Raw genomic sequence first — 93,775 nt, 5'->3', positions numbered from 1 at the left:
TAAAGGGAAAACACGCCAAGATCGCCATTACCGCAATCATGCGAAAGCTCATCGTCCTCGCAAACGCCCTGCTTCACAAAGATCGGCTTTGGATGCCAAAAGCCGCTTGACCACAACGGATACTCTTGGGAAAAAACGGCCGCAGACACTCCATCTGTTCATCCGTCAGCCAAAACAGGTCGCTCATCTTCAGTCTCCTTGCAGAGCCTGAATCAAAATTCCCTACACAAATCAATGGGTCCTGAGCCTAGGCGGTCGTCATCGATCTGTTCAGTCGTCGCGTGATCAGGTGGGCTGTCAGCAACCGGATGAAAAAGGATCTGGTTATCCGTGCCTTGGACATGGCGGTGCGGCGACGTGATCCGGCGCCTGGCTGCATTTTCCACTCTGATCGTGGCAACCGGTACGGCTCTCATGATTTCCAGAAAAAAATTGCTGGCCCATGGGCTGCTGGCTTCAATGTCCGGAAAGGAAAACTGTTTTGACAACGCTGCTGTCGAAACAGTTTTCGAAAGTCTGAAGGCCGAACGGCTCCGGAGACAGAACTGGTCCACCCGTCGCGAGGCTACGGCCGCCATCTTCCAGTATATCAATGGGTTCTACAATCCACGCCGAGGCCATTCATATCTGGGCGACATCAGCCCCCTCGCTTTCAAAGCAAGGGTGGCGTAATCACTTTCTGACCGGCACAAAACCGTCGCAAGTCCAGACTGGCGCATGGCATCCCGGTTCCGGCTAACAGGAGGCATCCAGATGGGATGCGTCTATGTGATCAATATCGGCTTCCCGGAAGAAAAGTAGTGAAAGCATCTGGTTCGCACACGCCCTGTTGTCGTCGGGAGATTTTGTTTGACTGCATCCCGGTTATCCTTACGGAACAGGCTGCTGAACAAAATGCCTGACGGTAGGGTAAACACAGATCCATATCCCAACAAGCGCCTTGTTCTATCTCAAGGCAGAAGTTCGGATCGTGGCATCCAGCCATGTAATACCAAAGGATGTAGCCACTGACTCGTATGTGAAGTGACGAACGGAGTTGGCTCTGTTTCTCTTGCTGCGGGAGGAACTGACTGATGACGAGGGCGGTGAAGCTACGGGATGACTATTCGGCCTCTGACCTGAGGCGGCTTGCGGCACGCAGTCGGCATGCGAATGCTGCGCGCCGACTTCTGGCCCTGGCGGCGATCCGTGACGGGGCAAACCGCACCGATGCAGCTCGCGTAGGTGGCATGGACCGCCAGACATTGCGAGACTGGGTTCACCGTTTCAATGCCGAAGGGCCCGATGGCCTGCGCGACTATCAGCACGCAGGGCCGGCCTGCCGTCTGAATGCCGCACAGCAGGCCGAATTGAAGGCGCTGGTCGAGGCGGGTCCGGATCGGCAGCGCGATGGCGTGGTGCGCTGGCGCCGCGTCGATCTACAACGCGTGATCGAAGAGCGCTTCGGCGTCGTCTATCATGAGCGTCACGTATCCACCCTGCTGAAACGGCTTGGTTTTTCCCATGTCAGCGCCCGGCCGCGTCATCCGGGGCAGGATCCTGCCGTCATGGAGGCATTCAAAAAACTTCCCTCGCATCCTGAGCGCCCACACCGGCCATCTGCCGAAGGGAAAGTCGATCGAGATCTGGTTCCAGAACGAGGCCCGGATCGGCCAGAAGAACGGCATCGTCCGGCAATGGGCCCGGCGAGGCACGCGGCCACGCCAGCCGGCCGACCAGCGCTACGACAATGCCTGGCTGTTCGGGGCGATCTGCCCGGCGCGCGGCAAAGCCGCTGGCTTGGCGCTTCCATTCACCGGCACGGCCAGCATGCAACTGCATATCGAGGAAATCTCGCGTTGCGTGACACGAGGGGCCCACGCGGTCGTCCTGCTCGATCGCGCCGGATGGCATACTACGCCCAAGCTCAAAATGCCCCGCAATGTCAGCCTGATCTTCCTACCGTCCCGTGCTCCCGAACTGAACCCGGTCGAGAATATCTGGCAGTTCCTACGCGCCAACTGGTTGTCCAATACCGTCTTTGACGGCATCGAGCACATCATCGACGCCGCCTGTTCCGCCTGGAACAACCTTGCCGACCTGCCGGAAACCATCCGATCCATCGGTCTCAGAAAGTGGGCTCATACAGGTCAGTCTCTATAACCGTTGGTATAATGATCCTGATAATGACCTCTGCCTCAATGCCGAAATAACCGTGTGGCGCAAGCGAACCACAGTTTTTTCCAGACCGGGTTTTACCGCCTGCCACCATTAACACGGTGACTTCATGACTGCCTGTCATGGCCGAGCCAATTCGCTTTGCGTCTTGTGACAGGGCGACGTTGCATCGATCATCGCGATTAGCAACAACAAGAACCGGCGGCTGTACCTTCTCTGGATGGGCACTGAAAACGGTTTCCCCGCTACTTCCCATAACGGACACCGATTCAGTCAGCACAACACCGGCAATATCCCCCGGAGCGGCATGGACCGCGCCATTGACGGCGGCAATCGCACCCTGACTTGTACCGATCAGAAAAACAGGGCCTGAATCCTGCCAGTGTACGAAAACGATGATATCCTCGACAAGATGGGCATAGCACGCGGAACTACGCTGCCCTCGAAGATTGATGTGGCCAACCGTGTCCGGAATGAGCACCGCATAGCCGTGCCTGTTCCATACCTCGCGGGTTCGCACGACGAAGTTGTCGGCATGCCGGATGCGCCCGTCCTGCCCGAGACCGATGTCACCTGTTCCGCCAGGAAACATGATGATCGTTGCCCGTGGCCGCTCCGGAGAACTGAAGATGGCCCGGACAGACCCGCCCACCCGGAGATGTATAGTCATAACACGTTCATCGATGTCCGGATCTACGATATTGGCAGTGGTCCCTGGGGCAGGACGGTCGCTGGCATCAGCCACTACTGACAGGAATGCGCAGCAGATAGCGAGCACAACCATTGTGCAGTGCCTGTATTCCGACATGGTCCTGCCGAGATCGATTCTGATCATCTCATCCTATTCTCGGACGAATAACTTCTCATCGCCTTAATTTCAGGTCTGGTCTTCCAGCCACCTTGTTTAGAACCTTCAGTCTCCCGCGGAAATACATTCCCGGTCGAGACGGGTAAGACCCCCTGCGCCGAATATCCAGTCTTGCCGGTATCGTGATTGCGCTGATTGTATGACATATGGTCAAATGGAATTTCATCGAATGTATGGAAATTCTATCCCATGTCTGCATACCCTTATCTTGCCCACTGGAAAGAAGAGATCAGCTGCAGTCCGAATGCGATTTACATGACGCTGGCTGATGCCCTGGCACTTTCCATCCGCAAGGGCGATCTGCGGGAAGGGGACAGGCTGCCGCCACAGCGAACAATCGCGGAGCATCTTGGCACCAATCTGACGACCGTGACCCGGGCGTTTACCGAGGCGCGGCGGCGTGGCCTGATTGACGCGACGGTCGGCCGGGGCACCTTTGTCCGTGTTGGTGCAGGGGAAAGCCACTGGCGTCATACCGGTCCCGCCGTGGTTGACCTGACCATGAACCTGCCGCCCATCCCGCAGGACCCGCCCCTTCAACGCATTATCCAGAGCGATATTACGGCCATCCTGAAGCAGCAGGATCTGAACAGCCTGATGTCCTATCGGGTAACGGGCGGCACACAGGAAGAACGCCAGCTGGGCGCGAAATGGATCGCGCCCGTCATCGGGCAGCGGCGAACGGACGAAATCCTTGTCTCACCGGGCGCTCAGAGTGCGCTTGCGGCGATCGTCAGCACGCACACCCAGCCCGGCGATGTCATTGTCACCGATCGTATTGCTTATCCGGGCATCCGGACCATCGCGGCGCAGTTCGATCTCATTCTGGTCGGTGTGGACAGTGACATGGAAGGGATGATGCCGGACCAGCTCGACCGGGTCTGCGCCGAGCATCATCCCCGGATGCTCTACTGCATCCCGACCATCCACAATCCCACCACAGCCACGATGTCCCTGCAACGACGCAAGGACATCCTGAAGGTCGCCCAGCGCCATCATCTGCATATTGCCGAGGACGACCCCTACAGTCTTTTGATGGACAATCCGCTGCCAGCACTTGCAGCCCTAGACCATAGCCGTGTCAGCTATGTGGCCACCCTCGCCAAGACGATCAGTCCTGGCCTGCGCACGGCTTATGTTGCCCTGCCCAATGCGGATATGACCCGGCGGGTTACGGCGGCCATCCGGGCCATAGCCCTGACCAATGCCGGCCTGCTTAGCGCGTTGACAGCGCGGTGGATGCAGACGCAGCAGGCCCATACGATCCTGCATGCCATCCGCACGGAACTGCGCCTGCGCCAGTCCATTGCCCGCAAGGTACTTGGGGAGGGGCACTGCATGAATCCGGACGGACCGCATGTCTGGCTGAAACTGCCTGACTGGTGGGGCAGTGCGGATTTTGTGGCCTATGCCCGCAGGCGGGGTCTGGCGCTGGTGCCCAGTACCGTTTTCACCATCAGTGGCGAGCCCCCGCAGCGGGCGCGGATCGCACTCGGCAGCGCACCGGACGCCGCGAGCCTTGAGGAATCCCTGCATGGAGTGCTGTCTGTCCTGCAGCACAAACGCTCCCCCGGTTTTGCCGATATTGTGTGACCGGATGGTAGAACCCGGAATTGACGAAATCTTCTGATTTCATGAGATGGAAGGCGGATATTCCGGAAAACAAAAAGGCTCTTTATTCACGAATGCGTGATTGTAAAATCGTGTTAAAACAGATACTTACGGTCAGTTCTTACGATTGTATGGTTGATGTATATTTTTTGTATGCCTCTGTCTTGGCATGAGAGGTGTGTCTGATTTTATTTGATCCGTTTGCACGCTTGTCAAAAGGCATACAATATTTTGGCTCTCCGCCATCCCGTGCCACGTTCGTCTCGGCAACGCGGTCAGTCCCGGCTTCCCGCCGGAGACCGCAGCACACGGGAGACATACCATGCCGAAAGTCGAACACGCTCCGCATAAAGATGGCGATTGCTTCGTCAATTATGAAAACAAGGTCTTCGAGGACGTCAAAGCCCAGCCCGGCGAAAAAGCCCTCATCACTTTTCATACCGTTGCCAATGAAGGTTCGGTCGGGTTTGTAAACCTTTTGCAGGCCACCCGCCTGATCCGCAAGGGTTTCGAGACGTCGGTGCTGCTGTACGGTCCGGGCGTGACCCTTGGTGTGCAGCGCGGTTTTCCCCGTCTGGGTGACGAGGCCTTTCCGGGGCACATGAACTGCAATAAGCAGATCGCGAAAATCCTTGAAGAAGGCGGCAAAGTCTATGCCTGCCGCTTCGCGCTTCAGGCCCTTTATGGCTACGGCGAGCAGAACCTTATCCCCGGCATCACGCCGATCAATCCGCAGGACGTGCTCGACATCATCCTGCTGGCCCGCCGCGATAACGCCTTCATCCTCAATACCTGGACTCTCTGAAGGCCGAAGGGAGGACCGCAAGCCATGTCCCGTATCGTTCGCGCCGCAGCCATCCAGATCAGCCCCGTCCTTGGTGACGATGGTCTGGGGACTGCCCGGAAAGTCTGTCAGGCCATCCGCGATGCCGCCGAAAAAGGCGTTGCGCTTGCGGTCTTTCCTGAAACCTTCGTGCCCTATTATCCCTATTTCTCATTCATCCAGCCGGCTTTCCGCTTCGGCGGCGAGCATCTGGCGCTTTACGAACGCGCTGTCGTCATCCCCGGTCCGGTGACGGACATGGTGGCCGAGGCCGCGCGCCAGACCGGCATGGTCGTAGTGTTGGGCGTGAACGAGCGCGATTTCGGCACGCTCTACAATACGCAGATCATCTTTGATGCGACAGGCGAGATCCTGCTCAAACGCCGCAAGATCACGCCCACTTACCATGAGCGCATGGTCTGGGGGCAGGGGGATGGTTCGGGGCTGAAAGTGGTGGAAAGTGCGGCCGGGCGCATCGGCGCTCTGGCCTGCTGGGAGCATTACAACCCGCTCGCCCGCTACGCGCTGATGACCCAGCATGAGGAAATCCACTGCGCACAGTTCCCCGGTTCTCTGGTGGGCCAGATCTTTGCCGACCAGATGGAAGTCACCATCCGGCACCATGCGCTGGAATCCGGCTGCTTTGTGGTGAACGCCACAGGCTGGCTCACGGAAGATCAGATCAGGGACATAGCGCGCGACCCTGCACTGGAAGGGCCGCTGCGGGGTGGATGCTTCACCGCCATCGTCTCGCCCGAAGGCAAGCTGCTGGGTACGCCGCTGACGGAAGGCGAGGGGATGGTGATCGCTGATCTCGATTTCGCCCTGATTACCAAGCGCAAGCGGATGATGGATTCCGTGGGGCATTACGCACGACCCGAACTGCTCAGCCTGCTTCATGACCGGAAGCCTGCCCGCACTGTCCATTACGTTGGGGAAGCCGATCTGTTTCCTGCATATACAGATGAGGTTGCGCCATGACCGTTCCAACACGCGGCACGCTTTCCGGCCGCAGGCTTGTCACTGACCTGCAATCCTTCGGGCTTCAGATCGGCGAGCAGACCGGGGGGATCGCCCGCAAGGGCGGCGCCGGTCCTTCCGACCACAAGACAATCACCATCGCGGGTCAGACCGTCATGGTTCCGGTTTATACGTCCGGTGCGCGACGGTCTCCGTTTCAGGCCAGTCTGCCTGACCAGAGTGGAACAAGCACGCTGCTGCGTGATGGTCAGACACTGGGCACGATCCATTTTCCGGCTACCCCGCGCTTTTATGGCCTGAGCACGGCGGACGGTATTCCTTACTGGAAGATCGCCCTTCTGCATGGTCGTGATACGCTGGCGACCACGGTGCACCAGACCTGCATCCGCTATGCCGACCGGCGCACGTCCTGCCAGTTCTGCGCCATCGGCCAGTCGCTGGAGGCCGACCGGACGATCGCCTGCAAGACACCAGCGCAGCTTGCCGAAGTGGCCAAGGCCGCCGTGGAACTGGACGGCGTGCGCGATATGGTACTGACCACCGGGACACCCAACGTGATTGATCGGGGCGCTGCCGTGCTGGCGGAATCAGCCCGTGCCATCCGGGCGGCAGTGAACCTGCCGCTTCAGGTCCAGTGTGAGCCGCCGCGTGACCACGGCTGGTTCCAGCGCCTGCGCGAGGCGGGGGCCGACAGTCTCGGCATGCACCTCGAAGCCGCAACACAGGCCGTGCGCGAGAAGATCATGCCCGGCAAGGCCACGGTCAGCGTCGATCGCTACATGGACGCCTTTGCGTCCGCCGTGCCGATCTTCGGGCGCGGGCAGGTCAATACCTACATTCTTGCAGGGCTAGGCGATAGCGCCGAAGACATTCTGGCTCTGGCCGAATGCCTGATTGCCCTCGGGGTCTATCCCTTCGTCGTGCCGTTCGTGCCCATTTCCGGCACACCGCTGGAAAATCACGCGCCGCCTTCAGCCGAGTTCATGAAATCCGTGCTGGCGCCGCTGGGCCGGATGCTGCGCGAGGCAAACATGAAATCCACCGACATCCGGGCCGGGTGTGGCCGATGTGGTGCCTGTTCCTCGCTCTCGGCGTACGAACAATGAGTGTGATGCTCGAAGGCGTGAAAGACCGGCCCTTCATCCCCACGGAATATGTCGTACGCCTTGCCCGCACACCGTGGGAACGTGCCGGTTATCATGCGCTGCGCCGCGAAGTGTTCTGCGCAGAACAGCACGTTTTTTCAGAGGATGATCAGGACGCAATCGATGCGGTTGCCATTCCCATCATCGCGGCCTGCTGTATCGCGGGAATGCCGGACCGGATCGTGGGCGCGGTACGTATCCATGAAGCCGAGCCCGGTGTCTGGCGTGGTTCCCGTCTGGCGGTCCATGCCGATCACCGCAAGCTCGGAAGGATCGGGGCGGAACTTATCCGTATGGCGGTCAGCACGGCGCACAGGCTTGGGGCCACGCGGTTCCTGGCACAGGTGCAGGAACAGAATGTGCTGTTTTTCCGCCGCCTGCACTGGAAGAGTCTCGGCGTCATCACGCTGCATGGCCTGCCGCATCACGACATGCAGGCCGACCTTGCGCGCTATCCGGCGCACGGTCAGGACCAGACATGGCTGCTGCGTCCGCAACCCCGACCGCGGCAGGTGGCGTGATGGCATACGAACTTGCCTCACTGCTGCGCACGTTGCGTCACGGTCGCGCCCTTGCGGGCAAACAGGATATTGCTGAAGCGGCTGCGATCCTGAAGCCTGCAAATCCTGATGCCATCCGCCTTGGCGATGACTGCGCTGCAATTCCGGACGGTAACGGCTATCTTCTGCTGGCCAGTGAGGGATTTCAGGACAGCTTTGTCCGCTCAATGCCGTGGTTTGCCGGGTATTGCGGCGTAATGGTCAATGTCAGCGACATCGCGGCCATGGGTGGTCGTCCGGTGGTCGTGGTGGATGCGTTGTGGAGCGATACGTCCGAGACGGCCGCGTCCATACTGACCGGTCTGCATGATGGAGCACGTACCTATGACGTGCCTGTTGTTGGCGGACATACCAACATGCGCAGCACTCACAACTCGCTGTCAGTGGCGATCCTTGGCCGTGCCCGTCATCTGCTGACCAGCTTCGATGCCCGACCGGGCGAGGTTCTGATCGCCGCCATCGACCTGCGTGGCCGCTGGCACGATCCGCACCCGTTCTGGGATGCAAGCTCCGCCCTGTGCGGCACCGAAGGGGCAGCACGTCTGCGGGGTGATCTCGAACTTCTTCCATGCATAGCCGAAGAGGGGCTAAGCCGTGCCGCCAAGGACATCAGTATGGCCGGACTGCTGGGGACTGCCCTCATGCTGGCCGAATGTTCAGGCGTGGGCATGACGATCACGCTTGATGACATTCCGCGCCCCGATGCCGCGCCTATGGAACGCTGGCTGTCCGCATTCCCCAGCTATGGCTATCTGCTTACGGCGCGTCCCGAAGATGCGGATGCGGTCATCGCCCGCTTTCATGGGCGAGGCATTGCAGCTTCTGCCATCGGCCAGTGCAATGAGACGCGGCGTGTGGATGTCACATGGACGGATGAGAAGGAAACCTTCTGGGATCTTGCCCGGACGCCGCTCATGGGGTTTGCGCCATGAGTCTGTCCATCGGCATCCTGACCCATTCCACCAATCCGCGCGGCGGTGTAGTGCATGGTATGGCGCTGGCGGAAGCCCTGTGCGATGCTGGCCATGACGCGACGCTGATTGCCCCGGATGTGACCGGGACTGGTTTTTTCCGCACGCCCCGCTGCGCCACATACTGTATTCCGGCTGTGCCGGAGACCGATCTGCCAACGCTGGTGGAACGCCGCATTGGTGAAATCAGGGACGCACTGCATGGGCAGCATTTTGACGTGCTGCACGCGCAGGACCCCATCAGCGCCAATGCGCTGGCCGATCTGGTGGAAAAGGGGCGGATACCGGGCTTTGCCCGCACGGTCCACCATCTCGATCATTTCTCTCCCCCCGTCCTTGCCGCGCGGCAGGAGCGGGGCTTTATGGCGGCGACCGAACTCTTTACCGTCAGCGCGATGTGGGAAAGTGCCCTGCGTGACGACCATGATCGCAAAGCGCCCGTTGTCAGCAATGGGGTTGATCCCGTGCGCTTTTCGCCCGCACCAACTACGCACGATACCTCGCTGCGGGCACGGTATCGTCTGCCGGCTGGCCATCGCCTGATCCTGACGGTCGGCGGCATCGAGCGCCGCAAGAATACCCTGCAACTGCTCGACGCGTTTCTTGCCCTTCGGCGCGAACAGCCTGATGTGCATCTGGTTGTGGCGGGCGGGGCTTCATTGCTGGATCATTCTGTCTACCGCACGCTGTTCGCGGCACGTCTGCGCGAAAGCGGTGCAGTGGATCACGTGACCATAACCGGACCGGTTGCGGATGACGACATGCCTGCCTTTTACCGGCAGGCTGCCGTGCTGGCTTATCCGTCCGTAACAGAAGGGTTCGGCCTGTGCCCGCTGGAGGCGCTGGCCTGTGGCACGGCTGCCATTGTGCCGGAGATTGCTCCCTTCACCGAGCACCTTTCGCGGGCGGATGCGCTGTGGTGCGACCTAACGTGTTCCGACACCCTGCTTCTGGCCTTGCGGGACGCGCTGAATGTCAAAAGCCGCGACCATTTTCGGGTCAGCGGCCCCGCAACGGCCCGCCGTTTCGACTGGCGCAGCGTGGCAGGTCGGCACCTCCCTGCGTACCGGCGTCTGGCTGCTCTATGGCATGCCGATGCCCCTGATTCAGGAGCTTTGTCACCATGCCCGAAATGACCTTTCGTGTGCGCTGGCCCGGTGGGAAGGAGACCGACTGTTACTCCCCATCGCTGGTCATAAGAGACCACTTCACGCCCGGTCAGGATTATCCGGTCCGGGAATTTCTTGAAAAGGCGCACACCGCCCTGACAGAAGCCAGCGAGCGGGTTCGCGCCCGCTACGGCTTCCCATGCAGCCGCGCCCTTGGCCAACTGCACGCCATTCGACAGGCCAGTGCGCCCTTCCTCAATCGACCCGATGCGCAGGTGCGTGTCCTGTCTTTCAGTTGTTGAGACGAAAAGAACGACCATGACACAGAACGAAAAAAGCATTCCCGTCATTATCGTGGGTGGCGGACAGGCCGGGCTCTCCATGAGCTGGTATCTCTGTCATGAGAAAGTGGAGCACATTGTCTTTGAAGCGAAGACGGCCTGCCATTCGTGGGACGATGAACGCTGGGACAATTTTTGCCTGGTCACACCGAACTGGCAGTGCGAACTCCCCGGTCATCCCTACAAAGGGAGCGATCCTCACGGCTTCATGGTGAAGCAGGAAATCATCGACTACGTCAAAGGCTTTGTTGAGTCCTTCAATCCACCGCTTCGTGAACACACGGCTGTCACCTCCATCACGCGCCATGAAGGCGGGGGGTATCGTGTGGCGGCGGGCAGAGAGACATGGCATGCAAAGCATGTGGTCATCGCTTCAGGTGCCTATCAGGATGCGGTTATCCCCGGCTATGCCAGTGCGATCGATCCATCAATCTCTCAGGTCCACTCACAGGATTACCGCAATGCCGCCCAGCTTCCGGACGGCGCGGTTCTGGTCGTGGGCAGCGGTCAGTCCGGTGCGCAGATTGTCGAGGACCTGTTCCTTGAAAAACGCAAGGTCCACCTTTGCGTCGGTTCCGCCCCACGCGTCTCGCGATTCTATCGTGGCCGCGATGTCGTGGACTGGCTTGCGGATATGCACTTCTACGATCTTACGGTGGATAATCACCCCCTGCGTGACGGCGCACGCGACAAGACCAATCATTATGTCACCGGCCGAAATGGAGGCCATGATCTTGATCTGCGGCTCTTTGCCCGGGAGGGCGTGGAGCTGCATGGCACGCTTAAGACAATCCGCGATGAAGTGGCGCACTTCGCGTCGGATCTTGCGGAAAACCTTGATGATGCGGACAAGACCAATGCCGACATCAAGAAATCCATCGACGCCTACATTGCACGTGAAGGGATCAGTGCTCCCGCCGAAGCGCCCTATGCACCCGTCTGGGAGCCCGATGGTAGCAACGCGCCGCTCGACCTGAAGGCCGCAGGTATCACCTCGATCGTCTGGTGCATCGGCTTCCGCCCGAACTATCGCTGGATCGACGTGCCTGTTTTCAACGGGGCCAACAAGCCGGTCTGGCATCGCGGCGTGACCGACGCGCCGGGATTCTACTTCCTCGGCCTGCCGTGGCTGCACACATGGGGATCGGGACGGTTCTCCGGTGTCTCGCGTGACGCCGCGTGGCTGGCCAGTCAAATCACCGGCAAAGACGTGCCCGTAGCCTGAACGGAGGTACGCGCCATGCTTGCATGGACGACATACGCGGCGATGTATGACGTAGCCCTGAACCAGCCTGAGACATTCTGGCTGGATGCGGCACAGCGCATCACATGGAAGCAGCCGCCAGTGACCGCATGCAGGACACGGGCGGATGGCTGGCATGACTGGTTTCCTGACGCCACGCTCAACACCTGCTACAATGCTGTGGACCGGCATGTTGAAAATGGTCGCGGCGGACAGGCAGCATTGATCTGGCATTCCTGCGCCACAAAAGAACGGCAGGTTGTAACCTACCGGGAACTGCAGGGCAGGGTGACCGGGTTTGCCGGTGGTCTGCGCTCGCTCGGGGTGGAAAAAGGCGACCGTGTCCTGATCGTCATGCCGACCATGATCGAAACAGCCATAGCCATGCTGGCCTGTGCGCGGATCGGGGCGGTGCATGTGGTGGTTTTTGCAGGTTATGCCGGGCCGGAACTGGCGCGCCGGATTGATGACGTGGCGCCGAAAGTCATCATCACCGCCAGTTGCAGCTTTCAGGGCCAGACAGCAATCCCGTCCGCACCTGCCCTGAATGAGGCACTGACCGAGGCCGCGCATCGGCCACAGGCCTGCGTGATCGTGCAGCGCAAAGCCTGTCCGGCCTCACTTCTGCCGGTGCGGGATCATGATTTCCACATGCTGGAACACTTCGCGCCAGCAGAGCCGGTCACGCTGCGTTCCGAAGATCCTCTCTATATTCTTCACACATCTGGTACGACGGGTCATGCGAAGGGCATTGTGCGCGACAATGGCGGTCATGCCGTAGCCCTCGCGTTGTCCATGGAACTGATCTATGGCTGCAAACCTGGTGATACCTTCTTCTCCACATCGGATCTCGGCTGGGTCGTCGGTCATTCTTATGGCGTCTACGCGCCGCTGATCAGCGGTTGCACCAGCGTAATCGTGGAAGGAGGCGCATCTGCTTCCGCCGTTCACACGCTCTGTCATGAGCACGAGGTGAAATGCCTGTTCACGACGCCAACACAGATGCGACTCATGCGACAGGAAAGCCACCATCTGTCAGGAGCAATCCTGCCTGCGCCGGCCCGTATCTTCGTTGCCGGGGAATATGCGGATCCAACCTTGCTGGACTGGGCGCGGTCGTATTTTCGTAAACCCGTGGTCAATCACTGGTGGCAGACCGAAACCGGGTGGAGCATCACCGCCCATTTCTTCGGCCTGCCCGAGCGTAAGCCGGTGGCGCTCATGAATGATATCGGACGGCCTGCGCCGGGATTCCGTCCGGCCATCGTGCCGTCCATCCCGGGGGAACGGTGCGGCGAGATTGTTCTCTCCCTGCCGTTGCCCCCTGGCTGTCTGGCGGGTGTCTGGAAGGACAGGACGATCCGTGCTCCTGCAGCGTATCTTGATGAAACACGCAGGTATTATCGTACCTTCGACGAAGGCATGATCGAGGCCAACCGCGTCGTTCATATGCTCGGGCGTTCTGACGACGTCATCAAGGTCGCAGGCCGGCGGATTTCGGGCGTACAGATCGAAAAGATCATTGCTTCTCACCCTGCCGTTCATGCCTGCGCTGTGGTTGCAACCCCGGATGAACTGCGGGGGCAGCGACCTGTCGCCTACGTGGTTCCTGATCCCGAGGTGGAATGCGCACCTTCTGCCGAGGAAATCGTAGCACGGGTCCACGAAGTTCTCGGGCGCTGGATTGGTCTGAAGGAAGTCCGCTTTGTCAGGCAGTTGCCAACCACCGTATCTGGCAAGATTACACGCAAACGTCTGCTGGTATCCTGATGGGTAGCAGTGCGGCATGCCATTTGTGGAACGGCCCGTTCAGATGGCATGGCCGCCAGAGACTTCAATCCGCTGCGCGTTCACCCAGTGATTGTCCTCGGACAGCAGGGAGGAGATCATCGGGCCGATGTCGTCAGGAAGGCCGGGACGTCCGAGTGCGGTTACTTCTGCAATATGGCGCGCAATGTCCGGATTGTCCCGCACCATACCTCCCGAGAAATCCGTCTGGATCGCACCCGGCGCCACTGTGTTGACGGCAATGCGGCAAAACCCGAGTTCCTTGGCCATGTAATGCGCCATGACTTCTACCGCCCCCTTCATCATGGCCGCATAGGCAACCCGGTCGGGATAGGCGACGCGCGTCAGGCCGGATGAGATGTTCACGATCCGGCCACCGTCCGCAATCAGTGGCAACAGGGTCTAGGTCAGGAAAAAGGACCTTTGGCGTGGACGCGATAGGCGGCGTCGAAATCCTCTTCGGTCACCTCACTAAACAGCCCACTATGGGACGTTCCGACCATGTTGACCAGATAATTGAAACGCTCCGTACCCCATTCGCGCAGCACGCGCCGGATTTCATCGGCGAAGGTAGGCTCAGGTCTCATAACCAGAAGATGATGGTTGCAGCGAGGCATATGGCTGAGAAGGAGACATTCGGGCATCTGTCATAACGTGTTGCGACCCATCTCCAGTCCTTTATTCTTCCGAATATGATCTCGATACGGCTGCGGCGTTTGTATTTCCGCCTGTCGTATCTAACCGGTTTTCCACGACATTTCCGGCCAGGAATGCAGGGCTTTATCCCTTTCCCCTCCAGAGCATCCCGAAACCAATCTGCGTCATACCCGCGATCGGCCAGCATCCATTGGGCTATGGGAAGACTGTCGGGAAGGGCTACTGCACCTGTATAATCACTGGTCTGCCCCGCCGTCATGAAGAAGCTCAGCGGTCGTCCGTTCTGATCGGTGATGGCATGCAGCTTCGTATTCATACCGCCTTTTGTGCGACCGATCAGGCGACCTGGATCCCCTTTTTGAGTCGCAGGCTCGAAGCCGTACGATGTGCCTTGAGATAGCTCGCATCAATCATGATGGTCCGGGACTCTTCCTGTCCAGCAGCCAGACCATCCATCATTCTGATGAAGATCCCGATCGCACTGCAGCGCTTCCAGCGGTTGTAGAGTGTCTGGCAATACAGATCACTCATCTTCAGTCTCCTCACAGAGCCTGAATCAGACTTCTCACTTCAAATCAATGAGTCCTGAGCCTAATTGCCAAAGCCACCGCGTCGACAGTCAGCCAAAAAACCGAAGAACTGCTTCCTTCGCGGCGATACGTGGTGGGCACAGATCATCATTGGCGGAGAGCGATATCGACAAAGCCTATGCACAGATGATGCGCGGGAAGCGGAAAGGCGCGTAAAGGCGCTACGTCTAAGGCTTGAGAGAACCGCCCTGGACGTACCCGGCGAAGAATCATGGAAGGCCGCTGTAGTACGCTGGTCAACCGAGGGGCTGGATGGCGTGAAAGAATCAGTCCGCACGCGCTACCTGTCCAGCATCCGCCGCTTCGACGAGCATTTCGGTTCTCTGCTGGTCGCTTCCATCACCACCCGGGATATTGCTGACTGGATCAGCGACCGTAAACGCAACGGGTCAATAAAAGCGCAAGGAAAAGGGAAGGGGAAAGCCATCTCCAACGCCTCCATCCAGCGCGATCTGACCGCCCTGTCCCGACTGCTCAGTTTCTGCTGTTCGATCGGCTGGCGGACAGATAATCCGGTGCAGGCCTTTGACCGCACGATCATCCGCGAACGCCGTGAACCAAAGCGTCCGCCCACCCGCAAGGAAATACAGACCGCGATCGACGCGGCGCCACCGGGGATTGCAGGCATCCTGACCATCCTGGCCGAGACAGGCATGCGCATGAATGAAGCCGTGATGCTGGAGCGATGGCAGGTGGACAGCCGAAGCCACCAGATCCTGCTGACCAAAACCAAGACCAGCAGGCCTCGCACCATCAGCTGGCACACACCCGGCGGCAATGCCACCAGAGCGCTTGAATACGGGGCCGCATCCGGCTTCCTCTACACCAGCGGCACTACTGGCAAACCGTTCGCCAATTTTTCATCCAACCACGCCCAGATCATACGACGCATCCTGCGTGACAATCCGCTGTTCCGGCGCTTCGGGGGGCATGACCTGCGGCATGCCTTTGCTGTGCGGTGGCTGAAAGCGGGAGGGAATATCTACCGCCTGTCCCGACACCTTGGACACAGTTCCGTGAAGGTGACCGAACAGAATTATCTGGGTTTCCTGACCGTCGAGGAACAGGAGCGGGTCCAGTCCAGGTGGAGCAGATTTTTGCAGGGGTCCCCACAAATTCCCCCACAGCAGCCTGAAAAACCGTTCAGAAACGACCAAAGCGCCCCGTGGGGCGCTTGGCAATTTCTTGTTTATTTTCAAGAAGTTTTGGCGGAGGGGAAGAGATTCGAACTCTCGATACGGCTTAACACCGTATAACGGTTTAGCAAACCGCCGCCTTCAGCCACTCGGCCACCCCTCCGCCGAAGAGCGCGCATTATCAAGTAACACGGCGTTTGCAGGGGTGCTTTTAGCCTGTGGCTGCCCCCCTGCAAAGCCCTAAAATGCGTAAAAGCCCTTTTTTACAAAACTTTTTTCAGGGCTTCATTCACGATGGCCGGATTAGCCTTGCCTGCCATGGCTTTCATCACCTGACCGACAAAAAAGCCGAACAGACGATCCTTGCCGCCACGGTATTCTTCCACCTTGTCGGCATTGCGCGCCAGCACGTCCGCCACGGCCGCGTCGATCGCACCCGTATCGGTTACCTGCTTCAGCCCCTTACGCTCCACGATGTCGGCCGCGCTGTCGCCGGTCTCCAGCATGTCCTCGAACACTTCTTTTGCGATCTTGCCGTTAATCGTCTTGTCGGCCATCAGGTCCAGCATGCCACCCAGCGCCTGTGCCGAGATGGGGCTGTCCTGAATGGTGCGACCAGTACGGTTCAGTGCGCCAAACAGGTCACCCGTGACCCAGTTGGCGGCAAGGCGTGCATCGCGGCCCTTTGCCACTTCCTCGTAGTAATCGGCGATCGCCTGTTCGGCGACCAGCACGCTGGCGTCGTAGCGGGGGATACCATACTGCCTGATGAAACGGTCACGCTTGTCATCCGGCAGTTCGGGCAGGGCACGTTCCAGTTCGTCCACCCATTCCTGTTCCACCACCAGCGGCAGCAGGTCAGGATCGGGGAAGTAGCGGTAATCGTGCGCATCTTCCTTGCTGCGCAGGGAGCGGGTTTCATTGCGTGCGGGATCGAAAAGGCGGGTTTCCTGATCCACCTCGCCACCATCTTCCCATACTTCCACCTGACGCGCGGCCTCGACCTCAATGGCATGCATCACGTAGCGGATGGAATTGACATTCTTGATCTCGCAACGCGTACGGAACGGCTCACCAGCCTTGCGCACGGATACGTTCACGTCCGCACGCATGGACCCTTCTTCCATATTGCCATCGCATGTGCCCAGATAACGCAGGATCTGGCGCAGTTTGCGCAGATAGGCTCCAGCTTCTTCCGGATTACGGATATCCGGCTCGCTTACGATCTCCATAAGGGCCACACCGGCACGGTTCAGATCGATAAAGGAGCGTGCAGGGTCCTGATCGTGCATGGACTTGCCAGCATCCTGCTCGATATGCAGGCGCGTAATGCCGATATGACGTACGGTGCCGTCGGCCAGTTCGATCTCGACCGTGCCTTCGCCCACGATGGGGTGGGTGAACTGACTGATCTGATAACCCGTGGGCAGATCGGCATAGAAGTAGTTCTTGCGATCAAACCGGCTTTCCAGATTGATGCGCGCACGCAGCCCCAGCCCCGTGCGAACGGCCTGTGCCACGCATTCCCGGTTCAGGACGGGCAGCATGCCCGGAAAACCGGCATCAACCAGACTGACATGCGTGTTCGGCTCCCCACCATAGGAAGCGGAAGCTCCGGAAAACAGCTTCGAGTGACTTATGATCTGTGCGTGGACTTCAAGCCCGACCACAATTTCCCATGTGCCGGTCTTGCCTTCGATCGTGTAGCTCATTTCGCGCCCTCCGCACGGATGGCAGGCCGGTGGGTGAAGCCCGCTGCACTTTCCAGCGCGCTGCCTGCGGCCAGCAGGGTTTCCTCATCAAACGGACGACCGATCAGTTGCAGGCCAAGCGGCAGGCCCGTATCCCCAAGCCCGACCGGCACCGACATGGCGGGCATACCCGCCATGGAGGCAGGAACGGTGAAGATATCGTTCAGGTACATCTGGACCGGATCATCACTCTGCTCACCCTGCGCAAAGGCAGGTGTCGGCGCGGTGGGGGTCAGCAATACGTCAACCTGCTGGAAGCATTCCGTAAAGTCGCGGCGGATCAGTGTGCGGACCTTCTGCGCCTTCAGATAATAGGCATCGTAATACCCGGCGGACAGGACATAGGTGCCCATCATGATGCGGCGACGCACTTCCGGTCCGAAACCCGCACGGCGGGTTGCTTCGTACATGGCATCGAGCGTCTGGCCTTCCACGCGCTCACCAAAACGCAGGCCATCATAACGGGCCAGGTTGGATGAACACTCGGCAGGGGCCACAATGTAATAGGTGGCAAGGCCGTATTTCGTGTGGGGCAGGGACACATCCACGATTTCGCAGCCTGAGGCCCGGAGCCATTCGATACCCTGCTGCCATGCCGCACCGATTTCTGCCGACAGGCCCTCGGCACGGTATTCACGCGGAATACCAACCTTCAGCCCCTTCAGGCTGCGGCCAATGGCTGCCGAATAATCCGGCACGTCCCTGTCGACGCTGGTGCTGTCACGCGGGTCGAACCCGGCCATGGACTGCAGCATGATGGCACAGTCACGCACGCTACGCGCCATGGGTCCCGCCTGATCGAGAGAGGAGGCATAGGCAATCGTGCCGAACCGGCTGCACCGGCCATAGGTGGGCTTGAGCCCCACAATGCCGCAATAGGCAGCGGGCTGGCGGATGGAACCGCCGGTATCAGTGCCGGTAGCACCCATGGCCAGCCCGGCTGCGACAGCTGCGGCTGAACCACCGGAAGAACCGCCGGGCACCAGAACGGTATCGGCCTCACCCTTGCGCTTCCACGGATTTTCGACCGGCCCGAAAGCCGAGGTGATGTTGGCCGACCCCATGGCGAATTCATCAAGATTGGTCTTGCCGACAAACACCGCGCCATCGCGCAGCAGATTGGCCGTGACCGTGCTTTCGTATGGGGGAACGAAATTTTTCAGGATATTGCTGGCCGCCGTGGTCCGCACGCCCGTAGTGCAGAAGAGATCCTTGATACCCAGCGGGATACCGGTCAGCGGCTTTGCCTCGTCCCGCGCCAGCGCGGCATCGGCATGGGCCGCGGCTTCAAGGGCCGCGTCGGCTGTGGGGGTGATATAGGCGTTAAGGCGCGGGTTCAGCGCCCCAATGGCGTCCGTATGGGCGCGCACCAGTTCCACGGCGCTGAAGGCGCGCTTGCGCAGGCCAGCCGCGGCATCGGCAATCGTCAGTTCGGTCAGGCTCATTTTATTCAACAACCTTGGGCACGGTATAGAAGGGGCCATCAGCATCGGGCGCGTTGGACAGGACGGCCTCACGGCAATTGCCGTCGGTCACCACGTCCTCACGCGTGCGCAGGGCGGCGTGGCCCGTGCCGACCATGGGGGAGACCCCCTCGACATCGACCTCGTTCAGCTGCTCGACCCAGCCGAGGATCCCGTTAAGCTCCCCTTGCAGGGACTGAAGATCAGACTCGTCAATACCAATCCGTGCCAGTCTGGCAATGCGGCGGACGGTCGCGGGATCAAGCGACATGAAGCAATAACTTTCCATCGTAACAGGGGAAGAATATCCTGCGGCGCAGGACCTGCTGAGGAACATACCCCCGACCATGCCCCTGTTCAACATATCCGATCTCCGTTCCCGCCTGCGCACGGGCCAGCGCCTGCTGGGGCTGGACCCCGGACGCAAGACAATCGGCGTCGCCCTGTCGGATGTGGGGCTGATGCTGGCATCGCCCCATATGGCGCTCAAGCGCGGGAAACTGTCTGTCGTCGCGGCCGAAATCAGCCGGATCGCCCATACGCAGGATGTCGGCGGGCTGGTGGTCGGCCTGCCCCTTTCGCTGGATGGCAGCTTTGGCCCCGCAGCGCAGGCGGCGCGGGACTGGACGCTCAACCTGTCGGACATGACCGGACTGCCTGCCGCGATGTGGGATGAACGGCTGTCGTCATCTGCCGTGAACCGCTTCCTGATCGGGGAAGCCGACATGACCCGCCAGCGCCGGGGGGAGGTCGTGGACCGGATGGCCGCCGCCTATATCCTGCAGGCGGCCCTTGATGCCTCCATCACGCCCGCTGCGGAGGAATGAATTGCGAACTCGTGATGGCATGACTGGATTGTTCTAAACACCGACCCGGTCGGGGCAGGGGCTGCTATGGTCCCTGCCACCACCGGCGCATATCAGAAGGCATCATTCCCGTCTGCCAGACTGCCGGACCCTACGTGCCAAAATACGAGGAGACCGGCCATGCGTCTGCCGCATCTGCACCTGCCTTACCTGCATATTCATGTGCATGACCGCCCACTGGCGGGTGATCCCCATCCCCATAACCCGTTTCACTGGAAGCTGTATTTCTGCGAGGCGGTGGCCACGGCCGTCCTGATGATTCTGGGCCTGAGCGCGGTTATACTCCTTACCGCACCCGGCAGTCCGTTATCGGCCCCGCTGCTTCACCACCCCTACATCCAGACCGCGCTGTGCGGGCTGTGTTTTGGCCTGTCGGGCACGGCGGCAGCCATGACCCCGTTTGGCAAGGTCAGCGGGGCGCATATCAATCCTTCCGTCACGCTGGCGTTTTCACTGGCGAAACGCATTGGGGGGATCGATGCCTTAAACTACATGATCGCGCAGGTGATCGGGGCCTTCCTTGGTACGGCGATGGTGTATGAAGCCGGGAAGCTGGTGGCATGGTGGGGCAATATGGCCGTGGCCGTGCATTACGGAGCGACGGTGCCGTATGACCACATATCCATCTGGTGGGCGATGTGGTCGGAAATGTTCGTTACCGCAGCCCTGATTGCCATGCTGTACTGGCTTGCAGCCCATCCGCGCTGGAAATTCATCACGCCATGGTCCGGCGGGCTGTTTTTCCTTGTCATGAACCCGATTACGGCATGGCTGTCCGGCAACAGCGTCAATTTCGCCCGGACACTGGCCCCGGCCCTGTTCGCGGGGGAATGGGCGGGATTATGGGTCTATGTGGTCGGGCCGTTTGCAGGGGCGTCACTTGCCGTCATGGCCATCCGCATGAATTTACTGGGCAAACTGCACCTGCTTGAAGCGCGACTGGTCAATTTCGGCCATCATGGCCGTGTGCCGGGACTGGATGACCCGCACCGCAAGCTGAACCACCCCGATGATCACCTCCACATCCCTCCGGCATCAGAACCGGCGGGAGAGGGGACCGCGCCCGGCGCAACCCACGTCTGACATAATCCGTTGTTTTGTCAGGCGGGCATTCGCGGCCATATTCACCAGCCGCGCCGCCAGCCATGGGCCGCCGAGGGAGAAAGCATAATAATGAAGCGTTTTTTCAATACGCGAGACACAATCGTAACTGAATCTCTGGACGGTTTCCTGCGCTCTGCCGCAGGACAGCACCTGTGCCGACTGGATGGTTACCCCGATACCTGCGTCATCATGCAGCGCGAACCGGACCGGACACAGGTTTCCATCATTTCCGGTGGCGGGTCCGGACATGAGCCCGCCCATGCCGGATTTGTGGGCAGGGGCATGCTGACGGCTGCCGTGTGCGGCGCGCTGTTCGCCTCGCCATGTGTGGACGCAATCGTGGCGGCCATCCTTGCCACGACGGGGGAGGCCGGGTGCCTTCTTGTCGTCAAGAACTATACCGGTGACCGGCTGAACTTCGGCCTTGCAGCCGAACGCGCCCGCACGATGGGCAAACAGGTTGAAGTCGTGATTATTGGTGACGACATCGCCCTGCCGGATTCCACCACACCACGCGGCGTTGCGGGCACGGTGCTGGCGCACAAGCTGGCCGGTTACGGATCCGCGCAGGGCTGGGATCTGGCGCGTATTGCCGATTTCTTACGCATGGCCGCAAAGCGTATGCGCACCATCGGCCTGGCGCTTGAGGACTGCAATCCGTATGAGCCGGGGCGCGGCAGCCGCCTTACAGCCGATCAGGCCGAACTGGGCCTTGGCATCCATGGGGAGCCGGGCGCGCAGCGTATCGCACTGGCCAGCGCCAATGATCTCATGCACAAGGCCGCCGCCACGCTGGAAGCCAGTCTGCCCGCCAATGCAGGCGACAGCCATCACGCCCTGCTGCTCAACAACCTCGGCTGCGTGCCGGAGGTGGAGATGACGCTGCTGCTGGAATCCTTCAGCCATGTACCGCTGGCGCGCCACGTCTCGCACATCATCGGTCCGGCATCCCTGATGACCGCACTGGACATGAACGGGTTCTCGCTCACCCTGATTGAACTGGACGATACCATCCGGCAGGCCCTTGAGGCACCTGTCCAGCCACATGCGTGGCCCGGTATCGCGCCGCTGGACGCGCCTGCAATCGTTCCCATGCCCGAAATGCCCGATCCGTTCCCTTACAAGCCAACCCGCAATGCCATGATGGCAGGTCTGCTGGAACGCGGTGCGGACGTTCTGGTGGCCAACGAAGCGCCACTTAATGAACTGGATGGCAAGATCGGGGATGGCGATGCGGGTTCCACCTTTGCCGGTGCGGCCCGTGACATCATTGCCGCCATCGACCGGCTGCCCATGGATGACCCGCACCAGCTCATGACTACAATCGGCAATATCCTGACCCAGCATGCGGGCGGTTCGAGCGGCGTGCTGTTCGCCATCATGTTCTCGGCCGCCGGACGCAGCGAGCAACCGTGGCAGCAGGCCCTGCGCGATGGGCTTGCCCATATGATGGAATGCGGGGGCGCCAGACCGGGTGACCGCACCATGATTGATGCGCTTTACCCTGCGCTGGAAACACTGGCTGATGGCGGCACGTTGCGGCAGACCGCCCAGGCCGCCCGCAAGGGGGCCGATTCAACCACTACGATGAACAGCGCCCGTGCGGGCCGTGCAGCCTACGTGCCCAGTGAACATGTCCGTAATGTGCCCGACCCCGGCGCGGAAGCTGTAGCCCGCCTGCTGGAAGGGCTGTCCGAAGGCTGATGAAAGAAGGGTTGCCCCCGAAGGCAGGCAACCCCTCATTTCATGATATTACTGCTGCGGTGCGGTACCGCCATGCGTGCTGACACCGGGGCCACCGCCGCCGTCCGATCCGCCACCGGCTGGCTTGGGTTTGTCACACCCGGCAAGACAGCCAACAATGGCCACGGCAAACATCATCCGCGTAAGGTTGCGCACTGGTTTTCTCCTCTCCAGCTATTCTGGCTTTCAAGGGGAGTTAACCGCCCGACCGCGCCACGGTTGCGTGCAAAAACCGGGCAGCGCCGCATAAGCAGTTCAACAGACGCCATTTCACGCATGCGCGCGCAGCAGCGGTAGCGGTGCTGGAAGGAAGGATGTTCCATCCGATCCGTGTCCGTTTATGTCCGCCCTAGCGGACAGCCTGTTTTCGGAAAAAACGTTCAACAGCCAGCATGCCGAGCAGTTTCGCGACTTCGAATCCCTCGCGTGTCTGATCGATGAGGTAACGCATAACGGCCTCCTCTTTAGACTATCGGATTACATTGTGTCGCATCGTCACACCAGACGGAAGAAAAAACGTCCCGCCCGGTGTTCACGATTGCCGTTCTGTCGCTGCACGGAAAAGGTCGCGCAGGAAACCCCGAAAAATCAGCCCTGCTGTTTTTCCGCCGCCCTGGCGAACAGTGCGGAAATGGCTGCCTGTGCCTCGGTCTGGATGCGCTTGAGATGCTCTTCGCTTTTAAAGCTTTCAGCGTAGATCTTGTAAACATTTTCCGTGCCGGATGGACGCGCTGCAAACCAGCCGTCCATGGCTTTTACCTTCAGCCCCCCGATTGCCGCGTCGTTGCCCGGCGCACGGGTCTGGGTGCTTTCGATCGGCTCACCGGCCAGTTCATCCATACCGATCTGCTCGGGGGTAAGGTTTTTCAGAAGTGCCTTTTCCTCCGGGTTGGCCGGAGCGTCGATACGGGCGTAGTACGGCGTGCCAAGGCGGCCCGTCATGTCTTCATACGCGGCACCGGGGGAACGACCGGTACGGGCCGTGATCTCGGCGGCAAGAAGGCCCATGATGATGCCGTCCTTATCCGTCGTCCATACCGTGCCGTCACGACGCAGGAAGGACGCACCGGCACTTTCCTCCCCCCCGAACCCAAGGGAGCCATTATACAACCCGTCAACGAACCATTTGAAACCAACAGGCACTTCAACCAGCCTGCGGCCCAGTTCCTTCGCCACCCGGTCGATCATGCTGCTGCTGACAACCGTCTTGCCCACAGCGGCATTCGCGCCCCAACTGCCGCGGTTGTTGAACAGGTATTCGATGGCGGTGGCCAGATAATGGTTCGGGTTCATCAACCCATACTGACCCGACACGATGCCATGCCGGTCAGCATCGGTATCATTGGCGAAAGCGATATCAAAACGCCCGCGCATACCCACAAGGCGTTCCATGGCGTAGGGGGAGGAACAGTCCATGCGGATCTGCCCGTCCCAGTCCGCCGTCATGAACCGGAAGGTGGGATCGACCTCCGTGCTGACAACGGTCGCATTGATGCCATAGCGGTCAATGATGGGTTGCCAGTAATCCACCGCAGCCCCGCCCAGCGGGTCGATACCGATGGAAATGCCGCTGTCACGGATAATGTCCATATCCACGACCGCTGCCAGATCGTTCACATAAGGCGTGATGTAATCGTGACGCTGCACGATTGGGGACTGCAACGCCGCTTCATAGTCAATGCGTTTCACCCCTTCCATATTTTTGCCGATGTAATCGTTGGCTGCGGTTTCCACCACCTTGGTAATATCGGTATCGGCAGGGCCACCATGGGGGGGATTGTATTTGAAACCACCATCTTCCGGCGGGTTGTGGGACGGGGTGATGACAACGCCATCGGCCAGCGCGCTGCTGCGGTCGCGGTTGTAGGTCAGGATGGCATGCGAAATGACGGGGGTAGGGGTGTAGCCGTCCTTTGCGTCAATACGGGTTTCCACACCATTTGCGGCAAATACCTCAAGTGCCGATTTCAGCGCAGGCCGGGACAGCGCATGCGTGTCGATCCCGATGAAAAGGGGACCATCAATGCCCGCACCCTTCCGATAATCGCAGATGGCCTGACTGATCGACAGGATATGATTTTCATTAAAACTGGTGGTCAGCGATGAACCCCGGTGCCCCGATGTTCCGAACGCTACCCGTTGCGCCGCAATGGCCGGATCGGGTTTACGGGTATAATAGGCATCCAGCAGGGCATCGATATTGACAAGACGGTCCGGATCGACCGGCTTGCCGGCAAAATGACTGATGCTGGACATTGACTGCTCCCAAAATATGGTAATGCAAACACTCTGTAGGGTTAAATATGACTTTTCAATGGACTGCGTTGATCGGGCCTACCGTATGGACAGATACGACAACCGGCAACGCATCTCCTCCCGCCGGCTTCAGGCATGACCCTGACGAGAACCACGCTACCAAAAAACACATATAAATTTCCTTACAGGCAGGTCTGACGGGCGTCCACCCCAAACCACGGACCTGACCATCTGCCTGCATCCCGGACGCACAGGACTATATGGTTATCCAGACCGCTTTCGTTTCCTGAACTGCCGCTCACGATCGCGCGTGCCGGTTGCAACATTCTGGCGGAATGCCCATCTGTACCGGCATGAACGATCCCATGATGGCTGACACCCGCCCACGCCACCCACTATCGGATGAGCATAAGCGCCGGGAAAGGCTGGACCGGTTACTCCGGCGCCTGCCTGCGCGCGGCGAGCGGGCAATGATCTGGCTGCTTCAGCCCGGCAGGGCATGGCTGCGTGGGATTCTTGGCTGCCTGTTGATTCTGGGGGGCGTACTGAGCTTTCTGCCCATACTCGGGTTATGGATGCTGCCGCTGGGCATCATCCTGCTGGCCGAAGACGTGCCGGCACTCCGCAGGCTCAGCGCCCGTATGCTGGAATGGATAGAACAGCGTCATCCCAACTGGCTTGCCCCGCCACGTGACGGTTCATGCCAGCCGGACCGGAACTGACCGGCTTATCAGACCATAATTGGTAAAGTGGGTCGGGGCAGGAACAGTTTCAGTTCCCGCCGCGTGTCTTTGCCTTCTTGCGGCCGACAACGGACAGCCGGGTAGTGACCAGACCATAGCCCATCTGCTGCACGATGGTATCCAGCAGGGCATCGAGTTCGGCATTCTCGAACTCGATCACCTTGCCGCTGTCGGCATCGATCAGATGATAGTGATCCCCATGGTCGCCATCGGCCACTTCATAGCGGGCACGACCGCCACCGAAATCGCGCCGCTGAAGAATTCCATTTTCTTCAAACAGGCGGACGGTACGGTACACGGTGGCAATGGAAATACGGGAGTCCACGGCCACCGCACGGCGGTACAGTTCTTCCACATCCGGGTGATCATCGCTGTCTGACAGGACAAAGGCGATCGTCCGACGCTGGCCTGTAAGTTTCAGGCCACGCTGACGGCACAGATCCGCAAGGGGAGAATCGGGGGAAGTCTGCTCTTTCATCGCTCTGTAACGTAATCCAAACAGACCATGGGGGTCCAGTAGGGATAAGCAGTTCAGGCTATCGATTTTAATTGCAATTGATAATCTTTCGCATTATACAATCATCACCGACACAACAGGGAGCGGGCTCTGCTACGGCCCGAGCGGATGATGACCGACACGACAGTTTTCATGAATGATCTTTCGTGCAGCGAACGCCTGCTGGTCTGGTGCGTGCGCCGCCTGAACGGCAACCCCCATGACCGTTCCACCGTACCGGGGCTGGCGCTACCATTTTTCCGGGCGGATTTCGCCGCTGTGGCAAATGCATTCCATATGGCGCTGGCCCGGCTGCGCGCCTTTCAGGCCCAGCCGGTGGATGTGGCGATATGCAGCGCCACGCGGTTGACCCGCACGGAAAATCACTTTCTGGCCGCCGCCGCCGCCGCACAGGAAGGACGCGAGGCGGAGGTGCGTCGCGCGCTAAGGCCCGTTTTCCTTCATCATCATGTGCTTTCGCCCTTTGCCGCCGCCATTACCCAGCTTGGCGCGTGCATGGCGGGTGCGGGCTACTGGCTGCCACGTCGGGGGCAGGGCACCACGACATCGGGCAGGGTACCTGTCACGCGCCTGCGCTGGAACCACGGGCGGGGAACGGACAGTGCAAATGCAGCCCCCGCCGCCGCGCACGCAGCCAACGGGGCCCACCAGCCTGTAGGGGCTGGCAGCCTTGGCACCCTGCGCTGGCATGATGCTGACATGGCCAGCGCCCATGTCATGTGGCCCCGTAGCGCGGCCCTCGCCCAGACAGGGGGCGTATGAAAAACGCCCTGAAGCGCGGGCCATATCGACTGGCCTGCGCATCAGGGCGTCAGGGGCGGTAAACAGTCACCGCCATGGTCTGCCCGCGAACGGGCAGGGGATCAGGTCAGTCCTGATCGGGAGCGGCGGCGGAGTTCAGCTTGATGTAGCGTTCAATGCCGATCTGCTTGATCAGGTCGAACTGACGGTCAAGGAAGTCTTCATGTTCTTCCTCATTCACCAGGATCTTGAGCAGCAGATCACGCGAGACATAATCGCGCACGCTTTCACAATAGGCGATGCCTTCACGCAGGTCGCCAATTGCCTTTTCTTCCAGCTTCAGGTCGCATTTGAGGATTTCCTCAACGTCCTGACCAACAAGGATCTGGTTGTAACGCTGCACGTTGGGCAGGCCACCCAGATAGAGGATGCGCTCGATCAGCCAGTCGGCATGACGCATTTCCTCGATCGATTCCTCGTATTCCTTCTTGCCCAGCAGGGTCACGCCCCAGTGGCGCAGCGTGCGGGCATGCAGGTAATACTGGTTGATGGCCGTCAGTTCATTGGTAAGCTGTGTATTAAGGTGTTCGATAACCTTGGGGTCTTTAATCATGGATCGTGCTCCCATCCTGCCTGTCTGCCGCTCAGGTTACTCCTGTTGCAACCTGCGGTGCGTTAAAAAAAGCGTTGCATAACCGTCGCCTGCGCGCAACCCTGACGTAACCGTGGCCGACGGGCCGCACGCAGTCCGTGGCAGGAAACGACCGCATGAACCATACCACCTACCGCACGCTGGATGCAGCCGGCATCCGCGATCTGATCGCGGGTCTGCCGGACATTGCCGCGCGCCTTGGCGGCACGGTGGAACACTGGCAGGTGCGCGAGGTAAGCGACGGCAACCTGAACAACGTATTTATCGTTACCGGCCATACGGGGGAAGTCTGCCTTAAACAGTCATTACCCCATGTCCGTGTCGATCCAGCATGGAAAATGCCGCTCGACCGCACGTTTTTCGAGGCCGAATGGCTACGCGCCGTTCAGCCTCTGGCCGGTGCGCTAACGACCGAATTCCTGCATTTTGACCCGGTACTCTATGTCCTGATTGTCGAAAGCCTGTCTGGCCATACCGTCCTGCGCTCCGCCCTGATGCAGGGCGTGGACTGGCCGGGCGTGGCCCCGCGCATCGCAACATTCGTAGCCCATACCACATTCGGCACATCGCTGCTTGCCCGCCCGTTTGAGGACGTATTCACGGCACGGGGCATTTTCTGCGCCAATCAGGCCCTGACGCGCATCACGCTCGATCTGGTGCTTGACCATCCCTACCGTGACCATCCGCGCAACCACTGGGAAGAACCGGAACTGACCCCGATCGTGCTGGATATCCGATCCAGTGCGGCGACCCTGATGGCGGTCGAGAACCTGCGCCGCCGGTTCCTGTCGCAGCCACAGGCCCTGCTGCATGGCGACCTGCATACCGGTTCGATCATGAGCACGCCGGACGATACGCGCGTGATTGATGGCGAATTTGCCCTGTATGGCCCTATCGGATTTGATTGCGGCATGTTCATCGGCAATCTTGTCCTGCATTATTTCGCCACCCCGGACCACGCCGCGCGACAGGCGACATTGCGGGACATAGCGGCCTTCTGGGCCTGTTTTCAGGAACAGTTCCTTACTTTATGGAACATGAATGAAGCCGCGCCTGCTGGCACGCTCCGTCCGCTTGCCTACGGACCGGCGGCGCGTGTAGCGCAGCAGGCGTTCATTGATGAAATCCTGATTGATACAATCGGCTTTGCCGCGGTCGAGATCATCCGCCGCCTTATCGGCTATGCACATACTGCGGATTTTGACGCCATAGCCGATCCACAGCAGCGCGGCGCGTGCCGTGCGGGGGCACTGGCCTTTGCCTATCATGTACTCGAACATCACGCGGAGATGGTGACGATAGGCGACTTCCTGTTCAGTCTGGGCGAACGGGAAAAGACAGGGCTGTAAACACACCCTGACCCTGTAACAGTTATTACGCCTGCTTCTTCCCCGTCATATCAGGCATGAGGGCCGCAAGCCGGTCCATGGAGTGGTGCAGGTCCCGCACGATCTCCTCCACCGGTCGGTGCGGGGCAGGGCGATGGAAATAGCGTGGAAACGAAATCGCGCACCCGACCTGCGCCCGTGTCATATCCAGTCGGGCTTCGGCATCATGGGGCCGGATCATGCTGGCGAACCACGCATGCGGGTCCTGCGCCATATCGGTTAGAAATACCGTACGGGTTGGTGCGTCATCATGCACCGGACGTTCGACCACGAGGCTGCGGTAGAGAAAATCCCGCCCTGCCACAATGCGCGAAAATCCCACCCGACGGGATGATGATGGCCAGTCGATCCCACCACCTCCGTCAAAAGGGGTATCCTGATCGTTCGGAACCGGCGGCTTGGCCACCTCCGTCACCGGTGCATCCGGGTCGTGACAGAGGACTCTTTCCTGCGGCGCATCGGCTGCCAGCATGTCCCAGTGCTCCGCTGCGCCATCTTCCCCCTCATGCAGGACCACATCCATCTCCGCGCCTGCCATGCAGGCTTCCATGATGGCGCTGAGGTGCCCCGGCGTCATTTCTCGACGTTTTTCACCACTGCTGCGCATCGCCCTGCTCCATAGGAAGGAGGCATCAATCAGTCGCACTTTACCCTGCCGGGCGGCGGGCTTGTGGTTATCAAGTATCCACACATATGTAGCGATGCCGGTATTGACGAACATGCCCATGGGCAGGGCAATGATGGCATCGATCAGGTCGTGTTCCACCAGATAACGCCGAATGGCGGATTCCCCGCTTTCCGCACCGCCACCGGATAGTGCGCCCGCATGGGTCACAACCCCCACACGGCTGCCGCCATGGCGGGGGCTGCGCATCTTTGCCAGCAGATGCTGCATGAACAGCATCGACCCATCCGACAAACGGGGCAATCCGGCAGGGAAACGCCCGGCTGGACCACGGGCATGTTCCGCCTGTATCGCGGAGCGGATGTTGCGCCAGTCCAGCCCGAACGGTGGATTGGCCAGCATGCGGGCGAAATGTCGCTTCCCGTGTCCGTCTTCCGTCAGCGTATTGCCCTGCGTAATCTGCGCAGGCGACTGCCCCCGCAGCAACAGGTCGGCCCGACACAGCGCACAGGACTGCTGGCCCAGTTCCTGACCGAACAGGCGTATTTCCGTCCCCCGCGTCTGCAACCGGTCCGCCGCACGCCCCAGCAACGCGCCCGTTCCGGCGGAAGGGTCATACAGATCATGTCGCGTGGGGACCGTATCAGTAGCAAAAACCAGGTCCACCATAAGGTCCGTGACCTCCGGCGGGGTGTAATGCACGCCCGTGCCCCGACTGGTGGTGAAATGATGGACCAGTTCCTCAAACAGGCGCGCGATGCCTTCGGTGCCATAATGCGCAGGCGCCAGATCAAGGGCCGCGAAATGCGCTGCGACCGCGTCCAGCAGTTCCGCCTGCGCCAGACGGTGGGCAAGCGCACGCACATCAAGCTGCGTCATGATGGACTGAACGGAGCGGGGCAGCCGCGCCAGCAAGGTCTCGAACGTCGCAAGTCCGTCCACCGCCTGCGCTACACCCGCCAGTCCGGCAGCGGGACGAGTGCGGGCCTGTTCCATACGACGCAGCACCGTAAAGGCCAGAATGACCGGCCCATACTCATCCGGCTGCAACGCGCCACGTAACAGATCAGCGATACGCCAGATGGCGCCAGCCGTAAGTAGCGGGCGATGCATATCTGTCTCAGCCAGCCTGGCCTGCACGCTCTTCCGCCGCCGCCGTGCGCCACAACGACAGGGCAACCGCGATGACGGCAGGCCCAATGAACAGACCCAGCAGACCGAAGACATGCAGCCCGCCAAGAATGGCCGTCAGCACCGCAAGAAACGGAATGCTGGTGCTGCCGCTGATCAGCTTGGGCCGGACGAAATGATCCCCCGCGCCATAGGCAATCGTGCCGATGACGCCCACAATGATCGCCTGCGTCACCCCGTTCGTGGCAAAAGTCATGAGCGTAGTCGCGCACAGCAGGATCGGCCCGCAGAACGGAATGATACTGACAACGGCAGTCAGCAGCGTAAGCAGGGCAGGGTGCGGGGTTCCGGCAATGAAATACCCGATCCCCACCAGCACGCCCTGACCCAGCCCGACCAGAACCAGTCCAGCTACAGTGCCACGCACGGCGCCCACCGTATTGCGGATGACATCGCGCGCCCGTCCGCCCAGAAAACGGCGGCCAACGGCACGGATATCAGCGATCAGCGTATGGGACGCAGCCAGATAGAAATAGACGGACAGGGTGGCGATGACGAATGTTTCGGTCATTTCCATCACACGATGCGGAAGCTGCCGTCCGTCGCCCGACGCAAACATGCGCGAGGCCACGCTGGTCCAGTGTCGCAGTTCATCGGGATCGGACAGGTAATGCTGCCACAGCGCTGACAGTCGGGGGCCGAAACGCGGTATTTCCGCCACCTGCGGCGAGACGGGAATGCCATCATGCAGTGCGTCGCGTCCCCATGCCATAAGGGAAGGTATTTCCAGCCCCGCCCGTACAGCCATGGCGATCATCGGCACGGCCAGCAGCGCAAAAATGCCACCAGCAATCAGACCTGCGGCCAGACCATTGCCCATGCCGCGTTCGATCAGCCTGCGGTATAACGGGTAGGTTGTGATCGTCAGGATGCCACCCCATACGAACGCAAACAGGAATGACTGTTCAATCCACGCGGAAAACGACAGGACTGCACATACAAATATAAAGGTCCCGATATACTGGGTCCGGCTCCGGTTATCTTCCATATGGCTGTTCTGTCCTGTTTATGTTGATGCTCTGTCGGAATAAATATAAACTACACGCGGCGATACGGCATGAAGGCCTGTATAGTCCTGTGCCCTGCGCCCCTCATGGCAGAAGAAGGTAAAGAGGGTGTATAGACCGCGTATGCGGGGCTATGGCGGGATTACCCTCCCTGTTCGCACGCGATATGAACGCCGCCTGCACCATCGCGTCTGCATGAATGTTCAGCAGGTCAGTTGCCCGTTGACCGCCGCAACCCGTAACGCCACGCGATATTCCCCCAAATGGGCTGCGACACGCTCGCGTGCCCTGACCTGACTGGCGTGCCGATCCTGCTTCCTCCATACCGTTTGTGCAATTTCTCGCTGTGTGGGCAGGGGCGGCAGGCATAATTCCAGCGATGCGAGGGTAGCGGTATCGAGTTCCGCAAATACGCTGCCCCCTGCACGCCGCCGCAACTCGGACCCGGCGACGTGAAGAAACAGGGCCGCATAACATCGGTCTACATCTTCCGTCCGGCGCACCAGCGCCTTGCAGCCCTGACTGACCGAAAGCGGTCCCCGTCCAATACCTACCCGCCCCACCGGCGCACGGGTGGACACAACCAGCGCACCCGCCGGAACCACAGCCGCACGGCAGGCTTCAAGCCCGATGGCGGACAGGCTGCGCGCACCGCCGGTAATCCATGCAGGCGGACCATCGGGCAGGTCCGCAGGGGTTATCCATGTCACATCGCCCCCCCAGTTCTCTGGCCGGGTGGTCGCGGGTGTACCGCCGCCTGTTATGTTAAACAGGGCGGCAAGGGGACGTATGACATGACCCGGCGGCACGGAGGGAGGCCATGCACCGCTATCATAACCAATGGCATGCTGGATTTCCGCCCTGATCCATTCCCCCGCAAGCGCAGCCTGCCGGGCCAGTTCAGCCATCTGGTCGTCGATCCGTTGCATCGCATGATCCAGCATCACTGCAATCGCCTTCTGCCGATACAGCGGAGGACAGGGCACGGGGAGGGAGTTCATCCGCGCCCGCACCAGCTTGCGGCGCGTCGTACCGTCCACATGGGCGGCGTAGCATACCGTATTGAGCGCATGGGCCAGAAAGCGTCCGTCCATCCCCGCCCTGGGGCGCAGCACATGGACGTGATTGCCTGCCCATAGCGGTCCCTCATGAAAAAATGCGACATCCCGGCTGGGGTCAAGAAAGGGCGCACCATCTTCGCCCAGCAGTACCAGCGCCCCGTCAAACAGGGCCTGATCCACATATCCGGTTATCCCACTTGCACCGTGATAGGGCACCACCCCGGACCGCTGCGCGCGCTGGGCCCGATTAAGGGGCACGCGCCGGGCATCAAGACAGTCCACAAGCGCGCCAAGGGGGGCCACAGGCCAGCATGATGTCATAGCGTCCCTTTGTAAGCGCCATATCCATCCGCCGTCGAGGTCAGGACAGCGACATTACATCCGACCGGGCATGCTGGCCCTGTGCCACGAAGTAGTATACACCGCACGACGCACCTGCGCAGCACTGGCATAAGGCGCATTGCCATGGCTCCATGCCGGGCCATGGCTGACTACAGGGTTTCATGACGCGTCCAATCAAACCGTTCCGGACTGAATTCCGGTCCATTCTCGCCATTGCGGGCCCGATGGGTCTTTCGCAGTTCGCCCAGATGCTGATGGGCCTGACCGATGATGTGCTGCTGGGCAGCCTTGGGGCCAGCGCGCTGGCGATCGGCGGCCTTGCCACGGGCACATTTTTCACGCTGACCGCCATTCTGGCCGCCGTGATCGAAGCAGGCGGCATATTGCTGGCACAGGCGCGCGGACGTCAGGATCATGCCGTCCTTGGCACCATTATCACATCCATGCTGCTGGTGGCCGTGGTCCTGTGTGTGCCTGAACTGTTCTGTCTGGCCCATGTCGATACCCTGCTGGCATGGATGAACGAACCGCAGGCCATCCGCGCGCCAGTGGCCGATTTCGTCCGTATCCTGATGTGGGCGGTGCCGCCCGCGCTGCTGGGACAGGGCATCCTGACAACGGCGCTGCCCGTCATGGGGGCACAGGGCATCCTCATGCGGGTGACGCCGTGCATCACCGTCATCAACGGCCTGTTCAATGCGACCCTCATCCATGGCTGGTTCGGCCTGCCCGCGCTGGGGTTGCATGGGTCCGCCATCGCCACGGTCATCACGCTGTGGTGCATGCCAGTCATCATGCTGGCCTTCATGATGCGCAGGCCCGAACTGCGCGCGGCCCTGCGTCCGCGCATGCATGAATGGGGACATACGCTCTCGCTGCTTCGCACGGGCCTGCCGATGCTTGCAGCCGCCATGGCGGAGGTCACGCTGTTCCAGGCCAACAGCCTTGAAGCCGCCCGGCTTGGCAACAGTGCACTGGCGGCCTTCCAGATCATGCTGGGGATCGGGATGCAGTTCTTCGTGCTTTATCTGGCGCTGGGACAGGCATGCAATATCCGTATCGGTTACTGGACGGGGCGGGGTGACCCCACCATGGTCCGCCGTACGGCATGGGCCGGGATGATACTGGGCATTGTGACAGCCAGCCTGGCGACTGTCGCCCTGGCAGCAGGACGATACCCCATCATCGGCTGCTATCTGGACATGACGCAGCCGGGCAATGCGGAGGCTGTGCAGATGGCCCTGACGCTATTGCTGGTTGGTGCGGCCTTCCAGATCCCCGATGCAGTGCAGGTCGTCGCAACCGGCATCCTGCGCGGGCAGGGCGATACTGCCATTCCGATGATACTGGCCATTATCGGCTACTGGGGCATCGGCTTTCCCAGCGGCGTATCGCTTGCTTTCCACCATGGCATGGGTCCCGCCGGATTGTGGTGCGGGGTCGGGATCGGGCTGGTCAGCGTGTTTACCCTGCACGGTACGCGCATCCTGTGGCGCATGCGAAAGCAGACCCATCGCGCGCCCGCATAACAATCGGCGCGTGGCTACAGCCGGTGGTGCATTTCCTCACGGATGCTGTTGCACTTGCGGGTAAAGACCCCGGCCTGTGATGCGGTCATGAAATTGATCAGAAAGGCGCCAAGCAGGGAACAGAAGGACAGGATGATCAGCACCCGCCCCATAAGCGAGATGATCCCGCCGTAATGTTCAGCCGAGTACCACAGCAGCCCGAGGCTCAATACCGCACCAAATACCCCCAGCACCCCGGTAGAGCGGATAAGGGATTCCTCTTCCCGGATGAAAGCGGATGATTCCTGCCATAACAGGAACAGTTTGCGATCCATTTCCTGCACTGCGGCAGTATAGGCTTCCGCATCGTCCGGGTGCTGGTGATCGCTCCCGCTACGGTGCAGTTCGAGTTCCTGCCTTGCCTTGGCAAAGACGCGCCTGCGTTCCTTGATGGCGGGCAGGCTGATATCGACAAAGCTGAGAATAGCTACATTCAACCCGGCAGAAAGCTGGATTACCGCCTGAAAATCACCCCAGATCACAGGCTGCCCCCGTGAAGGACCATATAACCGCGCACTCGAGAACCCTGATCAATAATCCGTTTTCAGCCTGCACGGATGGCACGCCAGTCATGGCGCACCCGGAAAGGCGTCACGCCACCGGCACGATTAGCATGAAGGGCCGGGAATATCCACGCTTCCAACCGGCGGCAGTCACCCGTTCTGCGCAATCCATACAGCGCGAAGAGACATGCAATGCCACCCCAGCGGAACAACTGGCCGCTCCCTTATCCAGTCCGGCGATGCGATGACCGGGTCCGGAAAAATCATACGATAGTCCGCCCATCCGCAACCTGCGGGTTTGATGCGGACATAAAAAAGGGGACATGCCGGTGATGGCATGCCCCCTGATATCCAGAACAGGAAAACCTGTCCCTTATACCTGCTTGTAAAGCAGGCGGGCCCGCAGCGTGCCCTTGAGCGCACGCAGACGGTCAAGGATGCGGTTATCCTTTTCCACGTTACGGCCGGTATCGGCCTCGACCACGACGTAGCCCAGTTCACCCGCAGTCTGCAGGTACTGCGCCGTCACGTTGCAGGCTTCCGAGGAGAAGATTTCGTTAATCTGCAGCATGATGCCGGGCACGTTCTGGTGCACATGCATGAATCGGGTGCCGTGCGGGTTTTCGGGCAACTGCACGGTAGGAAAATTCACGGCCCCCAGCGTTGAGCCGATGTCGGAATAATCAACCAGCTTGCGCGCCACTTCCACGCCGATGCGCTCCTGCGCTTCCGCCGTGGAGCCACCGATATGCGGTGTCAGGATCACGTTATCCAGACCACGCAGCGGGGTCTGGAATTCCTCACCCGCCGCCTTCGGCTCCTTGGGGAACACATCGATCGCGGCGCCCAGCAGATGGCCGTCCTTCAGCGCCGCCGCCAGCGCATCAAGGTCCACCACGTTGCCACGCGCGTTGTTGATGAGGAAGGAGCCCTTCTTCATCGCCCGGATCTGCGCTTCACCGATCATGCCCGCCGTCTCCGGCGTCTGGGGCACGTGCAGGCTGACCACGTCGCTCTGCCCCAGCAGGGTTTCGAGCGTATCGACCGGCGTTGCGTTACCATGCACCAGTTTGTCGATCACGTCGTAATAGAACACGCGCATACCGAAGGCTTCGGCCAGAACGGAAAGCTGTGACCCGATGGAGCCATAGCCCACGATACCCAGCGTCTTGCCGCGCACTTCCCAGCTATTGGTAGCGGATTTTTTCCAGATACCGGCGTTGCATTCCTCGGATTTCGGGAAGATGCGGCGCATCAGCATCACGATCTCGCCCATCACCAGTTCAGCGACCGAACGCGTGTTGCTGTAAGGTGCGTTGAATACCGGAATGCCCCCTTCACGCGCGGCATTCAGATCCACCTGATTGGTCCCGATGCAGAAGCAGCCAATGGCGATCAGGCGATCCGCCTTCTCGATCACTTCGCGCGTAAGCTGGGTACGCGAACGGATACCGACGATATGAACGCCTTCCAGCGCCTTGTGCAGGGCTTCGCCTTCCAGCGCCGTTTTCAGGCGGGTGACGTTTTCGTACCCGTTTTCCTTCAGCAGGTTGACGGCACTATCATGCACGCCTTCAAGCAGCAGGATACGGATCTTGTCCTTGGGAAGGGAAAGGTGGCCGTTGGAATGGCTGGTCATGTCGTACGCTCCCGCTCAGTACGGTCAAAGTGGGTCGTCCCTATCCGATTGCCTGCGGCATCGCTAGAGAAAATGTGAATACAAAGCACTACAGCGCGCCTGCGGAACTTCCCAGCAGGGCTGTAATCCGGGGTACAAGGGCTGCATTGCCAACCGCCAGCACGGTCCCGTCGCCATTCGCATGCAGTGGCCTGCCGGACCAGTCGGTCATGCTGCCGCCAGCCCCCTCCACCACGGGCACGAGCGCCGCCCAGTCCCATATTTTCATGGTACATTCGGCGATAATATCGATCTGCCCCAGCGCCAGAAGGCCATACGCATAGCAGTCGCCCCCCCAGCTTGTGCGCTTGACCGCCCCGGCCAGCGCATGAAAGCCGGGCAGGTGAGGCGGGTCGAGAATTTCCGGCGCGGTGCATGACAGTTCTGCATGTGCCACATCCGGGCAACCGCGTGTGCCAGCCCTGCCGGGCAGGGTGGAGATGTACCGTGTCGCTTCCCCGCGCAGCCCGATCCAGCGTTCACCCGTAACCGGCTGGTCGATCAGGCCAAGGACCGGCACGCCATCATGTAACAGCGCGATCAGGGTGCCAAAGGTCGGGCGGCCCGTCAGAAAGGCGCGCGTGCCATCCACGGGGTCGATAACCCAGCGATAGGGACTCTCCCCCCCTTCAAGGCCGAATTCCTCCCCCATCACGCCAAAGCCGGGCAGGCGCTCGGACAGTACGGCCCGAATCGCACGTTCCGCCGTACGATCGGCAATGGTTACGGGGCTGCTGTCACCCTTGTCGTCGGCCGTCACGCCACGGCGGAAGAAGGGCAGCACGACGGTCCGCGCCACATCCGCCGCGGCAATGGCCGCCTCCATCACAGCATCCCGGGGAAAACCGGCGGGCAGGGCGGACATCAGGGCGCATCCTCATGCAGGGAACGCAGGTAGGCGATCACATCCGCCCGGTCGGTTTCGGACGGGATTCCGGGGAAAGACATCTTGGTGCCCGACGCATATTCGGAAGGCGATCTGAGCCATGCGGACAAGGTGGTGTTGGTCCACGTCTCGTCCTTGTGCGCCTTCAGGGCATCGGAGAATTCGTAGCCCGGAATGTCGCCAACATGCGTACCGACCACCCCGAACAGGTCCGGCCCGATAATGGCGGGGCCATGGGGGGCTGTGCTGTGGCACATCGTGCACTGATGTTCGGCAATGGTACGGCCTTTTTCCACACTGGCCCTGGCCACCAGATCGTCAATGGACGCGCCTGCGGCCTGGGCTGGCTGGGGTATCGCCACACCGGATTTTGCCGGTAGCGGCTCGGGCACTGCCGTATGGGCAACGCCCCAGCTTGCCCCCACCGCAACGGCGGCGATGAGGCAGGCTGCCCCGATCTGGTTAAGGCCTAGACTATCCATGGTATCCGATGTCCTTCCCATACGGTTGCATGAAAACCGCTCCTTACCTAGACTGCCGCGCGCCCCGTGTGAAGCATGCGGGGCTGCGGTCGGCCCCTGCCACCGCCACAGATTACGGATGGCCCAGACCCAGATCCCATGAAGCCTATTGTTCTGATCCCGGCCCGGATGGCCTCGACCCGGCTGCCGGGAAAACCGCTTGCCGACATCGCGGGACGGCCCATGATCGTGCATGTGCTCGATCGCGCCCGCGCGGCTGATGTCGGCCCCGTGGCCGTCGCCACGGCCGAACGTGAAATTGCCGATGTCGTGGAACGTGCTGGCGGCACCGCCATTCTGACCGATCCGGGGCTGCCTTCGGGTTCCGACCGGATCTGGCAGGCGTTGCAGAAGCTGGACCCTGCGGGGCGGTACGACACCATCATCAACCTGCAGGGCGACCTGCCGGGCGTGGAGCCTGCATGCCTGCGTGCCGTGCTGCGCCCGCTGGATGACCCTTCGACCGATATCGCAACCCTCGTGGCCCCCGTGCAGGATCGGGCCGAGGCAATAGCGGAATCCGTGGTCAAGGTGGCATGTGCGTTCCCGGACGAGGCGACAAAGGCGCGCGCGCTTTATTTCTCCCGCATGCCCATCCCATGGGGCCATGGTCCGCTGTGGCATCATGTGGGGATCTATGCCTATCGCCGCGCGGCACTGGCCCGCTTTGTCAGCCTGCCCGAAAGTGCGCTGGAAAAACGCGAAAAGCTGGAACAGCTACGCGCGCTGGAAGCCGGGATGACCATCGGCTGCGCCCGGATCGAAACCGCCCCGTTCGGGGTCGACACCCCTGCGGACCTTGAACGCGCCCGCGTGCTGTCGGGAGCAGGGGCATGAGCGCAAAAAACATCATAGCGTTTCAGGGGCGGCCCGGCGCGTATTCAGATCTTGCCTGCCGTCAGGCACGACCCGGCTGGACCACGCTACCATGCCAGACCTTCGCACAGGCCATAGCCGCCGTGCATGACGGGAAGGCCGAACTGGCCATGCTCGCATGTGAAAACAGCCTGGCGGGCCGCGTGCCCGATATCCATGCCCTGCTGCCACAGGCAGGGCTGTTTATCGTGGGGGAACATTTCCAGCGCGTGGAACACTGCCTGCTTGGCATACCGGGCAGCACGCTGGCTGATGCCCGGCGTGTGCATACCCACCCCGTCGCCATGGCGCAGGTGCGCGGCATCATTGCCGAACTGGCGTTGGACCCGGTGGTGGAATTCGATACGGCAGGCGCTGCCGAAATGGTGCGGGAATGGAATCGCAAGGAAGATGTGGCCGTGGCGTCCGCACTGGCCGCAGAACTCAATGGACTTGAGATCCTGCGCCGCAATGTGGAAGACGCGTCCCATAACACCACGCGCTTTTACATCGCATCACGCAAACCTGCCGTCCTGCCCCCACCCGGAGAGGATTTCCTGACCACGCTGCTGTTCCGCGTGTCCAATCAGCCCGGTGCGCTGTACAAGGCGCTGGGCGGTTTTGCCACGACGGGCGTGAACATGACCCGGCTGGAAAGCTACATGCTGGAGGGATCGTTCTCCGCCACGCAGTTCCTTCTGGACGTGGAAGGCCACCCCGAATCCCCACCGCTGGCGCAGGCGCTGCGCGAACTTTCATTCTTTTCGGAACAGCAGGAAATACTCGGCGTCTATCCGGCATCTCCCTTCCGGCGCGGCGGCTGAAGGGGAAGGGCATGCAGGCGGGTTTTGCCCCGCGCGCCGCATTGTCTATATAGTAGGGGCACACGCTCCGGGCCAGCGGGGCAGGCCACAGAGAATACGATGCGCCGGGTCCACCGGCACATGCACAGCAGGACACAGTATCCAGGTGGAAACAACCATGTTCAAGGGTTCCATTACCGCCCTTCTGACCCCCATGAACGAGGACGGATCGCTGGATCTGCCCTCCATGGGCCGCTTCATCGACTGGCAGATCCAGCAGGGCGCATCCGCGCTGGTTCCGGTCGGCACCACGGGCGAAAGTCCCACGCTGACGCATGAGGAACATGCGAAGGTCGTAGCCTTCACCATAAAAACCGCGGGCGGGCGCGTACCCGTCATCGCCGGGGCCGGTTCCAACAGCACGGCGGAAGCCGTCGCCATGGCGAAACAGGCCGAACAGGCGGGCGCATCGGGCGTGCTGGTCGTCACGCCCTACTACAACAAGCCCACACAGGAAGGCGTGTACCGCCACTTCATGGCCGTGGCGGACGCAATCAGTATCCCGGTCATCCTGTATAATATTCCCGGCCGGTCGGTCATCGACATTTCGGTCGAGACAATGGCCCGCCTTGCCAAGCACCCCAACATCATCGGGGTAAAGGATTCCACCGCCAACCTGCTGCGCCCGCTGCTGGTACGCCGTGCGGTCAGCAAGCCGTTCAACCAGATTTCAGGCGAGGACGGGACAGCCGTATCCTTCCTGGCCGCCGGTGGCGATGGCTGCATCAGTGTTACCGCCAACGTCGCGCCCGCATTATGCGCTCAGGTTCAGCAGAGCTGGACGGACGGCAATGTGATGGAGGCCATGGAACTGCAGGACCGTCTGCTGCCGCTGCATGATGCCCTGTTCTGTGAAAGCAACCCCGTTCCGGTCAAGTTTGCCGCCAGCGTGCTGGGGCTTATGGGTGAAACGTGCCGCCTGCCGCTTGCCCCGTTAAGCGATGCCGGTCGTGAGAAGGTCAAGGCCGCACTTTCGGCGGTCGGACTGCTGGACTGAACCCATGGCAGCCAGGAACAAGGGCAGCGGCATGATTTCCACGGGGATCGCCGCGCAGAACCGCAAGGGCCGCTTCAACTACACCATCGTGGAAACGGTGGAAGCGGGTCTGGTGCTGAAAGGCCCGGAAGTCAAAAGCCTGCGCATGGGTCGCGCCACCATTAACGAAGCCTATGCCGGTGAACGGAATGGCGAACTGTGGCTGATCAACAGCTATATTCCTGAATATCAGGGTGGCGTGCTGTCACGTTTCGAGCCACGCGCCCCCCGGAAGCTGCTGCTACACAAAAAGCAGGTAGACAAGCTGCTGGGAGAGGTCGCGCGCGACGGCGTAACCCTTGTTCCGCTGGATATTCACTTCAACAGCCGTGGGCTTGCCAAGCTGACGCTGGGTGTGGGTGAAGGCCGCAAGAAGGCGGACAAACGCCACGCCATTGCCGAACGCGACTGGCAGCGCGACAAGGCCCGCCTGCTGCGTAATCGCGGACGCGAGGACTGAAGGATAAACGGGATGCAGGGATGGATCGCCATTCGTTCCGGAGACGTCCCTTATCTGAACGCAGAAGCCCGGCTTTCTACCATAGAGTCTGAATCTGAATGGCAGAACACAGCCACAATCAGGACGTTACGCCAGCAATTTCCCTGAGAGGTCTGGTGTAAAGCCTGCTTCAGCCTAGCCTGAACAGCTTAACCCTACCTGCGCCCTTAAAAAATCACGTAATGGGATGTCAGGGGAAACTTACCCGTCAATTGCGGGTAACACGGTGCCAGAACCCGTTTGAAATTTATGGCTAAAAATATGCCTCGTGGCAGGAAATACCATCCTGCGCCGTAGTATTTCCGCCGATACAGGTCCGTACAATAAAAAACAGGGCTGCCCCCATCGGAACAACCCTGTTTTCTATTCAATCACCTGTCCCGCCCCGCCTTTGATGGCCGGGCAGGGGAAGCAGGATCAATCAGTCAACCGACAGCGCAGCCGCTTCGGGGCCTTTCTGGCCTTCGACAACCTGCACGTTCGCCGTCTGGCCTTCCGTCAGGCTGGACAGGCCCGAACGTTCCAGCGCGGAAGCATGAACGAAAATGTCCTTGCCGCCGTTTTCCGGGGTGATGAAGCCGAAGCCCTTCGTGGCGTTGTACCACTTGACCGTGCCGCGCATGTCCTGCGCATGCGACAGGTCGGGAGCCGGACGACCGGAACGCGAGAAGCCGCCACGGGGACCGGCTGCCGACGCACCGAAGCCACCGCCACGGGGGCGTTCCGGCTGCGCGGTGCTTTCGTCCACCGAAAGGACGGCTGCCACCTGGCGACCCTTGGGGCCCTGGCCAATCTGGACCACCAGCGTCGTGCCCGGCGCAACCGTGGCGTGCCCGGTCGGGTTCAGGGCGTTGGCGTGCAGGAACACGTCACCCGATCCGTCGGACAGCTCCACGAAGCCGAAGCCCTTTTCGCTGTTGAACCACTTTACAGTGGCGCTGATCTCCGGGCCGGATGCGACGATCTGGGGACCACCACCTCCGCCACCGAAGGAGCGACGCGGCGGCGGGGCGCTGCTGCTGCGATCACCAAATGAAGGCGACGACATGAAATCATCGTCAAATCCGCCGCGGCGCGGGGAGCGGGAGCTGCGGTCGGTCCTGTTACTTCTCAACGGTCGTAATCCCGAGGTCTAGGTGGCGGAAATCCCCCTTGGGGGGACACCACCGAATGAAAGCACGTTTGCAGAATAGAGACTGGTCTGCTGCCGTTCACCGTGGTTTAGGCGGTCTGGCTCAGGAAAACATCCTCTGTCCTGCGGTGACCCTAGCATAAATCGCATCGGCATCAACAACACCAAAGCATATTCCCGCCCCGGGTTGCACAGGAATTTTCACTTGTGAACTCTTTTGTGAGGGAAGAGCGGTAAAATTACGGATGCAGAAAGAGGCAAAGGGAATCCCGCAATGATCCTTGCATTTCGTCAGTATACGCACATTATTGGGCCCGGTTGTCATTCCCACGCCTTCCGCGCTTACAAGAAAGCGAACAATGTCTGATACATCGCCCCGCCGACCCGGTCGTGGTCGACCACCCAAGACTGCCCGTGCCCCGGAAGGCACACGTGCAATGCTGGTGCGCGCCGGGGTCGTGCTGCTGACGGAAAAAGGGTTCTCGGCCACCTGCGTGGATGACGTGCTGAATGCCACTGGCATCTCAAAGGGTTCATTTTACTACTGTTTCAGCAGCAAGGAAGATTTTGGCCGCGCACTGATCGAAAGCTACGCCACCTATTTCAATGAAAAACTTGACCGCTGGCTGACAGATCAGGCTGTAGCACCGCTCCAGCGCCTTCTCAATTTCATGCGCGAGGCAAAGACGGGCATGCAGCGTCACGCCTTCCGGCGTGGATGCCTGATCGGCAATCTCGGTCAGGAGATCGACATCCTGCCCGATTCGTTCAATGTGATGCTGCGCACGATTCTGCATGGATGGGAACGCCGCGTGACGGACTGCCTGCTGGCCACCTGCAACCCGGTGCCCACCGCCGCGCAGGAAACACTATGCAGCCGTCTTTCACGTTATTTCTGGATTGGGTGGGAAGGGGCCGTTCTGCGCGCGCGTATGGAACATGGGCCGGAATCCCTCGACCTGTTCGCGACCTTCTATCTGGCGCAGGCGGCAGTGGAACTGGGCGTGCCCTCACCATTATCGGTCAACACCCCTGCTACCCCGCGCGGATCGCACGCACAGCCTGTCCGCGCGAAAACAGGTCAAGCAGCAGGCTGACCGCAGGTATCCGGGCGCGCATTGCGGGCGGCGCCCGGTCGGGCGGGGTATCCACAAGACGCCGGGCGTCCTGCGCGGCAAGACGCAGCAGCATATCGACATGCAGCGGGCTGGCCAGACGCAGGTCAGGCAGACCGGATTGTCGCCGTCCGGTCAGGTCACCACCGCCACGCAGGCGGAAATCCTCGTCAGCAATAAGGAAACCGTCATCCGTTTCGCGCAACAACGCCAGCCTGCGCCGCGCGGTCTGGCCCAGCGCATTGTCATGCAGCAGCAGACAGTACGATTCGGCATGTCCACGCCCCACGCGCCCGCGCAACTGATGGAGCTGGGCCAGCCCGAAACGCTCGGCATGTTCGATGATCATGACCGTCGCGTCGGGGATATCCACCCCCACCTCAATCACTGTGGTCGCCACCAGAATGCGCGTGCCGCCCGCAGCGAAATCGGCAATGGCCTGTTCCCGCACCGTAATATCCTGCTGACCATGCGCCAGACCGACCTTATCCGCTCCAAAATGCGCGGCCAGCGCCGCATGCCGTGCCTCAGCGGCGGCAATGTCGCTGGTCTCACTTTCACTGACCAGGGGACAGACCCAGAAAATACGTGCCCCCCGCGCCATGGCCCGCTCCATGCCCACCAGCAGATCTCCCATGGCGGACAGCGTGTGCAGTGATGTGCGGACCGGCTTGCGCCCCGCGGGCTTCACATCCAGTCGGCTGACCATCATGTCGCCCCATTGGGTTAGCAGAAGGCTGCGGGGGATGGGGGTCGCGGTCATGACCAGCACATCGGTCTGGGGGCCTTTTTCCCCCAGCATGGCACGCTGCTCCACGCCAAAACGGTGCTGTTCATCAATCACCGCCAGCGCGAGGTCAGCAAATACCACACTGTCCTGAAACAGGGCGTGCGTGCCGATCACCAGCCGTGCCGTGCCATCGGCTATCCTTGCCAGTGCCTCACGCCGGGCCTTGCCCTTCACGCTCCCGCTCAGGAACGCGACGGGCACGGGGGAGAGGCGGGTAAAGGTTGCCAGATGCTGACGCGCCAGAATTTCAGTGGGCGCCATGAGAGCCGCCTGATGGCCCGCTTCCACCGCGCCCAACATGGCCATGAGCGCCACCAGCGTCTTGCCCGCGCCGACATCACCCTGCAACAGGCGCGTCATCTGCCGGGGCTGCGCAAGGTCGGCGTCGATTTCCGCCAGTGCACGAATCTGCGCGACCGTGGGTTCATGACCGAAACGCGACAGGGCAACGCCACGCAGGCTGCCATCGGCCACGATGGCCCGCCCCGGTCGCAGGCGGTTCTGCCTGCGGGCCTGCGCCATGGAAACCTGCTGGGCCAGCAGGTCATCACAGGCAAGACGGGCGCGGGCGCGTTCGGCTGCGGCCACCAGCGCATCGCCCTCCAGCAGGTCAGGAAAGTCACAGGGCCGGTGCAGCGTGCGCAGGGCCTGCTCGAATCCCGGCCACTGGCGCTGCTTCATCACGCTGGCGTCCTGCCATTCGGGCAGGTCAGGAAAAATATCGAATGCGGCCCTGATCGCGTTGCGCACCTGCCGGGGGAACAGTCCGGCCGTCAGCGGCCAGACCGGGTCAAGCAGCGGTATCTCACCCATCCGTTCGGCAGGGACCAGATAATCCGGATGCGTCATGTTCAGCCGGTCGCCAAAACGCTCCAGCGTGCCCGACACGCATATGTCCTGTCCGGCCTCCAGACCACGGGCCTGATAGGGGGAGAAAAACACCAGTTCGGCATCCGCGGTGCCGTCACTCACCACCACCCGCCATGGCCGCTTGCCCCGTCCCCCGCCAGACGACGGCGGCACCACGCGCGCAATCGTGACATGCAATGTGCAGATACGCCCTATCTCCGCCTGACGCAGGTTGGGGCGGTAGCGCCTGTCCACGACTGACTCAGGCAGATGGAACAGCAGGTCGATCACCCGCCCGCCGCCCGCCGCCCGCGCCAGCAGCTTTGCCGTGGCGGGCCTGACGCCACCCAGCGTTTCCACGCCAGCCAGCAGCGGGGCAAGAAGGGAAGGGGCGGACTGGGTGGTGGTATCAGGCACGCGGTGGTTCATCCTGCGGGGCGGAACATGTCATACGGGCTGACAGATGCCCGCGTGACGGCTATAGGACACCTGCGTTACGGAACAAAACACAACCATTTACGGGGTGGAACGCAATGGAAGCCAGAACGCCTGATCTCTCGCGTCTCGATACACGACGCCGGAAGATATATTATCGTGCCACACATCGCGGTACCCATGAAACCGACGTGCTGATCGGCGGGTTCGTCGCCCCCCGGCTCGAAGCCATGACGGATGCGCAGCTTGACGCGCTGGAAGCCGTAATGGACCTGCCCGACGCCGACCTTGCCGACTGGCTGAGCGGTCGCCGCCCGGTACCGGCGGAAGTGAACACCCCCATGATGCGTGAAATCATGGCCGATGCCACCGATCCCGAACGTCTGGCCGCGATCCGGGGCGGAAAATGAACCAGACGGCAGGATTCTCGCTGGCACCCGGCGCACCGGTGCCCGTGTGGGGCGTACCCGACGGGTATGATGCCTTCCTGCTGGCCCGTCGGCTGAATGAGCATGACGGGCCTGTGCTGCATGTCTGCCGTGACGATGCTGGCATGGCCCGGATCGCGGACCTGCTGGCCTTTGTCGCGCCCAAGGCGGAAATCCTGCGTTTTCCGGGCTGGGACTGCCTGCCGTATGACCGTGTCTCCCCCAATCCCGCCATCATTGCGGAGCGGGTGGCGACACTCACCCGCCTGCTGGAAAAGGCGACCGCCCCACGCATCGTCCTGACCACGGTGGGTGGACTGGTCCAGCGCGTTGCCCCCCGCGCAGCCTTCGCGGGGCAGTCCATCACCATCAGGACAGGCGAGAGCCTTGATGCGCCGTTCCTCATGGAACTGCTTATAGCCCATGGCTACAACCGCACCGATACGGTGATGGAGCAGGGCGAGTTCGCCACACGTGGCGGCATTTTTGATATTTTCCCGGCTGGCGAAGCCGAACCGGTCCGTCTGGACCTGTTTGGTGACGAGGTGGAGAATATCCGCCGGTTCGATCCCGGCACCCAGCGCTCGACCGCAAAGATCGACAGCCTGACCATGCGGCCCGTGGCGGATTTCAGCCTCGATCCCGCCTCCATTTCGCGCTTCCGCACCGGGTGGCGCGACCTGTTCGGTCCGGCTGCCGCGTCCGACCCGCTATACCAGCATATTTCCGAAGGGCGGCGGCATGCGGGCATGGAGCACTGGCTGCCGCTGTTCCATGAACAGATGGAAACGGTCGTGGATTACATGCCCGGCGTTTCCATCTCGCTGGCCAATCAGGCGGAAGAGGTGCTTGCCGCGCGCCTTGAAATGATCGCCGATCATTACGACGCCCGCAGGCAGCCCACGCGGGAAGGGGAAGTGCCCTACCGCCCGTTGCCGCCACACCTCATGTATCTCGACCGCAAGGGATGGGACGCCATGATCACCGGCCGGAAGGCCGTCGTGTTCATGCCCTTCGCCCAGCCCGATGGCGCGCCCGGCATGGATGCGGGCGGCAGGCCCGGCCAGATGTTCGCCAAGACCGTAACGGACGGGCGCGAAAACGTCTTCCCCATGCTGCATGCACGGGTGGAGGAATGGGCGCAGACCGGTCGCCGCGCCTATGTCACGGCATGGAGCCGCGGGTCGTGTGAACGCATTGGCGTGCTCCTGCGCGAATACCGCCTGCCGGTGCAGACTTTCGCAACGTGGGCCGACGCACAGAAACTGCGCCCCGGTACTGTGGGACTGCTTACGCTGGGGCTGGAACGCGGGTTCGTGGCCGATAACGTGGCTTTCGTATCCGAACAGGACCTGCTGGGAGAGCGGATTTCCCGCCCCCCACGCCGCCGAAAGAAAGCTGACCAGTTCATATCCGAGGCATCGGAGATTGCCGAAGGCGACCTGATCGTCCATCAGGATTACGGCATTGGCCGCTATGACGGGCTTGAGACGATCGGCGTCGGCACGGCACCGCATGACTGCCTGCGCCTGATCTATGACGGCAATGAAAAACTGTTCCTGCCAGTCGAAAATATCGAGCTTCTCAGCCGTTTTGGCTCGGATCAGGCCCATGTGGCGCTGGACAGGCTGGGGGGCGTGTCGTGGCAGTCGCGCAAGGCCAAGATGAAGCAGCGCATCCGCGACATGGCGGGCGAACTGATCCGCACCGCCGCCGCCCGTGCGCTGCGTGAGGCCCCGGCACTTACCCCCGAAGACGGGATGTGGGATGAATTCTGCGCCCGTTTCCCCTTTGTCGAGACCGAAGACCAGTCCCGCGCCATAGCCGACGTGCTGGATGATATGGCATCGGGCAAGCCGATGGACCGGCTGGTATGCGGTGATGTGGGTTTCGGCAAGACCGAAGTCGCCCTGCGCGCGGCCTTTGTCGCCGCCATGTCGGGCGCGCAGGTGGCGGTTGTGGTACCGACCACATTGCTGGCCCGCCAGCATTACCGCACGTTCTCCGCCCGCTTTGCCGGGCTGCCGGTCAAGGTCGCCCAGCTTTCGCGCATGGTCACGGCCAAGGAAGCGACCGCCGTACGCAAGGGGCTGACCGATGGCACGGTCAATATCGTGATCGGCACGCATGCCCTGCTGGCCAAGACGGTCAAATTCGCTGATCTCGGCCTGCTGATCGTGGATGAAGAACAGCATTTTGGCGTCGCGCATAAGGAAAAGCTCAAGGCCCTGCGCGAAGACGTGCATGTCCTGACCCTGTCGGCCACGCCGCTGCCACGCACCCTGCAGCTTGCCCTGACGGGCGTGCGGGAAATGAGCCTGATCGCCACCCCGCCAACCGACCGTCTGGCGGTGCGTACCTTCATCATGCCCTTCGACAGCGTGGTGATCCGCGAGGCGATCCAGCGCGAGCGCTTCCGTGGGGGGCAGGTCTTCTGCGTCGTGCCGCGTATCGAGGATCTGGACCGCATGGCGGCGCGCCTGGCCGAAATCGTGCCTGATGCGCGTCTGGTGCAGGCCCATGGCCGCCTGACGCCCACCGAACTGGAACGGGTCATGACCGAGTTCAGTGACGGCAAATACGACATCCTGCTATCCACCAATATCGTGGAAAGCGGGCTGGACATGCCTGCGGTCAACACGCTTATCATCCATCGTGCCGATATGTTCGGCCTTGGGCAGCTTTACCAGCTTCGGGGCCGCGTGGGACGTGGCAAGCAGCGTGGCTATGCCTATCTGACGTGGCCACAGACGCATGTGCTGTCCGCTGCGGCGCAGAAACGGCTGGAGGTGATGCAGACACTCGATACGCTGGGCGCAGGCTTTACGCTGGCTTCCCACGATCTGGACCTGCGCGGTGCGGGCAACCTGCTGGGCGACGAGCAGTCGGGCCATATCCGCGAAGTGGGCATCGAACTCTACCAGCAGATGCTTGAAGACGCAGTAGCCGACCTGCGCACCGAAAAGGGACGCCGCAAGCTGCAGGACCGCGACTGGACACCCAACATCATCCTTGGCCTGCCGGTGCTTATCCCGGACACCTATGTCACCGACCTGCCGGTAAGGCTCGGGCTTTATCGCCGCATTGCCGCACTGGCCAATGATGCCGAAGTCGAGGCGATGGAAGCGGAACTGGTGGATCGCTTCGGCACGCTGCCTGATGAGGTCCGCAACCTGCTGGATGTCGTGACGCTCAAGCGCATGTGCCGCGAGGCCGGGGTGGAGCGCGTCGAAGCCGGACCCAAGGGCATGGTCGTGCAGTTCCGGGGCAATACCTTTATCAACCCGGCGGGGCTGGTAACGTGGATTGCAAAGCAGAAAGAAGCCAATGTCCGCCTGCGGCCCGACCACAAGCTGGCCATCATACGCGAAATGACCAATGCCCAGCGGATTACGCAGGCCCGCAAGGTATTGGGGGCATTGGTCACGCTGGCGCGGGAAGATGCAAACGTCACGGCATAGGCATCTGTATAACCACATGACCGGGGCCAGTATGCCCCGGTCATGTGGTCAGGGCAGGGGACGGTGATTGCCCGACAGGGTCATCAGGTGCAGGGCATCATCCGACCATAACGGCCCCTCCGCGCTTACGGATTACGGGAAGGGCGGGCCGCCTTACTTCCTCAAAAATCACGGCGCTTAGAGGCTGTTTGCAAAGCCTGTCGGGAAATACCCAGAAATCATAAGGTCATCTTTGGCGAAGCTTTTTTCAAAAAGCTTCAGAAGATGTTGCCTTTCTGAACAAAGGCAACATCCAAGAACGTTTCCTGTTTTTTATAAAAGATTTCTTTTCAAACAATCCATTAGTGAATCGGCAGCGGAATATGATTCACGGTCATGACGCCGCCTTCCCAGCTTACGTCCCACGAGGTACCGCCATTATCGGAATGGTGACCGAACAGCTTGGCGAGGATAAGGGCGGCACTGGCACGGGTCTGACCCGCATTGCGCAGGGTGTCGATTACAGCATCAAGGTTCTGCACCAGTATATGACCGGTAGCGGATGATGCATCCGTATGGCCGGTCAGGTTGGCCTCCCCATTACCGCTGATCTGCATGGCGCCACGCTGGGCTGACAGGGACGAGACACGCAGCGGCACCATCACATTTTCCGGCGGATGCCCCGTAATGGCTGCGGCAAGTTCCACCAGCGAACCGCTGGGCACGGCAGCATTGGCGCTGGCCTGCTGCGGCAGGGCACTGGCCAGAAGCGTGTTGTGTGAACCTGTTATGCCGATTCCCTGCGTTTCCAGTGTCAGGGTCGCAGGCGCACTGGCGCTTTTTGCACCCACGAGATGCAGATGCGCACGGCGGAAGGACAGCTTCGTGTCCCCATTGGTCAGCAATCCACCCTGCCATGTCAGATCATAACTGCCACCTGCGCGCAGCCCGTCCATGATCGGGGCCGCAGCAGACGCAAAGTAATCCTGCGCACAGCCATCGGAATGATGGCCCGTCATGGTGGCAAGCAGGACGAGGGAGGCAACATCCTCCATATCCCGCAGGGCCTGCTGACCCATGCCCGTTCCACTGGCCGCAATATCGGTTGCATGGAATGTCTGGTTCGGCCTGCCTGCCAGTGCGAGGTCATAGCCGTGTCCGGCAAGGACACTGTTCCCATGTGGCTGGGTGGCGGCTACCTGTACTCTGGCGCAGGTATCGGGCAGGGCAGTCGCCCCTGCGTGCCCCATGCAGGACAGGGCAGCGAGGACGGTGGTTATGAGCAATTTCTTCATTTGCGTGACACGTTGGCGTGATTACGCTCCGGATGCAATCGGCCGTGGTATTTCGGTCGCATGATACTTCATACTGAACGGACTGCCCATGCTGCGCAGGCTTGATTCCTTCCTGCTGTGCCTGCTGGGCACTGTAGGGCTCGCCACCGTGCTGCCATGCCGGGGCGCAGGCGTTAGCGTGTTCAATATCCTTGCCATTGGCATGATTGCGAACATGTTTTTCCTGCAGGGCGCGCGTCTGTCGCGTCGGGCCGTGGCGGAAGGGATAACCAACTGGCGCATCCATCTTGCCATCCTGCTATGCACATTTTTCATGTTTCCCCTGCTGGGCATGATGCTGCATGCGCTGCTGCCGGGCATGCTGGACAGCGCGATGTGGACGGGTGTGCTGTTCCTGTGCTGCCTGCCTTCGACGGTGCAGTCCTCCATCGCGTTTACCTCCATCGCACGGGGCAATGTGGCGGCGGCAATCTGTTCGGCGACGCTGTCGAACATACTGGGCATATTTCTGGCGCCGCTTCTGGTGGGTATCCTGTTCAGCCGTCATGCCGCTGGTGGCGGGGGCAACATCCTGCCCATCGTCGGGCAACTGCTGCTTCCCTTCATCGCGGGCCAGATCGCACAGCCATGGATCGGGGGATGGGCGCAGCGGCATAAGAAGCTGCTCTCCTTTTCAGATCGGGGTTCAATTCTTGTGGTCGTATACACGGCGTTCAGCGAAGCCGTAACACAGGGGCTGTGGCACCGCCTGCCGCCCGCGCAGATCGGGCGCGTGGCACTGGTGGACATGGCGATTCTGGCCGTTGCCCTGGGGCTGACCCATCTGCTGGCGCGGCTCAGCGGTTTTGGCTATCGCGACCGGATCGCCATTCTGTTCTGCGGGTCCAAGAAGTCGCTGGCATCCGGCGTGCCGATCGCAAGCGTGCTGTTCGCACCCACGGATATCGGGCTGATTGTCATGCCACTTATGGTCTATCACCAGATCCAGCTATTCGTATGCGCGACCCTTGCACGGCGTTTTGGTGAACGCGCGGAAGACTGAATGCATCCGCGCATGGCATAAACCGGTCTCTCCCTCTCGCATGCAGCGACGCGGCCCGGTATGTAGGCACGCCATATATCGCCCACGGGCACACAACTGCATGAATGGTTGAGAAAGATGACAGGACTGGATCCGGACAACTGGGACACATTACGCAGCCTGGGCCACCAGATGGTGGACGACATGATCGACCGCCTGTCCACGCTGCGCGAACGCCCCGTCTGGCAACCCATGCCGCCCGCGCTGCGCCAGCAGCTACGCACCGGCCTGCCGCATGATCCCACCCCGCCCACGGAACTGTATGCCCGTTTCCGCGAGCTGGTGGAGCCCTATTCGACCGGCAATGTCCATCCCGGCTTCATGGGATGGGTGCATGGAGGCGGCACAGCGGTCGGCATGCTGTCCGAACTGCTGGTCGGGGGCCTGAACGCCAACTGCGGTGGCCGCGACCATGCCCCGATCGAGGTGGAGCGCGAAGTGATCCGCTGGGCTGCCGAAATGTGCGGCTTCCCCGCTGAAACATCCGGCCTGCTGGTGACGGGTTCTTCGATGGCAAACATGATCGCCGTCATAACCGCCAGCCGCGCCGTGCCCGACGGGCTGAAAATGCGCGCCGAAGGTGTCGGAACCCGCAAACTGGTCGGATATGCGGCTGCAACCGCACATGGCTGCATCGCACGCGCGTTCGACCTGACGGGACTGGGTACGGACAGCCTGCGCGTGATCCCGGTTGATGGTGAAAACCGTATGGTACTGGCAGAACTGGAACGTGCCATCGCACGCGACCGTGCGGCCGGTCTGGAACCGTTCATGGTGATCGGCACGGCGGGCACGGTGGATACCGGCGCGATCGACGATCTGGACGCGCTGGCGGATATTGCCCGGCGGGAAGACATCTGGTTCCATGTGGATGGCGCGTTTGGTGCGCTGGCGATGCTGTCGGACACGCTGCGGCCCATGCTGCGCGGGCTGGAGCGGGCCGACAGCGTGGCCTTCGATTTCCATAAATGGGCACAGGTTCAGTACGACGCGGGCTGTATCCTTGTGCGCAGGCCCGGCGCACAGGCGGCGGCCTTCGCGCAGTCGCGCGCCTACCTTGCACGCGAAGATCGTGGCCTTGCCACCAATGCGCCCTGGTACTGCGACCTTGGCCCCGACCTGTCACGCGGGTTCCGGGCGCTTAAAGTATGGATGACGCTGGGCACCTATGGCGCGGATGGCATGGGGCGGATGATCGCCAACTGCTGTGCCATCGCCACGCATCTGGCCCGCCGGGTCGAAGCCAGTCCCCGGCTGGAACTGCTGGCCCCGGTAACGCTGAATATCGTGTGCTTCCGCATACTGGCGCCCGTGGACGATCTGGATTTCTTCAACGGGGAAGTGGTGAAGGACCTGCACGAAAGCGGGATCGCAGCCCCTTCCACCACCATCATCAATGGGACGAAGGCGGTGCGCGCGGCCATCGTCAATCACCGCACGACCAATGCGGATGTCGATCGCATGCTTGAGGCCCTGCTGGAACTGGCCGACCGCAGGCTGGCGGCTGCCTGAACCACTCCTGCCCCGCTTCGGTACTGAAGCGGGGCAGGGCGCTCAGCCGCCGCGACGGTGCCGAGACACCAGTTCTTCGCCAAACAGTTCGGAGAGCTTTTTCATCATCGTGCCCCCCAGTTCCTCGGGATCGGTAATGGTGACGGCCTTGCGATAATAGCGTGTCACATCGTGGCCAATACCAATGGCCAGCAGTTCCGTAGTGGTACGGGTTTCAATATGGGCGATCACTTCGCGCAGGTGGTTTTCAAGGTAGGAACCCTGATTGACCGATAGCGTGCTGTCATCAACCGGCGCACCATCGGAAATCACCATAAGGATGCGCCGTGCCTCGGCACGCGAGGCAAGCCGCCGCTGCGCCCACAGCAGGGCCTCGCCATCGATGTTTTCCTTCAGCAGCCCTTCGCGCAGCATCAGCCCCAGATTGCGCCGCGCACGCCGCCACGGCATGTCCGCAGCCTTGTAAATGATGTGCCGCAGGTCATTCAGTCGACCGGGATTGGCAGGTTTGCCCGCCTGTACCCATGCCTCGCGGCTTTTGCCGCCCTTCCATGCGCGGGTGGTAAAGCCCAGCACTTCCACCTTGACTGCGCAGCGTTCAAGGGTGCGGGCCAGAATATCGCCACACATGGCCGCGACCGAAATGGGGCGTCCACGCATGGAACCGGAATTGTCGATCAGAAGGGTCACGACCGTATCGCGGAAATCCGTGTCACGCTCACGCTTGTAGGAAAGCGAAAGCATGGGATTGACCACCACGCGCGACAGTCGCCCTGCGTCCAGTATGCCTTCTTCCAGATCGAATTCCCACGCCCGCGTCTGCTGCGCCATAAGCTTGCGCTGCAGGCGGTTGGCCAGCTTGGAGACAACACCCTGCATGCTGACAAGCTGCTGATCCAGCGTCTGGCGCAGGCGGAACAGTTCCTCCGGATCGCACAGGTCCTCGGCGGCGATTTCCTCATCATAGGCTGTGGTGAAGGCATGATAGGCAGGAGAAACCTCATCCTCCGTCTCTTCCTCGCCCGGTCCACCTGCTTCTTCCGACCCGCTGGCCGATCCGCCCTGTTCACCTTCTTCGGGTTCATCATCGCCCGCACCGGTGCCCTGTGACATCTGCATGGGCTGGGCGTTGTCATCTTCCTCCGGGCCGTCTTCCTGCGGCTCGGGGGTAACGTCGTCGGTCTGTTCCTCATCCTCGGCGCTGGCGTTTTCGGCTTCGGCCGCGCCATCATCCGCAGGTTCTTCTGGGGTGACTTCCTGCTCCAGCAGATCACAGGCCATAAGCAGCCTGCGCGCCGCCTGGGCGAAATCCTTCTGGCTTTCCTGCCGTGACGCCATTTCGTCCAATGCGCGGCGGGCGGCAGGCGACAGGGTTTCCTGCCAGCGATTCATAAGGGCCTGCATGGACGGCGGTACCGGATGGCCGGACATGCGCGCACGCGCCAGCAGTCCCAGCGCAAACGGTGTTGGCAGCTTCGTGGCGTCGTTCAGACGGTCCAGCCCCATATCGGCGCATTCCTGCACCACACGGGCATCCAGATTTGCGGCAACACCCGCCATATGCCGCGCGCCAAGACTTTCCACCCGCGCCTGTTCCAGCACGTCATAGACCTCACGCGCCTCACCGGCGGGGGGCCGCACACTGTCATGCAGGGGCACATCATGGTGGCGCAGACGCAGGGCGGCGGCATCTGCGGCACCACGCATGCGCGTGACCTCCGCATCCGTCATGCGTCGGGATGGATGGGGCAGGCGGACATGGGTGCCGGTAACAGAAACCCCCGATGGCACCGGGCCATTCAGGAACGAGACCTCCGTCTGGGCCTGTCCGCCCAGCGCACGTACGGTGCCTACCGTCGCGCGCCGGAAGCTCTCGGCCGCACGGGCTTCTTTCTCGGCCTCGGATGAGGCGTTTTTTGTCCTGTTATCACGCATGCCTGGCCTGCCCTGTATCATCAGCCCCGGGGCGCCAGCGGACTGGCGTTAAAGCAGCGCTGGTAATATTCCGCCACCGTCGGGCGTTCCGCCTCGTCGCACTTGTTGAGGAAGGTAACGCGGAAGGCAAACGCAAGATCATTGAAAATACGGAAGTTTTCAGCCCAGCTAATGACCGTGCGCGGTGACATGACGGTGGAAATATCCCCCGCGATAAAGCCCGAACGCGTCAGGTCCGCCAGTGCAACCATGCTTTCAACCCGTTTGCGCCCGGCTTCGTCCTTTTTCGGGTCGATACCCATTTTCGCCAGCACGATGGCCGTTTCCTGCGCGTGCGGCAGGTAGTTCAGGGTGGTCACGATGTTCCAGCGGTCCATCTGGCCCTGATTGATCTGCTGCGTGCCGTGATACAGTCCCGTGGTGTCGCCCAGACCGACCGTATTCGCCGTGGCGAACAGGCGGAAGAAGGGATGGGGACGGATCACGCGGTTCTGGTCCAGCAGGGTCAGATGGCCCTCGACTTCCAGTACGCGCTGGATCACGAACATGACATCGGGCCTGCCCGCGTCATATTCATCGAATACCAGCGCGCAGGGATTCTGCAGGCCCCACGGCAGCAGGCCTTCCCGAAACTCGGTAATCTGCTTGCCATCCTTCAGCACGATCGCGTCCTTGCCGATCAGGTCGATGCGCGAGATGTGGCTGTCGAGGTTGATGCGTACGCTGGGCCAGTTCAGACGGGCCGCCACCTGCTCGATATGCGATGACTTACCGGTACCGTGATAGCCCTGGACCATCACACGGCGGTTGAAGGCAAATCCTGCGAGGATGGCCAGCGTGGTGTCGTGATCGAATTTGTACGAAGGGTCGATGTCGGGCACATGGTCGGTCCGGACCGAGAATGCCGGGACCTTCATATCGCTGTCTATGCCGAACACATCCCGCGCCGAAACGACAAGATCGGGGGCGGAAACAGCCGAGATGGCGGGAAGCGGCGTGCCCTGGGCGTCCACTGCGGCAGTTGTCAGGTCTGCGGGTTCGTTCATCTGCTTTCTTGTCCGTCACTTCGTCTGTTGGGGGCCGCCATGGCGGCAGACCGGCATCCGGTCAGGTGAGTATAGGTGCATACGTAACAATCGGCCAGTGCGCGGGCATGGTCCCGACATATTACCGCTCAGGCGCTGCGGGCCATGTGGTCCCGGCCGGCGGTGGCGACCAGATGCGCGCGCACGGTGGTATAGGCAATGTTGATGCCCTTGAATCGTTCCTCCGCCTTGCGGTCGCCGCCATTGGCATCGGGGTGGTGCTGACGCGCCAGATCCTTGTAGCGGGTCTTCAGCTCCTCCATCGACACCGGCCAGCCAAGGTCCAGCACGCCCAGCGGATATTTGAGCGCATCGGGCGCCTCGGCGCGACGGTCTTCCTGCTGGCGGCGCGCGTGACTGCGCGCCCGGGCCTTCGCCGCCCCCTTGAGCAGGTCGAGGGGGTCCAGCACCTCCTCCTCGCTGAAGGCATGGGCGGCGTTGCCCTGACCCAGCTTCCACGAAGGACGGTTCCATGACGTATCGGCCCGGATATGCGCCTCGATCTGTCCTGGCGACATGCCGCGATAGAAATCCCAACGGGAATTGTACTCGCGCACGTGTTCAAGGCAGAACCAGAAATACGTGTTCAGCGCATCGCGCGAACGCGGGGCGCGGTATCCCGCGGGCTGGTCGCAGTCGTGCATGTCGCAGCACCGATCCGGCGCATCGGGATCGGGATCAAAGGCGCGGTGTCGGGTGTTCCTTCTCTTCATCATTGTCGTTATGTGCGCCTGTTCATGCTTCGTGCAAGGGCGAAGCTGTGCAATGTATGATCCCGCCATCTATGGAGCCGCCAATGGAACAGCATACAACCGGCCGGGCCGGACGGATCGAACGTATTATACGTGAACACCTCGCCCCCGTGGAACTGCGTATCCACGATGACAGCGCCCGGCACGCCCATCACGTCCATGTGCGCGACAATGGCGTGCAGGCAGGCGAAAGCCATTACAACGTCCTGATCGTCAGCCCCGCTTTCGCGGGCGTGAACCGCGTGGAGCGTTCCCGTCAGGTCCATGCGCTGCTGGCCGATGAATTCGCAGGCGGCATGCATGCCCTGTCCCTCGTGCTGCGCACGCCGGAAGAACAGGCGCGGGTGGCGGCGGCATGAAGCCGGCCTTTCCCTTCGCCACGCGGCGGCTGATGATGGGGGGGCTGCTGACCCTGCTGGCCGCCTGTGCCGGGGCACCCGCACGCCAGACCATGGACCAGCATGGCGAAATCGAACGGGTCGAAGCCTATCTCAACACGTCCCGCGGGTTGCAGGCCGGTTTCGTGCAGACATGGCCCGATGGGGGCAAGGGTCAGGGCGTGATGCGTTACGATCCGGGCCGCCTGCGTCTGGATTACACCACACCGGGGGCGATGAAGCTGGTCGCGGCTTCTGGCCATCTGCTGTTTGTGGACCATCGGCGCGATTCGGTCACGCGCATGTCGCTGGGGCGGCAGCCGCTGGGTCTGTTGCTGAACCAGCCGGTGCATCTGGGCGGCCAGATCGCGGTGACGGCCGTGCAGCATGGGGTCAACAGCCTTCAGGTCTCTCTTGCGCGCGCTGACAGCGAATCACAGGGAATCCTGACCCTCGGATTTTCCGATATTGGCGGAAAACTGTCGCTACTGGTCATTGAAATGACCGATGTGGAACGACAGCATATCCGCCTCGACCTGACCGATACCACCGTAAGCGGCCAGCCGTGGCCTGACACGCTGTTCACCCTCAGCCCCGATAACTGACCCCACGGCCCGGCACGCCTTATCCATGCGTGCCGGGGATGGGGCCGAAACATTCGGGCCATGTGGCGGCAAGCGCCGCATCAACCGCGTCCATGCTGACCTTACGGCCCAGCTTCGCAAGGCTGGTCACGCCATATTCGCTGATGCCACAGGGCACGATCCCGCCGAAATCGCTCAGGTCCGGGTCAACATTGATCGCGATTCCATGCCAGCTTACCCAGCGTGTGACGCGCACACCCAGGGCCGCGATCTTTTCTTCCCGCCCCGTGGCGGGGTCGACCACCCATACCCCGATACGGTCGGCACGCCGTTCTCCCACTACGTCAAATCGCCGCAGGGTGCGGATCAGCCACTCCTCCAGCGTATGCACGTAAGCCCGCAGGTCACGCGGGGGCGACATGCCATGCTGCGTGGCAAGGTCCAGCATGACATAGGCGACGCGCTGTCCCGGACCGTGATAGGTCCATTGCCCACCGCGTCCGGCGGAATAGGTGGGATAGCCACGAGGATTGAACAGGTCCGATTCCCGCGCCGACGTACCGGCGGTATAGGTTGGCGGATGCTCAAGCAGCCATACGCGCTCGGGCATCGTGCCCTCCCGGATTCCGCGGGCCTGTGCCTCCATTACCGCCAGCGCGGCGGGGTAGGGGACCAGATCTGGCGCCCTGTTCCATAAAAACTTGTTTTCAGTCATTGCCCGTTCGTCATCCATCGGTTATACGCCCCTTCATCGTCATGACGGTATCGCCCAGTCGATCATCGTTGTCACGTTGCGGCCATGGCGGAATGGTAGACGCGCAAGCTTGAGGTGCTTGTGGGGGCAACCCCGTGGAAGTTCGAGTCTTCTTGGCCGCACCATATTTTTCCAGAAAACTGATTAAAACGCGAACAGCTCCCGAACAGGGGGCTGCGTTCGTGCGTTCCCGCATGACGGAACGGACCTGACCGAGAACCGCGCGGCATGCGGGGCAGATGCGGGATAATGTCATAAAAAGGTCATATTATCTTCCGACACAAATCCTGTAGATACTTTCCATCCACAGACCGTTGCCGGACATGCGCAATGCAGGGCAGGGGTTACAAAAAATGTCCACCGGCACACAGTGCTGGCCTCACCCGGGAATCGTGATTTAAATCAGGTCTGGTCCTGCCCTTATATATATGGCCATGATAAAACACGCTATTTCATTGCCATCTGGCAACACGCCATTATTTGGTTCCACTATGGAAACCGACGCCTGCTTGGGCTGTTTGTAATTCGCACGTTGAGGTAGATAATTAGTGATTAAGCCCCTTAAAAAAGCTGTATTGCCGGTTGCCGGTCTTGGAACGCGCTTTCTGCCCGCAACGAAGTCGATGCCGAAGGAAATGCTTCCCGTCGTCGATCGTCCGCTGATCCAATACGCAATCGACGAAGCGCGCGAAGCGGGAATCGAGGAATTCTGCCTTGTTTCCAGCCGGGGCAAGGACTCCCTGATCGACTATTTCGATGTCGCCCCGGAACTGGAAGACGCACTGCGCGCACGCAACAAGACTTCCGCGCTGAAGGCGCTGGAAGCTACCCGCGTAACGCCGGGCAGCATGATATCCGTACGCCAGCAGGAGCCGCTGGGGCTCGGGCATGCGATCTGGTGCGCGCGTGAGTTCATCGGTAACGATCCGTTCGCCATCCTGCTGCCCGACGACATCGTGCAGAGCAGGACGTCATGCGTGGCGCAGTTGGCCGAGGTCTACAAGAAGACTGGCGGCAACGTGCTGGCCGTGACCGAAGTGCCGCGCGAACAGACCAGCAGCTACGGCATTCTGGACATTGGCGCGGATGACGGCACGCTGGTCGAGGTCAAGGGCCTGGTTGAAAAGCCCGACCCGAAGGACGCGCCATCCAACCTGTCCGTCATCGGGCGGTATGTGCTGACGGCGGACGTGCTGGTCCACCTCGCCAAGCAGGAAAAGGGCGCGGGCGGCGAAATCCAGCTTACGGACGCCATGGCCAAGACCATCGGCCACGTGCCCTTCCACGGTTACCGTTACGAAGGCAAGCGGTTCGACTGTGGCAGCAAGATCGGTTTCCTCGAGGCCCAGATCGCCTTCGCACTGGAGCGGGAAGACCTCGGTTCTGATGTCCGGAATTTCCTGAAGAAGTACACATGACTTTTTCCCATAAATTCGACCCGACCAGCCTGCGTGAATACGACATCCGCGGGATTGTCGGCAGGACCCTGAAACCGGAAGACGCCTATGCGATCGGCCGTACGTTCGGCAGCATGGTGGCGAAGAATGGCGGTCGTACCGTCGCCATCGGTTACGACGGCCGCCTGTCATCCCCTTCGCTGGAGCGTGCTCTGGTCGATGGTGCCATGGCGGCGGGGATGGAGGTGCTGCGTGTTGGCTGCGGCCCGACACCCATGCTGTATTTCGCATCCGCCGAACTGAAGGCGGATGGGGCGGTCATGGTCACGGGCAGCCATAATCCGCCGGACTATAACGGCTTCAAGATGATGCTCGCCAACAAGCCGTTCTTTGGCGATCAGATCCGTGAACTGGGCCGTCTTGCCGCAGCGGGCGAGGCGGGACCGGAAAAGCCCGGTACGACACGGGATGTGGATGTAAAATCCGCCTATGTCGAACGCCTGATGAAGGACTGGGACGGCGCGGACCGCGCGCTCAGGATCGTATGGGATAACGGCAACAGCGCCGCGGGCGAAATCCTGTCGCTGCTGGTGAAGAAGCTGCCCGGCACGCACCGCGTGCTCAATGCTGAAATCGACGGCAGCTTTCCCGCCCATCACCCGGACCCGACGGTCGCCAGCAACCTTCAGCAGTTGATTGCCGCCGTGAAGGAAGACGAGGCGGATCTTGGCATTGCGTTTGATGGCGATGCCGACCGCATTGGCGTGGTGGACAATACCGGGGCAATCCTGTGGGGCGACCAGCTTCTGGTGGTGCTTGCGCGCGACGTGCTGCGTGACCATCCGGGTGCTACGGTCATTGCCGACATCAAGGCCAGTCAGGTCCTGTTTGACGAAATCGGTCGCGCAGGCGGCCAGCCGATGATGTGGAAAACAGGTCATTCCCTGATCAAGACCAAGATGGCGGAAACCGGCTCCCCGCTGGCGGGCGAAATGTCGGGCCATATTTTCTTTGCCGATAAATGGTACGGGTTTGACGACGCGCTTTACGCTTCCGTCCGTCTGCTGGGTATCGTCTCGCGCCTGACGGGTCCGCTGTCTGACGTGCGGCTGGCGCTGCCGGCTACCATCTCCACCCCGGAACTGCGTTTTGACTGCGCCGATACCCGCAAGTTCGATGTGATTACCGAAGTTGCAGCCCGACTGGAAAAAAGTGGGGCGACGGTATCGCGCATTGATGGCGTACGCGTGACCACGCCCGATGGCTGGTGGCTGCTGCGCGCATCCAACACGCAGGCCGTCCTTGTCGCCCGGGCGGAAGGCAGCACGCATGAGGCACTGGACCGGCTGAAGGCGGAACTGGCCAGCCAGCTTGAACTGTCGGGCATTCACGCACCGGACTTTTCTGGCGAAAACGCAGGCCACTGACCCACGCCCTGACGTGCCGCCTTATTTGCGGCCCGGACCTGTTCCGGGCCGTTTTTTTGTTGAATGCCTGCGAAGGGGGTTTAATAAGCTCCCAACCGGTCCGATATGCCCGCAAGGACCCCATGCAGGACTATTGAGCATAATGGCGACTATTCCTTTCCGATCATTTCTTGTGCCGGGGCAACTGGTCAGCCATCCCGACCACCCGGAATGGGGTGAAGGTCAGGTCCAGTCCGCCATTGGCAAGCGGGTTACGGTCATGTTCCCGCATGCTGGCAAGGTGGCTGTCGATGCCACCGTCGTACAACTGAATGTCCTGTCATAATGGATGGCAGCATGAACATGGCACCGATGCCGGATGCCTATGGCCGCCTGCTGACCTATCTGCGCGTATCGGTTACCGACCGGTGCGATATGCGCTGCATATACTGCATGGCGGAAGACATGACCTTCCTGCCCAAAGCTGAAATCCTGTCCTTTACGGAACTGGAACGCCTGTGCGGCGCGTTTATCCGCCATGGCGTGCGCAGGCTGCGGATAACGGGGGGCGAGCCGCTGGTCCGGCGGGATGTGATATCCTTTTTCCGCGCCATGGGGGGATGGCTGAACCGTCCTGATGGGCTGGCGGGACTGGACGAACTGACGCTTACGACCAATGCAAGCCGACTTGCAGACTATGCTGACGAACTTCGGGCCTGTGGGGTCCGCCGTATCAATGTCAGCCTCGATTCCCTTGATCCCGGGCGCTTCGCCCGCATAACACGACGGGGCAACCTGACACGCACGCTCGAAGGTATCCGGGCCGCGCGTGAAGCGGGCCTTGCCATACGCATCAATACGGTTGCGATGGCGGGACTGAACGAAGATGAATTCGATACGCTGATCGCTTGGTGTGGTGAAATCGGGGCCGATCTGTGCCTGATCGAAACCATGCCAATGGGTGAGACCGGGGACGACCGGACCGACCGTTATCTGCCCCTGCTGGATGTCAGGCGCGATCTGGCCCAACGATGGACGCTGGAGCCGGTCGGCTTCCGCACCGGCGGCCCCGCGCGCTATGCCCGCATTGCCGAGACCGGGCGCAGGATCGGCTTCATAACACCCATGACCCATAATTTCTGTGAAAGCTGCAACCGGGTCCGGCTGTCCTGCACCGGCAGGCTGTATACCTGCCTGGGCCATGAAGGATCGACCGACCTGCGTGCGCCCCTACGCGAGGGGGCGGATGATTCGGCAATGATGGACCACGTCCGTGCCGCCATCCTGCGCAAGCCGCGCGGCCATGATTTCCTGATCGGGCGTAGCGCGGATGACCCGGCGCGCGTCACACGCCACATGAGTGTGACGGGCGGCTGAAAGCGGTCTGCCATGCTAGGGGCTGTCGCGCAGGGCATCTTCCAGAGGGGTCGTGAACTGTCCCGGCCGCAGGGGTTGCGGCTGCGTGGGAGCAGGGGCCCAGCCCGTCATGACCGCAATATGCAGGTCCTGCGCGATACTTCCGTCATCGTCACGGGGCAGACGCCCCAGCGCATCGGCCAGCAGGGCAGCAGGCGTGACCTTGCGCGTGCGCTGGCACAGGGCATTTGTCTCGCCAGCGTGCCTCAGATCCGCGATCAGACCCACCGGGGTCTGGTAAGACAGATGGATCACATCCAGATCCGCCACCGGCAGGGCAAATCCCGCGCGTTGCAACAGTCCGGCACAGTCCCGCAGCCCGGGGAAGGGTGCTACCCGTGGCGAAACCCCACCCTGATACGCGGTTTCGGCTTCCATCAACGCATGGCGCAGCCCGGCCAGCGTAGGCAGGACGGGCATGCAGGCCAGAAACAGCCCATCGGGCACCAGTATATTACGGACCTGTGCCAGCAGTCCCGGCAGGTCATTGACCCAGTGCAGCGACAGGCAGGCCACCACCAGATCAAAACTGGCAGGAGCAAAGGGCAGCCACTCGTCATCCATGCACACCGCAGGACCGCCATCGCGCGCGCACATGCGCGGCGACAGGTCTCCCGCAACCGTGGCGATACCCCGCCCACGCAGCAGGGGGGCCATAACACCCCGTCCACCAATATCCAGCGCCGTGCCGAAGGAGCGGGTGACATCATCCAGCCGGTCCAGAAGGCGCCCGGCCGCTTCCTCCAGCACGGGCCGGACATGATCGACCTGATCCGCCGCACGGTCCCGGTGCAGGCGCACGATACGACGGTCAAATATCTGTGGCACATCCATGCTCATCCCCCCGATGTGCCCCTGCGCATCCGGCCTGCCAACCCCACGATCGCGTGAAGACGTGACGCAACCCGAATCCCCGCACTGGTGGCGAAGGGCCGGAACGCAGGTGCTGGATATCCTGTTCCCGCCGCACTGTCTGGGCTGCGGTGTCACGGTCATGCAGGCGGGCCATCTCTGCGGGGCCTGCGTGGCACAACTGCACCTGATAACCGCGCCATACTGCGTCCGTTGCGCGCTGCCATTCACATCCCGCGCGGCAGGCGGCCCTGCCATGACCTGCGCATCATGTGAAGAAAACCCGCCACCGTGGCAGGCGGGCAGAGCAGCCATGGTTTATGATGACATGCCACGGCGACTGATTCTGCCTCTAAAATATGCTGACCGGACGGAAAACGCACAACTGCTGGCACGTTACATGACGACAGCGGCTGCGGATCTGATCTATGCGGACAGTATGCTCGTGCCCGTTCCGCTACATCGGCGGCGGCTGTTTACGCGCCGGTATAATCAGGCCGCGCTGCTGGCGCGTGCGCTGGGCCGCATGACCGGTGCGCAGACGCTGGTGGACGGCCTGATCCGCACGCGCGCAACCCGCCCGCTGGGTGGACAGGGGCGCATCCAGCGCCAGAGGCTGATGCAGGGGGCCATCAGCGTGCGCCCCACCCGACGGGAGGCCATCACGGGGCGCCACATCATCGTGGTGGACGACGTGATGACCACGGGGGCCACGCTTGCCGCCTGCGCCAGCAGCCTGCTGGCCGCGGGCGCCGGACGGGTGGATGTCATCGCCGCCGCGCGTGCCTGTGGCCAGCATGAACAACAATAGGATAAGCTGGTTTCAACAGTCTGCCGCAGATCGTCCCGGTGGACAGACCAACAGCCAAGTGAAGGTTCAATGCCTGCTATCGACATCTACACCCAGCCCGGCTGCCCCTATTGCATCCGCGCCGTCCGCCTGCTGACGCAGAAGGGCGTGTCCTTCAATGAAATCAACGCCCCGCATGGCACGCCGGAACGGGCAGATTCCATCCGGCGTTCAGGTGGCCGTACCACCGTGCCCCAGATCTTTGTCGACAATGCTCCCATTGGCGGCTGTGATGACCTGATGGCGCTGGAACGGGCAGGCAAACTCGACGCCGTGCTGGCCACGGACTGACATCCACGCGGAGAGGGTATGATCCGGTATCAGCTACGCTGTAGCGCGGGACACGAATTCGAAGGGTGGTTTCCCGGCAGCAGCGCATTCGAGCGTCAGGCCGAAAGCGGGCTGCTGTCCTGCCCGCAATGCGGCGTGACACAGGTGGAACGTGCGCTCATGGCCCCGGCTGTCCACACGGGCGGCGGCATGCCTGCGCCGGTAGAACAGGAAGCCGCACCGCCCGCCACGCCACCCGGCCATGCGTCTGCGGGAGTGCCCGACGCCATGATCGCTCTGTTACAGAAAATGCGTGAGACGATTGAGGAACATTGCGAAGACGTGGGCGACCGCTTTGCCGAGGAAGCCCTGAGCATGCATCGGGGCGAAAGCGAAGCCCGGAGCATTTATGGCAACATGACAGCACACGAACGCGCCGAACTGGATGAGGAAGGCGTGGACGTTCAATTGATTCCGTGGGTCCGCCGGGCCGATAGCTAAAGGGAACACGCAGGCACGGACGGCACCACAGGCCGTCCGTTGGCATGCCATGTCGGGGAGCGATTTGAAATGCACGACACTAACAAGGACAATGGCGCACGCAGCAGCATGACGGGCATTGTGCACCGTCTGGCCGCCACCGCCGCGACCACGCTATCCGCCATGGCGATTGCAGTGACCATGCAGGGCGCACCCGCCGCCCGCGCTGACAGTCCGGCCGCCGAGCCGGACGTGGTGGGCCACTGGATGACCCGGGACCACGATGGCGTGTTTGAAATCGGCCATTGCGGGCAGAAACTGTGCGGGCGGCTGGTCGGCCTGCGCTATACGACCGAAATGCCCCGTGACAAACGCGGGCAGCCTGAATGCAACCTGCCGATGCTGGACGGGTTTACACCGGATCGGGACGAGCAGGGACACTGGAACGGCCATGTAACCGATCCCGATACGGGACATGTCTACCATGCCAAGCTGTGGGTTTCACAGTCAGGTGACCTGAAGCTGCGCGGCTTCGTGGCGGTGCCGTTATTTGGTGAAACCGAAACATGGAGCCGCTATACCGGTACCATTGGCCCTGCCTGCAAGCTGCCCTAGACCGGGGGCAAAACCATTTCCAACTGATTGGGATCGCCTTTTTTCCATGAGCTGCAACATTTCCCGCCGCGCCTTCGCCTCCACGCTGGTCGCCGCCGCGGGCGCGCCCGCCCTGTCCCGGCGCGCCATGGCCGATGCCCCGGCCAAACCCCGGATCATCTGTTATATCGGCGGCTATACCCAGCACGGTCCGCCGGGGGGCGCAGGCAACGGGCAGGGCATTTCCGTATTTGAAATGAACCCTGATACCAGCAGCCTTTCGCCGCTCATGACCTATGTGGATATTGCCAGCCCATCCTTTCTGGTGCTGTCCGCCGATAACCGCCACCTTTACGCGCTCAGCGAAATCAATGATTTCAATGCGAATCAGGAAGGGTGCGTCACCGCCTTTTCCGTCAACCGCTCCAGCGGTGAACTGACCAAGCTCAACGTGGTGCGTTCAGGCGGTGCCGTGCCCGCACATCTCAGCATCCATGCCTCGGGCAAATATGTGATGGTGGCCAACTACATGGGTGGCACGGTGGGAATCCTGCCGATCCATCCCGATGGCAGTCTGGGCGACCCGACGGACGTGGTGCACAATACCGGCCCGCGCATGCCCGACCGGGCCAGCGACAACCCGCCGGGCAATTTTGCCATAAGCGACCATTCCTCGGCCCATGTGCATATGGTGGCGTCCGACCCGTCGGGCCGTTTCGTGCTGGCATGCGATGCCGGTCTGGACCGGGTATATGTCTGGACACTGGACACCCATGCCGGTCGGCTTGTCCCTGCCAAGACGCCGTTCATCGCCATGACGCCGGGGTCCGCCCCGCGCCATTTCGCCTTCAATGAAAAAGGCACGATGATCTACATTCTGGGCGAACAGGATTCGAAAGTGGTGGCCGCTACCTTCAATCCCCAGACCGGCGAAATCGTACCCCAGCAGACCGTCAGCACCGTGACCCCGCATTTCCGTGGCAGCACGCTGGCAGCAGGCATCCTGCTTTCGCCGCAGGGGCGTTACCTGTACGTCTCGAACCGGCTTGGTGATTCGCTGGCCAGTTTCCACGTCAATGACGACGGCACGCTCAACCTTGTGGATGAGATCTGGATGCATGCCGACTACGGGCGTTCGATGATGTTCGATCCCAGCGGCAATTTCCTGTTCTGCGCCAACCAGCGCAGCGATTCGGTCACGTCGTTCAAGGTCAATGCCCAGACCGGGGTACTGGACTTCACGTGGAACTTCACGCCCGTAGGCAGCCCGACCACATTCGCGTTCATGAACACGATCTGAAGCCGGGCCAATAATACCCTTGTGCGCGCCGTTCAGTCGCGCACAAGGGCCGCGATGTAGTTCACCGCCATGTCGCGGCTTTCCCGCCAGCCACCAAGGCCCGGCACCATGCCTGCCACATCCGTCACACGCAGGCCCGCGGCCGCTGCATACTGGCCCAGTTCGGCGGGCGTTATGAACTTGCGCCAGTCATGCGTGCCCACGGGAAGCAGCCGCAGCACGTATTCCGCCCCGATCTTGGCCATGGCGAGGGAACGCCATGTCCGGTTCATGGTCGAAACCACCATGACCCCACCGGGGCGCAGAAGGCTGCCAAGCATGCGCAGGAAGGCGGCAGGATCGGTTACGTGCTCGATCACCTCCAGCGCGGAAATGGCGTCAAAACGGGCATTTTCCGCCACCAGTTCTTCCGCGCTGCCACAGCGGTAGGCCAGCGGACCGGCGGAAGCGGGCAGGGGATGCTGGCGCAGGTGCAGCCTGCCTGCCGTTATCGCCGCCTGTGCGGCATCAATGCCGGTCACATCAAATCCGGCCCGCGCGAATGCCTCGCTGGCCAGTCCGGCGCCGCAGCCGATATCCAGCAGGGTGCGTCGGGCGCCCTGCGCATCTTCGGGTGCCACCAGATGGCGCAGGCTCCACTGGATGCGCAGGTCGTTCATGGCGTGCAGGGGGCGCATCGGGCCAGACGGGTCCCACCACCGGGCGGCCAGATCGCTGAAATGGGCGATCTCGTCCGGGGCGACCGAATCTGCCGACAGAACGGTCGAATCGTGATGCTGCATGGTTGCACCGCCTTTCATTTGGCTTTCTCCCGCTGGACGCGGAAGCTGGGGGGTTGTATGTGACGCGGCTTGCGCATAACCGCAATGCCCCGGATGGCCCGGCAGGGCCGCAATCCGGATAAGCTGATGCCTGAATGATGGAGCCGTTATCCCGATGTCCCCTACCGTACCGCGGATCGTGATGAAATTCGGCGGCACGTCCGTTGCTGATCTGGACCGGATTCGTGCCGTGGCGGAAAAAGTCCGGAAACAGGTGGAGGCGGGATGCGAGGTCGCTGTTGTCGTTTCCGCCATGTCAGGCGTGACCAACCGCCTTGTGGGCTACTGCCGCGATCTTTCCCCCACCCATGACGAACGCGAATACGACAGCGTTGTCGCAACGGGGGAGCAGGTGACAAGCGGCCTTCTGGCCATTGCGCTGCAGAATCTGGGTATCAATGCCCGTTCATGGCTGGGCTGGCAGATCCCGCTGCGCACGGATGACGCGCACGCCAAGGCCCGCATCGTATCCATTGACGGCACGGCACTGATCGACAGCATGCGCGCAGGGCAGGTGCCGGTCGTGGCCGGTTTCCAGGGTATCGGACCGGACCAGCGGATCACGACTCTGGGCCGTGGCGGTTCCGATACGTCGGCCGTGGCGCTGGCTGCGGCGCTGAAGGCGGATCGCTGCGATATCTACACGGATGTGGACGGAATCTATACAACCGACCCCCGTATTGTTACCAAGGCACGGAAGCTGCCAAGAATTACCTACGAAGAGATGCTCGAACTCGCTTCCGTAGGGGCGAAGGTGCTGCAGACACGCAGTGTGGAACTGGCCATGAAGGAGCGCGTGCGTGTGCAGGTGCTGTCCAGCTTCACCGATGGTCCGGCACCAACGGAAGGGCATCTGCCCGGTTCATTAGTCGTGGATGAGGACGAAATCGTGGAACAGGAACAGGTCGCCGGAATTGCCTACTCCCGTGATGAGGCGAAGCTTTCCGTACGTCGGGTTCCCGACCGTCCGGGCATTGCCGCGGCGGTGTTCGGCCCGCTGGCGGACAGCAACGTGAACGTGGACATGATTGTCCAGAGCACGGGCGACGACGGCACCACCAACATGACCTTCACCGTCAGCAAGACCGACCTCGCACGCGCCATCGCGTCGCTTGAAAGCCATCGTGACACCATCCAGTACGGCGAACTGCAGACCGACGACGATGTGGTGAAGATCAGCGTGGTGGGTGTTGGCATGCGCTCGCATGCCGGTGTCGCCAGCACGATGTTCCGCACGCTGGCCGAACGCAACATCAACGTTCAGGTCATCTCGACCAGCGAAATCAAGGTTTCCGTGCTGATTGCGTCCGAATATACCGAACTCGCGGTGCGCGCCCTGCACACCGCCTACGGTCTGGACGCGGCGTGAGCGCACCGGAAATGACAGCCCCCCACGCAGCCGATCCCACGACTGATCCCGCCCGCCGGGCTGAAGCCCGCAGCCGGCTCGATCACCTGTGCGCACGGGGCACACGCTTTCTGGGCAGCGAATACGCGCTGCTGGCCGGGGCCATGTCCTGGGTCAGCGAGCGCAACCTTGTCTCGGCCATTTCCAACGCCGGTGGCTTTGGCGTGCTGGCCTGTGGTGCGATGGAACCCGAACGTCTGGCCGAGGAAATCGCGGCAACGCAGGCGCTGACCAGCCGCCCCTTCGGCGTCAACCTCATCACCATGCACCCCCGGCTGGATGATCTTGTCCGCGTATGCCTTGATGCCGGTGTGAGCCATGTGGTGCTGGCCGGCGGCATCCCGTCCGGCCCGGTCATCCGCGCGATCAAGGAAGGCGGGGCGAAAGCTATCGGTTTTGCCCCGGCGCTGGTGCTGGCCAAACGTCTGATCCGCCTTGGCATTGACGCACTGGTGATCGAGGGATCGGAAGCTGGCGGCCATGTCGGCCCTGTATCGCTTACGGTTCTGGCGCAGGAAATCCTGCCCCATATCCACGACGTGCCGGTATTTGTCGCAGGTGGGCTGGGGCGGGGGGATGCGATCCTGTCCTATCTGGAACTGGGCGCGTCTGGCGCACAGCTTGGCACGCGTTTCGCCGCATCGCGCGAAAGCATCGCCCACGAGCGGTTCAAGAAAGCCTTCCTCCGCGCCAATGCACGTGACGCCGTAACATCCGTCCAGCTTGACGAACGCTTTCCGGTCATTCCGGTGCGCGGGCTGAGCAATGCAGGCACGCGCCGCTTCCTTGAGCATCAGGCGGAGACCCTGCGACGCTTTCAGGCCGGGGAACTGACCAAGGAAGCCGCCCAGCTTGATATCGAGCATTTCTGGGCCGGTTCCCTGCGCCGGGCCGTGATCGAAGGCGATGTCGAAAACGGTTCCGTCATGGCGGGGCAGTCGGTTGGCATGATCACGAGCGAGCAGCCGGTCAGCGAAATCATCAACGAACTGGTCGATCAGGCCATTGACGCCCTGATCCGGCAGGAGGAGAGGGCACGCCACGGATGAGCGACGGCAAGCGCGTTTCCCGCTCCAACCCTGCAACGCCCGCCCCACCGCCGGGTGCCGCACCAACGGCATCCGTGGGTGAGACGCTGCGCGCGCGGCGCGAGGAACTGGGCTGGACCCTGCCTGATGTCGCGGCATGGCTGCGCATCCGCCTGTCTTATCTGGAGGCACTTGAGGCGGGGCGTCCGGGGGAACTGCCGGGCAGCGCCTATGCCGTTGGTTTCCTGCGCACCTATGCCAATGCGCTGGATCTGAAGAATACCGAACAGCTTGTCCAGCGCTTCAAGACTGAAAGCCGTGGCGCTTTCACCCGTCGCGCCGAACTGTCCTTTCCCGTTCCGCTGCCGGATCGGGGGCTCCCCACGGGTGTCCTGCTGTTATGCGGTATCGTCATTCTGGTCGGGGCCTATGTCGGGTGGTACCATTTCACCGGTTCGCAGGGTATCGACCATGATATCCGGGCCAAGCTGACACTGCCCGGACTGTCATCGGCCACCACCGCGTCGCCGCAGGTGGCGTCCGTCCTGCCACCGGCAGATGAACAGCCGGTTCCGCCGCCGCAGCCCCTTGCGCCGCAGGAACGCGAAGCCCTGACCGGCACGCCTGCCGCCCCACCGCCCGCACCGGCGGCCACGCCTCCCGTACCGCTGGAAAAGATGGGGGAGGACCGCAACGCACTGGCGCAGCAGGCCGCCGCCCCGCAGGCGCCGCCGCCACCCGCCGTGACAGACAGTGTGACATTGAACGCTTCCGCCGCGACATGGGTACAGGTGCGCAGGCCGGGTGGGCCTGTGCTGTATGACCATGTGCTCCAGCCCGGTGAAACATGGCAGAGCCCCCCGGGCCAGAGCGGGCTGGAACTGACGGTCGGCAATGCGGGAGGGCTGACACTTTCCGCCGGTGGTGTTACAACGCAGCCGCTGGGGCGCAATGGTGAGGTCAGGCGCAATATACCGCTGAATCCCGCGGCAGTTGCCGATGGATCGGTTCTGGTTTCACAGCCTGTGCCTGCCGCGCAACCCGCCACAGGTACCACACCGGCTGGCACAACGGTAACGGGGAGTGGCAATTATCAGTCATCGCCTCTCCCGTCTCACGTCGATCCGGAGTAGAATGGTCTTCTACGGCATGGTCCCCTCCCGGTCGCCATGTCGAAAAACGGCATGTAAAAGATCCCCGGGCTATGCCGCGCCCCGCCATAGCGGGCCGGAATACAAACCGCCGCCTTATCTGGAGGGCACATAATGAGCAGCTATCGTCCTTATCAGCACATCGAACGCCGCAAGTCGCGGCAGATCCACGTCGGCAATGTGCCGGTGGGGGGGGATGCCCCCGTTTCGGTCCAGACGATGACCAATACACTGACCACCGATGCACAGGCCACGATCGCCCAGATCCGCCGGGCCGAACTGGCTGGTGTGGATATCGTGCGCGTGTCCTGCCCCGATGAGGAAAGCACGAAGGCGCTGGCCGAAATCGTGCGCGAGGTGAATGTTCCCATCGTCGCGGACATCCACTTCCACTACAAACGCGCCATCGAAGCGGCGAAGGCCGGGGCAGCGTGCCTGCGTATCAACCCGGGCAATATCGGCAGCGCCGAGCGCGTGCGTGAGGTGGTGAACGCCGCCAAGGACCATAACTGCTCCATCCGCATCGGCGTCAACGCCGGTTCGCTGGAAAAGCACCTGCTTGAAAAATATGGCGAGCCTAACCCCGAAGCACTGGTGGAAAGCGCGCTGGAACACGCCAAGATCCTTGAAGATCATGATTTCCATGAATTCAAGATCAGCGTGAAGGCGTCGGACGTGTTCATGGCAGTCGCGGCCTACCAGCAACTGGCCGATGTATGCGATCACCCGCTGCATATCGGCATTACCGAAGCGGGCAGCAAGCGCGCGGGCACCGTCAAGTCCTCCATCGGGCTGGGCAACCTTCTGTGGGCGGGTGTGGGCGACACCATGCGCGTCTCGCTCTCGGCCGAGCCGGAAGAAGAAGTGCTGGTCGGCTGGGATATCCTCAAGTCACTGGGCCTGCGCCACCGTGGCGTGAAGATCATTTCCTGCCCGTCCTGCGCGCGTCAGGGCTTCAACGTGATCCAGACCGTGCAGACGCTGGAAGACCGTCTGGCGCACATCAAGACGCCCATGACGCTGTCGATCATCGGCTGTGTGGTCAATGGCCCCGGTGAGGCGCTGATGACCGATATCGGCGTTACCGGCGGTGGCTCCGGTCGCCACATGGTCTATTCGGCAGGCAAGCAGGACCACACCATGCCTGCGGGCGACATGATCGAACATATCGTCGATCTGGTGGAAAAGAAGGTCGCTGCCCTTGAAGCGGCTGACGCCGCCAACACCCCGGCTGAGGAAATGGCGCGCGAAGCCGCCATGTCCCCCGTGGAATGATGACCCGTGGCGCACCGTTACGGTGCGCCACACACCGGCCCGCAATGCGGGCCGGTTACAGAACGCAGGATTTCGCCTAGTGAGCAGCATACAGCCCGTCCGTGGCACCCATGACCTGATTGGTGAGGACCACAGGCGCTTTACCCATGTTGTGGAGACCGCGCGTCGCATCGTCAGTCTTTACGGGTTCGATGAATGGGCGACCCCCATTTTCGAGGACACACGGGTCTTTTCCCGCTCATTGGGCGATACATCCGACGTCGTTTCCAAGGAGATGTACACGTTCGAGGACCGGGGCGGCGAATCGCTGACCCTGCGCCCCGAAGGCACCGCCGCCATCTGCCGCGCACTCGTCACCAACGGGCTGACGCAGTCCCTGCCGCAAAAGGTGTTCTACGCGGGTCCCATGTTCCGCTACGAACGCCCGCAGAAGGGACGTTACCGCCAGTTTCACCAGATTGGCGCCGAACTGCTCGGGGCCGCCGAACCGCTGGCGGATGCCGAAGTGATCGCCATGGGGCGCGACGTGCTGCGTGCGCTGGGTATCGAGAACGAGACCGTGCTCGAACTCAATACGCTGGGCGATACCGCCAGTCGTGATGCGTGGCGCACGGCCCTGATCGCGCATTTCAGCGCCCACCGCGCCGATCTCTCCGCCGACAGTCAGGCGCGGCTTGAACGCAATCCGCTGCGTATCCTTGACAGCAAGGATGAAAACGACCGCAGGCTGGTTGCCGATGCCCCCACCATTGCACAGTTCCTGACACCTGAAGCGCGGGAATTCTGGGATGACCTGCGCCGCACGCTTGATCTTATGGGCGTGCGCTTCAGGGAAAATCCCGGCATCGTCCGGGGGCTGGACTATTACGGGCATACCGCGTTCGAATTCGTCACCACCCGCCTTGGCGCACAGGGTACGGTGCTGGCCGGTGGGCGGTATGACGGTCTGGTCGCGGAAATGGGTGGGCCGAAAACACCCGCCATTGGCTGGGCTGGCGGCATCGAACGACTGTCGATGCTGCTTGACAGCACACCTGCCGAACCGCGTCCGGTCGCCATCATCCCGATGGGAGCGGACGCGCAGGGGGCGGCGATCACGGTATTGCAGGGCCTGCGGGCTGCCGGCATCCGGGCGGAAACATCATACCGCGGCAACATGAAGCGCAGGCTTGAACGGGCCAACCGCATGAAGGCTACCCATGCCATCCTGATTGGCAGCGATGAGATCGCGCGCGGCGTGGTACAGGCCAAGGATCTGGATAGCGGACAGCAGACCGAGGTGCCCATGGATGGCGTGGCGGCCTTCCTTCTGCCCGGAACACCCGGAAAGGCCTAACCGTGGCACAGTTTGACGACCGTCTGGACCGTATCGTTGCCCGCAGCGAGGAATTGCAGGCCATGCTGGCTGAAGGGCTGTCCGGTAACGATTTCAGCCAGGCATCGCGTGAATATGCCGAACTGGAACCCGTAGTGGCGCGCGTCAGCGCGCTACGGGCCGCGGAACAGGCGGAACAGGACGCCAGCCAGATGCTGGAAGACCCGGAAATGCGCGAACTGGCGCAGGCGGAACTGGATGGGCTGCGCGCGCAGATCCCCGACCTGCGCCACGCCATCCGTCTGGCCATGCTTCCGCGTGACGAAGCGGATGAACGCAGCGCCATTCTTGAAATCCGTCCTGCCGCGGGCGGCGATGAAGCCGGACTGTTCGCCGCCGAACTGTTTGGCGCGTACCAGCGCTATGCCGACCAGCGGGGATGGCGGTTCGAGATACTGGAATACGACCAGTCCGAACTGGGCGGCCTGCGCGAAGGGATTGCCAGCATCACCGGGCGCGGGGTGTTTGCGCGACTGAAATACGAATCGGGCGTGCACCGAGTGCAGCGCGTCCCGGCCACTGAAAGCCAGGGACGCATCCATACCTCCACCGTGACCGTCGCCGTCCTGCCCGAAGCGGAAGAAGTGGACGTGCAGGTCAATGAAGGCGACCTGCGCATTGATGTCTACCGTGCATCCGGCGCGGGCGGCCAGCATGTCAACAAGACCGAAAGCGCCGTGCGCATTACCCACCTGCCCACCAATATCGTGGTGACGATGCAGGAGGAAAAAAGCCAGCACAAGAACCGCGCCAAGGCGATGAAGATCCTGCGCGCCCGCCTGTATGAACGCAGCCGGGCTGCCGCCCATGAAAGCCGCGCCGCCGACCGCCGCGCGCAGGTCGGCACAGGCGACCGTTCCGAACGCATACGCACCTATAACTTCCCGCAGGGGCGCGTGACCGATCACCGCATCGGTCTGACACTGTACAAGATCGACCGTGTGATGGCCGGGGATCTGGATGAGTTTGTGGACGCGCTGACACAGGAAGAACAGGCCGCCCTGCTGGCCGCGGACGAAGGTTAGGCCCGGTCGGTGGAGGAACCCGCGCCTACGATGTGGGCGGGGTGCAGAGCGAACTGTGACCGGGATGACGCTCCACCACCTCCGGGTCGTCAGGATCGGCAAGGTAGAATTCGGTGAAATTGCGTGCCCCCAGCGCGACAAGATGATGGCCATCCGGATCATGCAGCACGCCTTCACCACTGACCTGATGGATCTCGACGCCGGTGCCGCCATGACGGCGGATGGTGATTTCCCCACACAGGGCGTAGCTGTGGTTCGTGCGTCCCATCGCAGTCTCGATATGCGCGGTCTGGCTGGTATGGTCATGATCGAGGGTAAAGGTCGCGACCAGATGTTCATCCACATACAGGCGCGACACTTCCGACACTTCTTCCGAACTGCACCCGTCCTCCACCTCGAACGACCCGGCGAAAGCAGGGGTGACGAGGGCCGTGCATAACACGGTGGCGATTACGCTCCGCGCGAGGCGGGATAAAAGGACGGACGTTTGCATGAGTCCAAAATATGATGGAAAGCGGTCGTGATGAAACATGCCATAACACCCGCGCCCACAAATTTACGCCAGTTGCTGTATGATGCGACAACCCGGCTTCGTCATGCCGGTATTGAGGCCCCGCAGCGCGAAGCGCGCCTGCTTGCCGCCCACGCAGCGAATACCGATCTGGCGGGGCTGCTGCGTATCGATGCGCTATCTGACGCGGCCCATACCCTGTTCCTGCGCAACCTCCAGCGTCGTGTGAACCATGAACCGATGGCCTATATTACAGGCCATACCGGTTTCTGGTCGCTGGATCTTATGGTCTCCCCCCATACGCTGATCCCGCGCGCGGATACGGAAACACTGATCGAAGCGACGCTGGACCACCTGCCGGACCGGAGTGCTGGCCTGCGCGTACTCGATATCGGAACCGGCACCGGCTGCCTGCTGCTGTCCGTTCTGGCGGAATATCCTGACGCTTACGGTATCGGAACCGACCTTGCCCCACAGGCGGCGCGACTGGCGGCAGATAATGCCGTGCGCAACGGTCTCGATACCCGTTGTGCCACCCTATGCTGCAACTGGGCGGATGCGCTGGTCGGCCCGTTCGACCTGATACTGAGCAATCCGCCCTATATCCCCCGTGATGATCTGGCTGGTCTCATGCCTGATGTCGTAAAGTATGAACCCGCCCGCGCACTGGATGGCGGCGCTGACGGGCTGGTGGCCTACCGGACTCTGGCCACAGTACTACCCGGCCTGCTGGCGACAGGGGGGATCGCTGTAATGGAACTGGGCATAGGACAGGATGCCAGCGTGCCGGACCTTATGCGCGCGGCAGGGCTGGCGGTGCTGGAAATACGCCCCGATCTGGGCGGTATTGGCCGTGCACTGATCGTGAAAAAATAATTTGGCAGAAAGAAAGGCGCGGGTTATATTAACAACGTGCAGGGAACACGGAACGCAGATCATTTGCCATTCCGCTCCCGCGCGATCGATCCCGATTGCAAAACAGAAAAACTGGCAACATGAACCATGATGGTTCCGCCGTGGTTCGGGGATTCGTGTCCGGTGATGCACTGGACAGCAATATGGCAACAGACGGGACGGGCAGACCGCCCCACGGTCCAGGGCAGCGCCGGCGACCGGCAACAGGAAAGTGCTGCGACAGCTTATGAACATGAAACGCATGCGAGGCCGTCACCATCGTTCGGGCGGCAGCAATGGCGGAAGCGTACGCCATAACAATGGCCAGATCCCGTTGAACCGCAACCATGTATTCGACAGTAACGGACCTGACCTGCGCGTACGCGGCACGGCGCAGCAGTTATTTGAAAAATACCTGCAGCTTGGGCGGGATGCGAGCAGCACAGGCGACCGCGTTATGGCGGAAGCCTATTTCCAGCATGCCGAACACTATTTCCGCATCCTTAACGCCATGACGCAGGCCGCCCAGCAGAGCCAGCAGGAACGTCAGGAACGGATGGGCGCGCGTCAGCAGCGTCCCATGGATAATCGCCAGTCGGTCGACGCACCGGCGGAAGAGGAGGCCGAACAGCCCTCCATTCAGGCACAGCCGCAGCAGACCGCCGAGCCGGAAGAAACCGCGCCGCAACCCAGCGTGACCGAAACGCCGGAACCCCAGCCCGCGGCCGCCGTACCAGCCCCCCGCGCACCGCGCATGCCGCGCCGCCGCACCAAGCCGCCGGTGGAAAAGAAAGAAGAACTGGAATCCTCCCCGTCCTGAACGGGGTTTTCCCCGCCCCTGACCGGGCGGGGAAACATTTCAGCCGCCGGAACGGACCAGCCGCCAGACCTTGCGCCTGCGGCCCTCCGTCGCGTCGGGGGCATCTTCCACGGTGACAAGGCCCTGATTACGAAGGGCCTGCAGGGCAAGACGGGCATGATAGGTGCCCAGTTCGGGAAAAAGATCCCCGATTTCCCGGACAGAGCGCGCCTTGCCATCCGACAGGATCTTCAGCACGATCTGTCGCTTGCTGTCATGATTTGTCATGCGCCAGGATCGATGCTGAAAAAAAGTCATGCGTTTTCTATACCAGATCCGTCCGTAATGGCCTAGCGCCGATGCGGGGCAGCCAGTCCCAGTTCCGACACAACCGTGCGAATGGCCCTGGTCAGATGGCTGAGTTCGGACCGGGTTACGGTAAAAGCCGGTGTCAGATACACAATATTACGGAATGGTCGCACCCATACGCCCTGTGCAATCAGGGCGCTTTTGATCGCATTCATGTCACTTATGCGATCAAGTTCCACCACACCGATCGCACCCATCACACGCACATCGACCACATGCGGCAGACTGCGGCAGGGTTCGAGTTCGTCGCGCATCTGCGTTTCGATAGCCGCCACCTGTTGCAGCCGGGGTTCCGTATCGAACAGGTCAAGCGACGCGTTGGCACAGGCGCAGGCCAGCGCATTGGCCATGAAGGTTGGCCCGTGCATGAGCGCATGCAACGGATCATCGGACAGGAAGGCGTCAAATACATGCGCCCGGGCCACCGTCGCCGCCAGCGCCATCGTGCCCCCGGTCAACGCCTTGGACAGGGTGATGATGTCAGGTACGATCCCGGCCTGCTCACATGCAAACATGGTTCCGGTGCGACCGAACCCGGTAAAGATTTCATCAAGGATCAGCAGCACACCATGCCGGTCCGCAAGTTCGCGCAGTGTCCGCAATACATCAGGTTTGTGAAACAGCATTCCGCCCGCCCCCTGAACCAGGGGTTCGACAATAATCGCGGCAATACTGCCTGCGGACTGTGCCAGCAATGTATCTAGTGCCTGCATGCCTGCTGCGTTTACAGGCAGATCAGCAATGAAATGTTCAGGTAACGCCCCCTGATACAGGCTGTGCATCCCTTCTTCGGGGTCGCATACGGCCATGGTGGCCATGGTGTCACCGTGATAACCGCCCCGAAAGGCAACAAGCCTTGTCCGCCCCGTCTGCCCGCGATTGAGCCAGTACTGGATGGCCATTTTCATCGCGACCTCAACCGCGACGGAGCCGGAATCAGTAAAGAATACCCGATCCAGATCACCCGGCAACATTGCAGCAAGCCGACGGGCCAGCGTCAGCGCCGGTTCATTGACCAGTCCACCAAACATGACGTGCGGCATGCGGATAAGCTGCGCGCTGACCGCCTGATGGATGTGGGGATGATTGTAGCCATGGCATGCCGTCCACCACGATGCGATACCATCCACCAGTTTCGTCCCGTCCGCCAGAGTGATGGTGCAGCCATCGGTGCTGACGGCAGGCAGGGGGGGCAGGGTCGTCTGCATCTGGGTATAGGGCAGCCAGACATGCTTCATGCCCTGTTCCAGCCATTCGGGTCCACACATGCGCCGTCTCCGTGATATTGGGTTGGCGGGATTGACCGGGGCGGCGTGCTCCGGCAGGAGAATGCGCTTCATGGCCCGTTTCGATACGATTTTCCAGACCGCACTACAGCATATGACGGATCGGCACACCCTCCGCGTGCTGCGCCCGGTACAACAGACCGGCGCGGTCACGGTCATCCGGGATGGAAGGGAACTGATCAACTTCTCCTCCAACGATTATCTGGGCCTGACCCATCACCCGGCACTGGCCGCACGCGCAGCCCGATGGTTGCACGAAGCAGGCACGGGGGCAGGGGCTTCCCGCCTTGTTACAGGCACAAGCCAGCAGCATATGGCGGTCGAATCGCGGCTGGCTGCATTCAAGGGCGCGCAGTCCGCCCTGCTTCTGGCCAGCGGATGGCAGGCCAATGCGTCCGTACTGACGGCACTGCTGCGGCTTGCGGGGGAACAGGACGGGCCGCCAGTGGTCTTTACCGACCGGCTTAACCACGCCAGCCTGCATCATGGCTGCATGGCCGCGGGTGTGCGTCAGATCCGCTTCCGCCATAACGACCTTGACCATCTGGAGGCCCTGCTGTTCCGCCATGCAGGTCAGCCCGGCATGCGCGCGATCGTGACAGAAAGCGTTTTTTCCATGGATGGCGACCGTACCGATATTTCCCGGCTAAGCGCCATAGCACGCCATCATGATGCCTTCACCTATGTGGACGAAGCGCATGCTACCGGCGTGCTGGGTCCGCAGGGGCGGGGCCTGTGCGCCGGACATGACATCGACCTCGTTATGGGAACATTCAGCAAGGCACTGGGGGGCTTCGGGGCCTTTGTCACCGGGTCACGTGCGATGTGCGACTGGCTGGTCAACGCCTGCTCGGGTTTCGTGTTCACTACCGCGCCGCCGCCCGCCGTGCTGGGAGCCATGGATGCGGCACTTGAACTGATACCCACCATGGATGCGGAACGCGCCCGACTGGCCCGTAATGCGGCGCATCTGCGCGATGTGATCCGGGATTGCGGCCTGTCGAGCGGCCCTTCGACCACCCAGATCATTCCCATCCTGATCGGGGACGCCGCGCGGGCGCTGGCTTTTGCATCGGTCCTTGAAAAACATGGCATCCTTGCCACCGCCATCCGACCGCCCACGGTGCCCCCCAATAGCAGCCGTATCCGGCTCGCGCTCAGCGCCGCGCATACCGACGCCATGATCGACCAGCTTGCTACCGCCATTACGGGCGCCGCACGGGAAAGCGCATGACATCACCCACGCTGCCCATCGCCTTCGTGCATGGATGGGCCTTTGACCACACATTCTGGAATGCGACACGGGCTGCGCTTGGACCATCTTCCACGCATTGCCTTGATTTCGGTTTTTTCGCCGCACAACCGGCCATGACCCTGCCGGAACACCCCTATATCGGGGTAGGGCATTCGCTGGGCGCCCTGTGGCTGCTACGCCACCATGGACCACTATGCCAGGGACTGGTGCTGGTAAACGGTTTCAGCCGGTTCGGGGCCGTACCCGACTTCCCCGATGGCATTCCCCGGCGGGTGATCGAACGCATGCGCCTTGGCCTGCGGCGTGGTCCGCAGGGACTGCTGCACAGCTTTCGCCAGCGTGCGGGCATTGAAACGCCCCTGCCAGCGCATATCGAACAGGGCCGACTGGAAACGGGCCTGAAAATGCTTATGGACATGGATTGCCGGGATGACCTGACAAATCTGGCATGTCCCATCCACATCATGGCCGGAACGCAGGATGCCATCGCCCCACCATCACTGACGTGGGCCTGCTTTTCCGGTCAGGCTGCACATCCTACCCAATGGCTGGAAGGCGGACATCTGCTACCCCTGACCCACGCGGCCGACTGCGCGCGCGAAATTACGGCCCTGACCAAACGGATAACCGCACCATGACCCGCAAGGACAGCATCGCCGCCCGTTTTGACGCGGCACGGGACTACGATCAGGCTGCGCGTGTCCAGCGTATTGCAGCAGGAGAACTGGCCCGACGCATTGCCCGGTCCTGCGCTCACGCTGCGCCGCTACGTATTCTGGAAATCGGTTGCGGCACCGGATTCCTGACGCGGGAACTGCTGCGCCTGTTCCCCGATGCCCATATCACCGCCACGGACATCGCACCGGGCATGCTGGCGCGTCTGGCGGCACGAATTCCGGACAGGGAACGGCTGACACTGCACCGCATGGATGCGGAACAGCCCGACCTGACCGGCCCGTTCGACCTGATCTGCTCAAGTCTGGCCATGCAGTGGTTTGAAAACCGGGCCCGGACGCTGGATCTGCTTGCATCGCTGCTTGCACCCGGTGGCCAGATGGCTTTTGCCACCTTGTGCGCAGGCAGCTTCCGGCAATGGCGGGACGCCTATGCACGGGCTGGCGTGACCTGCCCGGTTCCTTCCTATCCCCCCCTTGCTACCCTGCATGAGGAGTGGCCGCTTTCCGGCGCAGGGCTTTGGCAGGAATCGGAAATAGTGGATAGCCCCGCATCACCACTGGAATTCGTGCGCGAACTGGCGGCCATCGGGGCCAGCTATACCGATCATCCACCGGCAACGGGTAGTCAGCTACGCCGCGTTCTGGCAGCCGCGCATAGCAATGATCCCTTCGCCGTTTCGTATCATGTCGCTTACGGACAGTTCCGACGCGTCCTGTGGCCAGGTGTATTCGTAACCGGTACGGATACGGATGTGGGCAAGACCGTTACCGCCGCCACACTGGTTCGGGCATGGGGTGCCGCCTACTGGAAGCCCCTGCAAAGCGGCACGGATGATGCCCCATCAGACAGTACGACCATACGTGCCCTGTCCGGTATCGACGCGGCGCGGCTGTACCCGCCTGCGGCCACGTTCGGTGCTTCCCTTTCCCCGGAAGATGCAGCACGGCAGGCCCATACCCGCATCAATCCGGCCGACATAGGGTTGCCCCCCCATGACGCTGCCCGTGGGCCGCTGGTGGTTGAAGGGGCAGGGGGCGTGTTCGTACCCATTGCCGAAAATTACCTGATGATCGACCTTATGGTCCGTCTTGCGCTGCCTGTGGTGGTGGTGGCCCGCAGCCAGCTTGGCACGATCAATCACACGCTGCTCAGTCTCGCAGCACTACGGGCACGCGGATTGCGCGTACTGGGCGTAATCCTGAACGGGCCACCCGAACCGATTGGCCGTAATGCCATCGAACGCCATGGGCGGGTGCGTATTCTTGCAGAACTGCCCCCAACCGATCCTATGGGGCCGGATGCCGTAAGACAACTGGCCACCCATATACCATCGTGGGCTGACTTGACGGGCAGTGTTCAGTAACGTCGCATAAGACCCGCAAGGGTACCCTGTATGCTGACACGACTGGCAGGAAGGGTCCGTGTCTCATAGCGGGTGTTGGCCGGGATCAACGCGATTTCATCACCCTGATGCCGCACCCGTTTGAGGGTCACTTCCTCCCCATCGATCAGGGCCACGGCAATCTGGCCGTCACTGGCCTGTGCCTGTGCGCGGATGATGACCGTATCGCCATCGAGTATTCCCGCGTCCTCCATCGAATCCCCGGTAACCTCCAGCGCGTAATGGTCGCTGGCCTTGCTCATAAGGCTGGCAGGCACAGCGATATGGGTTGTACTGGCGTTGATGGCTTCGATCGGGTTGCCTGCCGCGATCCGTCCGACAAAGGGCAGTTCAACCATGCCTGCGATGACTGCGGCAGATGGCACCGCCGGGCCGGGTGCGGGCGGGTCGACCGGCTTACGGACCGGCGGCGGCTCGATATCCGGCAGGCGCAGGATTTCCAGCGCCCGGGCACGATGATGCCTGCGGTGGAGGAATCCCCGTTCCTCCAGTGCTGAAATCAGGCGGTGGATACCCGATTTGGAACGCAGGCCAAGCGCATCCTTCATTTCATCGAAGGAGGGCGAGAATCCCGTCCTGCGCAAATGGCCGTCAATAAACAGCAAAAGCTCATGTTGTTTTTTCGTGAGCATGCCACATGTCCTTTTGCCGTGGGCGCGTTTCAGGGCGGGAAGAAGCTGGAACAAACCAAAAACCTGTTTCCATGTTCTATATTGGTTCCATCCGCTCCGTCAACTGCGATCCCGCCTGTTACAGCCCCTGATCAATGCGGATGATATCGCACATATCACCCGCCCGGGCAGGCGGCGCGTGCGGCGCGCGCAGCACCAGCGCCTGACTGTCGGCCAGTATGTGCAGCATGGCTGAATCCTGAATGGGGAAAGGGGTGGCGATCTGCTGGCCCTGCCCATCATGTGTCAGGCTGCTGCGCAGGAAATCCATGCGCCAGTCATTTTCTGGCAGATCAACGCCCAGAACCGCGCGCTGTGGCGGCTCAACCGCACTGTCCAGCCCGGCCATGCGCCGCAGGGCAGGCAGGACGAACACGACGGTACAGACGAACGCGGCCACCGGATTGCCCGGCAGGCCGATGAAAGGGAGGCGCCCCAGATGGCCGGACATGAGCGGGCGACCCGGCCGCATGGCAATTTTCCAGAAATCGGTTTTCAGCCCGACCTGTTCCAGCCCCCGACGCACCAGATCGTGACTGCCGACGCTGGCGCCCCCGGTGGTTATGAGCATATCCACGCCATCCACCATCCGCTCAAGGGTCGCAAGGTCGCTCATATTATCCCGCAGCACGGGCAGCATGACCGGCTCGGCACCGGCCTGACGCAGCAGGGCGGCCAGCATGGGGGTGCTGGAATTGGCAATCTGGCCTGCCGCCAGCGTGCTGCCGGGCAGCAGCAGTTCATCCCCCGTGGCGGCAATGGCCACGCGAGGGCGGCGTGTGACCTCCACCCAGGGATGGTTTGCCGCCGCGGCAAGGCCGATATCACGTGCGGACAGCCTGCGCCCGACGGGAATGACAACCTGTCCCTGCGCGAAATCCTGCCCCCTGCGCCGCACGAACGTCCCCGGCGCGATAACATGCCCGGTCGTGACGGCACGCCCATCCACCTGTGCATTTTCCTGTATCAGCACGGCATCCGTCCCGGCGGGCATGACGCTGCCGGTGAATATACGGGCACACTGGCCCTGACCGATCGTGGTGGCTACGGGATGCCCGGCGGGCGCTTCGGCGACACATTCAAGCGTCGTCCCACCGGTGGAAAGATCGGCAGCGCGCACGGCATAGCCATCCATGGCGGATACATCGGCTGGCGGATTGGACAGGCGCGCGGCCAGCGGGGCAGCACTTACGCGTCCACACGCATCGGTCAGGGCCACGACCTCCGCCGGGAGGGGAAATACCCCCTGAAGAATCCGTTCACGCGCTTCGGAGACGCTCAACATCGTGCACTGCACTCCTTTTTTACCCGTCCGGGGCGAATTTAAACAGAAATATTGGTCTTAGAGCTTGACCTCAGCCTTGTGTATGCGCATTTTCCGCCAACTTGAACCACTGCTGCACCTGAATGTTCCAGCAGCGGCGGAGCAGTGCTGAGGATATCATGGCCAAGACCAACACGATTCAAATCAAGCTCGTTTCCACGGCGGACACCGGCTACTTCTACGTGACCAAGAAGAACGCCCGTGCCCAGACCGGCAAGATGGAAATGCGCAAATACGATCCCGTTGCGCGCAAGCACGTGGCCTTCCGCGAAGCGAAGATCAAATAATCTTCCGCTCCGGCGGAAACGAAAAAACCCCGGCGGAAACGACCGGGGTTTTTTCATGCCTGCATGTCATGTGCGGGCCATGTCAGTACAGGTGGTTATGTTCCCCGTAGGGCACGACAATTTCATCCTGCCGGGCAAGGTTCTGCATGGTGCGCGCACGTTCATCCAGAAGATCGACATCCAGCGCGCCTTCCTTCAGCCCGCGCACGCGTCGCAGCCAGACTTCCTGTTCGGCCTTGGCATCGTGCTGGGCGGACCGGGCTTCATCAAGCAGATGCAACTGCGCGGCATAGCTGTGCAGGCCATGTTCGCCGCGCATGACGTTCCAGCCAAAATATGCCGTAAGCCCGATAAACAGGGCAGGGGGAATCGTGGCCCTGATTACACGCCTAACAATCTTGACCACCTGCATCTCGTTCCCCCGGTCAGCTTCAATATCGCATCACATCTCGTGTAACCGGACGGGCTTAACCCGTCCGGCGCACCATGTCACCCGTTCTTCAGGATCGTACGCCCCGCGTAACGGGCAGCGAGGGAGAGTTCGTTCTCGATACGGATAAGCTGATTGTATTTCGCGGTCCGGTCGGAACGGGAAAGCGAGCCGGTCTTGATCTGCCCACAATTTGTGGCGACCGCCAGATCGGCAATGGTGCTGTCTTCCGTTTCACCCGAACGATGGCTCATCACGGCGGTATAACCTGCGTGCTGGGCCAGTTGCACCGCTTCCAGCGTCTCGCTCAGCGTACCGATCTGATTGACCTTGACCAGCAGGGAGTTCGCAACCCCGGCCTTGATACCCCGACGCAGGCGGTCGGGGTTGGTCACGAACAGGTCATCGCCAACCAGTTGCAGCTTGTGGCCAAGATTGGCGGTCAGTTCCGCCCAGCCTTCCCAGTCATCTTCCGCAAGACCGTCCTCGATCGAGATGATGGGGTAGCGCGCGGCCAGATCGGCCAGATACGCGATCATACCGGCTGCATCCAGGCTTTTGTCTTCGCCCTTCAGTTCGTAGCGGCCATTCTTGTAAAACTCGGTCGCAGCGCAATCCAGCGCGAAGGTCACGTCCTCTCCGGGGCGATAGCCCGCAGCCTCGACCGCGCGCATCATGAAGCCCAGCGCCTCATCAGCAGACTTCAGGGCAGGGGCGAACCCGCCTTCATCACCGACGTTGGTGTTGTAACCCGCACCGGACAGGCTCTTCTTAAGCTGTGCGAAGATTTCCGAGCCCATGCGGATGGCGTCCGTAACGGTGGGCGCGCCAATGGGCTGGATCATGAATTCCTGAATGTCGATCGGATTGTCGGCATGCTCACCGCCATTGATGATATTCATCATCGGCACCGGCAGGGTTCGGGCATACACACCGCCCACATAGCGGTACAGCGGAACGCGCAGTTCCTCAGCCGAGGCCTTGGCCACCGCCAGCGAAACGCCCAGAATCGCGTTCGCACCAAGCCGGGACTTGTTCGGCGTGCCGTCCAGATCGATCATGGCTTCGTCAATGGCGACCTGATCGGACGATTCCACACCCTGCAGGGCTTCAAGGATTTCCTGTTCGACATGGGCGGCAGCCTTCAGCACGCCCTTGCCACCGAAGCGCTTCGGGTCGCCGTCGCGCAGTTCGACGGCTTCATGCGCGCCGGTCGACGCGCCCGAGGGGACAGCCGCACGACCTTTCGCACCCGACTCCAGTTCCACATCCACCTCGATGGTGGGATTGCCACGACTGTCGAGTATTTCACGGGCGATGATATCGATAATGGCGCTCATGATATCTGTTTCCTCAGATTTGACATTATGGGGACAGCGCATGCCACCGGCACGCATATCCTGCCCCACGATAACAGATGCCGCGCATCATGCCAGAGTGCGCTATGCACAACAAAATCATAGCTGGGAGAATGCTGCCGTGAAACGCCTGCCGATACTTGCCATAGTCACCGCCCTGGCAAGCCTGCTGCCACTGATCGGCTGCACCTGCGCCATCGTGTTCCTTACACCCGACCACACCCCCCGCCTGCTGACGGCGGCGGTGGGTTATGGCGCGGTCATGCTGTCCTTCATGGGGGCCGTGCACTGGGGACTGGCGCTGGAACGGCCTGACATCATCCCCGCCGGTGGAACGGGGCAGCAGACCAACCTGCGGCTTATGCTGGGTGGGGTACCCGCCCTGATCGGTTGGATCGGGCTATGCGCGGCCACGGTACATGAACTGGCGGGGCTGCTGATCCTGATCGCGGGCTTTGGCGCGACAGCCGTGACCGAACGCATGGCATGGCGGCGCGGGGCCATGCCGCGTGGTTACATGACGGTGCAGTGGTTCGTCATCTGCCTGAGCGAAATCTGTTTTCTGGCCATACTGGCCGCAAGCCTTGGCATGCGTCCCGAAAGCTGACGGCAGGCTTTCCCCAATAAAAAACCCGGCATACCGCATGGCATGCCGGGTTTTTACGTTCAATGGATGAACGTTCAGGTGTTCTGCAGACCGCGCAGCACATCCGCCGGACGGACCGGCATATGCCGCAGGCGTACGCCCACCGCATTGAAGATGGCGTTACCGATCGCAGGACCGACCACCGTGGTGCCCGGTTCGCCAAGGCCCATGGGCTTCTCGGTGCTGGGCAGGAACTCGATGTCCATTTCCGGCGTATCGGCAATACGCAGCGGGGTATAGGTGTTCAGGTTCCGGTCAACCGGCAGGCCGTTCACGATTTCCGTGTTTTCAAACAGAACCATGCTCAGGCCCCACAGTGCTGCACCCTCCGTCTGGGCTTTCGCACCATCGGGATCGACCACCGTGCCCGCATCAACCACGATCGTCAGCTTTTCACAACGGACCACGCCGGTGCTACGGTCCACATGAACCTGCGCGCAACATGCGATCCATGTCGGCATGCCACGTTCCTGACCCGCCGTAGTGGCGATCCCCATGGCGGTGTCCTTGGGCAGGGTCGTCTTGCCCCAGTTCACCTTTTCCATAAGCCGGCGCACGACCGCGGCCTGACGCAGCGCGCCGCCCACGGAATCCGGGGCCTGTCCCTTGTTACGGCCCTGCGCCGTCAGCAGTTCAAGACGGAACTGTGCCGGGTCCTTTTTCTGGCGGTGCGCGACCTCATCAAGGAAGCACTCGATACCCCAACTGGTCCAGCCGGGGCTGACCGAACGCAGCCAGCCGGGACGGAAAGTCTTTTCCGCAAGGTCGTTACGCAGCGCACGGACACGGAACGCACCGACTTCGTACCAGTGGTCACCACCGGCGATGGCAAACTGGTCATAGGGCTTGTCGTCCACGCCCTTTTCCATGAAGGCAGCAGCCATCACGCCTGTCGGCCAGCCCGCAGCCGCCTGATAATCCATGGCAGTAATCCTGTCGCTGCCATCGAAAGCCATGCGGACACGCTGCACGGAAGGCGAGCGGAAGGAATCGAACTGCATGTCGTCCGAGCGCGTCAGGATCAGCTTGACCGGCTTGCCACCCAGCGCCTTGGACGCAAGGGCGGCAGGGATCATGTAGTCACCGTTAAGCCTGCGACCGAAACCGCCACCCAGCAGATAGCTGCGCAGGATGACCTTGCTTTCGGGAACCTGAAGCGACTTGGCCAGCGTGGGCAGGATCAGGCTCTGCCACTGGTTGCCGGCATGGATTTCGTAAACGCCGTCCTTTTCAAAGGCCAGCGCATTGGTCGGCTCAAGCTGGTAATGCAGCACGGACGCACAGGTATATTCCTGATCCATGACCGCATGCGCGCCGGAGAAGGCCTGATCCACGCCATCGTCATTGAATACGTAAACGCCACCTTCCTTGTTGTTGATCAGCGCGCGGCCACGGTCCTGAATGTCACGTTCCGACGTATGGATCGTCTCACCGGGGGTCCAGTCAACCTTCAGCGCATCGGCGGCACGGATGGCGGCGGTATAGGTGCTGGCCAGCACCACGACCCAGCCCTGCACGACTTCGGACGGATCATCGATCAGCAGGTAGCGGACATAACCCTTGATCTTGCGGGCTTCGCTGTCATCAACCGAACGGACCTTCGATCCATAACGCGTCGGCGGCATCTTGGGACGGGCATACACCATGCCCTCCATCTTCGCGTCGATACCGTAAATGGCGGTCCCGTTGGTCTTGGACGGAATGTCCAGCGCCTTGAGTTCCGCATTGCCGATCAGCTTGTGGGCACTGGCGGGCTTGAGCGGCAGCTTGGCCATTTCTTCAGGCGTGAAGGAATGGGACGGATGCCCCTTGGCCACGATATCGCCAAAGCTGATCTGCCTGGTACCCGCGCTGACAATGCTGTTGGCAACGGTGCATTTGTCCGGCGTCGTGCCCAGCAGGCGCGCGGCTTCCTCAACCAGCGCCGTGCGGGTTGCGGCACCGGCCTGACGGAAGACATCCCACGTCATCCATACCGACCAGCTACCACCCGTGACCATCAGGCCCCATTTGGGGTCCGTGTCCACGTAGTTGATGCGGACCTTGCTCCAGTCGGCTTCCATCTCATCGGCGATGATACGCGCCAGCGCCGTGCCGATGTGCTGCCCCATTTCGGCGCGGATGATGTTGACGGTGATTTCACCATCGGGCGCAATGGAGCACCAGATGGTCGGCTCGAACGCGCCATCACCGGGAAGGGCCCTGTCGAGCGGAAAAATCTGGTTGGCGGCAGCCGGACGCGCAAAGCCGAACATGACACCAGCGCCAAGCGAGGTGACAAGGAAGCCACGACGCGACAGGGAAGTCTGCTCACGGCGACCGTCCCGACCCAGGCGGAAGCGGTTTAATCTACCCATTTGATGAATCTCCGCGTGCGTTGGCCGCGGCCTTCTTGATGGCCTCCCGGATACGGATATAGGTCATGCAACGGCACAGGCTGCCCGCCATGACAGCGTCGATTTCCTCATCCGTGGGGGAGGGATAATCCTTCAGCAGGCTGATCGCCTGCATGATCTGGCCGGACTGGCAGTACCCGCACTGCGGCACCTGAATGTCACGCCATGCCTGCTGCACCGGATGGTTTCCCTCCGGGTCAACACCTTCGATGGTGGTGATGTCAGCACCTTCTGCGGCGCTGACAGGGGTCACGCACGAACGGGTGGCCCGGCCACCGATATGGATGGTGCACGCACCACACATACCGATACCGCAGCCGAATTTCGTTCCGGTCAGGCCAACTTCGTCACGGATAACCCACAGCAGGGGGGTATCATCCGGCACGTCAACGGTTACGTCCCGTCCATTGAGGCGAAAGGTCGTCATGTTCTAGCTCCGTCTTTCAGCTCAATGGGACGACGCGACAGGGGAAGCCGGCAGGGTCTTGCGAACCTCGGCCGCCTTCTTTTCCAGATCGGTCCACGGCGGCAGGGTCGTGCGCGTCGCACGCAGATAGGCTGCCAGACGGGCCAGATCCGCATCTGAGAAGGAATGGTAGAAACTGGGCATGGAAACGGTGGAGATGCCTTCTGTCGTGCCGATACCGCGCAGGATGACCTGGAACAGGTTGGTCGGCTCATCCAGCCACAGCGCATTGTTCAGCGCGAGGTCCGGGCGGCCTTCAACCGGCTGCGGGCCAGCATTGGCGTGGCAGGCGGCGCACGCACCGGCATAAAGCCGCGCGTTCGGGTTGGTCTGCGGTCCCACCAGATCCTTCATGGAGGCGCTCATGGCCCACGCGATGGCCTTCGGGTCCTGACTTACGCGGCTGGAAGCATGATCGATCTCGGCCAGGTAATGTGCGATCGCATGCACATCGGATTCCGGCATTTCGCTCAGGCCGCCATGCACGACGGGCGACATGGGACCGGCAGCGCTGCCATGCAGCGGGGCGGAGCCAAAGCGCAGGTATTTGAAGAACTCGTCCTCCGTCCAGACAACGGGGGTCGGGTTGTGTTCGTTAAGCGGGGGCGCAATCCAGTTATCGACCGGCGCGCCATCATAGGGTGCGCTGCTCTTTTCCGCGCCCATGGCGTTACGCGGCGTGTGGCAGGCGGAACAGTGGCTCAGCCCTTCGGCCAGATAGGCGCCACGGTTCCACTCGGCATCATGCGTCGTGTCGTTCTTCAGCGGCCCTTCATGCAGGAACAGGAGTTTCCAGCCCGCCTGCTCCAGACGGATGTTGAAGGGGAAGCCGACCGTATTGTCACGCTTGACCGAATGGATCGGCTGGCGGGTCATGAGGAAGGCATAGACATCATCGATGTCCTGATCCGTCATGTGCGTGAAGTGATCGAACGGGAAGGCGGGGAAAAGCTGCGTGCCATCGCGGGAGATACCCTTGCGCATGGCGCGCTTGAAGGCGGCTTCCGACCAGCGGCCGATACCCGTTTCGGGATCAGGCGTGATGTTGGACGAGAAGATGGCGCCAAACGGCGTGTCCATCTTGTAGTCGCCAGCCAGTTCGATGCCACGCTTGCCATCCGTGCGGGTATGACATTCCGCACAGTAGCCGCCCGCAGCCAGCACGCGCCCATGTTCGATCTGCGCGGCCGTGAAAGAGGAAGGAGGAGGCGGTGCGACCGGCGCAATCGCCGGATACCACGCATAGGCAAGGAACCCGACGCCGCCGGCGACACCGATCCCCACAATCGCTGCTGCAATACGTTTAATCACGATGTTCTCGCGGTTGTGAAAGTCATCAAATCACCCCGTATCATCCGCCCGGTTCCGGTGCCGGTATGGCAGGAAACACAGGAGGCGGCGCGTCGTTGCCCGCCCCCGAAGCACCGGAACTGCCGGATGTGCGGGAACATCGGCGCCACGGCGGAAACTCAGTATTACTGTTTCCTAATCAAGCCGTTCGGGCGCACGTAAGATGAAAGCGATGATAAGACTTATTCAATTTTACATTGAATACGGATAACCCACCGCAAAACCCTGAATAACCGGGGCTGCGGGGGCCTGTCAGAACAACGTCTATATACAGATGAATATATATGTGGGCGGGAATGTCAATGCGGGGAAGGAAAAAATCCTTCCCCGCTCAGTCTGCTCAGTTCTGGTCGGGCAGGCTGTAGGCGACGATGTAGTCACCCATTTTGGTGCCGAAGGAGCCGTGGCCACCATCGGCGGTTACGATGAACTGCCTGCCGTCCACCGCGTATGTCATGGGGGTGGACTGGCCACCGGCGGGCAGGCGGTCCTGCCACAGCTGCTGTCCGGTCGTGACGTCATAGGCGCGGATGTAATAATCCAGCGTCGAGGTCAGGAACGCCACGCCGCCTGCGGTGGTCAGCGGGCCGCCAAGGCTGGGCACGCCCATCTTGATGGGCAGTGGCAGGGGCGCGCTGTCACGGATCGTGCCGTTGCGATGCTTCCACACGATCTTGTTGGTGCGCAGGTCGATACCCGACATGTAGCCCCATGCAGGCTGCTTGCACGGCAGGCCGAAGGGAGACAGGAACGGGTGCAGGTCAACGCCATAGGGCGTGCCGAACTGCGGCTGCACACCGCTTTCGCTACCGGACGGCAGGGATTTGTCCGGCGTCGCCGGGTTGTTGGGACCGCGCGGGATCAGGTGGGAGACGAACGGAATGGCGATGGGATTGGCAATCGCGATCTGACGCTCGGGATCGACCGCAAGGCCACCCCATTCAAACATGCCCAGATTGCCGGGGAACACCAGCGTGCCCTGCAGTGAAGGCGGCGTGAACGGACCTTCATAGCGCAGGCGATGGAACATGATGCGGCAGATAAGCTGGTCATACATCGTGCCGCCCCACATATCCGCATCCGTCAGGTTCTTCTTGGGGCGGAACGTAAGCTCGGAGAAGGGCTGCGTGGGCGAAAGGTGGTCGCCCGGTGCTGCACCCTGCGGCACGGGGGTTTCGGGGGCAGGAACGACCAGATGGCCATTACGCCGGTCGAGCACGAAAATATTGCCCGTCTTGGCCGGGGCATACAGGGTGGGAATGACCTCGCCATCCGCATTGCGGATATCCACAAGGCTCGGCTGCGCGGGAACGTCCATGTCCCACAGGTCATGATGGACGGTCTGGTAGCTCCAGGCCAGCTTGCCCGTGGTGGCGTTCAGCGCAACGATCGCACTCGCATACCGCTCGGCGTCCGCATTGCGGTTACCGCCCCAGATGTCCGGCGTCTGCACGCCCATGGGGATATAGACCAGATCGAGTATCCGTCTTGGTCAAGGACGCACAGGAAGCCAATCCCGATTTTCGCGCAGCAGGGTGTTGGCCAGAACAATGATACGGCGCATGATCGCAGTGATGGCGACTTTCTTGGCCTTCCCGGCTT

General features: G+C 61.6%; 89 protein-coding genes, 2 tRNA genes and 4 pseudogenes. 55 read left to right on the top strand and 40 right to left on the bottom strand.

The features are described 5' to 3' along the window. The 3 genes and pseudogenes from ACBR42_RS17220 to ACBR42_RS12385 all read left to right on the top strand — a co-directional run. A pseudogene (locus tag ACBR42_RS17220) lies at positions 1-110 on the top strand (IS110 family transposase); the annotation flags it as partial. Positions 111-251: 141 nt separating this feature from the next. Next, a pseudogene (locus ACBR42_RS12390) lies at positions 252-672 on the top strand (IS3 family transposase); the annotation flags it as partial. Between the two features lie 401 nt (positions 673-1,073). Then, positions 1,074-2,142, top strand: a protein-coding gene (locus tag ACBR42_RS12385) for an IS630 family transposase (RefSeq protein WP_371208205.1) whose coding sequence is annotated in 2 segments (ribosomal slippage) — positions 1,074-1,561 and positions 1,560-2,142 — 1,071 coding nt in all. Because the reading frame shifts where the segments join, the coding sequence is not laid out codon by codon here. Here the strand turns inward: ACBR42_RS12385 and ACBR42_RS12380 are convergent. Next, positions 2,108-2,992 (bottom strand): alpha/beta hydrolase, encoded by an 885-nt coding sequence (locus ACBR42_RS12380; RefSeq protein ID WP_371208204.1) that lies wholly within the window; start codon positions 2,990-2,992, stop codon positions 2,108-2,110. The genes ACBR42_RS12385 and ACBR42_RS12380 overlap by 35 nt on opposite strands. A gap of 222 nt (positions 2,993-3,214) precedes the next feature. Here ACBR42_RS12380 and ACBR42_RS12375 point away from each other — a divergent pair, with 222 nt between their 5' ends. The 10 genes from ACBR42_RS12375 (at position 3,215) to ACBR42_RS12330 (ending at position 13,579) form a co-directional block, all read left to right on the top strand. Continuing rightward, positions 3,215-4,618 carry a PLP-dependent aminotransferase family protein gene (locus ACBR42_RS12375; RefSeq protein WP_371208203.1) on the top strand — a complete coding sequence of 468 codons (1,404 nt, stop codon included), beginning with the start codon at positions 3,215-3,217 and terminating at the stop codon, positions 4,616-4,618. A gap of 340 nt (positions 4,619-4,958) precedes the next feature. Then, positions 4,959-5,441, top strand: a complete 483-nt coding sequence (locus tag ACBR42_RS12370) for an MSMEG_0572/Sll0783 family nitrogen starvation response protein (protein ID WP_010512648.1) — start codon at positions 4,959-4,961, stop codon at positions 5,439-5,441. Positions 5,442-5,465: 24 nt separating this feature from the next. Then, the gene (locus ACBR42_RS12365; RefSeq protein ID WP_371208202.1) at positions 5,466-6,440 is read left to right on the top strand and encodes a Nit6803 family nitrilase; all 975 of its coding nucleotides are present in this window, start codon (positions 5,466-5,468) and stop codon (positions 6,438-6,440) included. Further along, on the top strand, positions 6,437-7,546 hold the full coding sequence (locus ACBR42_RS12360) for an MSMEG_0568 family radical SAM protein (RefSeq protein WP_371208201.1): 1,110 nt from the start codon (positions 6,437-6,439) through the stop codon (positions 7,544-7,546). Before ACBR42_RS12365 ends, ACBR42_RS12360 begins: the two co-directional genes overlap by 4 nt. Continuing rightward, complete coding sequence (locus ACBR42_RS12355; protein ID WP_371208200.1) at positions 7,543-8,106, top strand: MSMEG_0567/Sll0786 family nitrogen starvation N-acetyltransferase; 564 nt, start codon at positions 7,543-7,545, stop codon at positions 8,104-8,106. Before ACBR42_RS12360 ends, ACBR42_RS12355 begins: the two co-directional genes overlap by 4 nt. Next, positions 8,103-9,077 (top strand): sll0787 family AIR synthase-like protein, encoded by a 975-nt coding sequence (locus ACBR42_RS12350; protein ID WP_371208209.1) that lies wholly within the window; start codon positions 8,103-8,105, stop codon positions 9,075-9,077. The genes ACBR42_RS12355 and ACBR42_RS12350 overlap by 4 nt, the downstream gene beginning before the upstream one ends. Beyond that, on the top strand, positions 9,074-10,252 hold the full coding sequence (locus tag ACBR42_RS12345; RefSeq protein ID WP_371208199.1) for an MSMEG_0565 family glycosyltransferase: 1,179 nt from the start codon (positions 9,074-9,076) through the stop codon (positions 10,250-10,252). Before ACBR42_RS12350 ends, ACBR42_RS12345 begins: the two co-directional genes overlap by 4 nt. Further along, positions 10,240-10,527 (top strand): MSMEG_0570 family nitrogen starvation response protein, encoded by a 288-nt coding sequence (locus ACBR42_RS12340; protein WP_371208198.1) that lies wholly within the window; start codon positions 10,240-10,242, stop codon positions 10,525-10,527. Before ACBR42_RS12345 ends, ACBR42_RS12340 begins: the two co-directional genes overlap by 13 nt. 16 nt (positions 10,528-10,543) lie before the next feature. Beyond that, on the top strand, positions 10,544-11,791 hold the full coding sequence (locus ACBR42_RS12335; protein ID WP_371208197.1) for an MSMEG_0569 family flavin-dependent oxidoreductase: 1,248 nt from the start codon (positions 10,544-10,546) through the stop codon (positions 11,789-11,791). Between the two features lie 15 nt (positions 11,792-11,806). After that, positions 11,807-13,579 carry an AMP-binding protein gene (locus tag ACBR42_RS12330; protein WP_371208196.1) on the top strand — a complete coding sequence of 591 codons (1,773 nt, stop codon included), beginning with the start codon at positions 11,807-11,809 and terminating at the stop codon, positions 13,577-13,579. Between the two features lie 39 nt (positions 13,580-13,618). Here the strand turns inward: ACBR42_RS12330 and ACBR42_RS12325 are convergent, their stop codons facing one another. The 4 genes and pseudogenes from ACBR42_RS12325 to ACBR42_RS12310 all read right to left on the bottom strand — a co-directional run bounded on the left by ACBR42_RS12325 (position 13,619) and on the right by ACBR42_RS12310 (position 15,472). Continuing rightward, positions 13,619-13,963, bottom strand: coding sequence for an SDR family oxidoreductase (locus tag ACBR42_RS12325; protein WP_371208195.1), 345 nt, complete (start codon positions 13,961-13,963; stop codon positions 13,619-13,621). Positions 13,964-14,004: 41 nt separating this feature from the next. After that, positions 14,005-14,184 carry a hypothetical protein gene (locus ACBR42_RS12320; protein WP_371208194.1) on the bottom strand — a complete coding sequence of 60 codons (180 nt, stop codon included), beginning with the start codon at positions 14,182-14,184 and terminating at the stop codon, positions 14,005-14,007. Further along, positions 14,181-14,767, bottom strand: a pseudogene (locus ACBR42_RS12315) (IS5 family transposase); the annotation flags it as partial. The pseudogene ACBR42_RS12315 and the gene ACBR42_RS12320, both read right to left, overlap by 4 nt. A gap of 357 nt (positions 14,768-15,124) precedes the next feature. Beyond that, entirely contained in the window at positions 15,125-15,472 is a 348-nt protein-coding gene (locus ACBR42_RS12310) for a hypothetical protein (RefSeq protein ID WP_371208193.1), read from the bottom strand. A 25-nt stretch (positions 15,473-15,497) separates the two neighbouring features. Here ACBR42_RS12310 and ACBR42_RS12305 point away from each other — a divergent pair, with 25 nt between their 5' ends. Further along, a complete protein-coding gene (locus ACBR42_RS12305; protein WP_371208208.1) occupies positions 15,498-16,100 on the top strand; it encodes a tyrosine-type recombinase/integrase in 603 nt (200 codons plus the stop codon). Here ACBR42_RS12305 and ACBR42_RS12300 read toward each other — a convergent pair. The 4 genes from ACBR42_RS12300 to gatC form a co-directional block, all read right to left on the bottom strand. After that, positions 16,051-16,143 (bottom strand) — tRNA-Ser (locus ACBR42_RS12300). The two genes, ACBR42_RS12305 and ACBR42_RS12300, sit on opposite strands and share 50 nt — an antisense overlap. Before the next feature lie 100 nt (positions 16,144-16,243). Beyond that, on the bottom strand, positions 16,244-17,692 hold the full coding sequence (gatB, locus tag ACBR42_RS12295; protein ID WP_102323623.1) for an Asp-tRNA(Asn)/Glu-tRNA(Gln) amidotransferase subunit GatB: 1,449 nt from the start codon (positions 17,690-17,692) through the stop codon (positions 16,244-16,246). After that, positions 17,689-19,176, bottom strand: coding sequence for an Asp-tRNA(Asn)/Glu-tRNA(Gln) amidotransferase subunit GatA (gene gatA, locus ACBR42_RS12290; RefSeq protein ID WP_371208192.1), 1,488 nt, complete (start codon positions 19,174-19,176; stop codon positions 17,689-17,691). Before gatA ends, gatB begins: the two co-directional genes overlap by 4 nt. 1 nt (position 19,177) lies before the next feature. Beyond that, positions 19,178-19,465, bottom strand: a complete 288-nt coding sequence (gene gatC / locus ACBR42_RS12285) for an Asp-tRNA(Asn)/Glu-tRNA(Gln) amidotransferase subunit GatC (RefSeq protein WP_371208191.1) — start codon at positions 19,463-19,465, stop codon at positions 19,178-19,180. 76 nt (positions 19,466-19,541) lie between these two features. Between gatC and ruvX the strand changes: the two genes are divergently transcribed. From ruvX to ACBR42_RS12270, 3 genes are all read left to right on the top strand, one after another. Beyond that, a complete protein-coding gene (gene ruvX / locus ACBR42_RS12280) occupies positions 19,542-20,021 on the top strand; it encodes a Holliday junction resolvase RuvX (protein WP_102323621.1) in 480 nt (159 codons plus the stop codon). A gap of 159 nt (positions 20,022-20,180) precedes the next feature. After that, on the top strand, positions 20,181-21,143 hold the full coding sequence (locus ACBR42_RS12275; protein WP_282758964.1) for an MIP/aquaporin family protein: 963 nt from the start codon (positions 20,181-20,183) through the stop codon (positions 21,141-21,143). A gap of 90 nt (positions 21,144-21,233) precedes the next feature. After that, entirely contained in the window at positions 21,234-22,868 is a 1,635-nt protein-coding gene (locus ACBR42_RS12270) for a dihydroxyacetone kinase subunit DhaK (RefSeq protein WP_371208190.1), read from the top strand. A 48-nt stretch (positions 22,869-22,916) separates the two neighbouring features. On the opposite strand, the gene ACBR42_RS12265 is transcribed toward ACBR42_RS12270, so the two are convergent. Together ACBR42_RS12265 and pgm are read right to left on the bottom strand one after the other, a co-directional pair. Further along, entirely contained in the window at positions 22,917-23,063 is a 147-nt protein-coding gene (locus ACBR42_RS12265) for a hypothetical protein (RefSeq protein WP_162900467.1), read from the bottom strand. A 432-nt stretch (positions 23,064-23,495) separates the two neighbouring features. Next, the gene (gene pgm / locus ACBR42_RS12260; RefSeq protein WP_371208189.1) at positions 23,496-25,163 is read right to left on the bottom strand and encodes a phosphoglucomutase (alpha-D-glucose-1,6-bisphosphate-dependent); all 1,668 of its coding nucleotides are present in this window, start codon (positions 25,161-25,163) and stop codon (positions 23,496-23,498) included. 365 nt (positions 25,164-25,528) lie between these two features. Between pgm and ACBR42_RS12255 the strand changes: the two genes are divergently transcribed. Next, entirely contained in the window at positions 25,529-25,885 is a 357-nt protein-coding gene (locus ACBR42_RS12255; RefSeq protein ID WP_254057891.1) for a hypothetical protein, read from the top strand. Between the two features lie 49 nt (positions 25,886-25,934). On the opposite strand, the gene ACBR42_RS12250 is transcribed toward ACBR42_RS12255, so the two are convergent. Beyond that, complete coding sequence (locus ACBR42_RS12250) at positions 25,935-26,384, bottom strand: Fur family transcriptional regulator (protein WP_102323617.1); 450 nt, start codon at positions 26,382-26,384, stop codon at positions 25,935-25,937. Positions 26,385-26,555: 171 nt separating this feature from the next. Here ACBR42_RS12250 and ACBR42_RS12245 point away from each other — a divergent pair, with 171 nt between their 5' ends. Continuing rightward, the gene (locus ACBR42_RS12245; RefSeq protein ID WP_371208188.1) at positions 26,556-27,185 is read left to right on the top strand and encodes a hypothetical protein; all 630 of its coding nucleotides are present in this window, start codon (positions 26,556-26,558) and stop codon (positions 27,183-27,185) included. A gap of 106 nt (positions 27,186-27,291) precedes the next feature. On the opposite strand, the gene bfr is transcribed toward ACBR42_RS12245, so the two are convergent. Next, positions 27,292-27,777, bottom strand: a complete 486-nt coding sequence (gene bfr / locus ACBR42_RS12240) for a bacterioferritin (protein WP_102323615.1) — start codon at positions 27,775-27,777, stop codon at positions 27,292-27,294. Positions 27,778-27,932: 155 nt separating this feature from the next. Between bfr and mtnK the strand changes: the two genes are divergently transcribed. Next, complete coding sequence (gene mtnK / locus ACBR42_RS12235; protein WP_371208187.1) at positions 27,933-29,165, top strand: S-methyl-5-thioribose kinase; 1,233 nt, start codon at positions 27,933-27,935, stop codon at positions 29,163-29,165. A 25-nt stretch (positions 29,166-29,190) separates the two neighbouring features. Here the strand turns inward: mtnK and ACBR42_RS12230 are convergent, their stop codons facing one another. The 3 genes from ACBR42_RS12230 to ACBR42_RS12220 all read right to left on the bottom strand — a co-directional run bounded on the left by ACBR42_RS12230 (position 29,191) and on the right by ACBR42_RS12220 (position 33,409). Further along, positions 29,191-30,942 carry an N-6 DNA methylase gene (locus ACBR42_RS12230; RefSeq protein WP_371208186.1) on the bottom strand — a complete coding sequence of 584 codons (1,752 nt, stop codon included), beginning with the start codon at positions 30,940-30,942 and terminating at the stop codon, positions 29,191-29,193. Between the two features lie 7 nt (positions 30,943-30,949). Beyond that, entirely contained in the window at positions 30,950-32,008 is a 1,059-nt protein-coding gene (locus tag ACBR42_RS12225) for an AI-2E family transporter (RefSeq protein ID WP_282758952.1), read from the bottom strand. Between the two features lie 222 nt (positions 32,009-32,230). Next, positions 32,231-33,409: a restriction endonuclease subunit S gene (locus ACBR42_RS12220; protein WP_371208185.1), complete on the bottom strand. Its 1,179-nt coding sequence runs from the start codon at positions 33,407-33,409 to the stop codon at positions 32,231-32,233. A gap of 182 nt (positions 33,410-33,591) precedes the next feature. Here ACBR42_RS12220 and ACBR42_RS12215 point away from each other — a divergent pair, with 182 nt between their 5' ends. After that, entirely contained in the window at positions 33,592-34,959 is a 1,368-nt protein-coding gene (locus tag ACBR42_RS12215; protein ID WP_371208184.1) for an MATE family efflux transporter, read from the top strand. Between the two features lie 14 nt (positions 34,960-34,973). Here ACBR42_RS12215 and ACBR42_RS12210 read toward each other — a convergent pair whose 3' ends face one another. The 4 genes from ACBR42_RS12210 to ACBR42_RS12195 all read right to left on the bottom strand — a co-directional run bounded on the left by ACBR42_RS12210 (position 34,974) and on the right by ACBR42_RS12195 (position 38,547). After that, positions 34,974-35,480, bottom strand: coding sequence for a hypothetical protein (locus ACBR42_RS12210; RefSeq protein WP_102323610.1), 507 nt, complete (start codon positions 35,478-35,480; stop codon positions 34,974-34,976). Positions 35,481-35,874: 394 nt separating this feature from the next. Next, positions 35,875-37,140, bottom strand: a complete 1,266-nt coding sequence (gene serA, locus ACBR42_RS12205) for a phosphoglycerate dehydrogenase (RefSeq protein WP_371208183.1) — start codon at positions 37,138-37,140, stop codon at positions 35,875-35,877. An 88-nt stretch (positions 37,141-37,228) separates the two neighbouring features. After that, positions 37,229-38,044 (bottom strand): inositol monophosphatase family protein, encoded by an 816-nt coding sequence (locus tag ACBR42_RS12200; protein WP_102323608.1) that lies wholly within the window; start codon positions 38,042-38,044, stop codon positions 37,229-37,231. Beyond that, on the bottom strand, positions 38,044-38,547 hold the full coding sequence (locus tag ACBR42_RS12195) for a cytochrome c family protein (protein WP_102324199.1): 504 nt from the start codon (positions 38,545-38,547) through the stop codon (positions 38,044-38,046). The genes ACBR42_RS12200 and ACBR42_RS12195 overlap by 1 nt, the downstream gene beginning before the upstream one ends. 138 nt (positions 38,548-38,685) lie before the next feature. On the opposite strand from ACBR42_RS12195, the gene ACBR42_RS12190 reads away from it, so the two are divergent. The 4 genes from ACBR42_RS12190 to smpB all read left to right on the top strand — a co-directional run bounded on the left by ACBR42_RS12190 (position 38,686) and on the right by smpB (position 41,800). Next, complete coding sequence (locus ACBR42_RS12190; protein ID WP_102323607.1) at positions 38,686-39,423, top strand: 3-deoxy-manno-octulosonate cytidylyltransferase; 738 nt, start codon at positions 38,686-38,688, stop codon at positions 39,421-39,423. After that, a complete protein-coding gene (locus tag ACBR42_RS12185) occupies positions 39,420-40,265 on the top strand; it encodes a prephenate dehydratase (RefSeq protein ID WP_110547643.1) in 846 nt (281 codons plus the stop codon). The genes ACBR42_RS12190 and ACBR42_RS12185 overlap by 4 nt, the downstream gene beginning before the upstream one ends. A 157-nt stretch (positions 40,266-40,422) precedes the next feature. Next, a complete protein-coding gene (dapA, locus tag ACBR42_RS12180) occupies positions 40,423-41,301 on the top strand; it encodes a 4-hydroxy-tetrahydrodipicolinate synthase (RefSeq protein ID WP_371208182.1) in 879 nt (292 codons plus the stop codon). A 4-nt stretch (positions 41,302-41,305) separates the two neighbouring features. Then, positions 41,306-41,800 (top strand): SsrA-binding protein SmpB, encoded by a 495-nt coding sequence (gene smpB / locus ACBR42_RS12175; RefSeq protein ID WP_102323604.1) that lies wholly within the window; start codon positions 41,306-41,308, stop codon positions 41,798-41,800. Between the two features lie 460 nt (positions 41,801-42,260). Here the strand turns inward: smpB and ACBR42_RS12170 are convergent, their stop codons facing one another. Then, entirely contained in the window at positions 42,261-42,953 is a 693-nt protein-coding gene (locus tag ACBR42_RS12170) for a cold-shock protein (RefSeq protein WP_102323603.1), read from the bottom strand. A 377-nt stretch (positions 42,954-43,330) separates the two neighbouring features. Here ACBR42_RS12170 and ACBR42_RS12165 point away from each other — a divergent pair, with 377 nt between their 5' ends. Then, positions 43,331-44,068, top strand: a complete 738-nt coding sequence (locus ACBR42_RS12165; RefSeq protein WP_371208181.1) for a TetR family transcriptional regulator C-terminal domain-containing protein — start codon at positions 43,331-43,333, stop codon at positions 44,066-44,068. On the opposite strand, the gene recG is transcribed toward ACBR42_RS12165, so the two are convergent. Beyond that, complete coding sequence (recG, locus tag ACBR42_RS12160) at positions 44,007-46,154, bottom strand: ATP-dependent DNA helicase RecG (protein ID WP_371208180.1); 2,148 nt, start codon at positions 46,152-46,154, stop codon at positions 44,007-44,009. The two genes, ACBR42_RS12165 and recG, sit on opposite strands and share 62 nt — an antisense overlap. Positions 46,155-46,258: 104 nt before the next feature. Here recG and ACBR42_RS12155 point away from each other — a divergent pair, with 104 nt between their 5' ends. Together ACBR42_RS12155 and mfd are read left to right on the top strand one after the other, a co-directional pair. Then, complete coding sequence (locus tag ACBR42_RS12155; RefSeq protein ID WP_102323600.1) at positions 46,259-46,570, top strand: succinate dehydrogenase assembly factor 2; 312 nt, start codon at positions 46,259-46,261, stop codon at positions 46,568-46,570. Further along, entirely contained in the window at positions 46,567-50,049 is a 3,483-nt protein-coding gene (gene mfd / locus ACBR42_RS12150) for a transcription-repair coupling factor (protein ID WP_371208179.1), read from the top strand. The genes ACBR42_RS12155 and mfd overlap by 4 nt, the downstream gene beginning before the upstream one ends. Before the next feature lie 341 nt (positions 50,050-50,390). Here mfd and ACBR42_RS12145 read toward each other — a convergent pair whose 3' ends face one another. Further along, on the bottom strand, positions 50,391-51,323 hold the full coding sequence (locus ACBR42_RS12145; RefSeq protein ID WP_110547638.1) for a hypothetical protein: 933 nt from the start codon (positions 51,321-51,323) through the stop codon (positions 50,391-50,393). Positions 51,324-51,411: 88 nt separating this feature from the next. On the opposite strand from ACBR42_RS12145, the gene ACBR42_RS12140 reads away from it, so the two are divergent. Beyond that, positions 51,412-52,365: a bile acid:sodium symporter family protein gene (locus ACBR42_RS12140; protein ID WP_371208178.1), complete on the top strand. Its 954-nt coding sequence runs from the start codon at positions 51,412-51,414 to the stop codon at positions 52,363-52,365. A gap of 117 nt (positions 52,366-52,482) precedes the next feature. Then, positions 52,483-53,916 carry an aspartate aminotransferase family protein gene (locus ACBR42_RS12135; RefSeq protein ID WP_371208177.1) on the top strand — a complete coding sequence of 478 codons (1,434 nt, stop codon included), beginning with the start codon at positions 52,483-52,485 and terminating at the stop codon, positions 53,914-53,916. A gap of 42 nt (positions 53,917-53,958) precedes the next feature. On the opposite strand, the gene ACBR42_RS12130 is transcribed toward ACBR42_RS12135, so the two are convergent. The 3 genes from ACBR42_RS12130 to ACBR42_RS12120 all read right to left on the bottom strand — a co-directional run bounded on the left by ACBR42_RS12130 (position 53,959) and on the right by ACBR42_RS12120 (position 57,652). Next, positions 53,959-55,851, bottom strand: coding sequence for a cobaltochelatase CobT-related protein (locus ACBR42_RS12130; protein WP_371208176.1), 1,893 nt, complete (start codon positions 55,849-55,851; stop codon positions 53,959-53,961). Positions 55,852-55,871: 20 nt separating this feature from the next. Continuing rightward, positions 55,872-56,897: a cobaltochelatase subunit CobS gene (gene cobS / locus ACBR42_RS12125; RefSeq protein ID WP_102323594.1), complete on the bottom strand. Its 1,026-nt coding sequence runs from the start codon at positions 56,895-56,897 to the stop codon at positions 55,872-55,874. 128 nt (positions 56,898-57,025) lie between these two features. Next, entirely contained in the window at positions 57,026-57,652 is a 627-nt protein-coding gene (locus tag ACBR42_RS12120) for a J domain-containing protein (protein ID WP_110547634.1), read from the bottom strand. Between the two features lie 80 nt (positions 57,653-57,732). Between ACBR42_RS12120 and ACBR42_RS12115 the strand changes: the two genes are divergently transcribed. Together ACBR42_RS12115 and ACBR42_RS12110 are read left to right on the top strand one after the other, a co-directional pair. Next, positions 57,733-58,047, top strand: coding sequence for a BolA family transcriptional regulator (locus ACBR42_RS12115; RefSeq protein ID WP_102323592.1), 315 nt, complete (start codon positions 57,733-57,735; stop codon positions 58,045-58,047). Continuing rightward, the gene (locus ACBR42_RS12110; RefSeq protein ID WP_371208175.1) at positions 58,044-58,670 is read left to right on the top strand and encodes an outer membrane lipoprotein carrier protein LolA; all 627 of its coding nucleotides are present in this window, start codon (positions 58,044-58,046) and stop codon (positions 58,668-58,670) included. Before ACBR42_RS12115 ends, ACBR42_RS12110 begins: the two co-directional genes overlap by 4 nt. Before the next feature lie 19 nt (positions 58,671-58,689). Here the strand turns inward: ACBR42_RS12110 and lipB are convergent, their stop codons facing one another. After that, positions 58,690-59,382 carry a lipoyl(octanoyl) transferase LipB gene (gene lipB, locus ACBR42_RS12105; RefSeq protein WP_371208174.1) on the bottom strand — a complete coding sequence of 231 codons (693 nt, stop codon included), beginning with the start codon at positions 59,380-59,382 and terminating at the stop codon, positions 58,690-58,692. 60 nt (positions 59,383-59,442) lie between these two features. Between lipB and ACBR42_RS12100 the strand changes: the two genes are divergently transcribed. The 5 genes from ACBR42_RS12100 to moaA all read left to right on the top strand — a co-directional run bounded on the left by ACBR42_RS12100 (position 59,443) and on the right by moaA (position 63,583). Then, positions 59,443-59,528 (top strand) — tRNA-Leu (locus ACBR42_RS12100). Positions 59,529-59,951: 423 nt separating this feature from the next. Next, positions 59,952-60,821, top strand: coding sequence for a UTP--glucose-1-phosphate uridylyltransferase GalU (gene galU, locus ACBR42_RS12095; RefSeq protein WP_102323589.1), 870 nt, complete (start codon positions 59,952-59,954; stop codon positions 60,819-60,821). After that, complete coding sequence (gene pgmG / locus ACBR42_RS12090; RefSeq protein ID WP_371208173.1) at positions 60,818-62,227, top strand: phosphoglucomutase/phosphomannomutase PgmG; 1,410 nt, start codon at positions 60,818-60,820, stop codon at positions 62,225-62,227. The genes galU and pgmG overlap by 4 nt, the downstream gene beginning before the upstream one ends. Before the next feature lie 142 nt (positions 62,228-62,369). Continuing rightward, positions 62,370-62,552, top strand: coding sequence for a DUF3553 domain-containing protein (locus ACBR42_RS12085; RefSeq protein ID WP_102323587.1), 183 nt, complete (start codon positions 62,370-62,372; stop codon positions 62,550-62,552). A gap of 11 nt (positions 62,553-62,563) precedes the next feature. Further along, the gene (gene moaA, locus ACBR42_RS12080; RefSeq protein WP_371208172.1) at positions 62,564-63,583 is read left to right on the top strand and encodes a GTP 3',8-cyclase MoaA; all 1,020 of its coding nucleotides are present in this window, start codon (positions 62,564-62,566) and stop codon (positions 63,581-63,583) included. Positions 63,584-63,598: 15 nt separating this feature from the next. Here the strand turns inward: moaA and ACBR42_RS12075 are convergent, their stop codons facing one another. Next, entirely contained in the window at positions 63,599-64,462 is an 864-nt protein-coding gene (locus tag ACBR42_RS12075) for a methyltransferase domain-containing protein (protein ID WP_371208171.1), read from the bottom strand. Between ACBR42_RS12075 and ACBR42_RS12070 the strand changes: the two genes are divergently transcribed. From ACBR42_RS12070 to ACBR42_RS12050, 5 genes are all read left to right on the top strand, one after another. Then, positions 64,455-65,285: a double zinc ribbon domain-containing protein gene (locus tag ACBR42_RS12070; protein WP_371208170.1), complete on the top strand. Its 831-nt coding sequence runs from the start codon at positions 64,455-64,457 to the stop codon at positions 65,283-65,285. The genes ACBR42_RS12075 and ACBR42_RS12070 overlap by 8 nt on opposite strands. 69 nt (positions 65,286-65,354) lie before the next feature. Next, positions 65,355-65,615, top strand: coding sequence for a glutaredoxin 3 (grxC, locus tag ACBR42_RS12065; protein WP_102323584.1), 261 nt, complete (start codon positions 65,355-65,357; stop codon positions 65,613-65,615). Between the two features lie 18 nt (positions 65,616-65,633). Next, on the top strand, positions 65,634-66,095 hold the full coding sequence (locus tag ACBR42_RS12060; protein ID WP_102323583.1) for a DUF1178 family protein: 462 nt from the start codon (positions 65,634-65,636) through the stop codon (positions 66,093-66,095). 69 nt (positions 66,096-66,164) lie between these two features. After that, on the top strand, positions 66,165-66,689 hold the full coding sequence (locus ACBR42_RS12055) for a DUF2147 domain-containing protein (protein ID WP_102323582.1): 525 nt from the start codon (positions 66,165-66,167) through the stop codon (positions 66,687-66,689). Positions 66,690-66,735: 46 nt separating this feature from the next. Next, a complete protein-coding gene (locus tag ACBR42_RS12050) occupies positions 66,736-67,968 on the top strand; it encodes a lactonase family protein (protein ID WP_102323581.1) in 1,233 nt (410 codons plus the stop codon). A gap of 32 nt (positions 67,969-68,000) precedes the next feature. Here the strand turns inward: ACBR42_RS12050 and ubiG are convergent, their stop codons facing one another. Further along, positions 68,001-68,750 (bottom strand): bifunctional 2-polyprenyl-6-hydroxyphenol methylase/3-demethylubiquinol 3-O-methyltransferase UbiG, encoded by a 750-nt coding sequence (gene ubiG, locus ACBR42_RS12045; protein ID WP_118963654.1) that lies wholly within the window; start codon positions 68,748-68,750, stop codon positions 68,001-68,003. A gap of 154 nt (positions 68,751-68,904) precedes the next feature. On the opposite strand from ubiG, the gene ACBR42_RS12040 reads away from it, so the two are divergent. From ACBR42_RS12040 to prfA, 6 genes are all read left to right on the top strand, one after another. After that, positions 68,905-70,158 (top strand): aspartate kinase, encoded by a 1,254-nt coding sequence (locus ACBR42_RS12040; RefSeq protein WP_102323580.1) that lies wholly within the window; start codon positions 68,905-68,907, stop codon positions 70,156-70,158. Positions 70,159-70,169: 11 nt separating this feature from the next. After that, on the top strand, positions 70,170-71,246 hold the full coding sequence (locus tag ACBR42_RS12035) for a nitronate monooxygenase family protein (RefSeq protein WP_102323579.1): 1,077 nt from the start codon (positions 70,170-70,172) through the stop codon (positions 71,244-71,246). Then, positions 71,243-72,358 (top strand): helix-turn-helix domain-containing protein, encoded by a 1,116-nt coding sequence (locus ACBR42_RS12030; protein ID WP_371208169.1) that lies wholly within the window; start codon positions 71,243-71,245, stop codon positions 72,356-72,358. Before ACBR42_RS12035 ends, ACBR42_RS12030 begins: the two co-directional genes overlap by 4 nt. Positions 72,359-72,490: 132 nt before the next feature. Continuing rightward, positions 72,491-73,651, top strand: a complete 1,161-nt coding sequence (ispG, locus tag ACBR42_RS12025; RefSeq protein ID WP_102323577.1) for a flavodoxin-dependent (E)-4-hydroxy-3-methylbut-2-enyl-diphosphate synthase — start codon at positions 72,491-72,493, stop codon at positions 73,649-73,651. 79 nt (positions 73,652-73,730) lie between these two features. Beyond that, positions 73,731-74,987: a histidine--tRNA ligase gene (gene hisS / locus ACBR42_RS12020; protein WP_371208168.1), complete on the top strand. Its 1,257-nt coding sequence runs from the start codon at positions 73,731-73,733 to the stop codon at positions 74,985-74,987. 2 nt (positions 74,988-74,989) lie between these two features. Next, on the top strand, positions 74,990-76,051 hold the full coding sequence (gene prfA, locus ACBR42_RS12015; protein ID WP_132304219.1) for a peptide chain release factor 1: 1,062 nt from the start codon (positions 74,990-74,992) through the stop codon (positions 76,049-76,051). Between the two features lie 25 nt (positions 76,052-76,076). Here the strand turns inward: prfA and ACBR42_RS12010 are convergent, their stop codons facing one another. Further along, on the bottom strand, positions 76,077-76,544 hold the full coding sequence (locus ACBR42_RS12010) for a hypothetical protein (RefSeq protein WP_102323574.1): 468 nt from the start codon (positions 76,542-76,544) through the stop codon (positions 76,077-76,079). Positions 76,545-76,574: 30 nt separating this feature from the next. Between ACBR42_RS12010 and prmC the strand changes: the two genes are divergently transcribed. After that, positions 76,575-77,438, top strand: a complete 864-nt coding sequence (prmC, locus tag ACBR42_RS12005) for a peptide chain release factor N(5)-glutamine methyltransferase (protein ID WP_371208167.1) — start codon at positions 76,575-76,577, stop codon at positions 77,436-77,438. Positions 77,439-77,718: 280 nt separating this feature from the next. Next, complete coding sequence (locus ACBR42_RS12000; RefSeq protein ID WP_408887025.1) at positions 77,719-78,276, top strand: DUF4167 domain-containing protein; 558 nt, start codon at positions 77,719-77,721, stop codon at positions 78,274-78,276. Positions 78,277-78,315: 39 nt separating this feature from the next. On the opposite strand, the gene ACBR42_RS11995 is transcribed toward ACBR42_RS12000, so the two are convergent. Both ACBR42_RS11995 and ACBR42_RS11990 read right to left on the bottom strand, forming a co-directional pair. Further along, on the bottom strand, positions 78,316-78,573 hold the full coding sequence (locus tag ACBR42_RS11995; RefSeq protein WP_102323571.1) for a hypothetical protein: 258 nt from the start codon (positions 78,571-78,573) through the stop codon (positions 78,316-78,318). Positions 78,574-78,605: 32 nt separating this feature from the next. Next, a complete protein-coding gene (locus tag ACBR42_RS11990; RefSeq protein WP_371208166.1) occupies positions 78,606-79,892 on the bottom strand; it encodes an adenosylmethionine--8-amino-7-oxononanoate transaminase in 1,287 nt (428 codons plus the stop codon). Between the two features lie 61 nt (positions 79,893-79,953). Between ACBR42_RS11990 and ACBR42_RS11985 the strand changes: the two genes are divergently transcribed. The 3 genes from ACBR42_RS11985 to bioD are packed head-to-tail and all read left to right on the top strand — an operon-like array spanning position 79,954 to position 83,206. After that, the gene (locus ACBR42_RS11985) at positions 79,954-81,144 is read left to right on the top strand and encodes an aminotransferase class I/II-fold pyridoxal phosphate-dependent enzyme (RefSeq protein WP_371208206.1); all 1,191 of its coding nucleotides are present in this window, start codon (positions 79,954-79,956) and stop codon (positions 81,142-81,144) included. After that, positions 81,141-81,803 carry an alpha/beta fold hydrolase gene (locus ACBR42_RS11980; protein ID WP_371208165.1) on the top strand — a complete coding sequence of 221 codons (663 nt, stop codon included), beginning with the start codon at positions 81,141-81,143 and terminating at the stop codon, positions 81,801-81,803. The genes ACBR42_RS11985 and ACBR42_RS11980 overlap by 4 nt, the downstream gene beginning before the upstream one ends. Then, positions 81,800-83,206 carry a dethiobiotin synthase gene (gene bioD / locus ACBR42_RS11975; RefSeq protein WP_371208164.1) on the top strand — a complete coding sequence of 469 codons (1,407 nt, stop codon included), beginning with the start codon at positions 81,800-81,802 and terminating at the stop codon, positions 83,204-83,206. Before ACBR42_RS11980 ends, bioD begins: the two co-directional genes overlap by 4 nt. Here the strand turns inward: bioD and lexA are convergent. Together lexA and glp are read right to left on the bottom strand one after the other, a co-directional pair. Further along, positions 83,200-83,877 (bottom strand): transcriptional repressor LexA, encoded by a 678-nt coding sequence (gene lexA, locus ACBR42_RS11970; protein ID WP_102323566.1) that lies wholly within the window; start codon positions 83,875-83,877, stop codon positions 83,200-83,202. The genes bioD and lexA overlap by 7 nt on opposite strands. A 118-nt stretch (positions 83,878-83,995) precedes the next feature. Next, a complete protein-coding gene (gene glp, locus ACBR42_RS11965; protein ID WP_371208163.1) occupies positions 83,996-85,201 on the bottom strand; it encodes a gephyrin-like molybdotransferase Glp in 1,206 nt (401 codons plus the stop codon). A gap of 158 nt (positions 85,202-85,359) precedes the next feature. On the opposite strand from glp, the gene rpmG reads away from it, so the two are divergent. Next, a complete protein-coding gene (rpmG, locus tag ACBR42_RS11960; protein ID WP_003620129.1) occupies positions 85,360-85,527 on the top strand; it encodes a 50S ribosomal protein L33 in 168 nt (55 codons plus the stop codon). An 82-nt stretch (positions 85,528-85,609) separates the two neighbouring features. On the opposite strand, the gene ACBR42_RS11955 is transcribed toward rpmG, so the two are convergent. Together ACBR42_RS11955 and eno are read right to left on the bottom strand one after the other, a co-directional pair. Next, a complete protein-coding gene (locus tag ACBR42_RS11955; protein ID WP_102323564.1) occupies positions 85,610-85,939 on the bottom strand; it encodes a septum formation initiator family protein in 330 nt (109 codons plus the stop codon). A 77-nt stretch (positions 85,940-86,016) separates the two neighbouring features. Then, positions 86,017-87,297, bottom strand: coding sequence for a phosphopyruvate hydratase (gene eno, locus ACBR42_RS11950; RefSeq protein ID WP_102324196.1), 1,281 nt, complete (start codon positions 87,295-87,297; stop codon positions 86,017-86,019). Positions 87,298-87,436: 139 nt separating this feature from the next. Between eno and ACBR42_RS11945 the strand changes: the two genes are divergently transcribed. Next, a complete protein-coding gene (locus tag ACBR42_RS11945; protein ID WP_371208162.1) occupies positions 87,437-87,922 on the top strand; it encodes a DUF3429 domain-containing protein in 486 nt (161 codons plus the stop codon). Between the two features lie 74 nt (positions 87,923-87,996). Here the strand turns inward: ACBR42_RS11945 and ACBR42_RS11940 are convergent, their stop codons facing one another. The 4 genes and pseudogenes from ACBR42_RS11940 to ACBR42_RS11925 all read right to left on the bottom strand — a co-directional run. Beyond that, positions 87,997-90,318 carry a molybdopterin cofactor-binding domain-containing protein gene (locus ACBR42_RS11940; RefSeq protein WP_118963166.1) on the bottom strand — a complete coding sequence of 774 codons (2,322 nt, stop codon included), beginning with the start codon at positions 90,316-90,318 and terminating at the stop codon, positions 87,997-87,999. Beyond that, positions 90,311-90,784, bottom strand: a complete 474-nt coding sequence (locus ACBR42_RS11935) for a (2Fe-2S)-binding protein (RefSeq protein WP_102323561.1) — start codon at positions 90,782-90,784, stop codon at positions 90,311-90,313. Before ACBR42_RS11935 ends, ACBR42_RS11940 begins: the two co-directional genes overlap by 8 nt. A 21-nt stretch (positions 90,785-90,805) precedes the next feature. Beyond that, positions 90,806-92,134, bottom strand: coding sequence for a cytochrome c (locus ACBR42_RS11930; RefSeq protein WP_102323560.1), 1,329 nt, complete (start codon positions 92,132-92,134; stop codon positions 90,806-90,808). 379 nt (positions 92,135-92,513) lie between these two features. Then, positions 92,514-93,653, bottom strand: a pseudogene (locus ACBR42_RS11925) (PQQ-binding-like beta-propeller repeat protein); the annotation flags it as partial. Between the last annotated feature and the right edge of the window lie 122 nt (positions 93,654-93,775).

The organism is Komagataeibacter sp. SM21 (genome assembly GCF_041402665.1).
In the GTDB taxonomy this organism is placed as follows: Bacteria; Pseudomonadota; Alphaproteobacteria; order Acetobacterales; family Acetobacteraceae; genus Komagataeibacter; species Komagataeibacter saccharivorans.
Note: the sequence above shows the minus strand (reverse complement) of the source record. Positions and strands in the feature narration are given on the sequence as shown.

Bases quoted from the DNA above. Each gene is read 5' to 3' on its own strand.
- ACBR42_RS11985 (WP_371208206.1), top strand. From the start codon at position 79,954: ATGCGCTTCATGGCCCGTTTCGATACGATTTTCCAGACCGCACTACAG.
- prmC (WP_371208167.1), top strand. From the start codon at position 76,575: ATGAAACATGCCATAACACCCGCGCCCACAAATTTACGCCAGTTGCTG.
- lipB (WP_371208174.1), bottom strand. From the start codon at position 59,382: ATGGATGACGAACGGGCAATGACTGAAAACAAGTTTTTATGGAACAGG.
- ACBR42_RS12060 (WP_102323583.1), top strand. From the start codon at position 65,634: ATGATCCGGTATCAGCTACGCTGTAGCGCGGGACACGAATTCGAAGGG.
- ACBR42_RS11990 (WP_371208166.1), bottom strand. From the start codon at position 79,892: ATGTGTGGACCCGAATGGCTGGAACAGGGCATGAAGCATGTCTGGCTG.
- ACBR42_RS11980 (WP_371208165.1), top strand. From the start codon at position 81,141: ATGACATCACCCACGCTGCCCATCGCCTTCGTGCATGGATGGGCCTTT.
- ACBR42_RS11955 (WP_102323564.1), bottom strand. From the start codon at position 85,939: ATGCAGGTGGTCAAGATTGTTAGGCGTGTAATCAGGGCCACGATTCCC.
- ACBR42_RS12215 (WP_371208184.1), top strand. From the start codon at position 33,592: ATGACGCGTCCAATCAAACCGTTCCGGACTGAATTCCGGTCCATTCTC.
- ACBR42_RS12320 (WP_371208194.1), bottom strand. From the start codon at position 14,184: ATGAGACCTGAGCCTACCTTCGCCGATGAAATCCGGCGCGTGCTGCGC.
- rpmG (WP_003620129.1), top strand. From the start codon at position 85,360: ATGGCCAAGACCAACACGATTCAAATCAAGCTCGTTTCCACGGCGGAC.
- ruvX (WP_102323621.1), top strand. From the start codon at position 19,542: ATGCCCCTGTTCAACATATCCGATCTCCGTTCCCGCCTGCGCACGGGC.
- gatA (WP_371208192.1), bottom strand. From the start codon at position 19,176: ATGAGCCTGACCGAACTGACGATTGCCGATGCCGCGGCTGGCCTGCGC.
- gatC (WP_371208191.1), bottom strand. From the start codon at position 19,465: ATGTCGCTTGATCCCGCGACCGTCCGCCGCATTGCCAGACTGGCACGG.
- lexA (WP_102323566.1), bottom strand. From the start codon at position 83,877: ATGCTCACGAAAAAACAACATGAGCTTTTGCTGTTTATTGACGGCCAT.
- pgmG (WP_371208173.1), top strand. From the start codon at position 60,818: ATGACTTTTTCCCATAAATTCGACCCGACCAGCCTGCGTGAATACGAC.
- moaA (WP_371208172.1), top strand. From the start codon at position 62,564: ATGAACATGGCACCGATGCCGGATGCCTATGGCCGCCTGCTGACCTAT.
- ACBR42_RS12355 (WP_371208200.1), top strand. From the start codon at position 7,543: ATGAGTGTGATGCTCGAAGGCGTGAAAGACCGGCCCTTCATCCCCACG.
- ACBR42_RS12305 (WP_371208208.1), top strand. From the start codon at position 15,498: ATGCGCATGAATGAAGCCGTGATGCTGGAGCGATGGCAGGTGGACAGC.
- ACBR42_RS12110 (WP_371208175.1), top strand. From the start codon at position 58,044: ATGAAGCCGGCCTTTCCCTTCGCCACGCGGCGGCTGATGATGGGGGGG.
- ACBR42_RS12340 (WP_371208198.1), top strand. From the start codon at position 10,240: ATGCCCGAAATGACCTTTCGTGTGCGCTGGCCCGGTGGGAAGGAGACC.
- ACBR42_RS12370 (WP_010512648.1), top strand. From the start codon at position 4,959: ATGCCGAAAGTCGAACACGCTCCGCATAAAGATGGCGATTGCTTCGTC.
- ACBR42_RS12190 (WP_102323607.1), top strand. From the start codon at position 38,686: ATGAAGCCTATTGTTCTGATCCCGGCCCGGATGGCCTCGACCCGGCTG.
- ACBR42_RS12365 (WP_371208202.1), top strand. From the start codon at position 5,466: ATGTCCCGTATCGTTCGCGCCGCAGCCATCCAGATCAGCCCCGTCCTT.
- ACBR42_RS12145 (WP_110547638.1), bottom strand. From the start codon at position 51,323: ATGAAGAAATTGCTCATAACCACCGTCCTCGCTGCCCTGTCCTGCATG.
- ACBR42_RS11935 (WP_102323561.1), bottom strand. From the start codon at position 90,784: ATGACGACCTTTCGCCTCAATGGACGGGACGTAACCGTTGACGTGCCG.
- ACBR42_RS12115 (WP_102323592.1), top strand. From the start codon at position 57,733: ATGGAACAGCATACAACCGGCCGGGCCGGACGGATCGAACGTATTATA.
- bfr (WP_102323615.1), bottom strand. From the start codon at position 27,777: ATGATTAAAGACCCCAAGGTTATCGAACACCTTAATACACAGCTTACC.
- grxC (WP_102323584.1), top strand. From the start codon at position 65,355: ATGCCTGCTATCGACATCTACACCCAGCCCGGCTGCCCCTATTGCATC.
- ACBR42_RS11940 (WP_118963166.1), bottom strand. From the start codon at position 90,318: ATGGGTAGATTAAACCGCTTCCGCCTGGGTCGGGACGGTCGCCGTGAG.
- ACBR42_RS12120 (WP_110547634.1), bottom strand. From the start codon at position 57,652: ATGATGAAGAGAAGGAACACCCGACACCGCGCCTTTGATCCCGATCCC.
- ACBR42_RS12275 (WP_282758964.1), top strand. From the start codon at position 20,181: ATGCGTCTGCCGCATCTGCACCTGCCTTACCTGCATATTCATGTGCAT.
- ACBR42_RS12140 (WP_371208178.1), top strand. From the start codon at position 51,412: ATGCTGCGCAGGCTTGATTCCTTCCTGCTGTGCCTGCTGGGCACTGTA.
- ACBR42_RS12085 (WP_102323587.1), top strand. From the start codon at position 62,370: ATGGCGACTATTCCTTTCCGATCATTTCTTGTGCCGGGGCAACTGGTC.
- ACBR42_RS11995 (WP_102323571.1), bottom strand. From the start codon at position 78,573: ATGACTTTTTTTCAGCATCGATCCTGGCGCATGACAAATCATGACAGC.
- ACBR42_RS12165 (WP_371208181.1), top strand. From the start codon at position 43,331: ATGTCTGATACATCGCCCCGCCGACCCGGTCGTGGTCGACCACCCAAG.
- ACBR42_RS12155 (WP_102323600.1), top strand. From the start codon at position 46,259: ATGGAAGCCAGAACGCCTGATCTCTCGCGTCTCGATACACGACGCCGG.
- ACBR42_RS12360 (WP_371208201.1), top strand. From the start codon at position 6,437: ATGACCGTTCCAACACGCGGCACGCTTTCCGGCCGCAGGCTTGTCACT.
- ACBR42_RS12245 (WP_371208188.1), top strand. From the start codon at position 26,556: ATGAATGATCTTTCGTGCAGCGAACGCCTGCTGGTCTGGTGCGTGCGC.
- ACBR42_RS12380 (WP_371208204.1), bottom strand. From the start codon at position 2,992: ATGATCAGAATCGATCTCGGCAGGACCATGTCGGAATACAGGCACTGC.
- ACBR42_RS12270 (WP_371208190.1), top strand. From the start codon at position 21,234: ATGAAGCGTTTTTTCAATACGCGAGACACAATCGTAACTGAATCTCTG.
- smpB (WP_102323604.1), top strand. From the start codon at position 41,306: ATGGCAGCCAGGAACAAGGGCAGCGGCATGATTTCCACGGGGATCGCC.
- ACBR42_RS12345 (WP_371208199.1), top strand. From the start codon at position 9,074: ATGAGTCTGTCCATCGGCATCCTGACCCATTCCACCAATCCGCGCGGC.
- ACBR42_RS12135 (WP_371208177.1), top strand. From the start codon at position 52,483: ATGACAGGACTGGATCCGGACAACTGGGACACATTACGCAGCCTGGGC.
- ACBR42_RS12195 (WP_102324199.1), bottom strand. From the start codon at position 38,547: ATGGATAGTCTAGGCCTTAACCAGATCGGGGCAGCCTGCCTCATCGCC.
- mtnK (WP_371208187.1), top strand. From the start codon at position 27,933: ATGAACCATACCACCTACCGCACGCTGGATGCAGCCGGCATCCGCGAT.
- ACBR42_RS12375 (WP_371208203.1), top strand. From the start codon at position 3,215: ATGTCTGCATACCCTTATCTTGCCCACTGGAAAGAAGAGATCAGCTGC.
- glp (WP_371208163.1), bottom strand. From the start codon at position 85,201: ATGTTGAGCGTCTCCGAAGCGCGTGAACGGATTCTTCAGGGGGTATTT.
- mfd (WP_371208179.1), top strand. From the start codon at position 46,567: ATGAACCAGACGGCAGGATTCTCGCTGGCACCCGGCGCACCGGTGCCC.
- ACBR42_RS12075 (WP_371208171.1), bottom strand. From the start codon at position 64,462: ATGAGCATGGATGTGCCACAGATATTTGACCGTCGTATCGTGCGCCTG.
- eno (WP_102324196.1), bottom strand. From the start codon at position 87,297: ATGAGCGCCATTATCGATATCATCGCCCGTGAAATACTCGACAGTCGT.
- ispG (WP_102323577.1), top strand. From the start codon at position 72,491: ATGAGCAGCTATCGTCCTTATCAGCACATCGAACGCCGCAAGTCGCGG.
- cobS (WP_102323594.1), bottom strand. From the start codon at position 56,897: ATGAACGAACCCGCAGACCTGACAACTGCCGCAGTGGACGCCCAGGGC.
- ACBR42_RS12220 (WP_371208185.1), bottom strand. From the start codon at position 33,409: ATGACATCATGCTGGCCTGTGGCCCCCCTTGGCGCGCTTGTGGACTGT.
- ACBR42_RS12310 (WP_371208193.1), bottom strand. From the start codon at position 15,472: ATGCCTGCAATCCCCGGTGGCGCCGCGTCGATCGCGGTCTGTATTTCC.
- ACBR42_RS12000 (WP_408887025.1), top strand. From the start codon at position 77,719: ATGCGAGGCCGTCACCATCGTTCGGGCGGCAGCAATGGCGGAAGCGTA.
- bioD (WP_371208164.1), top strand. From the start codon at position 81,800: ATGACCCGCAAGGACAGCATCGCCGCCCGTTTTGACGCGGCACGGGAC.
- ACBR42_RS12335 (WP_371208197.1), top strand. From the start codon at position 10,544: ATGACACAGAACGAAAAAAGCATTCCCGTCATTATCGTGGGTGGCGGA.
- ACBR42_RS12010 (WP_102323574.1), bottom strand. From the start codon at position 76,544: ATGCAAACGTCCGTCCTTTTATCCCGCCTCGCGCGGAGCGTAATCGCC.
- ACBR42_RS12130 (WP_371208176.1), bottom strand. From the start codon at position 55,851: ATGCGTGATAACAGGACAAAAAACGCCTCATCCGAGGCCGAGAAAGAA.
- pgm (WP_371208189.1), bottom strand. From the start codon at position 25,163: ATGTCCAGCATCAGTCATTTTGCCGGCAAGCCGGTCGATCCGGACCGT.
- serA (WP_371208183.1), bottom strand. From the start codon at position 37,140: ATGACCAGCCATTCCAACGGCCACCTTTCCCTTCCCAAGGACAAGATC.
- ACBR42_RS12030 (WP_371208169.1), top strand. From the start codon at position 71,243: ATGAGCGACGGCAAGCGCGTTTCCCGCTCCAACCCTGCAACGCCCGCC.
- ACBR42_RS12040 (WP_102323580.1), top strand. From the start codon at position 68,905: ATGTCCCCTACCGTACCGCGGATCGTGATGAAATTCGGCGGCACGTCC.
- ACBR42_RS12255 (WP_254057891.1), top strand. From the start codon at position 25,529: ATGATGGCTGACACCCGCCCACGCCACCCACTATCGGATGAGCATAAG.
- ACBR42_RS12055 (WP_102323582.1), top strand. From the start codon at position 66,165: ATGCACGACACTAACAAGGACAATGGCGCACGCAGCAGCATGACGGGC.
- ACBR42_RS12200 (WP_102323608.1), bottom strand. From the start codon at position 38,044: ATGTCCGCCCTGCCCGCCGGTTTTCCCCGGGATGCTGTGATGGAGGCG.
- recG (WP_371208180.1), bottom strand. From the start codon at position 46,154: ATGAACCACCGCGTGCCTGATACCACCACCCAGTCCGCCCCTTCCCTT.
- ACBR42_RS12230 (WP_371208186.1), bottom strand. From the start codon at position 30,942: ATGCATCGCCCGCTACTTACGGCTGGCGCCATCTGGCGTATCGCTGAT.
- ACBR42_RS12050 (WP_102323581.1), top strand. From the start codon at position 66,736: ATGAGCTGCAACATTTCCCGCCGCGCCTTCGCCTCCACGCTGGTCGCC.
- ACBR42_RS12070 (WP_371208170.1), top strand. From the start codon at position 64,455: ATGCTCATCCCCCCGATGTGCCCCTGCGCATCCGGCCTGCCAACCCCA.
- ACBR42_RS12185 (WP_110547643.1), top strand. From the start codon at position 39,420: ATGAGCGCAAAAAACATCATAGCGTTTCAGGGGCGGCCCGGCGCGTAT.
- ubiG (WP_118963654.1), bottom strand. From the start codon at position 68,750: ATGCAGCATCACGATTCGACCGTTCTGTCGGCAGATTCGGTCGCCCCG.
- dapA (WP_371208182.1), top strand. From the start codon at position 40,423: ATGTTCAAGGGTTCCATTACCGCCCTTCTGACCCCCATGAACGAGGAC.
- ACBR42_RS12225 (WP_282758952.1), bottom strand. From the start codon at position 32,008: ATGGAAGATAACCGGAGCCGGACCCAGTATATCGGGACCTTTATATTT.
- gatB (WP_102323623.1), bottom strand. From the start codon at position 17,692: ATGAGCTACACGATCGAAGGCAAGACCGGCACATGGGAAATTGTGGTC.
- ACBR42_RS12250 (WP_102323617.1), bottom strand. From the start codon at position 26,384: ATGAAAGAGCAGACTTCCCCCGATTCTCCCCTTGCGGATCTGTGCCGT.
- ACBR42_RS12330 (WP_371208196.1), top strand. From the start codon at position 11,807: ATGCTTGCATGGACGACATACGCGGCGATGTATGACGTAGCCCTGAAC.
- ACBR42_RS12035 (WP_102323579.1), top strand. From the start codon at position 70,170: ATGACAGCCCCCCACGCAGCCGATCCCACGACTGATCCCGCCCGCCGG.